96 protein-coding genes, 2 tRNA genes and 4 pseudogenes (2 of these 102 cut by a window edge) are annotated in these 115,343 nt (G+C 71.6%); 57 read left to right on the top strand and 45 right to left on the bottom strand.

The window, feature by feature from the left end; all coding sequences use genetic code 11:
• On the bottom strand, window positions 1-556 hold the 5' portion of the coding sequence (locus ABZX30_RS06210; protein ID WP_355929468.1) for a WYL domain-containing protein. Its footprint begins 410 nt before the window's first position; 556 of the gene's 966 nt are visible here — the first part of the coding sequence; the start codon lies at window positions 554-556; its stop codon lies beyond the left edge, outside the window.
• A 62-nt stretch (window positions 557-618) separates the two neighbouring features.
• Here ABZX30_RS06210 and ABZX30_RS06205 point away from each other — a divergent pair, with 62 nt between their 5' ends.
• From ABZX30_RS06205 to ABZX30_RS06185, 5 genes are all read left to right on the top strand, one after another.
• Window positions 619-2,133 (top strand): MFS transporter, encoded by a 1,515-nt coding sequence (locus tag ABZX30_RS06205; RefSeq protein WP_355929466.1) that lies wholly within the window; start codon window positions 619-621, stop codon window positions 2,131-2,133.
• A 212-nt stretch (window positions 2,134-2,345) separates the two neighbouring features.
• Window positions 2,346-3,107: a DeoR/GlpR family DNA-binding transcription regulator gene (locus ABZX30_RS06200; protein WP_355929464.1), complete on the top strand. Its 762-nt coding sequence runs from the start codon at window positions 2,346-2,348 to the stop codon at window positions 3,105-3,107.
• Window positions 3,104-4,051 (top strand): 1-phosphofructokinase, encoded by a 948-nt coding sequence (pfkB, locus tag ABZX30_RS06195; protein WP_355929461.1) that lies wholly within the window; start codon window positions 3,104-3,106, stop codon window positions 4,049-4,051. The genes ABZX30_RS06200 and pfkB overlap by 4 nt, the downstream gene beginning before the upstream one ends.
• 234 nt (window positions 4,052-4,285) lie before the next feature.
• A complete protein-coding gene (locus ABZX30_RS06190; protein ID WP_355929458.1) occupies window positions 4,286-6,409 on the top strand; it encodes a fructose-specific PTS transporter subunit EIIC in 2,124 nt (707 codons plus the stop codon).
• Window positions 6,410-6,517: 108 nt separating this feature from the next.
• Window positions 6,518-6,799 (top strand): hypothetical protein, encoded by a 282-nt coding sequence (locus ABZX30_RS06185; RefSeq protein WP_355929457.1) that lies wholly within the window; start codon window positions 6,518-6,520, stop codon window positions 6,797-6,799.
• 26 nt (window positions 6,800-6,825) lie between these two features.
• On the opposite strand, the gene ABZX30_RS06180 is transcribed toward ABZX30_RS06185, so the two are convergent.
• The 3 genes from ABZX30_RS06180 to ABZX30_RS06170 form a co-directional block, all read right to left on the bottom strand.
• Window positions 6,826-7,572: a DUF6227 family protein gene (locus tag ABZX30_RS06180; protein WP_355929454.1), complete on the bottom strand. Its 747-nt coding sequence runs from the start codon at window positions 7,570-7,572 to the stop codon at window positions 6,826-6,828.
• A gap of 157 nt (window positions 7,573-7,729) precedes the next feature.
• On the bottom strand, window positions 7,730-8,950 hold the full coding sequence (locus tag ABZX30_RS06175; protein WP_355929452.1) for an Ig-like domain-containing protein: 1,221 nt from the start codon (window positions 8,948-8,950) through the stop codon (window positions 7,730-7,732).
• A 141-nt stretch (window positions 8,951-9,091) separates the two neighbouring features.
• Window positions 9,092-10,138, bottom strand: coding sequence for a P1 family peptidase (locus ABZX30_RS06170; protein ID WP_355929449.1), 1,047 nt, complete (start codon window positions 10,136-10,138; stop codon window positions 9,092-9,094).
• 54 nt (window positions 10,139-10,192) lie between these two features.
• Here ABZX30_RS06170 and ABZX30_RS06165 point away from each other — a divergent pair, with 54 nt between their 5' ends.
• Window positions 10,193-10,369 (top strand): hypothetical protein, encoded by a 177-nt coding sequence (locus tag ABZX30_RS06165; protein ID WP_355929446.1) that lies wholly within the window; start codon window positions 10,193-10,195, stop codon window positions 10,367-10,369.
• Between the two features lie 34 nt (window positions 10,370-10,403).
• Here ABZX30_RS06165 and mscL read toward each other — a convergent pair whose 3' ends face one another.
• The 6 genes from mscL to ABZX30_RS06135 all read right to left on the bottom strand — a co-directional run bounded on the left by mscL (window position 10,404) and on the right by ABZX30_RS06135 (window position 16,611).
• Entirely contained in the window at window positions 10,404-10,862 is a 459-nt protein-coding gene (gene mscL, locus ABZX30_RS06160) for a large conductance mechanosensitive channel protein MscL (RefSeq protein ID WP_355929443.1), read from the bottom strand.
• A gap of 102 nt (window positions 10,863-10,964) precedes the next feature.
• Window positions 10,965-11,537, bottom strand: a complete 573-nt coding sequence (locus ABZX30_RS06155) for a hypothetical protein (RefSeq protein ID WP_355929518.1) — start codon at window positions 11,535-11,537, stop codon at window positions 10,965-10,967.
• A gap of 590 nt (window positions 11,538-12,127) precedes the next feature.
• Window positions 12,128-12,961 (bottom strand): S-methyl-5'-thioadenosine phosphorylase, encoded by an 834-nt coding sequence (locus ABZX30_RS06150; RefSeq protein ID WP_355929440.1) that lies wholly within the window; start codon window positions 12,959-12,961, stop codon window positions 12,128-12,130.
• A gap of 76 nt (window positions 12,962-13,037) precedes the next feature.
• Entirely contained in the window at window positions 13,038-13,361 is a 324-nt protein-coding gene (locus tag ABZX30_RS06145; RefSeq protein WP_355929437.1) for an FmdB family zinc ribbon protein, read from the bottom strand.
• 67 nt (window positions 13,362-13,428) lie between these two features.
• Window positions 13,429-14,739 (bottom strand): MFS transporter, encoded by a 1,311-nt coding sequence (locus tag ABZX30_RS06140; RefSeq protein WP_355929435.1) that lies wholly within the window; start codon window positions 14,737-14,739, stop codon window positions 13,429-13,431.
• Between the two features lie 369 nt (window positions 14,740-15,108).
• Window positions 15,109-16,611 (bottom strand): potassium/proton antiporter, encoded by a 1,503-nt coding sequence (locus ABZX30_RS06135; protein WP_355929516.1) that lies wholly within the window; start codon window positions 16,609-16,611, stop codon window positions 15,109-15,111.
• Between the two features lie 263 nt (window positions 16,612-16,874).
• Here ABZX30_RS06135 and ABZX30_RS06130 point away from each other — a divergent pair, with 263 nt between their 5' ends.
• A complete protein-coding gene (locus tag ABZX30_RS06130) occupies window positions 16,875-19,754 on the top strand; it encodes a penicillin acylase family protein (protein WP_355929433.1) in 2,880 nt (959 codons plus the stop codon).
• Between the two features lie 107 nt (window positions 19,755-19,861).
• Here the strand turns inward: ABZX30_RS06130 and ABZX30_RS06125 are convergent, their stop codons facing one another.
• Window positions 19,862-20,446 carry a 5-formyltetrahydrofolate cyclo-ligase gene (locus ABZX30_RS06125; RefSeq protein ID WP_355929431.1) on the bottom strand — a complete coding sequence of 195 codons (585 nt, stop codon included), beginning with the start codon at window positions 20,444-20,446 and terminating at the stop codon, window positions 19,862-19,864.
• Between the two features lie 141 nt (window positions 20,447-20,587).
• Here ABZX30_RS06125 and galU point away from each other — a divergent pair, with 141 nt between their 5' ends.
• The 7 genes from galU (at window position 20,588) to ABZX30_RS06090 (ending at window position 26,066) form a co-directional block, all read left to right on the top strand.
• The gene (galU, locus tag ABZX30_RS06120; protein ID WP_355929430.1) at window positions 20,588-21,499 is read left to right on the top strand and encodes a UTP--glucose-1-phosphate uridylyltransferase GalU; all 912 of its coding nucleotides are present in this window, start codon (window positions 20,588-20,590) and stop codon (window positions 21,497-21,499) included.
• A complete protein-coding gene (gene glp / locus ABZX30_RS06115) occupies window positions 21,496-22,821 on the top strand; it encodes a gephyrin-like molybdotransferase Glp (RefSeq protein ID WP_355929427.1) in 1,326 nt (441 codons plus the stop codon). The genes galU and glp overlap by 4 nt, the downstream gene beginning before the upstream one ends.
• A 62-nt stretch (window positions 22,822-22,883) precedes the next feature.
• Complete coding sequence (gene moaC, locus ABZX30_RS06110; RefSeq protein WP_355929426.1) at window positions 22,884-23,363, top strand: cyclic pyranopterin monophosphate synthase MoaC; 480 nt, start codon at window positions 22,884-22,886, stop codon at window positions 23,361-23,363.
• Window positions 23,360-23,866: a molybdenum cofactor synthesis domain-containing protein gene (locus tag ABZX30_RS06105; RefSeq protein WP_355929423.1), complete on the top strand. Its 507-nt coding sequence runs from the start codon at window positions 23,360-23,362 to the stop codon at window positions 23,864-23,866. The genes moaC and ABZX30_RS06105 overlap by 4 nt, the downstream gene beginning before the upstream one ends.
• Before the next feature lie 20 nt (window positions 23,867-23,886).
• On the top strand, window positions 23,887-24,489 hold the full coding sequence (locus tag ABZX30_RS06100) for a GNAT family protein (protein WP_355929421.1): 603 nt from the start codon (window positions 23,887-23,889) through the stop codon (window positions 24,487-24,489).
• A gap of 183 nt (window positions 24,490-24,672) precedes the next feature.
• Window positions 24,673-25,899 carry a gephyrin-like molybdotransferase receptor GlpR gene (glpR, locus tag ABZX30_RS06095; RefSeq protein WP_355929420.1) on the top strand — a complete coding sequence of 409 codons (1,227 nt, stop codon included), beginning with the start codon at window positions 24,673-24,675 and terminating at the stop codon, window positions 25,897-25,899.
• A gap of 93 nt (window positions 25,900-25,992) precedes the next feature.
• Window positions 25,993-26,066, top strand: a tRNA-Ala gene (locus ABZX30_RS06090).
• Between the two features lie 125 nt (window positions 26,067-26,191).
• Here the strand turns inward: ABZX30_RS06090 and ABZX30_RS06085 are convergent.
• The 4 genes from ABZX30_RS06085 to ABZX30_RS06070 all read right to left on the bottom strand — a co-directional run bounded on the left by ABZX30_RS06085 (window position 26,192) and on the right by ABZX30_RS06070 (window position 33,308).
• Window positions 26,192-29,893: a glycosyl hydrolase gene (locus ABZX30_RS06085; protein WP_355929419.1), complete on the bottom strand. Its 3,702-nt coding sequence runs from the start codon at window positions 29,891-29,893 to the stop codon at window positions 26,192-26,194.
• 116 nt (window positions 29,894-30,009) lie between these two features.
• Complete coding sequence (locus tag ABZX30_RS06080; protein ID WP_355929417.1) at window positions 30,010-30,861, bottom strand: carbohydrate ABC transporter permease; 852 nt, start codon at window positions 30,859-30,861, stop codon at window positions 30,010-30,012.
• Window positions 30,858-31,802, bottom strand: coding sequence for a sugar ABC transporter permease (locus ABZX30_RS06075; protein WP_355929415.1), 945 nt, complete (start codon window positions 31,800-31,802; stop codon window positions 30,858-30,860). The genes ABZX30_RS06080 and ABZX30_RS06075 overlap by 4 nt, the downstream gene beginning before the upstream one ends.
• A 237-nt stretch (window positions 31,803-32,039) precedes the next feature.
• Complete coding sequence (locus ABZX30_RS06070) at window positions 32,040-33,308, bottom strand: extracellular solute-binding protein (protein ID WP_355929413.1); 1,269 nt, start codon at window positions 33,306-33,308, stop codon at window positions 32,040-32,042.
• A gap of 185 nt (window positions 33,309-33,493) precedes the next feature.
• Between ABZX30_RS06070 and ABZX30_RS06065 the strand changes: the two genes are divergently transcribed.
• Window positions 33,494-34,375 carry an AraC family transcriptional regulator gene (locus ABZX30_RS06065; protein ID WP_355929411.1) on the top strand — a complete coding sequence of 294 codons (882 nt, stop codon included), beginning with the start codon at window positions 33,494-33,496 and terminating at the stop codon, window positions 34,373-34,375.
• A 169-nt stretch (window positions 34,376-34,544) separates the two neighbouring features.
• Window positions 34,545-37,778 (top strand): discoidin domain-containing protein, encoded by a 3,234-nt coding sequence (locus tag ABZX30_RS06060; protein ID WP_355929408.1) that lies wholly within the window; start codon window positions 34,545-34,547, stop codon window positions 37,776-37,778.
• Window positions 37,779-37,893: 115 nt separating this feature from the next.
• On the opposite strand, the gene ABZX30_RS06055 is transcribed toward ABZX30_RS06060, so the two are convergent.
• The gene (locus ABZX30_RS06055; RefSeq protein WP_355929405.1) at window positions 37,894-38,379 is read right to left on the bottom strand and encodes a GNAT family N-acetyltransferase; all 486 of its coding nucleotides are present in this window, start codon (window positions 38,377-38,379) and stop codon (window positions 37,894-37,896) included.
• A 77-nt stretch (window positions 38,380-38,456) separates the two neighbouring features.
• On the opposite strand from ABZX30_RS06055, the gene ABZX30_RS06050 reads away from it, so the two are divergent.
• The gene (locus tag ABZX30_RS06050; protein ID WP_355929404.1) at window positions 38,457-39,260 is read left to right on the top strand and encodes an exodeoxyribonuclease III; all 804 of its coding nucleotides are present in this window, start codon (window positions 38,457-38,459) and stop codon (window positions 39,258-39,260) included.
• Window positions 39,261-39,268: 8 nt separating this feature from the next.
• On the opposite strand, the gene ABZX30_RS06045 is transcribed toward ABZX30_RS06050, so the two are convergent.
• The gene (locus ABZX30_RS06045; protein ID WP_355929401.1) at window positions 39,269-39,913 is read right to left on the bottom strand and encodes a MerR family transcriptional regulator; all 645 of its coding nucleotides are present in this window, start codon (window positions 39,911-39,913) and stop codon (window positions 39,269-39,271) included.
• Between the two features lie 131 nt (window positions 39,914-40,044).
• Between ABZX30_RS06045 and ABZX30_RS06040 the strand changes: the two genes are divergently transcribed.
• From ABZX30_RS06040 to ABZX30_RS06025, 4 genes are all read left to right on the top strand, one after another.
• On the top strand, window positions 40,045-41,631 hold the full coding sequence (locus tag ABZX30_RS06040; RefSeq protein WP_355929398.1) for an NAD(P)/FAD-dependent oxidoreductase: 1,587 nt from the start codon (window positions 40,045-40,047) through the stop codon (window positions 41,629-41,631).
• Window positions 41,628-42,551, top strand: coding sequence for an alpha/beta hydrolase (locus ABZX30_RS06035; RefSeq protein WP_355929396.1), 924 nt, complete (start codon window positions 41,628-41,630; stop codon window positions 42,549-42,551). Before ABZX30_RS06040 ends, ABZX30_RS06035 begins: the two co-directional genes overlap by 4 nt.
• A complete protein-coding gene (locus ABZX30_RS06030; RefSeq protein WP_355929393.1) occupies window positions 42,548-43,432 on the top strand; it encodes an SDR family oxidoreductase in 885 nt (294 codons plus the stop codon). Before ABZX30_RS06035 ends, ABZX30_RS06030 begins: the two co-directional genes overlap by 4 nt.
• A 154-nt stretch (window positions 43,433-43,586) precedes the next feature.
• On the top strand, window positions 43,587-43,793 hold the full coding sequence (locus tag ABZX30_RS06025; protein WP_355929391.1) for a hypothetical protein: 207 nt from the start codon (window positions 43,587-43,589) through the stop codon (window positions 43,791-43,793).
• A 120-nt stretch (window positions 43,794-43,913) separates the two neighbouring features.
• On the opposite strand, the gene ABZX30_RS06020 is transcribed toward ABZX30_RS06025, so the two are convergent.
• Complete coding sequence (locus tag ABZX30_RS06020) at window positions 43,914-47,324, bottom strand: S41 family peptidase (RefSeq protein WP_355929389.1); 3,411 nt, start codon at window positions 47,322-47,324, stop codon at window positions 43,914-43,916.
• 165 nt (window positions 47,325-47,489) lie between these two features.
• Between ABZX30_RS06020 and ABZX30_RS06015 the strand changes: the two genes are divergently transcribed.
• The 8 genes and pseudogenes from ABZX30_RS06015 (at window position 47,490) to ABZX30_RS05980 (ending at window position 53,927) form a co-directional block, all read left to right on the top strand.
• Complete coding sequence (locus tag ABZX30_RS06015) at window positions 47,490-48,083, top strand: TetR/AcrR family transcriptional regulator (RefSeq protein WP_355929387.1); 594 nt, start codon at window positions 47,490-47,492, stop codon at window positions 48,081-48,083.
• Window positions 48,084-48,212: 129 nt separating this feature from the next.
• Window positions 48,213-50,432: an MMPL family transporter gene (locus ABZX30_RS06010; protein WP_355929384.1), complete on the top strand. Its 2,220-nt coding sequence runs from the start codon at window positions 48,213-48,215 to the stop codon at window positions 50,430-50,432.
• 121 nt (window positions 50,433-50,553) lie between these two features.
• A pseudogene (locus ABZX30_RS06005) lies at window positions 50,554-50,795 on the top strand (hypothetical protein); the annotation flags it as partial.
• Window positions 50,796-51,043: 248 nt separating this feature from the next.
• Window positions 51,044-51,217, top strand: a pseudogene (locus ABZX30_RS06000) (DUF397 domain-containing protein); the annotation flags it as partial.
• Between the two features lie 43 nt (window positions 51,218-51,260).
• Window positions 51,261-51,770 carry a YbaK/EbsC family protein gene (locus ABZX30_RS05995; RefSeq protein ID WP_355929382.1) on the top strand — a complete coding sequence of 170 codons (510 nt, stop codon included), beginning with the start codon at window positions 51,261-51,263 and terminating at the stop codon, window positions 51,768-51,770.
• Window positions 51,767-52,612 carry an EamA family transporter gene (locus ABZX30_RS05990; protein WP_355929380.1) on the top strand — a complete coding sequence of 282 codons (846 nt, stop codon included), beginning with the start codon at window positions 51,767-51,769 and terminating at the stop codon, window positions 52,610-52,612. The genes ABZX30_RS05995 and ABZX30_RS05990 overlap by 4 nt, the downstream gene beginning before the upstream one ends.
• Before the next feature lie 69 nt (window positions 52,613-52,681).
• On the top strand, window positions 52,682-53,563 hold the full coding sequence (locus ABZX30_RS05985) for an NAD(P)-dependent oxidoreductase (RefSeq protein ID WP_355929377.1): 882 nt from the start codon (window positions 52,682-52,684) through the stop codon (window positions 53,561-53,563).
• 88 nt (window positions 53,564-53,651) lie between these two features.
• Window positions 53,652-53,927, top strand: coding sequence for a DUF1876 domain-containing protein (locus tag ABZX30_RS05980; RefSeq protein ID WP_355929374.1), 276 nt, complete (start codon window positions 53,652-53,654; stop codon window positions 53,925-53,927).
• Between the two features lie 292 nt (window positions 53,928-54,219).
• Here the strand turns inward: ABZX30_RS05980 and ABZX30_RS05975 are convergent, their stop codons facing one another.
• From ABZX30_RS05975 to ABZX30_RS05950, 6 genes are all read right to left on the bottom strand, one after another.
• Entirely contained in the window at window positions 54,220-55,395 is a 1,176-nt protein-coding gene (locus tag ABZX30_RS05975; RefSeq protein WP_355929371.1) for a serine hydrolase domain-containing protein, read from the bottom strand.
• Window positions 55,396-55,471: 76 nt separating this feature from the next.
• Entirely contained in the window at window positions 55,472-55,918 is a 447-nt protein-coding gene (locus ABZX30_RS05970; protein ID WP_355929369.1) for an organic hydroperoxide resistance protein, read from the bottom strand.
• A gap of 105 nt (window positions 55,919-56,023) precedes the next feature.
• Complete coding sequence (locus ABZX30_RS05965) at window positions 56,024-56,482, bottom strand: MarR family transcriptional regulator (protein WP_355929367.1); 459 nt, start codon at window positions 56,480-56,482, stop codon at window positions 56,024-56,026.
• On the bottom strand, window positions 56,479-57,276 hold the full coding sequence (locus ABZX30_RS05960) for an ABC transporter ATP-binding protein (RefSeq protein WP_355929365.1): 798 nt from the start codon (window positions 57,274-57,276) through the stop codon (window positions 56,479-56,481). Before ABZX30_RS05960 ends, ABZX30_RS05965 begins: the two co-directional genes overlap by 4 nt.
• Window positions 57,264-58,025, bottom strand: coding sequence for a cobalt ECF transporter T component CbiQ (gene cbiQ / locus ABZX30_RS05955; protein ID WP_355929364.1), 762 nt, complete (start codon window positions 58,023-58,025; stop codon window positions 57,264-57,266). The genes ABZX30_RS05960 and cbiQ overlap by 13 nt, the downstream gene beginning before the upstream one ends.
• A 1-nt stretch (window position 58,026) precedes the next feature.
• Window positions 58,027-59,064, bottom strand: a complete 1,038-nt coding sequence (locus ABZX30_RS05950; RefSeq protein WP_355929361.1) for an energy-coupling factor ABC transporter permease — start codon at window positions 59,062-59,064, stop codon at window positions 58,027-58,029.
• 142 nt (window positions 59,065-59,206) lie between these two features.
• On the opposite strand from ABZX30_RS05950, the gene ABZX30_RS05945 reads away from it, so the two are divergent.
• Entirely contained in the window at window positions 59,207-59,554 is a 348-nt protein-coding gene (locus ABZX30_RS05945; protein WP_355929359.1) for an SsgA family sporulation/cell division regulator, read from the top strand.
• 66 nt (window positions 59,555-59,620) lie between these two features.
• On the opposite strand, the gene ABZX30_RS05940 is transcribed toward ABZX30_RS05945, so the two are convergent.
• The 4 genes from ABZX30_RS05940 to ABZX30_RS05925 all read right to left on the bottom strand — a co-directional run bounded on the left by ABZX30_RS05940 (window position 59,621) and on the right by ABZX30_RS05925 (window position 65,304).
• Window positions 59,621-61,294: a penicillin-binding transpeptidase domain-containing protein gene (locus ABZX30_RS05940; RefSeq protein WP_355929357.1), complete on the bottom strand. Its 1,674-nt coding sequence runs from the start codon at window positions 61,292-61,294 to the stop codon at window positions 59,621-59,623.
• Between the two features lie 105 nt (window positions 61,295-61,399).
• Entirely contained in the window at window positions 61,400-63,010 is a 1,611-nt protein-coding gene (locus ABZX30_RS05935) for a penicillin-binding transpeptidase domain-containing protein (RefSeq protein ID WP_355929356.1), read from the bottom strand.
• Between the two features lie 183 nt (window positions 63,011-63,193).
• Window positions 63,194-63,403 carry a hypothetical protein gene (locus tag ABZX30_RS05930; protein ID WP_355929353.1) on the bottom strand — a complete coding sequence of 70 codons (210 nt, stop codon included), beginning with the start codon at window positions 63,401-63,403 and terminating at the stop codon, window positions 63,194-63,196.
• Window positions 63,404-63,564: 161 nt separating this feature from the next.
• Complete coding sequence (locus ABZX30_RS05925; protein WP_355929351.1) at window positions 63,565-65,304, bottom strand: phospholipid carrier-dependent glycosyltransferase; 1,740 nt, start codon at window positions 65,302-65,304, stop codon at window positions 63,565-63,567.
• A gap of 107 nt (window positions 65,305-65,411) precedes the next feature.
• On the opposite strand from ABZX30_RS05925, the gene rsmI reads away from it, so the two are divergent.
• From rsmI to ABZX30_RS05875, 10 genes are all read left to right on the top strand, one after another.
• Window positions 65,412-66,263 (top strand): 16S rRNA (cytidine(1402)-2'-O)-methyltransferase, encoded by an 852-nt coding sequence (rsmI, locus tag ABZX30_RS05920; protein ID WP_355929348.1) that lies wholly within the window; start codon window positions 65,412-65,414, stop codon window positions 66,261-66,263.
• 244 nt (window positions 66,264-66,507) lie between these two features.
• On the top strand, window positions 66,508-66,924 hold the full coding sequence (locus ABZX30_RS05915) for a hypothetical protein (RefSeq protein ID WP_355929345.1): 417 nt from the start codon (window positions 66,508-66,510) through the stop codon (window positions 66,922-66,924).
• Window positions 66,925-66,958: 34 nt separating this feature from the next.
• Entirely contained in the window at window positions 66,959-67,858 is a 900-nt protein-coding gene (locus ABZX30_RS05910; RefSeq protein ID WP_355929343.1) for a TatD family hydrolase, read from the top strand.
• A gap of 113 nt (window positions 67,859-67,971) precedes the next feature.
• Window positions 67,972-69,363 (top strand): ubiquitin-like domain-containing protein, encoded by a 1,392-nt coding sequence (locus ABZX30_RS05905; protein WP_355929340.1) that lies wholly within the window; start codon window positions 67,972-67,974, stop codon window positions 69,361-69,363.
• A 33-nt stretch (window positions 69,364-69,396) separates the two neighbouring features.
• Complete coding sequence (gene rsmA / locus ABZX30_RS05900; RefSeq protein WP_355929338.1) at window positions 69,397-70,299, top strand: 16S rRNA (adenine(1518)-N(6)/adenine(1519)-N(6))-dimethyltransferase RsmA; 903 nt, start codon at window positions 69,397-69,399, stop codon at window positions 70,297-70,299.
• Complete coding sequence (locus ABZX30_RS05895; protein WP_355929335.1) at window positions 70,300-71,196, top strand: 4-(cytidine 5'-diphospho)-2-C-methyl-D-erythritol kinase; 897 nt, start codon at window positions 70,300-70,302, stop codon at window positions 71,194-71,196.
• A 188-nt stretch (window positions 71,197-71,384) separates the two neighbouring features.
• A complete protein-coding gene (locus tag ABZX30_RS05890) occupies window positions 71,385-73,193 on the top strand; it encodes an ABC-F family ATP-binding cassette domain-containing protein (protein WP_355929332.1) in 1,809 nt (602 codons plus the stop codon).
• Between the two features lie 171 nt (window positions 73,194-73,364).
• The gene (locus ABZX30_RS05885; RefSeq protein ID WP_355929331.1) at window positions 73,365-75,218 is read left to right on the top strand and encodes a PQQ-binding-like beta-propeller repeat protein; all 1,854 of its coding nucleotides are present in this window, start codon (window positions 73,365-73,367) and stop codon (window positions 75,216-75,218) included.
• 58 nt (window positions 75,219-75,276) lie between these two features.
• Window positions 75,277-77,040, top strand: coding sequence for a PQQ-binding-like beta-propeller repeat protein (locus ABZX30_RS05880; protein ID WP_355929328.1), 1,764 nt, complete (start codon window positions 75,277-75,279; stop codon window positions 77,038-77,040).
• A gap of 201 nt (window positions 77,041-77,241) precedes the next feature.
• Window positions 77,242-77,916, top strand: coding sequence for a LuxR C-terminal-related transcriptional regulator (locus ABZX30_RS05875; RefSeq protein ID WP_355929325.1), 675 nt, complete (start codon window positions 77,242-77,244; stop codon window positions 77,914-77,916).
• 124 nt (window positions 77,917-78,040) lie between these two features.
• Here ABZX30_RS05875 and ABZX30_RS05870 read toward each other — a convergent pair whose 3' ends face one another.
• The gene (locus tag ABZX30_RS05870; RefSeq protein ID WP_355929323.1) at window positions 78,041-78,403 is read right to left on the bottom strand and encodes a hypothetical protein; all 363 of its coding nucleotides are present in this window, start codon (window positions 78,401-78,403) and stop codon (window positions 78,041-78,043) included.
• A 21-nt stretch (window positions 78,404-78,424) separates the two neighbouring features.
• Window positions 78,425-80,104, bottom strand: a complete 1,680-nt coding sequence (locus tag ABZX30_RS05865) for a sodium:solute symporter family protein (protein WP_355929321.1) — start codon at window positions 80,102-80,104, stop codon at window positions 78,425-78,427.
• A 121-nt stretch (window positions 80,105-80,225) separates the two neighbouring features.
• Here ABZX30_RS05865 and galT point away from each other — a divergent pair, with 121 nt between their 5' ends.
• Genes galT through galK form a run of 3 tightly spaced genes read left to right on the top strand, consistent with a single transcriptional unit; the run spans window position 80,226 to window position 83,406 of the window.
• The gene (gene galT, locus ABZX30_RS05860; RefSeq protein WP_355929318.1) at window positions 80,226-81,287 is read left to right on the top strand and encodes a galactose-1-phosphate uridylyltransferase; all 1,062 of its coding nucleotides are present in this window, start codon (window positions 80,226-80,228) and stop codon (window positions 81,285-81,287) included.
• Entirely contained in the window at window positions 81,284-82,252 is a 969-nt protein-coding gene (gene galE / locus ABZX30_RS05855) for a UDP-glucose 4-epimerase GalE (protein WP_355929315.1), read from the top strand. Before galT ends, galE begins: the two co-directional genes overlap by 4 nt.
• Complete coding sequence (galK, locus tag ABZX30_RS05850; RefSeq protein WP_355929313.1) at window positions 82,252-83,406, top strand: galactokinase; 1,155 nt, start codon at window positions 82,252-82,254, stop codon at window positions 83,404-83,406. The genes galE and galK overlap by 1 nt, the downstream gene beginning before the upstream one ends.
• 19 nt (window positions 83,407-83,425) lie before the next feature.
• Here galK and ABZX30_RS05845 read toward each other — a convergent pair whose 3' ends face one another.
• The gene (locus ABZX30_RS05845; protein ID WP_355929514.1) at window positions 83,426-83,881 is read right to left on the bottom strand and encodes an N-acetyltransferase; all 456 of its coding nucleotides are present in this window, start codon (window positions 83,879-83,881) and stop codon (window positions 83,426-83,428) included.
• Between the two features lie 230 nt (window positions 83,882-84,111).
• Between ABZX30_RS05845 and ABZX30_RS05840 the strand changes: the two genes are divergently transcribed.
• Entirely contained in the window at window positions 84,112-84,885 is a 774-nt protein-coding gene (locus tag ABZX30_RS05840; protein ID WP_355929310.1) for a response regulator transcription factor, read from the top strand.
• Between the two features lie 56 nt (window positions 84,886-84,941).
• On the opposite strand, the gene ABZX30_RS05835 is transcribed toward ABZX30_RS05840, so the two are convergent.
• A complete protein-coding gene (locus tag ABZX30_RS05835) occupies window positions 84,942-85,439 on the bottom strand; it encodes a MarR family transcriptional regulator (RefSeq protein WP_355929309.1) in 498 nt (165 codons plus the stop codon).
• Between the two features lie 89 nt (window positions 85,440-85,528).
• Here ABZX30_RS05835 and ABZX30_RS05830 point away from each other — a divergent pair, with 89 nt between their 5' ends.
• Both ABZX30_RS05830 and ABZX30_RS05825 read left to right on the top strand, forming a co-directional pair.
• Entirely contained in the window at window positions 85,529-86,341 is an 813-nt protein-coding gene (locus tag ABZX30_RS05830; protein WP_355929307.1) for a trans-aconitate 2-methyltransferase, read from the top strand.
• Window positions 86,341-86,727, top strand: a complete 387-nt coding sequence (locus tag ABZX30_RS05825; RefSeq protein ID WP_355929306.1) for a VOC family protein — start codon at window positions 86,341-86,343, stop codon at window positions 86,725-86,727. Before ABZX30_RS05830 ends, ABZX30_RS05825 begins: the two co-directional genes overlap by 1 nt.
• Here ABZX30_RS05825 and ABZX30_RS05820 read toward each other — a convergent pair.
• The 3 genes from ABZX30_RS05820 to ABZX30_RS05810 all read right to left on the bottom strand — a co-directional run bounded on the left by ABZX30_RS05820 (window position 86,699) and on the right by ABZX30_RS05810 (window position 89,082).
• The gene (locus ABZX30_RS05820) at window positions 86,699-87,301 is read right to left on the bottom strand and encodes a Uma2 family endonuclease (RefSeq protein ID WP_355929303.1); all 603 of its coding nucleotides are present in this window, start codon (window positions 87,299-87,301) and stop codon (window positions 86,699-86,701) included. The genes ABZX30_RS05825 and ABZX30_RS05820 overlap by 29 nt on opposite strands.
• A 99-nt stretch (window positions 87,302-87,400) precedes the next feature.
• Window positions 87,401-88,078: a TetR/AcrR family transcriptional regulator gene (locus tag ABZX30_RS05815; RefSeq protein WP_355929300.1), complete on the bottom strand. Its 678-nt coding sequence runs from the start codon at window positions 88,076-88,078 to the stop codon at window positions 87,401-87,403.
• Window positions 88,075-89,082: a fatty acid desaturase gene (locus ABZX30_RS05810; protein ID WP_355929298.1), complete on the bottom strand. Its 1,008-nt coding sequence runs from the start codon at window positions 89,080-89,082 to the stop codon at window positions 88,075-88,077. The genes ABZX30_RS05815 and ABZX30_RS05810 overlap by 4 nt, the downstream gene beginning before the upstream one ends.
• Window positions 89,083-89,391: 309 nt before the next feature.
• On the opposite strand from ABZX30_RS05810, the gene ppc reads away from it, so the two are divergent.
• A complete protein-coding gene (ppc, locus tag ABZX30_RS05805) occupies window positions 89,392-92,124 on the top strand; it encodes a phosphoenolpyruvate carboxylase (protein WP_355929295.1) in 2,733 nt (910 codons plus the stop codon).
• A 69-nt stretch (window positions 92,125-92,193) separates the two neighbouring features.
• Here the strand turns inward: ppc and ABZX30_RS05800 are convergent, their stop codons facing one another.
• From ABZX30_RS05800 to ABZX30_RS05770, 7 genes and pseudogenes are all read right to left on the bottom strand, one after another.
• The gene (locus tag ABZX30_RS05800; protein ID WP_355929293.1) at window positions 92,194-92,700 is read right to left on the bottom strand and encodes a hypothetical protein; all 507 of its coding nucleotides are present in this window, start codon (window positions 92,698-92,700) and stop codon (window positions 92,194-92,196) included.
• A 42-nt stretch (window positions 92,701-92,742) separates the two neighbouring features.
• Window positions 92,743-93,345: an aminoacyl-tRNA hydrolase gene (gene pth, locus ABZX30_RS05795; RefSeq protein ID WP_355929290.1), complete on the bottom strand. Its 603-nt coding sequence runs from the start codon at window positions 93,343-93,345 to the stop codon at window positions 92,743-92,745.
• Window positions 93,346-93,420: 75 nt separating this feature from the next.
• Entirely contained in the window at window positions 93,421-94,008 is a 588-nt protein-coding gene (locus ABZX30_RS05790) for a 50S ribosomal protein L25/general stress protein Ctc (RefSeq protein ID WP_355929288.1), read from the bottom strand.
• Window positions 94,009-94,243: 235 nt separating this feature from the next.
• Window positions 94,244-95,224 (bottom strand): ribose-phosphate diphosphokinase, encoded by a 981-nt coding sequence (locus tag ABZX30_RS05785; protein WP_355929285.1) that lies wholly within the window; start codon window positions 95,222-95,224, stop codon window positions 94,244-94,246.
• A gap of 88 nt (window positions 95,225-95,312) precedes the next feature.
• A complete protein-coding gene (gene glmU, locus ABZX30_RS05780) occupies window positions 95,313-96,758 on the bottom strand; it encodes a bifunctional UDP-N-acetylglucosamine diphosphorylase/glucosamine-1-phosphate N-acetyltransferase GlmU (RefSeq protein ID WP_355929283.1) in 1,446 nt (481 codons plus the stop codon).
• Between the two features lie 111 nt (window positions 96,759-96,869).
• Window positions 96,870-96,942: transfer RNA gene (locus ABZX30_RS05775), tRNA-Gln, on the bottom strand.
• Window positions 96,943-97,072: 130 nt separating this feature from the next.
• A pseudogene (locus tag ABZX30_RS05770) lies at window positions 97,073-97,431 on the bottom strand (hypothetical protein); the annotation flags it as partial.
• Window positions 97,432-97,597: 166 nt separating this feature from the next.
• Here ABZX30_RS05770 and ABZX30_RS05765 point away from each other — a divergent pair.
• Complete coding sequence (locus ABZX30_RS05765) at window positions 97,598-98,899, top strand: histidine kinase (protein WP_355929280.1); 1,302 nt, start codon at window positions 97,598-97,600, stop codon at window positions 98,897-98,899.
• A gap of 18 nt (window positions 98,900-98,917) precedes the next feature.
• On the opposite strand, the gene ABZX30_RS05760 is transcribed toward ABZX30_RS05765, so the two are convergent.
• Entirely contained in the window at window positions 98,918-99,412 is a 495-nt protein-coding gene (locus tag ABZX30_RS05760) for an SUKH-3 domain-containing protein (RefSeq protein ID WP_355929277.1), read from the bottom strand.
• Between the two features lie 88 nt (window positions 99,413-99,500).
• Window positions 99,501-100,019, bottom strand: a complete 519-nt coding sequence (locus tag ABZX30_RS05755; protein ID WP_355929274.1) for a YwqJ-related putative deaminase — start codon at window positions 100,017-100,019, stop codon at window positions 99,501-99,503.
• Between the two features lie 237 nt (window positions 100,020-100,256).
• On the opposite strand from ABZX30_RS05755, the gene ABZX30_RS05750 reads away from it, so the two are divergent.
• From ABZX30_RS05750 to ABZX30_RS05730, 5 genes are all read left to right on the top strand, one after another.
• Window positions 100,257-101,276, top strand: coding sequence for an SMI1/KNR4 family protein (locus ABZX30_RS05750; protein ID WP_355929272.1), 1,020 nt, complete (start codon window positions 100,257-100,259; stop codon window positions 101,274-101,276).
• 9 nt (window positions 101,277-101,285) lie between these two features.
• Window positions 101,286-103,814, top strand: a complete 2,529-nt coding sequence (locus ABZX30_RS05745; RefSeq protein ID WP_355929269.1) for an SUKH-4 family immunity protein — start codon at window positions 101,286-101,288, stop codon at window positions 103,812-103,814.
• Between the two features lie 193 nt (window positions 103,815-104,007).
• Entirely contained in the window at window positions 104,008-104,892 is an 885-nt protein-coding gene (locus tag ABZX30_RS05740; RefSeq protein ID WP_355929267.1) for a cellulose-binding protein, read from the top strand.
• A gap of 627 nt (window positions 104,893-105,519) precedes the next feature.
• Window positions 105,520-106,308, top strand: a complete 789-nt coding sequence (locus ABZX30_RS05735) for an ABC transporter ATP-binding protein (RefSeq protein WP_355929264.1) — start codon at window positions 105,520-105,522, stop codon at window positions 106,306-106,308.
• Complete coding sequence (locus ABZX30_RS05730; RefSeq protein ID WP_355929261.1) at window positions 106,305-108,884, top strand: FtsX-like permease family protein; 2,580 nt, start codon at window positions 106,305-106,307, stop codon at window positions 108,882-108,884. The genes ABZX30_RS05735 and ABZX30_RS05730 overlap by 4 nt, the downstream gene beginning before the upstream one ends.
• Window positions 108,885-108,956: 72 nt before the next feature.
• On the opposite strand, the gene ABZX30_RS05725 is transcribed toward ABZX30_RS05730, so the two are convergent.
• Window positions 108,957-109,196, bottom strand: coding sequence for a type II toxin-antitoxin system VapC family toxin (locus ABZX30_RS05725; RefSeq protein WP_355929258.1), 240 nt, complete (start codon window positions 109,194-109,196; stop codon window positions 108,957-108,959).
• Between the two features lie 112 nt (window positions 109,197-109,308).
• On the opposite strand from ABZX30_RS05725, the gene mfd reads away from it, so the two are divergent.
• The 4 genes and pseudogenes from mfd to ABZX30_RS05705 form a co-directional block, all read left to right on the top strand.
• Window positions 109,309-112,842: a transcription-repair coupling factor gene (gene mfd, locus ABZX30_RS05720; RefSeq protein ID WP_355929256.1), complete on the top strand. Its 3,534-nt coding sequence runs from the start codon at window positions 109,309-109,311 to the stop codon at window positions 112,840-112,842.
• Between the two features lie 366 nt (window positions 112,843-113,208).
• Window positions 113,209-113,556, top strand: a pseudogene (locus ABZX30_RS05715) (HNH endonuclease); the annotation flags it as partial.
• Window positions 113,557-113,725: 169 nt separating this feature from the next.
• The gene (locus tag ABZX30_RS05710) at window positions 113,726-114,409 is read left to right on the top strand and encodes an HNH endonuclease family protein (RefSeq protein WP_355929512.1); all 684 of its coding nucleotides are present in this window, start codon (window positions 113,726-113,728) and stop codon (window positions 114,407-114,409) included.
• A 66-nt stretch (window positions 114,410-114,475) separates the two neighbouring features.
• Window positions 114,476-115,343, top strand: partial view of a DUF6183 family protein gene (locus tag ABZX30_RS05705; RefSeq protein ID WP_355929254.1) — the 5' portion only. The gene runs 263 nt beyond the window's last position; only the first 868 of its 1,131 coding nucleotides appear in the window; its start codon is at window positions 114,476-114,478; the stop codon falls past the right edge of the window.

Genomic DNA, 115,343 nt, shown 5'->3' with positions numbered 1-115,343 from the left:
ACCACCGCCGCCCGGTCGACACCAGCCGGTAGGGCTCGGTCAGCCGCCGTGAGTCGCTCCCGTCCCCGGCCCGGTACGCGAACCGCAGCCGCTCCCGCCCGGCCACCGTCGACGCCATCACGGTCAGTGTCTCGGGCGCGATGCTCGCCCCGTCCCCGCTGGTCAGTGGGGTCGTCGCGGCCTGAAGGGTGGAGACGCGGTGGCGCAGCCGGCCCGGCAGCACCTGCTCCAGTTTCGCCAGCGCCCGTACGGAGGCCTCGTCCACGCCCGCGACCGCGTGCCCGGCGCCGGCCCGCAGCCCCACCGCGATGGCCACCGCCTCCTCGTCGTCGAGCACCAGGGGCGGCATCGCCTTGCCCGCGACCAGCCGGTACCCGCCGTCCGCGCCCATGGTCGCCTGCACCGGGTAGCCCAGCTCCCGCAGCCGGTCGACGTCCCGCCGCACGGTGCGGCGGGACACCCCGAGCCGCTCGGCCAGTTCGCCGCCGGGCCACTCGCGGGGCGTCTGGAGGAGGGAGAGGAGCTGGAGCAGCCGGCCCGGGGTGTCCGTCGTCATACGGTCCAGAATGCCGGAGAACTAGGACATGATCTGTCCTATTCGGCCTCTAGCTTCGACGCATGACCTCCACCGAGACCCTCAGCACCGCCGGGCAGGCGGTGGCCGACCGCCGTCGCTGGTTCGCCCTGGCGATCGTGATGACCGCCGCCTTCATGGACCTGGTCGACGTCACGATCGTCAACATCGCCATCCCTTCCATACAGCGGGACGCCGGCGCGTCCTTCAGCCAGATCCAGTGGATCACCGCCGGGTACGCCCTCGCCTTCGCCGCGGGTCTGATCACCGGAGGGCGGCTCGGCGACATCCACGGCCGCAAGCGGCTGTTCCTCGTCGGCATCGGCGGCTTCACGCTGGCGTCGGCGCTGTGCGGCTTCGCCGCGAACCCGGAGATGCTGGTCGCCTCCCGCATCCTTCAGGGCGCGATGGCGGCGATGATGGTGCCGCAGGTGCTGTCGATCGTGCACGCCACCTTCCCGGCGCACGAGCGGGGCAAGGTCTTCGGGCTGTTCGGCGCGATCGTCGGCCTGGGCGCGGTCTCCGGCCCGCTGCTGGGCGCACTGCTGACGGAGTGGAACCTGTTCGGCCTCGAGTGGCGGCCCATCTTCCTGATCAACCTGCCGGTCGGTGTCGTCGCCTTCCTCCTCGGCCGCCGCTTCATCACCGAGTCGAAGGCCCCCAGGGCGCTGAAGCTGGACCTGGTCGGCGTCGCGCTGGTGACGCTGGGCCTGCTGATGCTGCTGTACCCGCTCACCCGGGGCCTTGAGCTGGGCTGGCCGCTGTGGGGGTACGTGTCGATGGCCGGCGCGGTCGGCGTCTTCGCGGCGCTGGTGGCGTACGAGCGGCGCAAGAGCGCGCGGGACGGCTCCCCGCTGGTCGAACTGTCGCTGTTCCGGGTGAAGAGCTTCGCGGCGGGCATCGCGGTGCAGACCGTCTTCGGGGTCGGGCTCGGCGTGTTCTTCCTGGTGTGGACGCTGTACATGCAGGTCGGGCTGGGCTGGAGCCCGCTGCGGGCCGGGCTGACCGGGGTGCCCTTCTCGATCGCGGTCTCCGTGGCGGCCGGGATGTCCGTGCAGAAGCTGGTGCCCCGCTTCGGCCGCAAGGTGCTCCAGGCCGGCGCGCTGGTGATGGCTCTGGGCGTCCTGCTCTACATCGGGGAGGCCCACCGGTATGGCCAGGGCATCGCCTCCTGGCAGATGGCCCTCCCGTTGGTGGTCATGGGCGCCGGCATGGGGCTGATCGTCGCGCCGCTGACGGACGCGGTGCTCTCCGAGGTGCCGCGTGAGCACGCGGGGTCGGCGTCGGGGCTGATCAACACCGTGCAGCAGATGGGCAACGCGCTGGGGCTGGGGCTGGTGTCGGTGGTCTTCTTCGGCTCGATCGGCGACCACCTGACCCCGGCGCAGGTGGGCCCGGCGTTCGTGGCCGCCTTCCAGCACGCGCTGGGCTGGGTGGCCGGTGTGATGGGTGCGATCTTCCTGCTGATGTTCGCCCTGCCCAAGCGGCCGGCGCAGCACGTCGAGGGCGGGGATTTCCCGCTCCCGGTGCAGGGCAGGGAGCGGGAACTCGTCTCCTGAACTCCCGGCAGCCTTCCTGAGCCTGCCCATGTCCTTCCCGGGAAGGGCCCGGCGTCCGCGGACGCCGGGCCCTTCCTCGTACCCGTGCCCTTCCTTCGCACCTGAAGTCCGTTCATGCCCGAATGTGGTCCGAACCTGTTTACTTTCCGGAAATCCGGGCGTAGCCTCCCGGTGAAACCACACGTTCGGGCATGAGTCGGAGGCGAACGGACATGTACGCACCGGAGCGACAGCAGGAGATCCTCCGGCTCGCCCGGGACGGCGGCCGAGTGGACGTGCTCTCGCTCGCCGAGGAGTTCCAGGTGACGGCGGAGACGATCCGCCGTGACCTCAAGGCCCTCGACCGCGCGGGCCTGCTCCGCCGGGTGCACGGCGGCGCCATCCCGGCCGGCCGCCTCGACTTCGAGCCGGACCTCACCGAACGCGAGGGCACGGCCGCCGACGAGAAGGACCGCATCGCCAAGGCGGCCCTCGCCGAACTGCCGGCCGAGGGCACGCTGATCCTCGACGCCGGCACGACGGTCGCCCGCCTGGCCGGGGCGATCCCCCTGGAGGCACGGCTCACGGTCGTCACGCACTCCCTGCCGATCGCGGCCCGCCTCGCCGACCACCCGGGCATCCAGCTCCACCTGGTCGGGGGGCGCGTACGGCACCGTACGCGCGCCGCCGTGGACGCCTGGGCCCTGCGCGCGTACGGCGAGATCCGCGCCGACGTGCTGTTCCTCGCCGCCAACGGCTTCTCCGCCGAGCACGGTCTGACCACCCCCGACCTCGCCGAGGCCGCGGTGAAGCGGGCGGCCGTCGGCGCCGCCCGCCGGGTGGTGCTGCTCGCGGACTCCGCCAAGCACGGCCAGGAGCACTTCGCCCGCTTCGGCGGCCTGGACGACGTGGACCTGCTGATCACCGACAGCGGGCTGAACCCCGACGACGCCGTCGCCATCGAGCGCGGCGGCACGGAAGTAGTACGCGCATGATCCTCACCGTCACTCCCAACCCGTCCCTCGACCGTACGTACGAGGTCCACGCCCTGAAGCGCGGCGAAGTCATCCGCGCCGAGACCGAGCGCATGGACCCCGGCGGCAAGGGTGTCAACGTCTCGCGTGCCGTCGCGGCCGCCGGGCAGCGCACGGTCGCCGTGCTGCCCCTCGGGGGTGCGCCGGGCGCGCTCGTCGCGGACCTGCTGGACGTGCAGGGCATCGAGGTCGCGCCGGTCCCGATCACCGGGGCCACCCGCTCCAACATCGCGCTCGCCGAGCTGGACGGGGTCCTCACGAAGATCAACGCGCCCGGCCCGGAGCTGTCCGCGCAGGAGCGGGAACTGCTGCTGGAGACGGTCCGCGCGCAGTCGGGCGACGCCGACTGGATCGCGTGCTGCGGCAGCCTGCCGCGCGGGCTCGAACCCGCCTGGTACGCCGATCTGGTCGCGCGGGCGCACTCCGCCGGCAAGCGCATCGCCCTGGACACCTCCGGGCCCGCCCTGCTGGCGGCCCTGCGGGAGGGGCCGGACGTGGTGAAGCCGAACGCGGAGGAGCTGGCGGAGGCCGTCGGGCGTCCCCTGGCGACCGTGGGCGACGCGGTGAAGGCGGCCGAGGAACTGCGCGAGACGGGTGCGCGGGCGGTGCTCGCGAGCCTGGGCGCCGACGGTCAGCTGCTGGTGGACGCGACGGGCGCCTGGTTCGGCACCGCGCGGGTAGACGCGGTACGCAGCAACGTGGGCGCCGGCGACTCCTCGCTCGCCGGTTTCCTGATCGCCGGCGGCCGCGGCCCCGAGGCACTCGCCTCCGCCGTCGCGCACGGCGCGGCGGCCGTGCGGCTGCCCGGCAGTGTGATGCCCACCCCGGCCGACCTGGACCCGGCCGCGGTGACGGTCACGAGGGAGGTCCCGGTGGACCGCGAACTGACGGAGCCGGTGTCATGAACGTGCGTACGCCCGCGGCGCCGACCGCGCTGAAACGGTTCCCCAGGAAGCGGCGAGGTGCCCCCTTACTCGCCGCGACCACCGGCCGGCAGGGCACCCTGAGCCGCTCCGCCGACCCGCGGAGGCGGGGCTTCCCCGCCCCCGCCTCCGCACCCGCCGCCTCCCCCCACACCACCCCCGTCCCCACCCCGCCCACCCCACTTCCCGGGCGATACGCGCGCTAAGGAGCCCGCGATGAGCGAGATGATCACCGCGGACCTGGTCGACCTCGACCTGTCCGTCGATACCAAGGAAGCGGCGGCGCGCGTTCTCGCCGAACGCATGGTGGCCCTGGGCCGGGTGACCGACCTGGAGGGCTTCCTCGCCGATGTGGCCGCCCGCGAGGCGCAGATGCCGACCGGCCTCGACGGCGGCATCGGCATCCCGCACTGCCGCAGCGAGCACGTCACCGAACCCACCCTCGCCTTCGGGCGCAGCGCGGCCGGGATCGACTTCGGCGCCGCCGACGGCCCGGCCGACCTGATCTTCCTGATCGCCGCGCCGGCCGGTGCCGACGACGCCCACCTGACGATCCTGTCCTCGCTGGCCCGGCAGCTGATGAACGCCGAGTTCACCTCCGCGCTGCGCTCGGTGGGCGACGCCGCCGCGGCGGCCGCGCTGATCCGGGGCGACAAGGTGGCGGCCGAGGCGCCCGAGGCGGCCGAGGCGCCCGAGGCGGCTGAGACCGCCGGGGCCTCCGGGGCCGCCGGGACCGCCGAGACCGTCGGAGCGACCGGTTCCGAAGACTCCGCTGCGGCGTCGGCGGCGGCCTCCGCCGACGCCGCAGCGGGCAGCACGGCCCCCGCCGGGGCGGAGCGGCCGTTCCGCATCGTCGCCGTCACCTCCTGCCCGACCGGCATCGCCCACACCTACATGGCGGCCGAGTCGCTGGAGACCGCGGGACGGGACGCGGGCGTCGAGGTCGTCGTCGAGACGCAGGGCTCGGCCGGGTTCACCCGGCTCGACCCGGCGGTGATCGCGGCGGCGGACGGCGTGATCTTCGCCCACGACGTGCCGGTGCGCGACAAGGAGCGCTTCGCCGGGAAGCCGACCGTCGACGTCGGCGTGAAGGCGGGCATCAACCGGCCCGGCGAGCTGATCTCCGAGGTCCGCGGCAAGGCGGAACGCGGCGAGGTCACGGCGGCCGCGGCGCCCGGCACGCCGGTCGAGCGGGCCGGTGACTCCACCGAGGGGTACGGCACCAAGCTGCGCAAGTGGCTGATGTCCGGAGTCAGTTACATGGTCCCGTTCGTCGCGGCGGGCGGTCTGCTGATCGCCCTGGGCTTCGCGATCGGCGGCTACGAGATCAAGTCTGCGCCCTCGGTCATGGACCACTTCGTGTGGACCCAGGCCCACAGCTGGGCGGCCCTGATGTTCCAGATCGGCGCGGTGGCGTTCGGCTTCCTCGTCCCGGTCCTGGCGGGCTACATCGCGTACGGCATGGCGGACCGGCCCGGTCTGGTCCCCGGCTTCGTGGGCGGCATGATCGCCTCCACGATCAACGCGGGCTTCCTCGGCGGCCTGGTGGCCGGTCTGATCGCCGGTGGCGTGGTGATGGCGATCCAGAGGATCAACATCCCGGCGGTGCTGCGCGGCATCATGCCGGTGGTGGTGATCCCGCTGATCTCCTCGGCGGTCGTCGGGTTCCTGATGTTCGTGGTCGTCGGCAAGCCCATCGCCTCCGCGCAGAAGGCCATGACGGACTGGCTGAACGGCCTCTCCGGCACCAACGCACTGCTGCTCGGCGCCCTGCTCGGTCTGATGATGTGCTTCGACCTCGGCGGCCCGGTCAACAAGGTCGCCTACACCTTCGCCACGGCCGGGATCGCGGTCGCCAACCCCAGTGACTCCGCGATGAAGATCATGGCGGCGGTCATGGCGGCCGGTATGGTGCCGCCGCTGGCGATGGCCCTGGCCACGACCGTGCGCGGCAGGCTCTTCACGCAGACCGAGCGCGAGAACGGCAAGGCCGCCTGGGTGCTGGGCGCCTCCTTCATCTCCGAGGGCGCGATCCCGTTCGCCGCGGCCGACCCGCTGCGGGTCATCCCGGCCTCGATGGTCGGCGGCGCGCTCACCGGGGCCCTGTCGATGACCTTCGGTGCCACGCTGCGCGCCCCGCACGGCGGCATCTTCGTGGTCCCGCTGATCGGCAACGCGCTCCTCTACCTGATCGCCATCGCGGCCGGCGTCTGCGTCTCCACGGCGCTGGTGGTCGTCCTCAAGGGCATGCGCAAGCAGGCCCCGGAGGCCGCCGCGGGCAACGGGCCGGCGACGGGGGCCCCGGCGACCGCGGAGCGGCAGCAGCCGGTCGCGGCCTGACGGCCGGCACCCCCTGTCCCATTAGCGCGCTGTGAGCAGTTCACGGCACCTGCGAGATACGTCACGGTCCGGGACCAAAGTCCCGGACCGTGGTGTGTACTGGGGTGCATGCCTGCGCACGCGTCGATCCTCCAGCCGGTGGTGGTGATCCTCCTCGCCCTGGTGACCGCCGCCTGGGTGACCCTGCTGGGGCGCATCCTGCGCCGCCGCCGCTTCCGGGCGGCCGCACGGCGCGCCCACCGGAGGTCCGCGAACGCTGTCCCGGACCTTCCTGCCCTCCCTGCCCTGCCGGGCCAGCGGCAGACGGCCCCCGAGCGGGAGACCGTGGAGCTGACCCCGGCGGAGGAAGACGCCTTCGCCGGCCTGGTACGGCGGCTGGACCGGCCCTAGCGGAAGCGCCGCGAGAGCGCGGCGGTTCAGGCCTGCTGGGCCGCCCGGCGCTCCATGGCGTCGCGGGCCGCGTCCTCCGACGCGTACACCTCGCACATATGGCGCCCGTCGGGCGTCGCCGTGTGCTCGACCTCCCAGAGGGAGAGTTCCCTGCCGCCGTGCAGCAGGAAGGCGTGCTCGTAGAGCGAGAAGGTCAACGCGCCCCGGCCGGCCCGGCCCGGGCGGCCGAAGGCCTGCGTGATCTGGTGCGCTAACGCCGTCGCCAGCAGCGCCGCCGTCTCGGCGTCCGGCCGGTCCGGGTTCTCCGCGCGGCGCAGCAGCCGGCGCGCGTGGTCCGCCGAGTCGTCCGGGGCGTACACGTGCCGGGGCTCGGGGAGCGGTGACAGCTGCGTCAGCACCGGCAGCTCGAAGTCCGGGGCGTCCGCCGGCAGCGGCAGCCTGGCCGTGGCGGTGCGCAGCTCCTCCTCGTCCACGTACACCTCGTGCTGCGGCTCGCTGCCGGGTGCGGTGTTGTGCACCAGCTCCCACAGCGTGACCGCCGAGCCGTCGGCGAGCAGCCAGGTGTGCCGGTACGTCTCACGGTGCAGCCCCGCGCTGTGGTGGGCGGAGTGCAGCGAACCGTCGTGCGCCAGCGGGCACTCCAGCCGCCGCAGGCACTCATCGGGCAGTTCGAAGGAGTTCAGGGCACGGCCGAGGAGCCGCTCGAGCTGCTCCTCCGGAGACTCGGGCGACTCGGCTGGTTCGTACGCTGCCGTCTCGTACGGAACGCTCAAGGTTTCTCCCGGCGTTGCTGCATGTCACCTTGTGGGTGCATACCGTAGCCCCTCGGTCGGACATCATGTCCGGGAACCGAGAAAACGTGTGCCGGAAAAACGCCTGGGCCGCGCGGAATGTTCCCGCGCGGCCCGATCCATCGTCAGAAGTCGCCGCTCAGGCGCCGGTTTCCGCGGTCCACTCGCTCCAGGACATGTTCCAGCCGTTGAGCCCGTTGTCCGGGGCGACCGTCTTGTCCGGAGAGTTCCTGACGATCACGAGGTCGCCGATGAGGGAGTTGTCGTAGAACCACTTGGCGGTGGTGTCGCCCTGGGCGCCCTGCACGTCCGCGAGCCCCACGCAGCCGTGGCTGGTGCCCTCGCGCCCGAACGGCGGGTTGCCCCTGTTGTACCAGTAGTTGCCGTGCACGAAGGTGCCGGACTGGGTCAGGCGCATGGCGTGCGGCACGTCCGGGATGTCGTACTCGCCGCCGAAGCCGACCGTCGAGCCGTTCATACGGGTCTGCACGAACTTCTCGGAGATCACCATCTGGCCGTTGTAGGTGGTGTGGTCCGGGCTGCCCGCCGAGATCGGCACCGACTTCAGGGTCCTGCCGTCACGGACCACGGTCATGGTCTGCGTGTCGACGTCGACGGTCGATACCTGCGAACGCCCGACGGTGAAGGTCACCGTCTTCTTCTGCACGCCGTAGACGCCGTTAGCGCCCTGGACGCCGTCCAGGTCGATCTTCATCGTGACCTTGGAGCCGGCCTTCCAGTACTCCTGGGGCCGGAAGTCGAGCCGCTGCGCCCCGAACCAGTGCCCGGCCACCTGCTGTCCGCTGCTGGAGGTGACGGTGATGTGCGACTGGACGGCCTTCTTGGCGGTGATGGCCTTGTCGAAGGTGAAGGACACCGGCATCCCGACGCCCACCGTGGTGCCGTCGTCCGGGGTGTAGGTCCCGATGAAGCTGTTCGACGTCGTGACCGTGGTGAAGATGGAGTTGGCCGCGGCCGTGCGCCCGTCAGAGTCCTTCGCGGTCGCCGATATCCGGTACTTCGTCCCGCGCTCCAGCTGGGCCTTGGGCTTCCAGCTCCGGCCGTCGGCGGATATCGCGCCCGGCACGGCCTGCCCGGACCCCGCCACGGTCATCTGCACGTCGGTCAGCCTGCCGTCGCCGACCTTCACGCCGGTGGCGTTGATGGACGCGCCGGTCGAGCCGTCCTTCGCCGAGATGGCGATCTTCGCCGTGGACGTCTTCGTGGAGGTGCCGCCGCCCTTTCCGTCGTCGTCGCTGGCGCTGGCGTCGCCGCCGCACGCGGTGAGGGTGAGGGCGCCGACCATCAGGGCGGCACAGGCCACCAGTGCGCGCCGCGCTGCAATGTCCGGCGTTGTCACGGGCTGCTCCAGGTTCGTGTGATGTGCGTGATCCGCTCCAGTGCGTGAACGAAGAGGGAACCGGGGCCGGATGAGGTTCCCTCCGTTCGCGGTGCGGGCCACCACGTGACAGAACCGGGACAATCGCAGCGATCCGCGGATCTACGGCCTGCCGCCGCGGGCCCCGTACAGCTCCTCGTACGACGGCCACGCCCCGCCCGGCCCGTCCACCGGGCCGGCGGCCCGAACGGCGCGGACGATCGCGCGGGTCACCAGGTCCGCGCCGGCCGCGAGGACGGCGTTCAGCGCCAGCGGGTCGTCCTCCTGACCGGAGAGCGGGCGGGCACCCGTGGCCAGGGCGAACACCGTGTCACCGTCGTTGAGCAGATGGACCGGCCGGACGGCGCGGGCGATGCCGTCGTGGGCGGTGCCGGCCAGCTTCTGCGCCTGCGCCTTCGACAGGCCGGCGTCGGTGGCGACCACCGCGAGCGTGGTGTTGAGCGGCGGCGGTGCGCCGCGTCCCGCGGACTCGGCGAGGCGCCGGCGCGCGGCCTCGTGGACATGTGCCTCCGGGTACACCACGCGGCCCTCGAACAACTCGCCGTACAGCACACCCGTTTCCGGATCCACCGCCGAGCCGACGGCGTTGACCACCACCAGCGCGGCCACCGTGACCCCCGAGTCCAGCACCGTGCTCGCGGACCCGACGCCGCCCTTCAGCCCGCCCACGACGGCACCCGTGCCGGCGCCCACGCATCCCTGGGGCACCGGCGCCCCGGGAGCGCCGGCCGCGGCCGCCTCGACGGCCGCCCGGCCGGTGGCCGCGTCCGGCCGGGCCCGGAAGTCGCCGCCCCGGCCCAGGTCGAAGACACACGCGGCGGGCACCACCGGCACGACGTGCGCCGGATCCGCGCCGACGCGCACCCCGCGCCGCTGCTCCTCCAGCCAGGCCATCACACCCGACGCCGCGTCGAGCCCGTAGGCACTGCCGCCGGTCAGCACGACCGCGTCGACCTTCCGTACCAGGTTGCGGGGGTCGAGAGCGTCGGTCTCCTTGGTGCCGGGGCCGCCCCCGCGTACGTCGACCGCGGCGACCGCCCCGCCCTCCGGCGCGAGCACGACCGTCGTACCGGTGAGCCGGCCGTCGCCGATCCGGGTGGCGTGTCCCACCCGCAGGCCCATGACGTCCGTCAGTGCGTCAACTGTCATGCGGGCAGTCTGGCCCAGACCGGGGCGCCCGGTGCGGCCCGTACCCTTGTGGGTATGAGCAGCGCCCCCACGCCCGAGCCCCGCGAGCCGAAGCCCGCGCTGGTCTTCGACGACCCGATGGACCAGCAGTCCTCGGACGACACCGACCGCGGATGGGGCGAGCGGACCGAGGCGGACAGTGCCGGCGACCTCAAGCGCTTCCTCGACGAGAAGCCGCCCCACCACCTCTGAGCCCGGCCCGGCCCCCGCGGCGCCCGGCCCCCCGCTATCGCTCTCCGGGGCCCGAGGCGCGCTGGGCCACCAGCAGGTCGCGGATATCCTTGAGCACCTCGAGTTCGGTCACCTCCACGATCTCCTTCGTGCCCTCCCGCGCCTTCCTGCGGGATTCCATCCGGGCCAGGTACCTGGACATCGGCAGAACCATCAGGAAGTACACCACCGCACCGGTGATCACGAAGCTGAGCGTGGCGCCCAGCACGGATCCCCACATCAGCTGTATGCCGTGCGTGCCCTTGCAGGACGCGCTCAGGCATGAGCTGTAGGTGTCCAGGTTCTGCGTACCGACCGCGCCGACCAGCGGGTTGATGATCCCCTTCACCACCGAGTTGACGATGTTCGTGAAGGCGGCGCCGATGACCACCGCGACCGCCAGATCGACGACGTTGCCGCGCATCAGGAAGGCCTTGAAGCCCTGCCAGACGCTGGGTCCGTTCTTCTCGCTCACCTGGGAGCCTCTCTTCGCTTGCACAGGGTGTGGAACAAAACGCTCCGCAACCTACGGCACGACGAGGTGCCCCTGTCCAGCGCGGTGGCCCGGGCAAGGATCTCAGCACAGCGTCACCGCCAGCCGTGCCGTCGCGCTCGCGCCGACCAGCCGCGCCGCGGTGGGGCGCGGCACCGCCAGCACCACCAGCGCCCCGCTACCGGCCGCGCCGTCCTCGACGCCCGGCACCTTCGTCACGCGGGCCCCGCGCGCCACCACCCGGGCGTCGCCGCCCGTGGCCGGGTCCTCGGCGGCGATGACGTCGACGCGGTCGCCGGGCCGCAGCAGCCGCACGGTGGCCGCGTCGGCGATCCGGACCGGCGCCGTCACCAGCTCGGCCGCGGGCTGCCGTCGTACCGGCCCCGTCGGCGGATGCCCGCGTGCCCGCCCTCCGCGGTCCGGATCCGGCGCGGCGCGCGGTCCTGCCGCCACGAGCGCCGCCGCGGTCACGGCGAGACCGACCGCCAGGGCCCGCCTGCGGTGCCGTACCAGGCGTTGCAGCTGATACCGCCCGCCGTGCACCCGCACCGGCGCGAAGTGCGGCACCTCGCAGGTGGCGGGGGCGTCGGTGCCCGGCGGGCGCGGGGCGGCGAACGGCGTCGGAGGGGTCGGTGGGGAGGAGGGCGGGGGAGACATCTGCACGAGGACCACCACCTGCGGGAAGGAGACGAGGGATCGGCTTGCGCTCCCACGATGACGCCTCGCGCCGATGCCCGCCGGAGCCGGTGGACGACCGAAGGGTTGTGGAAAACCCGCCCACCCGAACGTGCGCTTCCGCTGCCGCGGGATCAGCGTCTTGCCCGGCCTGCGTGCCGTGACCTTGCCGTGATTTGTCATGAGTTGCCGTGAGTTGCGTTGAGTTGCCGTGAATTGCGGCTTTGCGGGCTACGGCCCCGGCGTCACGGCACCGCGCGCCGTGGTCCTGTGCTTCCTTCCGCTGCCGCGGGATTGGCGGCCCGCCGCCTTGCGCGGCGAGGCGCTGCCGCGAGTGCGGCCCTGTGCGCCGCAGCACCGCGTGCCGTGGCCCTGCCCGTGCATGCGACCTCGCGCGCCACGGTGCCGGAGCCCACGGCGCCGTAAGTCGTGGCGCTGTGCTTCCGCTGCCGCGGGATCAGTGGCCTGCCGTCCTGCGCGCCGTGGCCCCGCCGCGACCACGGCCCTGCGCGCCCCGGCGCCGGGCGCCACGGCACCGCTGCCCCCACCGCACCGCACCGCGCGCCGTCCCGCTACGGCAGTACGAACCCCGGATCCATTCCGCCCAGGGCGTTCACGCACAGGCAGTCCCGTTTCGCGGTTTCCGGCAGGGCCGCGACCGCGTCGAAGAGCACGTCGCGCAGCCGTGCCACGTTGGCCGAGAACACCCGCAGCACCTCCTCGTGCGAGACGCCCTCGCCGGTCTCCGCGCCCGCGTCGAGGTCGGTGACCAGGGTCAGGGAGGTGTAGCAGAGCTCGAGTTCACGGGCGAGCGCGGCCTCCGGATGACCGGTCATGCCGACCACCGACCAGCCCTGCGCCTGGTGCCACAACGATTCGGCACGGGTGGAGAAGCGGGGGCCCTCGACCACGACCAGGGTGCCGCCGTCCACGGGCTCCCAGTCCCGTCCGCGGGACGCCTTCAGGGCGGCGGCCCGGCCGGTGGGGCAGTAGGGGTCGGCCAGTGACACGTGCACGACGTTGGGGACGGTGCCGTCCGGCAGCGGCAGGCCGTCGAAGTAGGAGTTGGCCCGGGACTTGGTGCGGTCCACCAGCTGGTCCGGGACCAGCAGCGTGCCGGGCCCGTACTCGGGGCGCAGGCCCCCCACCGCGCAGGGCCCGAGGACCTGGCGGACGCCGACGGACCGCAGCGCCCAGAGGTTGGCCCGGTAGTTGATGCGGTGCGGCGGCAGGTGGTGCCCGCGGCCGTGGCGGGGCAGAAAGGCGACCCGCCGGCCGGCGATCTCGCCGAGGAAGAGGGAGTCGCTGGGCGCCCCGTACGGGGTGTCCACCTGTATCTCGGTCACGTCCTCGAGGAACGAGTAGAAGCCGGAGCCGCCGATTACGCCGATCTCTGCGTTCGCCATGAGCAGCACACTAGCCGCCGCGGGAGACGCCGAGGACCCCGCCGTCCTACGACGGCAGGGTCCCGTAAGGAAAAGGTCAGGCGGCGGAGCTGCTGGTGGAGCTCGACGACGAGGAGCTCGACCCGGACGACGAGGACGCCGTCGACGACGAGTCCGAGGTGCTCGACGAGGACGAGCCCGACGAGCCCGACGGCTTCGAGGCCGGGCTGCTGCTCGAAGAGGAGCCGCGGCTGTCGTTGCGGTAGAAGCCGGAGCCCTTGAAGACAATGCCGACCGCCGAGAAAACCTTCTTCAGGCGGCCACCGCAGTTGGGGCACTCGGTCAGCGCATCGTCGGTGAACTTCTGCACCGCCTCGAGGCCCTCGCCGCACTCGGTGCACTGGTACTGGTAGGTGGGCACTGTCTTCCTCCTGGCACTCTCACTCGATGAGTGCTAACGACGAACCATACTGACGTATTCCGGGGGATCAGTCCACCGTCACAGGCAAGCGGTGACCGACGCCACGTGCGACCGTACGGGTCCGGGGCCGGCCGGCGAGCAGCGACCGCAGGGCCACCAGGGTCGCCAGGGCCAGCACGGTACCGGCCGCCGGGACCAGGAAACCGGCGCCGTCCCAGAGGCGGTCCTCCAGCTGTCCGGCGACGGTGACGGCGGCCGCCTGGCCCAGCGCGACCGCGCCGGTCAGCCAGGTGAAGGCCTCGGTGCGGGCGCCCGCCGGGACCAGCTCCTCCACCAGGGTGTAGCCGGTGATCAGGGAGGGCGCGATGCACATGCCGACCAGCAGGCCGAGCCCGGCGAGGAGGAGCACGGAGTGGGCCGTCCAGAGGGCGGACGCGGTCAGCGCGAGAGCCGCGTACCCGAGGACCAGGCGCCGCCGCGGGGCGGCCTTCCAGGCGATCGCGCCGCAGACGACGCCGGAGAGCATGTTGCCCGCGGCGAAGACGCCGTACAGGACGCCGTTCAGGCCGGGCTCGCCGATCGACCCGGTGAAGGCGGCCAGCCCGACCTGCATGCCGCCGAACACCGATCCGATGCCGAGGAAGGTCACCACCAGCACGCGCACACCGGGGACGCGCAGCGCGGAGGCGCGCCGTACGCGTGCGTGCCCGGTGTCGGCGGCCACGGGCGGCTGGGCGCTCCTCCGCGCGGCGAACAGCAGACCGCCGACCAGCGTCAGCGCCGCCTCGGTGACCAGACCCGCCGCCGGGTCCAGGGCGGTGCACAGGGCGGTCGCCAGCAGTGGGCCGACGACGAAGGTCAGCTCGTCCGTGACGGACTCGAAGGCCGCCGCGGTGGCCATCAGGGGCGAGTTCCGCAGCGTCACGCCCCAGCGGGCGCGCACCATCGGGCCGATCTGCGGCACCGAGGCACCGGTCGGCACGGCCGCCGCGAACAGGGCCCACAGCGGCGCGTGGGCCAGCGCGAGCGCCGTGAGGGCCAGGCCCGACAGGGCGTGCACGAAGACGCCGGGGACCAGTACCGCGCGCTGCCCGTAGCGGTCGGCGAGGCGGCCGCTGTAGGGCGCGAACAGCGCCATGGAGACGCCGGTGGCGGCCGCGGCGGCGCCTGCCGCGCCGTAGGAGCCGGTGGTGTGCCGCACCAGCAGCACGATGGAGAGGGTGAGCATCGCGAACGGCTGGCGCGCCGCGAAGCCGGGGAGCAGGAACGTCCAGGCGCCGCGGGTGCGCAGCAGTTGCCCGTATCCGGGGCGGGACGCGTGCGCCGGGTTCGCGTGCGCCGGGTTCTCCGACGGCTCGGTGGTGACCGTGGACTCCACGGCCCGTGCCTTTCTGCCGCCTGGTAGCGCCACCCCTCGTCCGGTGCGGGGGCGCCGAGAGCTGTCCTCTTGCGCGGAACTGCGGTAGATGCCGGCGCCGCCCACCGCGGGGCGTCCCGGCCGCCATACGGTCGCGCCAGCTCTGCGTCAGGCAGAGTTGGTTCGATCAAGGTTGCCTATGCCTTCATCGTACAGGGATCAAGGTCCTGTGGGCCTGTGAAAATGAGCACCAAGGGGACGCTTCACCTGGGATCCGCAGGGGTGTGAACCGTATGAAACATGCCCTTAACGCACCCCCGCCGACGCACCCCCGCCGACGCGCCCCCGTCGACGCGCCTCCACGCATCGCGTCGCCGCGCGCGGATCGCGTCACGGCGCCCCGTCGCCGCTCGTGCCCAGCCACCCGGCCAGCTTGCCGCCCCTCGCGACCGCGCGCAGACGGCGTTCCGCGGCGTCCCGGACCTGGTCGGTGGCGACCACGAGGAGTTCGTCGCCGTGCCGCAGCACCGTGGTCGGCAGCGGAACGAACGACTTCCCCTCGCGGACGACGAGGGTCACGGCGGCCCCGGCCGGCAGGCGCAGCTCGTTCACCTCGACGCCGTGCATGCGGGAGTCCTCGGGGACGGCCACCGACAGCAGGTGGCCGCGCAGCCGCTCCAGGGGTGCCGACTCGATGCCGAGGTCGGCGGCCTCCGCACGGTCGCCCAGCCGCAGCGCCCGGGCCAGCCAGGGCAGCGTCGGCCCCTGGACGAGGGTGTAGACGACCACCAGCACGAAGACGATGTTGAAGATGCGACGGCTGGCGTCGACGCCGTTCACCATGGGGATCGTCGCCAGGATGATGGGCACCGCCCCGCGCAGTCCGGCCCAGGACATCAGGGCCTGCTCCGGCCAGGGCACCCGGAACGGCGTCAGGCTGAGCACCACGCCCAGCGGGCGCGCCACCATGGTCAGCGCCAGGCCGATGACAAGCGCGGGCCAGACGTCGTCACCCAGCTCGTGCGGGGTGACGAGCAGGCCCAGCAGGACGAACATGCCGATCTGGGCGATCCAGCCGAGTCCTTCGGCGAAGCCGCGCGTGGCGGGCCAGTGCGGGAGCTTCGCGTTGCCCAGCATCATGGAGGCGAGGTAGACGGCGAGGAAGCCGCTGCCGTGGGCCAGGGCGCCGGCGGCGTACGCCGTGACCGCGATGGCCATCACGGCGATCGGGTAGAGGCCGGAGGCGGGCAGTGCCACGTGCCTGAGGCCCCAGGCGCCGAGCCAGCCCACCGCGAGGCCGACGGCCGCGCCGATGGCCAGCTCCAGGACGATCTCGCCCACGAGTACGTACCAGTGTTCGACCGGGCCGGCCGTGGAGAAGGCGACGACCAGGATGACCACCGGGGCGTCGTTGAAGCCGGACTCCGCCTCCAGGGTGCCCGTCACGCGCGCGGGCAGGGGGATCCGCCGCAGCACGGAGAAGACCGCCGCCGCGTCGGTGGAGGACACCACCGCCCCGATGATGAGCGCCTGCCGCCACTCCAGCCCGACCAGGTAGTGCGCGCCCGCGGCCGTGACGCCGACGCTCACCGCGACCCCGGCCAGCGCCAGGGTGGAGGCGGCCGGCAGGACCGGCCGGATCTCCTTCCACTTGGTGCCGAGACCGCCCTCGGCCAGGATCACGACCAGGGCGGCGTAGCCGATGACCTGGGTCAGCGCCGCGTTGTCGAAGCGGATGTTCCCGACGCCGTCCTGGCCCATGAGGACACCGATCGCCAGGTACACGAGCAGGCTGGGGAGCCCGCTGCGCGAGGAGATCCGGACCGCCGCGACGGCGACGAGCAGGACGAGGGAGCAGAGGAGCAGGAGCTGGTCGAGGTGGTGGACGGACAGCGGCGGTTCCTCCCCTTTGATCCGGAAGGCGGGTTCCTGGTGTTCCGCAAGGTGGGTTCCCGGCCAGTTTCCCGGTCGACTTCGGTAGTTACTTCATTACCTTACCTAACTCTTGACGATTTCTTGACGATCCACAAGGCAGGATCGAACGTCCGTCCGTGGCCGGACCCGACACCGCGTCAAGGGGCACCGGGCCCTGCGCCTATGGTTGCTCCAGCACTCCAGTACCGCCTGCCGCTCGCGTTAGGACAGCAAGGACAGCGATGCCCCCCAATACCACCGCCTCAACGGGTGACAAGCCCGGCAAGTCCGGCAGGAAGAAGGGGCGCAAAGCCCGTCTTATCGTGCTCGTACTGGTGCTGGCCATCATCGGAGGCATCGCCTACGGGGCCTACTGGTCCATCAGTACCGTGCGCGCCTCCTTCCCGCAGACCAAGGGATCCATCACGCTCGACGGCCTGTCCGGGCCCATCGACGTGAAGCGGGACGGTTACGGCATCCCGCAGGTTTACGCCTCGTCCGACGAGGACCTCTTCATGGCGCAGGGCTTCGTGCAGGCGCAGGACCGGTTCTACGAGATGGACGTGCGCCGGCACATGACCTCCGGGCGCCTGTCGGAGATGTTCGGCAAGAGCCAGGTGAAGAACGACGAGTTCCTGCGCACCCTGGGCTGGGACCGCGTGGCCCAGAAGGAGTACGACACCAAGCTGTCGGCCTCGACGAAGAAGTACCTCCAGGCGTACGCCAAGGGGGTCAACGCCTACCTCCAGGGCAAGGACGGCAAGGACATCTCCCTGGAGTACGCGGCCCTGGGCTTCACCAACGACTACAGGCCGGCGAAGTGGACCCCGGTCGACTCGGTCTCCTGGCTGAAGGCGATGGCCTGGGACCTGCGCGGCAACATGCAGGACGAGATCGACCGCGCCCTGATGACCAGCCGCCTCGGCCCCCAGCAGATCGCCGACCTGTACCCGGACTACCCGTACAGCCGCAACAAGGCGATCGTCCAGGAGGGCCAGTACAACGAGCTCACCGGGACGTTCCAGCAGGGCAGCGGCACGACGGGTACCACCGGCACCACCGGCACCACCGGCACGTCCGGCACCACCGGCACGTCCGGCACCACGGGCACGTCCGGCACCACAGGCACCACGGGCACGTCCGGCACCGCCGGCACGAGCGGTACCACGGGCACCACCGGGACCCCCGGCACCTCCGGCACCTCCGCCTCCGGTTCGGCCCTCACGAGCCAGCTGGAGGGCCTCTACAAGGTCCTCGACGACGTCCCCGCGGCCGTCGGCGTGAACGGCCAGGGCATCGGCTCCAACTCCTGGGTGGTCTCGGGCAAGTACACGATCACCAACAAGCCGCTGCTCGCCAACGACCCGCACCTGTCGGCCTCGCTGCCCTCCGTCTGGTACCAGATGGGCCTGCACTGCCGGACGGTCTCCAGCAAGTGCCAGTACGACGTCACCGGCTACACCTTCGCGGGCATGCCCGGCGTGATAATCGGCCACAACGCCGACATCGCGTGGGGAATGACCAACTCCGGCGTCGACGTCACCGACCTCTACCTGGAGAAGCTCAGCGGCGAGGGCTACCTGTACGACGGCAAGGTCCGTCCCTTCACGAGCCGGGAGGAGACCATCAAGGTCGCCGGCGGCGCGTCCAAGAAGATCGTCGTCCGGCAGACCGGCGACGGGATGCCCCTGCTCTCCGACCGTGACGACGAACTCGTCCAGGTCGGCAAGAAGGCCACCGTCGACACCGCCGCCCCCGACCGCGGCGACGGCTACGGCATCGCCCTGAAGTGGACCGCCCTCCAGCCGGGCACCTCCATGGACGCCGTGTTCGCCATGGACAGGGCGGCGAACTGGAACGACTTCCGTTCGGCGGCCGCGCTGTTCGACGTGCCCTCGCAGAACCTGGTCTACGCGGACACCAAGGACAACATCGGCTACACGCTGCCCGGCAAGATCCCCACGCGCGCGGCGGGCGACGACGGTTCCATCCCGGCGCCGGGATGGAACTCGAAGTACAAGTGGACCGGCTACATCAAGCAGGACCAGCTGCCCTACGAGTTCAACCCGAAGCGCGGCTACATCGTCACCGCCAACCAGGCCGTGGTCGACAAGGACACGTACCCCTACACGCTCACCACGGACTGGGGCTACGGCACCCGCAGCCAGCGGATCACCGACCTGATCGAGTCGAAGATCAAGGGCGGCGGCAAGATCTCGACCGACGACATGCGCCAGATGCAGACGGACAACAGCAGTGAGATCGCCAAGCTGCTCGTGCCCAAGCTGTTGAAGATCAACTTCGATGACAAGGGTGTCCGCGACGCCCAGAAGCTGCTGGAGGGCTGGGACTACACCCAGGACGCCGACTCGGCGGCGGCCGCCTACTTCAACTCGGTGTGGCGCAACATCCTGAAGCTGGCCTTCGGCAACAAACTGCCCAAGGAGCTGCGGGTCAAGGGCCAGTGCCTGTGGGTCGACAAGATCGACTCGACCGGCCCGGTGGACGACGACACCAAGGTGCGCGAGTGCGGCGAGCGCGACTCCGACCAGGCGCAGCCGGACGGCGGCGACCGCTGGTTCGAGGTCGTGCGCACCCTGATGGACAAGCCGGACAGCGACTGGTGGAAGACCCCGGCCGGCGTGGGCGACCGCCCCAAGGCCGACAACCGCGACCAGCTGTTCAAGCGCGCCATGATCGACGCCCGCTGGGAGCTGACCGCCAAGCTCGGCAAGGACATCGACACCTGGAGCTGGGGCCGGCTGCACCGCCTGTTCCTGAAGAACCAGACCCTGGGCACCAGCGGCCCCGGCGTCCTCCAGTACGTCCTCAACCGCGGCCCCTGGAAGCTCAGCGGCGGCGAGGCGACGGTCAACGCGACCGGCTGGAACGCGGCCGGCGGCTACGGCGTGGTCTGGGTGCCGTCGATGCGGATGGTGGTCAACCTCGACGACCTCGACAAGTCGAAGTGGATCAACCTCAGCGGCGCCTCCGGACACGCCTACAGCGCCCACTACACCGACCAGACCGGCAAGTGGGCCAAGGGCGAACTGCTGCCGTGGTCGTTCTCCGACAAGGCGGTCGACGGCAGCACCAGCGACACCCTCGTGCTCAAGCCGTGAGCACCGGTGCCGGCACCGGTACCGTTACCGGTCGCCGTCGCTGAACCATCCGCCGAAAGGGCCCTCCACGCACGCGTGGAGGGCCCTTTCTCACGGTCTCCCGTTTCTCACCCTGCCGGCCGGAAGCGGCGCACGCCCGACGGCGTCACCGCCGCGTGCACCGGCCGGTCGTGCGGTTCCTCCGGGACACGCTCGACCACCTCCGCGTCGTACAGCAGCACCACCAGCGCGGGATCCGCGCCCGCCCGCTCCAGCCGGGCCAGCACCCGGTCGTACGACCCGCCGCCGCGCCCCAGCCGCATCCCGCGCGTGTCCACCGCCAGGCCGGGCAGCAGGACGGCGTCGGCGGCCGTCACCGCGTCCGGGCCGAGCCGCCGGCCGGAGGGCTCCGCCAGGGCCATTTTCCCGCCATGTCGCACGCGCGCGAGGGAGCCCTCGCCGGCGTACACGCCCCAGTCCAGGTCGTTGTCCGGCAGGAGCACGGGCAGCAGCACGCGCACGCCCCGCGCGCGCAGCGCGTCGAGCAGCGCGAGGGTGCCGGGCTCACTCCCCACGGAGACGTACGCCGCCACCGTGCGCGCCCGCGCCAGCTCCGGCAGCTCCAGGGCGCGCCCGGCCAGCGCGCCGGCCGCCTCCCGTACGTCATCGGGCGTCAACCTGGCCCTCACCGTGAGGAACTCTCGCCGCAACATTCGCTTGTCAGGCTCGCCCTCGCGTCCTGTCCGGTTCACAGGGTCCACAGGCCGTACCTGTACTTTCCTCAATGGGCTCATATCAGAGCCAACCAACAGGATCCACAGTTTTCTCACAAAGGCACCGGATAAGGTTCGGGCATGACTCAGTCGCACCCCAGGATCAGCAAGGCTGTCATTCCCGCGGCGGGCCTCGGCACCCGGTTCCTGCCGGCCACCAAGGCCACTCCCAAGGAGATGCTGCCGGTCGTCGACAAGCCCGCGATCCAGTACGTGGTCGAGGAGGCCGTGTCGGCGGGGCTCGATGACGTCCTCATGATCACCGGACGCAACAAGCGTCCCCTCGAGGACCACTTCGACCGGAACTACGAGCTGGAATCCGCCCTGCAGAAGAAGGGTGACGCCCGCAGGCTCGCCAAGGTCCAGGAATCCAGCGACCTCGCGACCATGCACTACGTGCGTCAGGGCGACCCCAGGGGCCTCGGCCACGCGGTGCTGTGCGCCGCCCCGCACGTCGGGCACGAGCCCTTCGCCGTCCTGCTCGGCGACGACCTGATCGACCCGCGCGACCCGCTCCTCCAGCGCATGATCGAGATCCAGGAACTGCACGGCGGCAGCGTGATCGCGCTGATGGAGGTCGCTCCCGAGCAGATCCACCTCTACGGGTGCGCGGCCGTCGAGGCCACCGACGAGGGCGACGTCGTGAAGGTGACCGGCATGGTGGAGAAGCCGGAGGCGGCGGACGCCCCGTCGAACTACGCGGTCATCGGGCGGTACGTCCTCGACCCGCACGTCTTCGAGATCCTGCGCAAGACCGAGCCGGGCCGCGGCGGCGAGATCCAGCTGACCGACGCCCTCCAGCAGATGGCCGAGGACGAGAAGGCCGGCGGTCCGGTGCACGGCGTCGTCTTCAAGGGCCGCCGCTATGACACCGGTGACCGTGGCGACTATCTGCGTGCCATTGTCAGGCTCGCGTGCGAACGTGAGGACCTGGGCCCGGACTTCCGGACCTGGCTTCGCAGTTACGTAGCCGAGGAGATGCAGCGACATTGACCAGCAGCGCCGCGACCAGCCCCGCCGGCCCCGACCACCTGTGGTCGGTCGAGGAGCACCTGGAGGACATCCTCACCACCGTCCGCCCCCTCGACCCCATCGAGCTGCAACTGCTCGACGCCCAGGGCTGCGTCCTGGTCGACGACGTCACGGTGCCTCTCTCGCTGCCACCGTTCGACAACAGCTCCATGGACGGGTACGCGGTGCGGGTCGCGGACGTCTCGGGGGCGAGCGAGGAGTTCCCCGCCGTCCTGGACGTCGTCGGGGACATCGCTGCGGGCGCGGCCCGGCCGGCCCCGGTCGGTCCGGGACAGGCCGCCCGCATCATGACCGGCGCGCCGCTGCCGCCCGGCGCCGAGACCGTCGTCCCCGTGGAGTGGACCGACGGCGGGCTCGGCGAGGGTCCGGTCGGCGGGATGCGCGCCCGCAGCCTGGCCCCCGAGGGTGCCACCGGGCAGGTGCGCGTGTACCGCCCGGCCGAGGCACGCGCGCACGTGCGGGCGGCCGGCAGCGATGTGAAGGCGGGTGAGCGGGCCCTGGAGGCCGGCACCGTGCTCGGCCCGTCGCAGATCGCGCTGCTCGCCGCGATCGGCCGCGGCACGGTACGGGTGCGCCCGCGCCCGCGTGTGGTGGTGCTGTCCACCGGCAGTGAACTCGTCCAGCCCGGCGAGGAACTGGGCAGCGGCCAGATCTACGACTCCAACAGCTTCGCCCTCACCGCCGCGGCCCGGGACGCGGGCGCCATCGCCTACCGGGTGGGCGCGGTCGTCGACGACGCCGAGACCCTCAGGACCACCATCGAGGACCAGCTCATCCGCGCCGACCTGCTGGTCACCACGGGCGGGGTGAGCGTCGGGGCGTACGACGTGGTCAAGGAGGCGCTGTCGCACGTCGGCGACGAGGAGGAGCCGGGCGGCGGGGTGGAGTTCCGCAGGCTCGCCATGCAGCCCGGCAAGCCCCAGGGTTTCGGCTCCATCGGCCCCGACCACACGCCGCTGCTGGCCCTGCCGGGCAACCCGGTGTCGTCGTACGTCTCCTTCGAGCTGTTCGTGCGGCCCGCCATCCGCACGCTGATGGGGCTGGCGGACGTGCACCGGCCCACGACCAGGGCGGTCCTCACGGCGGACGAGGCACTGACCTCGCCCAAGGGCCGCCGCCAGTTCCTGCGCGGGGTGTACGCCGACGGCGAGGTGAGGCCCGTGGGCGGTGCCGGATCGCACCTGATCGCGGCCCTGGCGCAGGCCGACGCGCTGATCGTCGTCCCCGAGGACGTGGCGGTCGTCGAGCCCGGCACCGAGGTCGAGGTGGTCCTGCTCGGCTGAGCGGCGCCGGCCCACGGTACCGTGTCGCGCACAACAGGCCGGGACCGGGAGCACCGCACAGCATGAGTACGCAGGACCGACTGACGCACATCGACGAGGCGGGCGCGGCCCGCATGGTGGACGTGTCGGACAAGGACGTGACCGCCCGCACCGCCCGTGCCAGCGGACGCGTCCTCGTCTCCCCGCGCGTGGTCGAGCTGTTGCGCGGCGAGGGGGTTCCCAAGGGCGACGCCCTCGCCACCGCGCGCATCGCGGGGATCATGGGGGCCAAGCGCACCCCGGATCTCATTCCGCTGTGCCACCCGTTGTCGGTGTCGGGTGTGAGACTGGACCTGTCGGTCGCGGACGACGCCGTCGAGATCCAGGCCACCGTGCGGACGACGGACCGCACGGGCGTCGAGATGGAGGCCCTCACCGCGGTGTCGGTCGCCGCGCTCACCGTGATCGACATGGTCAAGGCGGTCGACAAGGGAGCGGTCATCACGGACGTACGCGTGGAGGAGAAGACGGGCGGCACGTCGGGCGACTGGAGCCGGGCATGACCTACCGGGCTCTCGTGGTCACGGCCTCCAACCGGGCCGCCGCCGGGGTCTACGAGGACCGGGGCGGCCCGCTGGTCGCCGACGGCCTCAGGGGCCTCGGGTTCGCCGTGGACGGGCCCCGGGTCGTCCCGGACGGCGACCCGGTGGAGGCGGCGCTGCGCGCCGCCGTCGAGGCCGGGTACGAGGTCGTGGTGACCACCGGCGGCACCGGCGTCTCACCCACCGACCGCACCCCCGAGGCGACCCGCCGGGTGATCGAGTACGAGGTGCCGGGCATCGCGGAGGCCATCCGGGCGTTCGGCCGGGACAAGGTGCCGACCGCGGCGCTCTCGCGGGGCCTGGCGGGAGTGGCGGGCGGCACGCTGATCGTCAACCTGCCGGGTTCCACCGGCGGGGTGAAGGACGGACTGGCCGTCCTGGAGCCCCTCCTGACGCACGCCGTCGACCAGATCCGCGGCGGCGACCATCCCAGACCCGGCGCCGGCCCTGGGGGTGCGAGCTGAACAGCCCATCCTGGCCTGTCGTGCTGGCGGACGGCGACATCGTCCTGCGGCCGATAAGACTGCGCGACCAGAAGGCGTGGCGCGAGGTGAACCGGCGCAACCGGGATTGGCTGCGCCCCTGGGAGGCGACCATTCCGCCGCCCACGCCCACCGGTCCGGTCACCCACCGGCCGACCTTCCGGCAGATGGTCCGCCACCTCAGGTCGGAGGCGAACGCGGGCCGGATGCTGCCGTTCGTCATCGAGTACCAGGGGCGTCTGGTGGGCCAGTTGACGGTCGCCGGGATCACCTGGGGTTCGATGTGCTCGGGGCACGTCGGCTACTGGGTGGACCAGGCGGTGGCCGGCCGCGGGGTGATGCCGACGGCCGTGGCGCTCGTCGTCGACCACTGTTTCCGCGCCGTCGGACTGCACCGCGTCGAGGTGTGCATTCGCCCCGAGAACGGGCCCAGCCGCCGGGTCGTGGAGAAACTCGGATTCCGCGAGGAAGGCCTCAGGCCCCGTTATCTGCACATCGACGGAGCCTGGCGCGACCACCTCGTTTTCGCTCTCACCGCGGAAGAGGTGCCGGAGGGCCTGCTCGCCCGCTGGCGGCGCGCACGCTCGCGGAACGCCTCCAATTGAATAAGGCCGCGCAGCCCGTACTCGATCCGTACACCTCTTTATCTCCCCTTTATCGAATAAGCGTTCGAAATTGATCGGTTGATCGCATCGAGCACAAAAAAAGCTGGAAATATCAGCCAGATCGTGCGACACACCGGCCGAATTGGCGGATCCCCTCGTGCAAACCCCTCTACGGTGTGGGATGTGAGCAGCAGCGGCCTCATCTACGCAGTCATCGTCGGGGCCTGGGCCGCCTACTTGGTGCCGATGTGGCTCCGTAGGCAGGACGAGCTGAACGAGGCCCGTCCGACGGAACGCTTCAGCACCGCCATCCGGCTGCTGTCCGGACGGGCGGGAATGGAGCGTCGGTACGCCAGGGACCTGCGGGCGCGCTCCACCCCGGAGGGGGAGCACGACGACGGTGCTCCGGACGCCGTCACCGAGTCGGTGGACGTCCGGGCCTTCGCCGTGTCCCCGCCCCGCCGGCAGGTGCGGGCGGAGACCGAGCCGGAGAGCACACAGCGCCCGGAACCGGTGCGCGGCCAGACGGTCACGCCCGCGCCCAGGCCGTCCCCCGCGCCCAAGTCCGCCCCCGCGTCCAAGTCCGCCCCCGCGTCCACGTCCAAGCGGGCAGCGGCCGCGCGGCGTCCGCCCTCCTCCGAGTCGGCCGCGGCGCGCGCCCGGCGCTCGAAGGTGCTGGCGCGCCGTCGGCGTACCACCGTGATGCTCTTCCTGGCCTTCACGGTCGGCGCGATCGTCGCCGCCGTCGGGGGGCTCGCATTCCTGTGGGCGCCCGGCGTGCCCGCCTTCCTGCTCAGCGGGTACATCGTCTACCTGCGCGCCCAGGAACGCCGCCGCTTCGCCTACCAGATGGACCGGCGCCGGGCCGAGGCCGCCGCCCAGCGGCTGCGTGAGCGCCAGCCGCGCCGGCGCGTGCCCCTGGACGGGGGTCCGGGGGTCCCGGAACCGGACGAGGGCCCCGAGGAGGAGACCGACCCCGGGCTGTCCGCGCTCGCCGCGGACCGCCGCGCCCTCGTCGAGCAGACCGACCACGCCGAGTGGGTCGACCAGCAGCGCGAGCGCCGGCGCAGGCCCGGGCAGGGCGACAGCTGGGACCCGGTCCCGGTGCCGCTGCCGACGTACGTGACGGCGCCGGTCGCGCCCCGGGCCACCTCCGACGTGGACCTCGGGGCACCCGACACCTGGAGCTCGGCACGGTCCGGCCCGGTGGCACCGGAGCAGGAGACGCAGGACGCCGCGCGGGAGCCGGAGCCGGACGAGCGGCCGTCCACCGCCGAGGACACGCCGGCCGCGGACGGCCGCACCGACGCCCGCCGCGCCGCCTCCGCCCGCCGTGCGCGCGAGCGCGGACGCACCCCGCTCTTCGACCAGTACGAGGAAGGCGACCGGCCGCGCGCGGCCAACGAGTGACCGCCACCACCCCCGCCGGAGCCCGCCCCTGACCAGTCGGGGAACGGATTTCCAAGCACCCCGACGGGGATGCTAAAGTTTCACTCGTTGCAAGGGCCTGTGGCGCAGTCCGGTAGCGCACCTCGTTCGCATCGAGGGGGCCAGGGGTTCAAATCCCCTCAGGTCCACGCACGACTAAGATCCCGCCGATCTTCATGATCGGTCGGGATCTTTGTCGTTCCCGGAGTCCGCAGAGACCGGATCGGCCGGCCCCGGGCTTCCGGAGCCGGCCGTGTTCAGATGCCGGCGGATTTCAGCGGTCGCCGAGGGTGAGGGTCACCGGCCCCAGCAGCCCCGAGCGCAACTGACCGTCGAGAACATAGGGCGTCGGCAGGGTGGAGTAGAAGTTGGCCAGGGTGTTGGCCACCTCGATCTGGATGACGTTGCGGCCCGGCCGCAGCAGTTCCGTCACGTCGTATGCGTGGGGCGGGGCGAACGTCGTGCCCGCGGTCCGGCCGTTGACCGTCACGGAGGCCGTCGCGGCGACCTCGCCCAGGGAGAGCCGCGACCGGCCTTCCGGGACTCTTCGGATCCTGAACTTCTTGGTGTAGGCCGCCGCGCCGGAGTAAGCGGCCAGTCCGATGTGCGACCAGTCCACCAGGTGGGTCTCGCCGGTGGTGCAGTGGAAGGCCACCGGCTCACGGAACGCCGATCCGCCCCGGTACCCCGTGTCCGGGCGGACCCGCAGGCGCAGTGGTCGCGCTTGCGCGACCGGTCTGTCCCATTCGGCGTCCACTCGCCGGGCGCCCCCCGGCAGCCTGGCGGTACGGAGCCGGTGCGGGGAGGCGGGCGCGGACGGGAACTCGACATCGGCGTACGCGGTCACGGTGATGCCGGTCAGCCCCGGCGGGGCTGTCACCACGTACTCGGTCCACTCGGGCCGGCGGCCCGGCTCGGGGTCGAAGCTCAGCGCGGGACGGTCGCCCGCCCACCAGCACAGGGCCGGGGGCGCGTCGTCCGCGAGCGGGGGGCCGGGGGGAAACTCGGCGGACTCGACCACGACGTAGCCGCGCAGGCGCCGTGTGCCGCTGTGGACGAAGCGAACGAGGACGGCATTGGTGCCCGCGACCGCGCGCGCCTCGGCGGAGCGCCGCGGTGAACGGTAGTCGGGGATGTCCCACGGTGGAAAGCCGGCGGGTGCCAACGCCTCCTGCTGGCCCAGGACTTCGGTCCCGTTCAGCCACACCGAGTACGCCGCCCGGCTTCCCGCGATCACGCGCACCGGACCGCCGCCGGCCGAGTCGACCGAGGTCCACAGATACGAGACCGACCCGTCGGGCACGTCGCCCGTGCCGCTCAAGTCGATGAACTCCGCGGGGACATGGCCCTTCAGACCGTGAGGGCCGGTCTGCGGATCCGCCAGCAGGGGATCCTTCTCGATGCCGAACCGCTCGGAGAACGAGTAGGGCCGCCAGTGGACGCCGGGCGGGAGGTCCTCGCCGAGATCCACGGACCCGCCGGACGGTCCGCCCGGCGGCAGGGCCCGCAGCGCGTCGGTGAGGCGGGGGCTGTCGGCGCCGGGCGGGAGCGGGCCGAGCCACCACATCCGCGGTCCGTACGACACGCGCACCGGTTCCTGTCCGGCCGCCGTCATCCTGCCGAGCACGTGGCCCTCCGGTCCGAGCGGACCGGCCGGGAGCCGGAAGTCCCCGTACTTGTTGTCCGTCGTGGGGATCAGCCGGAACTGCCAGGTGCCGTCCAGGCGGACGACCGTACGGCGGCCGGCTCGCGTCCGCTCCGGTGCCGTGACGGCCTCGGACCCGCCCGGGGAACCGGCCGGCGGGCGGGCACCGGCCACGAGGACGACAGCCTGGCCGGGCAGCAGGTCGAGGTCGACCTCGACGCGGTCGCCGGAGCGGCGCGCCCGCACCGGGCGGCGGGTTCCGTCCGCGGCGTCCCAGAGTTCGACGGGGCCGCGGGCGAGCAGGTCCGGCGTGACCGTGCGGGCCGTGTCCGAGGCGTTGACCACCAGGTAGACGTCGAATCCGGGTGCCCGGCGATGCGTCACCAGCAGATCGGTGACACCGGTCCGCACCGCACGGACGAGGTGACGGTCGACGATGTCCAGGACACCCTTGCCCAGGTCGCCGTCACGGTGCGCGAGGTACGGCAGGAAGGCCGCGAGGCCACCCCCGGAGTGACGGTACTCGGCCGTCAGGGCCGGCGAGGGCGGGCCCCAGAGCGCGCGCACGGCCGTCCCCGCCGGAACCGCGTCGCCGTCCGCCCCGATCACCTGGGGCAGCCGGCCGCAGGCGATGACGATCCCGCCGGCATCCACGAACCGGGCCAGGGCTCGCAGCGACTCGGCCCGTATCCACCGCACGGCCGGGACGATGAGCACCCGGTAGCACTCGCGCGCGACCCGGAGCCCACCGTCGGAACTCGTCGCCCGCTGGAGCGAGTCGTCGTCGATCAGGTCGGCGTCACAGCCGGAGCGGACCAGTTCCCTGACGATCCGCAGGGCGCATTCCGCCGCTTCCGGCGGCTGCCGCGCGTCGTCGTCCGCCACGAGGTCCCGCGGCTCGCCGGCCACCGGCGCCGGCGCGACGGCGAGGTCGGACGCCGGGTCGAGCACGGCCACGTCACAGCCGTGACCGCCTTGGGAGAGCAACCAGCTCACGCGGCTCATATGACGCCACAGGCCGCCCGCGTGCCGCCAGTACGGCTGCCGGAAGTGGAAGTCCGGGGACGCCCACTCCCACCACCCACCCCGGGTCGAGTGGTACAGGCCGTGCAGGCTCACGCTGGTCACCCCGTAGGCGAAGCCCTCGTTCACGCCGGCCAGGACCTGGGACGGCGTGGTGCCCCAACCACTGCTGTGGAAGGCCTCGTTCCACACCCTCGGCCTGTCGTACAGGTGGGCGATCGAGCTGTTGACCTTGAACTCCTCCAACCGGCGGGGTTCCTGCAGTTTCGGGTCGTCGTTGCCCGGGGCGTCGTACCAGCGCATGGTCCGGAAGTAGTCGGCGTAGAGACTGCGGCCGGTCCGCGGCTCCCCACGGCCGAGCTGGTCCATCGCCAGCATGGTGCCGTGGGCCCGCTGCCACTCGTGCACCGGTCTGAAATAGCTCTCCTCCAGCAACGCCACGATCACGTCGGTGTAGTCGAGCCTCAGTTTCCGGGTGCCGGGCCCGATGTCCCGCCACAGGCCCACCAGCCGCGGCATCAGGTCGTACCCCGTCCGGCGGCGGAACTCCTCCGGTACCCGGGCCGACCACATCGGCATCCTGATCCCCAGGTCGAGTTCGTCCTGGAAGAAGACGGTGAAGGTGGTGCCCAGCCGGTCGCCCAGCCGGTCGGCGAAGGGCTGGTAGAGCCTGCGGATCACGGCTCGCCCGGAGTCCGGGTGCAGGACGTCGAAGGAGAGCGGTTGCCCGTACAGGGTGGCCGGCTCCACGGTCACCAGCGCGATCTCCCATCCCGCACCCGGTGCCCGCCAGGTGAGTTCCGCGCGGCCGCTCGCCCCGCCGGTGAGATCGACCCGTTCGCCGCCGGGGCCGAGGGCCACGATCTGGAGCGCGCCGGCCGGTACCGGAACCGTCACCGGGGCGGGATGTCCGACGGCGACCACCTCGCACCGGAGGCTTCCCGCGCCCTCTCCCGGGGTGTCGGCACCCGCGGAGCGCAGGATGTCGTTCAGGAGGATGTAGTCCTGGAGCCCGAGCTTGAGTGCGCGGCGTGCGCACTCCTCGACGAACCAGCTGAACAGGTCCCACCACCGCTCGGTCAGCGGCTGCGGATCGTCGGCGTCCAGACCGCCGTCGTCGCGGTGGCTGTAGCCGACGACCGTACCGGCGACGCCCGACCCGGCCAGCTGGTCGAGCTGCCGGGTGAGCCGGTCCCGGTCGACGGGGCCGCCGGACCACCAGAAGAAGGGCATGGGGCCCCAGCTCGGTCCGGGGGCCAGGAACCGGGCGTGCAGCGACTCCAGGTCCGGCGGTTGTGCGTCTGTCATTCGTGTGGTCCCTCCCCGCGGTACGCGGGCGTCGTGAACGTGGCCTGTGGTCCGCCCGGACGCGTGGTCCGTGCCGGCGTCGGCTCTTCGGTGCGGCGGCCGGGGTGCGGGGTGCCTCAGCCCTTGGTGGCACCCGAGGTGAGGCCGGAGACGAACCGCTTCTGCAGAAGCAGGAACAGGATCAGCAGGGGCAGGCTCGCGACGAACATGAAGGCGAAGGTCGTCCCGAAGTCCGAGTTGAACTGCCCGAGCGACCGGTAGATCCCGGTCATGATCGTGGTGCCCTTGTCCGGGCCCAGCAGGATCAGCGGGTTCACGAAGTCGTTCCAGACCCACACGCTGACGAAGATCGCCACCGACGCCATGGCGGGGTGCATGAGCGGGAAGACGACCCGGGTGAAGATGCGCACCGGGCCGGCGCCGTCGAGCGCGGCGGCCTCGTCGAGCTCCCGTGGGATCTCCCGGACGAAACGGGAGAAGACCAGGACGGCGAACGGGATGTAGTAGCCGACGTTGAAGACGACGAGCCCGGCGTAGGTGTTCAGCAGGTTCAGCGGCCGCAGCACCTGCGTCACCGGAATCAGGATCACCTGGAACGGGATGGCGAGGCCCAGCAGCAGGACACCGGTCAGTACCCGCTGGAGCGGCCCTTGGTGACGCCCCAGGTAGTAGCCCAGCATCGAGCCGAGCAGCACGACGCAGGCCATGCTGACCGCGGTGATGACGAGCGTCCGGACCAGCGTGCCGACCAGGTCGTAGTCCGGGGAGTCGAAGACCGATATCAGGTTGCCGAGCGTGAACGGGGACGGCAGGCTCATCGGATGCGCCGTGATCTGGGCGTTCGGCTTGAAGACGTTGACGATCGCCAGATACAGCGGAAGGGCGTATCCGGCGGTGACGAGGATCGCCGCCAGGTAGCGGCGCACGGTGGTGCGGCCACCGCCCGCCGGAGGTGTCGCGGATGTCATCGGTCGGCCTTTCTCGCAAGGGCGGCTCCGGCCATCGACAGCAGCGCGATGGTCGCCAGGATGACCATCGAGACGGCGGCCGCGTAGCCGGCCCGGTTCTCGGTGAAACCGACCCGCAGCACCTGCAACGCGCCGGTGTCCGTGGCGCCGTTGGGGCCGCCGCCGGTGAGGATCAGGGAGGTCTCGTAACTCTTGGCCCCGTTGATCAGCATGATCGTCGAGTTCACCGCGAGGGCGGGCCGCAGCAGCGGCCAGACGACATGGCGGAACCGGCGGACCGGCCCGGCGCCGTCGATCTCGGCCGCCTCCAGCAGTTCGGCGGGAACTCCTTGCAGTGCCGCCAGATACACGGTGGTCGCGAACCCGATCATCGGCCAGACCGAGACGATCATCACGCTGAGCTGCGCGCCCCGCGCCGTCCCCAGCCAGCTGTGCTGGAGCGACGTCAGATGCAGGCTGTGCAGAAGGGAGTTGAGGATTCCGGTGTCGGTGAGGATCGACGACCACAGGAAGGCGACGACGACGCCGCTGAGGATCACCGGGACGAAGGTGACGGTGCGCAGGACGTGGAAGGGGCGGGACGGGCGGTTGAGCACCACGGCCAGGGCGACGCCGCCCGCGTTGGAGACCACGATCAGGAACGCCGTGATGGTCAGGGTGAAGCCGTAGGCACCCCAGAAGCCGGGGTCCGAGAACAGGTCGCGGTAGTTGTCCAGCCCGATGAAGCGGCCGCTGGAACTGAGGAGGTTGTAGTCCTCCAGCGAGTAGACGACGCACAGTCCGAGCGGTGTCAGCACCGCGAAGGCGTAGAGCAGGAACGAAGGCGCCCCGAGCACCGCGAACGTGCCGGCCGCGGTCGCGGTCCTCTGGTTCCACCACCTGCGGGGCGCTTCGCGCCTGGCGTCGTCAGCCGCCTCGCGGAGCGCGGTGCCGTCCGTCATCGTGGGCTTCCCTCCCCTCTCCCGCTCGGGCTCCCGCGGGGTTCTCGCCACCGAGGTGGCCGGTTGTCCTGCCAACGTTTCCTCCAGGCTCGTCTCGGTCGGATCGGTGGGATCGGTGGGATCGGTCGGATCGGGATCGGTCGGGCGGCGGGCGCAGGCCACTGCGTGGGGTGCGGACCAGGAAGGATCCGCACCCCACGGGTGACGCGCCCCGGGCCCTTCGGCCGGACACTCCGCTCACTTGGAGAGGCTGTCCCAGGAGCTGTCGAGACGTGCCGCGAACGCCTTGGCGGAACCGCCCCCGATCAGGCCCTGCATGGCCTTGCCGAAGGCGTCGCCGAACCCGGCCGGCGGCGAGGCGTCGCCCACCTCGTTCAGGAAACCGACCACGTGCGTGTACGACGTGTCGTTGAGGAGTTTCAGCGACGTCAGGGTCGCCTGGCTCGTGCCCGGCAGGGGGGTGATGCCGTCGACGATCGGCAGGACGCCGTCCGACTTCATGTCGTTCGCCTGCCACGACGGATTGGTGATCAGCGACACGGCCGCCTTCTTCGCCTCGGCGGGGTGTGCCGTCTTCGCGGAGACGTACACGGCCGCGCCGATCGAGACGGGGAGCACCTTGCTGCCGTCAGCGGTGGGGAAGGGGAACACGCCCACGTCGAACGAGGTCTTCGTCGCCGTCGCCCACGAGCCCATCGGCCACATGGCGGCCTCGCCGGCCTTCCACTTGGTGGTCGACTGGGCGTAGTTGATGCTCAGCGCGTCCTTGTTGATCAGACCCTTGTCGCGCAGTGCGACGAACTTCTCGACCGCCGCGACGAAGTCGGGGTCGGAGAACTTGACCTTGCCCGCCTTCCGCTCGGACAGCCAGTCGGGTGACTTGCCGTAGACGTCGGCGGTCACGATGCCCTGAAGGAGGTATCCCGCGGACCAGAGGTCGGAACCGCTCTGCACCAGGAAGGGAGTGATACCGGCCGCCTTGAGCTTCTCCGCGTCGGCGACCAGTTCGTCGAAGGTCGCCGGAGGCCGCTCGATGCCGGCCTTGGCGAACGCCTTCTTGTTGTAGTGCAGCGCCGGGGTGAGGAAGGAGCCGTTCCAGAGGTTGTAGGTCTTCCCTCCGATCGTTCCGTACCCGGAGGGGACGTTCATGCCCTTGAGGTCGGCCTTGTCGAACGGCAGCAGCGCCCCGGCCTTCACGAACTCGGGCCCGGGAGCGTCCCACAGGATGTCCGGCAGCTGCCCGGTGGCCAGCAACTGCTTGGCGTACGCCTGCCGGTCGAGGTTGGGCGTGTACAGCAGCTTGATGCCGACGCCCGGGTACTTCTTCGTGACGTCGGAGGAAGCGTTCTCCCACAGCGACTTCGTCACATTGGGGCTGGTGAAGGTGAGGAACTTCAGTTCCACCTTCCCGTCGGTGCTGCCGGACGATCCGGATCCACAGGCGGTGAGCAGCATCGCTGATATGGCGAGCGAGGCTGCGAGAACCGTCGCGCGGCGAGACTTCACGGGCATTCCTTTCCACTGGCGTCGGAAAGATGGCGGCTCTGTTGGAATTGCCCGATCCGGCGCAGAAACGGGTTACTCGTCCCCCCCGTAATGTTGCGCCGACTTTAACGCGAGGTTGAGTCGTTTCAACTACCCTTGCGAGCAACCAGAAGTTGGATCATCTTGACTCCCCGGGAGAGGTGACCGTGCACACCGTCCCTCACGAGCAGGTGCTGCCCTTCCTTGCGACGCCGATCGCGTCCCGGAGCGTGATCCACGCGGAGGACCTGCCGGTCCACACCCACGCCTTCATGGAAATCGCGATCGTCTGCGAGGGAACCGCCACGCACACCTCCTCCGCCGGCTCCAGGCCGATCGAACGCGGGTCGTTGATCCTGGTGCGCGCCGGTGAGTGGCATGGATACGAGGACTGCCGCGACCTGATGGTCATCGACGTGTACGTCGGACTCGAGCTGTTCGCGCACGAGTTGGCGTGGATCACCGCGGACCCGAGCATGGGCGTGCTGCTCAACCACACCTATTCCGAGCGCCTCGGCCAGGCCGGCGAGCAGGCCACGCTCGACCCCGAGTCCTTCGCCCGGGTCGAGGCGTGGTGCGCGGCGCTGGCTTCCTCCGACCGCCGAGCGGTGCAGGACCGGGCCACCAGGATCGGTCACCTGGTGCTGATCCTCGGTGAGGTGGCGGCGGCGCTCTTCCCGCAAGGCAAGGGCAGCTACCTGCCCGCGACCGCCCACCCGTCCGTGCTGCGCGCGGTACGGCTGATGGAGGAGGAACTGGCCCTGCCCTGGACGCTGGAGGCGCTGGCCCGTGAGGTCAGCCTCGCACCCGCCTATCTCGTACGGCTCTTCAGCAAGCACCTGGGCATGCCCCCGATCGCCTACCTCAACAGGATCCGTGCGGAGCGGGTCAGCGCCCTGCTGATCGAGACGGATCTGTCAGTGGCCGCGATAGGGGCACAGGTGGGCTGGACCGACCCCACCTACGTCAGCCGTCGTTTCAAAGCGTGTTTCGCCATGTCGCCGGCCCGGTACCGCGCGGCGTTCCGCGCCCGGTCGGTACGGCAATGACGTCGGCGTCCGGCCGGACTCGGAGAGACGGACGAGGGTACCGCGAAAGATCATTTCCGTCGGTGTCAAGAATATCCAATTGCACGTCAGTGATTGATTAACCACTGCTCCTTCGGGCGCCCCACGATGGTGACCAAAAATTAACTCCGCCCCGTCAAGGAGTTTTCCCATGTGGGATAAAATCTGGTCCCTTTGTCGGCTGAAACTGGGCGTTGCCGCCGCACTCACGGCATCGTCACTCGTACTGCCCGTCCTGACCGCGAGCCCGGCGAACGCGGCGACCGTCGACTGGGACGCCCTCAAAACGGTCCTCACACGTGCGACGTCGACCACGACCAGCGCACCCACGGCGACGCCGAGCGACAACGTGCCCGACGGTCCCCTCATGGGCAACGGCCACATGACGGCGGTCGTCGGCGGGAGCGCGAGCGCCCAGACGTACTACGTCTCGGCCGGCGACTTCTGGCAGGACAAGCAGCCGAGAACCATCGGCGGGGTCACGGTCTCCATCCCCTCCCTGTCGTCGGTGACGACGTACCAGCAGAAGCAGGACATCCTGAACGCGGAGGTCCGCTCGACGTTCACCACCTCCACCGCGCAGATCCTCGAGCGGTCATGGGTGTCGGCGAACGAGGACACGATGGTCCTGAGCCTCACCAACGCCTCCTCCTCGACGGCCAGCCCCGCCATCACGGTCTCCACCTACGCGGGAGCGTCGGCCTCGCTGCCCACCACCGCGGGCCTGACCTCGGGCAACACGATGTGGGCGACCCGCTCCTCGAACGGCTCGACATGGCTCGCCAACGCCGCGCTCGCCAGCAGAGTGCTGGACGGCTCCTCCGCCACCTACAGCACCGACAGCAGCACCAAGGCCTCGGCGGCCTTCACCCTGGCTCCCGGGCAGACCGTACGGATCGCCACCGTCCTCGGTGACAGCGCCGGCAACGTCAGCGGTTCGCCGTGGGCCGCACCGGCCTCCATGAGTACGGAACTCGCAGCGGCCCAGTCCCGTGTGGCCAAGCTGAACGTCACCGCCGGGAACGCCGACTCGGTGCTCGACGCCGACGCGCTGCACACGGCTCACCTGGCCTGGTGGAAGAACTTCTGGACGAGCGGCGCCAACGTCGACCTCGGCGGCGGCTCGGTCGAGCGGTACTGGTACACCTCGCTCTACGCGATGGCCGCGAGCAACCGCGCGGGCAAGTCGGCGCCGTCCATGACGGCCTTCCTCACCAACGACACCCCGGTGTGGGGCGGCAACTGGACCAACGACTACAACTTCGAGATGCCGTACCAGGGTCTCTACGCGGCGAACCACATCGAGTTGACGGCCCCCTACGAGCGAGGTGTCCTCGACTGCTTCGCGGCGTCGAAGGCCAGAGCGACGGCGGCCGGGTCCCAGGGTGTGATCTACGGCAACAACATGATGACGGGGGGCCAGGGCTGCGACTTCAGCACCGACGAGATGAAGGGCAACGCCGCCTGGCTCGCCCTCAACTTCGTCAACCACTGGAACTACACGCACGACACGTCATGGGCGGCCGAGACCGGTTACCCGTACCTCATCGAGGTCGCCAACTTCTGGGACCACGACTTGAGTGCGGACGCGAACGGTGTCTACAACATCCAGAACAGCGCCCAGAACGAGTGGAGCAGCTATCAGCTGAACCCGATCGGCGACATGTCCTGGCTGCACTACATGTACCCGGCGCTCATCCAGATGAGCACGGCCCTGGGCGTGGACTCGTCGCGGCGCACGCTCTGGCGGGACATCGACGCCCACCTCGCGCCCTACCCGACCTTCACGAACCTCGGGCACAAGGACTTCAAGGCCACTCAGGACGCGCCCGGCTTCTACGGCGGCGACGCCAACCCCGCGAACGCCGTGTTCCCCGGTAACAACATCGACCTCGGCTCGTCGGCGGCGCTGGTCACCACGGCGCAGAACACCATCGAAGACCTCGACGTGTGGTGCCAGGGCAACTCCTTCGCCTGGATCTTCCCGGCGGCGGCCCGTGTAGGCCTGCCGGAGACGTACAAGAAGCTCACCGGCTACCTCGGTGGCGGATGCGGTTCCGGCCAGCCGGGGCTGCGCGGGAACTCCACGGTCGCCCAGTGGGGCGGCGGCGCCGAGACCTTCGGCGGCATGGAGACGGTGAGCAGCATGCTGCTCACCGGCGCGACCGGCGCGATCCGGCTGTTCCCGGACTGGCCGCACGGCAAGGACGCCTCGTTCCAGAACATGCTCGCCTCGGGGGCCTTCACCGTCTCCAGCAGCCTGGCCTCGGGCGTGGTCGGCACCACCACCCTGACCAGCAACACCGGGGCCGACGCGCGGGTGGCGAGCCCGTGGGCGCCGGGGACCGTCACCGTCACCGACACCACCACCGGCTCGGCCGTCTCCACCACCAGCGCGCCGGGGAACGTCGTGTCGTTCCCGACGACCACCGGCCACACCTACCGGCTGACCGGAACCGGCACCTACGACTACGCCCGGGTGAACCTGTCGGGCATGGGCACGGCATCGGCGAGTTCCACCCACACGGGTGACGGCTGGTCCGTCGCCGGCCTGAACGACTCCGTCGAGAGCAGCACGAGCGCGTCGATGGGATGGTCCAGCGGCGACTCGGGCTCGACCGCCAACCACACCGAGTGGGCGCAGATCGACCTCGGCTCCAGCCAGGTCCTGGGCGGCGTCGACCTGTATCCCCGCGATGACTCGGGCAACGTCGGAGCGGGCTTCCCGGTCGACTTCACCATCGCGGTCTCCGACGACGCGAGCACGTGGACGACCGTGGTCACCAAGACCGGCTACGCGCAGCCGTCCGGTGTGCGGAGCTTCTCCTTCGCGACCACGTCGGCGCGCTATGTCAGGGTCACCGGTACCAACCTGCGCCCCAACGCCTCCGACGGGGGCCGTTACCGGATGCAGCTCGCGGAGATGGAGACCTTCGGGCCGGACGACCTCGCCCTGGAGGCCACCGCGACGGCGAGTTCCAGCCATGAGGGCGGTACCTGGTCGACCGCGAACGTCAACGACAGGGGCCTTGCGACCGGCTGGTCGAGCGGTGACTCCTCCGTCTCCGGCAACCACACCGAGTGGGTACAGCTCGACCAGGGGTCGGCTACCACCCTGTCCGAGGTCGATCTCTATCCGCGGCTGGACAGCGGCAACGTGGGGGCGGGCTTCCCGGTCGACTTCACCGTCGCGGTCTCGAACGACGCGAGCACGTGGACGACCGTGGTCACCAAGACCGGCTACGCCCAGCCGTCCGGCGTCCAGCCGTTCACCTTCACCGCCACGTCGGCGAGATACGTCCGGATCACCGGGACGAGCCTGCGGGCCAACGCGAACGACTCGGGCTACTACCGGATGCAGTTCGCCGAAGTCGCCCTGCGATGACCTCGGTCGCACCCGGCGTCGACGGGAGACCGTGAAGGCACGCCACGCGTCGTGAGGCCCCACTGACGCGTCATGAAGCCCCGGTCGGCGTCGTCCGGCCGGGGCTTCAGCGCGTTCAGAAGTCCTTGAGCGCCTTCGCGAAGCAGCGGCTCTCCTCGTGGTGGCGGTAGTAGCCGAACTTGGCGCACGGCTCGTAACCGCTGGAGGAGTACAGGGCGATGGCCTCCGGCTGCTTGGTGCCGGTCTCCAGGACCATGCGGAGGCGGCCGGCCGCGCGGGCGTCCTCCTCCAGGGCGGCGAGCATGCGGCGGGCGAGGCCCCGGCCGCGCATCCCGTCGACGACGTACATGCGCTTGAGCTCGGCGTCGCCGTCCACGTTGCCCTCCCCGTTGGCGTCCCGGCTGCGCCAGCCGCCGGTGGCGACGGGCCGGCCGGTCTCGTCGTACGCGATCAGGTACACGCCGCTCGGCGGCTCGAAGTCCGACGGGGCGAGGGCCGTGGCGTCGCCGCCGTCGCCGTAGCGCAGGTGGTACTCGGCCTGGACCGCGTCGTTGAGCCGCACGGCGTCGGGGTGGTCGAAGGACACGCGGCGCATATTCATACTGGGCATCGTACATTCATGCGTAGAGGGATCCGGGTGAAGGCTGAACCCGTCCAGTGTGCCGGTATCGTGCCCTGGTGCTGACAGTGACCTCGGTGAATGTGAACGGGCTGCGGGCCGCCGCGAAGAAGGGCTTCGTGGAGTGGCTCGCGGACACCGAAGCGGACGTGGTGTGCCTTCAGGAGGTGCGCGCCGAGCCGCAGCAGCTGCCCGAGGGCGTCCGCCGGCCCGACGGCTGGCACGTCGCGCACGCCCCGGCCGCCGCCAAGGGCCGTGCGGGCGTCTCCCTCTACAGCCGGCGCGAACCCGACCGCGTCCAGGTCGGCTTCGGGTCCGCCGAGTTCGACACCAGTGGCCGGTACGTCGAGGCCGACCTGCCCGGAGTCACGGTCGCCTCCCTGTACCTGCCCTCCGGCGAGGTCGGCACCGAACGGCAGGACGAGAAGGTCCGCTTTATGGCCGAGTTCCTCGCCTACCTGAAGGGACTGCGCGAGCGGGCCGCCGCGGACGGTCGCGAGGTGCTCGTCGTCGGCGACTGGAACATCGCCCACCAGCAGGCCGACCTGAAGAACTGGCGCGCCAACACGAAGAACTCCGGCTTCCTGCCGGAGGAGCGGGAGTGGCTGAGCAGGGTCTTCGACCGGGCGGACGGCGGCTACGTCGACGTCGTACGGGCGCTGCATCCGGAGGCGGCGGGACCGTACTCGTGGTGGTCGTACCGAGGGCGGGCCTTCGACAACGACTCGGGCTGGAGGATCGACCTCCACGTGGCCACTCCCGGCCTCGCGGACAGGGCGGTCAAGGGCTTCGTGGAGCGGGCGGCCACGCACGGGGAGCGCTGGTCCGACCATGCGCCGGTGACGGTGGTGTACGGCCTGTAGGGCGCGGCTCAGTCCCGTTCGTGCTGCCGTCGGTCCAGGGCGAGGGACAGTTCCGCCTCCACCACGCTGCGCGCCAGTGGCCGCAGGCGTCGCAGGTTCTCCTCGGGGCCGTGGCGCAGGACGAGGTCGGTGAAGAGGCCGGCGAGGGCGTCGGCGTGTTCGCGTACGCGCCCCGCGACCGCCAGGATCTCCGCGAGCGGGATGCCCTCGCGGGCCAGCGTGGAGGAGACGTCCAGCAGGCGGCGGCTGATGTGGACGATCTCGTCGCCGTCGGTGCCCAGGTAGCCGAGTTCCATCGCGGCGGCGAGGTTCTCCGGGGTGACGTCGCCCTCGAAGCGGGCGGCGAGTTCCTCGGGGGTGAGGCGGACCGGCTCCTCCTCGGTGGGGGCGCCGACGCCGAGCAGGTCGGCGACGTCGCGGCCCTGGTCGAGGGCTTCGGCGAGTTCCGCGATGCCGTTCAGGGTGTGCCCGCGTTCCAGCAGGGCCGAGATCGTGTGCAAGCGGGCCAGGTGGTGGTCGTCGTACCAGGCGATACGGCCCTCCCGGCGGGGCGGGGGGATCAGCTTGCGTTCCCGGTAGAAGCGCAGGGTGCGCACCGTGATGCCGGCCAGTCGGGCCAGCTCCTCCATGCGGTACTCACGCTTGTCTGCCACGCCCGCACCCTACGTCGTACCCGGGGTAACTTTCCTCGCCACACCCCCTACCGGTCGGTACGGACCTGCTCTACAGTCCCATTGCGCCAGTGTTCACTGGCGGAGTCGCGTCGCGCAAGGAGGCTGTCGGGATGACCGAACACGAACACGTACGGGTGGCGGTGATCGGATCCGGATTCGGCGGGCTGGGCGCGGCCGTGCGACTGCGCCGCGAGGGGGTCACCGACTTCGTCGTCCTGGAACGCGCCGACAGCGTCGGCGGCACCTGGCGGGACAACGACTACCCCGGCTGCGCGTGTGACGTGCCGTCACACCTGTACTCGTTCTCCTTCGCGCCCAACCCCGACTGGCCGCGCGCCTTCTCCGGGCAGGAGCACATCCGCGCCTACCTGGAACACGTGACGGACGTCTTCGGTCTGCGGCCCCACATCCGCTTCGGCGCGGAGGTACGGCGGATGGCCTGGGACACCGGGAAGCTGCGGTGGGACATCGAGACGGCCGGCGGCTCGCTGTCGGCGGACGTCGTCGTCTCCGCCACCGGCCCGCTGTCCGACCCGAAGATCCCGGACATCCCCGGCCTCGACACCTTCCCCGGCAAGGTCTTCCACTCGGCCCGCTGGGACCACGACCACGACCTCACCGGCCGGCGGGTCGCCATGGTGGGCACGGGCGCGTCGGCGATCCAGATCGTGCCGTCCATCCAGCCCCGCGTCTCCCGGTTGACCCTCTTCCAGCGCACCCCGGCGTGGGTGATGCCCCGCATGGACCGGCCGATCAGCGGCGTGGAGCGGCGGCTGCACCGGGCCCTGCCGTTCACCACCCGGCTCAGGCGCGGACTGCTGTGGGGCATCCGGGAGTTGCAGGTCCAGGCGTTCACCAAGCGCCCCGAGGAACTCGGCCTGGTCGAGCGGCTCGCCAAGCGCAACATGGCGCGGGCGGTCAAGGACCCGGCCCTGCGCGCCAAGCTCACCCCGGACTACCGCATCGGCTGCAAGCGGATCCTGCTGTCCAGCGAGTACTACCCGGCGCTCGCCCGCCCCAACGTCGACGTCGTCGCGAGCGGGCTCGCCGAGGTGCGCGGCTCGACCCTCGTCGCCGCCGACGGCAGCGAGGCCGAGGCCGACACGATCGTCTTCGGCACCGGCTTCCACGTCACCGACATGCCCATCGCCGAGCGGGTGGTCGGGGCGGAGGGCATCACCCTCGCCGAGGCCTGGCGTAAGGACGGGATGCAGGCGCTGCGCGGCACCACCGCCACCGGGTTCCCGAACTGGCTGACGATCATCGGGCCCAACTCCGGCCTCGGGAACTCCTCCATGATCCTCATCATCGAGTCCCAGCTGAACTACCTGGCCGACTTCGTGCGCCAGCTCGACGTCCTCGGCGGCCGGGTCGCCCTGGACGCCCGCCCGGGCGCCGTGACGGCCTGGAACCACACGGTGCAGGAGCGCATGAAGCGCACGGTGTGGAACACCGGCGGCTGCACCAGCTGGTACCTGGACGCGAACGGCCGCAACACCACCATCTGGCCGGGCACGACCACCGAGTTCCGCCGGGCGACCCGGCGGGTGGACCTGGCCGAGTACCAGGTCGTCCGGCCGCCCGCGGCGAAGGGGACCGCCGGGAGCGCCGGGGGTGCCGAGAGCGCCGGGACCGCCGAGAGCTCCGGCAAGCAGACCGCCGCCGACTCCCACGACCCGAGCGAGGTCACCGCATGAGCCGCCGCACCCACCCGGCCGCCGGCCCGTACGCCCCGCCCGCCCCCGACCGTGTCCTGACCGCCGTCTCCGCCGACGGCGCCCGGTTGCACGTCGAGGTGCACGGCCCCGACGGCGCGCCCCCCGTCGTCCTGGCCCACGGCTGGACCTGCTCGACCGCGTTCTGGGCGGCGCAGATCCGGGAACTGGCCGTGGACCACCGGGTCATCGCCTACGACCAGCGCGGCCACGGCCGCAGCCCGGCGAGCCCCGACTGCACCGCCGAGGCACTGGCCGACGACCTCGAGGCGGTGCTCGCCGAGACCCTCGCGCCGGGGGAGAAGGCTGTGATCGTGGGCCATTCGATGGGCGGGATGACCGTGCTGGCCGCCTCCGCGCGGGCCCGCTTCCGGGAGCACGCGGCGGCCGTCCTGCTGTGCAGCACGGGCAGTTCACGGCTGGTCGCCGAGTCGCTCGTGGTGCCGATGCGCGCGGGCCGGGTCCGCACCTGGCTCACGGCGCACATCCTGGGCTCGCGCGCCCCGCTGGGGCCGGTCACGCCGGTCGCGCGGCGCATCCTCAAGTACGCCACCATGGGCGCCGGTTCCGCCCCGCACCTGGTGGAGGCCTGCGCGCGGATCGTGCACGCCTGCCCGCGCGCCGTGCGCCACGCCTGGTCGCGGGTGCTGGACACCCTCGACCTCGACCACGGCGTACGGGAGTTGCGGGTCCCGACGGTCGTGATCGTGGGCACGGCGGACCGCATGACCCCACCGGTGCACGCGCGCTCGCTGGTGGCCGCGCTGCCGCACTGCGTGGGCAGCGCGGAACTGGCCGGCGTCGGCCACATGACACCGGTGGAGGCACCGGAGCTGGTGACCGGGAAGATCCGGGAACTGGTCTTCGGGTACGTGACGGACACGGTCAAGGAGGGCGCGTGAGCAGGGTCGGTCTCGAAGGACAGGTCGCGGTGGTCACCGGAGCCGCGCGCGGTGTCGGTGAGCTGCTCGCGCGCAAGCTCTCCGCGCGCGGCGTCAGGGTGGCGCTGGTCGGGCTGGAGCCGGAGGCGCTGAAGGAGGTGGCCGGGCGGCTGCACGGCGACAGCGGCACCTGGCACGCCGACGTCACCGACCACGAGGCGATGACCCGGGTCGCCCGGGAGGTCAAGCAGCGGTTCGGCAAGGTCGACATCGTCGTCGCCAACGCCGGGGTCGCGACCGGCGGTCCCTTCGCGGACTCCGACCCGGAGGCCTGGCGGCGGGTGATCGAGGTCAACCTGATCGGGTCGGCGGTGACCGCCCGCGCCTTCCTGCCGGTGCTCGTCGAGAGCCGGGGCTACCTGCTCCAGGTCGCCTCGCTCGCCGCGATCACCCCGGCGCCGATGATGACCGCGTACTGCGCGTCCAAGTCGGGGGTGGAGGCGTACGCGCACAGTCTGCGCGCCGAGGTCGCTCACCAGGGCGTCCGCGTCGGCGTGGCCTATCTGTCCTGGACCGACACGGACATGGTGCGCGGCGCCGACCAGGACGAGGTCATGCGTGAGCTCAGGCAGCGGCTGCCGTGGCCGTCCAACAAGACCTATCCCCTGGGCCCGGCGGCCGACCGGATCGTGGCCGGCATCGAGCGGCGGTCCGCCCATGTGTACGGGCAGTGGTGGCTGCGCGGGATGCAGGGCGTGCGCGGGTATCTGCCGGGTCTCATCGGGACGGTGGGCCAGCGCGAGATGCGGCGCTTCGCGTCCCGGCTGGAGGGCATGCGCACGGGCCTGGTGGGCGCGGGCGGCGCGGCCGACGAGCAGGAGCGGTCGGTGCGGCGGCAATAGCCCCGGACGCGACTGTCTCAGGCCGAAACTGACCCTGGACCAGCGGTTGTTACCCACCGTTAATGATCGAAATGCGTACCGTGTCGGGCCGTGTGAATCTGGTCGAGGCCCCATCGAGGGGCCAACCCCCCACCCACCACGGGAGTGAACCCACATGGGTATGAAGGACCAGTTCCAGGAGAAGGCCCGCGGCATGCAGGAGCAGGGCAAGCAGAAGGCCGGCGAGGTCCGTGAGAAGGCCGGCCAGCGCGGCCAGCAGTCTCCGCAGCGCGGCCAGCAGCCGCGTGAGCGCGGTCGTCAGGACATCGACGACACCGAGCGGGAGATGCAGGACCGCTTCAGCGAGGACTACGACGCCTGACGCGGTCTCCTGACCCGGAGGGGCGCCCCTGACGAGGGGCGCCCCTTCCCGCGCGCCACCGTTCGGCGTGTCCCTCCCTCGGCGTGTCCCTCGTGGCGTGGTCCTCGGCGGGTCCGGGGCTCACCGGTCCGTCGGCCGCCGCGGCAGCTTCGGCCGCGGACGGTCCGGCACCTCGGGGGAGTCGGGCGGGACCGCCGCCGGCTCGGTGGTCAGCAGCTCCAGCGCCAGCTGCACCGCGTCGTCCAGCTGCGCGTACCGGCCCTCCGCCCAGTCCAGGGGGGTGCGCAGCGCCTCCAGGTCGGGGGCGACGCCGTGGTTCTCCACGGACCAGCCGTAGGCGTCGAACCAGGCCGCGTTCATGGGCACCGTGATCACCGTGCCGTCGCCCAGCCGGTGCCGTCCGGTCATCCCGACCACCCCGCCCCAGGTGCGCTGCCCGACCACCGGCCCGAGCCCGAGCAGCTTGAAGGCGGCGGTGATCATGTCTCCGTCGGAGGAGGTCGCCTCGTCCGCCAGCGCCACCACCGGCCCCCGGGGCGCGTTCGAGGTGTACGACACCGGCCGGGCGTTGCGGGTCAGGTCCCAGCCGATGATGCTCCGGCTCAGCTTCTCGATGACCAGCTCGCTGATGTGGCCCCCCGCGTTGCCGCGCACGTCCACGATCAGCGCGGGCCGCGACAGCTCCATGCGCAGATCGCGGTTGAACTGCGCCCAGCCGGAGCCGCCCATGTCGGGGATGTGCAGGTAGCCGCACGTGCCGCCGCTCAGGTCGTGCACCACGGCGCGGCGTTTGGCGACCCAGTCCTGGTAGCGCAGGGGCCGTTCGTCGACGAGCGGGACGACGGCGACCCGCCGGGCCGGGCCCTCCTCGCCCTCCGGCGGCCCGAAGGTCAGCTCCACCGTCGTACCGCCCGCCCCCGCCAGCAGCGGGTACGGCCCGGCCACCGGGTCCACCGGCCGGCCGTCGACGTGGGTCAGGACCGCGCCGTTCCGGATGCCGGTGCCGGCCAGCGGGGAGCGGGCCCGGGAGTCGGAGGAGTCGCCGGGCAGGATCCGCCGCACGATCCAACCGCCTTTGCGGCGGTTGAAGTTGGCGCCCAGCACGCCCTGGGGGCGCTGGTAGTGCGCCGGGCCCTCGTTGCGGCGGGCGGCGCTGACGTAGGCGTGCGAGGTGCGGAGTTCGCCCAGCACCTCGCGCAGCAGGTCGGCGAACTCGTCGGGGGAGGCGACGTGTTCGACCAGCGGCCGGTACTGGTCGAGAACCGCGTCCCAGTCGATGCCGCACATCCCCGGGTCCCAGAAGTAGGCGCGGATGAGCCGGCCGGCCTCGTCGTACGCCTGGCGCCACTCGGCGGCCGGGTCGACCGAGTGCAGGATCCGGCGGGCGTCGATCCAGGTCGTCGTGTCGGCGTCGCCGGACTCGGTGGACGGCACCGCCCGCAGGTCGCCCTCGTCGACCACGACCAGCCGGGTGCCGTCGCCGCTCACCGCGAACCAGTCGAGGTGGGCGACGAGTTCGGACTTCTTCGCCTTGGTGATGGTGAAGTGCTCCAGCGTCGGCCGGCCGGTGGTGTCGTCCGGGTTCGCGAACGTCTCGCCCAGCGCGCCCGAGATCGGCCAGCGCAACCAGACCAGACCGCCGCCCGCGACCGGTTGCAGGGCGGAGTACTTGGAGGCGGTGACCGGGAACGGCGTCACCCGGTTCGCCAGCCCCTCGGCCTCCACGGTCACCGCGCCCGCCTCGCCGCCGCTCTCCTCGTCCTCGACCGGATCCAGTCCGCCGGCCGCCGGCCGGCCCTCCGGGTTCAGGGCGAAGGGGGACGGGGTCGCCGAGGACAGGGGGACGAGGTAGGGCTTGCAGCCGAGCGGGAAGGACAGGTCCCCGGTGTGCACGTCGTACACCGGGTCGAAGCCCCGCCAGGACAGGAAGGCCAGGTATCGGCCGTCCCGGGTGAACACCGGGTTCTCGTCCTCGAAGCGGCCGTCGGTGACGTCGATGATCAGCCCGTCCTTTATCCGGGCCATCTTGATCTGCCGCAGCGTCCGCCCGATCCCGGGATGCGACCAGGTGAGCCACGCCCCGTCCGGCGAGAACGCGAGATCCCGTACGGGTCCGTTGACCGACCGGATCAACTCGACGACCTCCCCGCCGGGGGCGCCGGGATCACCAGGGTCACCGGGGGCGCCGGAGCTGCCGAGGCTTCCGGGGCCGCCGGTGAGGTCGGGGCCGCCGACGCCATTGGAGCCGGCAGGGGTGCCGGAGCCCTCGGAGCCGCCGAGACCGGTGGAACCACCGGAGCTGCCGGACTCGCCGGAGGCGAGGAGGAGCAGCCGGCCGTCGTGGGCGGCGAGGGCGAGGCGTTCGCCGTCGGGGTCCGAGACCATCTCCAGGACGCGGCCCAGCCGTCCGGAGGCCAGTCGGCGCGGTGCGCGCTCGCCGGTGGCGCGGGGGAGCTGGGCGATCTCGATCGCGTCCTCGCCCTCGGCGTCGGTGACGTAGGCGACCTGCCCGGTCGAGCCCAGCATCTCCGGGAGCCGGATGCGCACGCCGGGCGGGTCGCTGATCGTGCGGGCGGGGCCGTCGCGGTGGGTGAGCCAGTACAGGGAGCCGCGTACGACGACGGCGCTGGCGCGGCCCGTCTCGTCCACGGAGATGCCGTCCACGTGCTGGGCGGCCGGGACCTGGTGCGTACGGCGGCCCGCGCGCGGCCCGGACAGGCGCACGTCCAGCCGGCGCGGTTCCGAGTCCGGCGCCAGGTCGTCGACCATCCACAGCTCGCCCGCGCACTGGTAGACGACCCGGGTGCCGTCGCTGGAGGCGTGCCGGGCGTAGAAGGCGTCGTGGTCGGTGTGGCGGCGCAGGTCGGAGCCGTCGTACGCGCACGAGTACAGGTTGCCGATGCCCTCGTGGTCGGAGAGGAAGGCGATCCGGCCGGCCACGAACATGGGGGAGTGCAGGTGCCCGCCGATGCCGGGCAGCAGCCGCCGTCCGTGCAGCCACAGCCGGCCCGTGGCACCGCCCCGGTACCGTTTCCAGGAGGCCGGTTCGTGCGGCGGTGTGCCGGTCAGCAGCAGGGTCAGGTGCGCGCCGTCGACGTCGGCGACCTGGATGTCGGCGACCGGCCCCCAGGGCAGCTTGCGGCCCGGGTCGCCGTCGGGGGTGACCTTGTAGGCCCAGGTGAAGTGCGAGAAGGGCTCGCCGTGGGAGGCGACGGCGAGGATGTCGCTGTGTCCGTGCTCGTCGGGCGGGGCCCAGCCGCAGACCTGGGTGTCCGGGCTGCCCCAGTACGTCAGCTGCCGCCCCGGCCCGCCGTCGACCCCGGCCAGGTGGATCTCGGGCACCAGACTGCGCCAGGTCGTGTACGCGATGTGGCGTCCGTCGGGCGAGAAGCGGGGGTGCCCGGCCTTGGTCCGGTCGACCGTGAGCCGCCAGGCGCGGCCCGGGGTGTCGAGCGGGGCCAGCCAGAGGTCGTCCTCGGCCACGAAGCAGAGCAGATCGCCGCTGAGATGCGGCAGGCGCAGATAGCTCACCTCCCCAGGCTTTCCCCGGGGACGAACCGGGGCAACTCGTGCGGAAACACCCGCCCTGACCAGGCGTGACACAGCGCACGTACGAAACCGTTTCGTTTCGCAGGTGTCTTGCGCTACATTCTTCCTGTACGCAACGGAGTCGTTCGGAGCGGGAGGGTGGAAGAGATGACCGAGACCGCCACGGCGCGTCGCAGTCGGATCACGCCCGAGCGCGAGGCCGAGCTGTACGAGGCCGTACTCGAACTGCTCCGGGAAGTCGGCTACGACGCCCTCACCATGGACGCCGTGGCCGCCCGCACCCGGTCCAGCAAGGCCACCCTCTACCGCCAGTGGGGCGGCAAGGCCGAGCTGGTGGCGAAGGCCGTGCGGCACGGCAAGCCCGGCCACTCAGCCGACGACGTCGACACCGGGTCGCTCAAGGGCGACCTGCACGCCCTCACCCTGCGTGCGGACGACTGCGAGATGGAACAGAGCTCCGCGCTGATGCGGGGCCTGGCCATGGCGATCCACTCCAACCCGGACCTGCTGAGAGCGTTCAAGGAACACCTCATCGAGCCGGAGCTGGTGGAGATGCGCCGGGTGCTGCAACGGGCGGTCGACCGGGGTGAGATCCGGCCGGACAACCCCGCGATCGACTTCGTGATGCACATGGTGATCGGCGGGTTCGCCGCCCGCACGATGATCGACGAGCAGCCGCCGACGCAGGCCTTCCTCCTTGCGTACATCGACGCCGTGGTCCTCCCCGCCCTCGGCGCCTGACCCGTCCCCACCCCTTTCCCACCCCCTGGCGTCACCGCTCACGTCGTCGGGACGGTCACCCCTGCCTCCCCCACCGGGTGATCACCCCTGCCCCGAAACACCCCACGACCTGACCGGGAGTACGCCCACGTGGCCACGTTCCTCTATCGACTCGGCCGGTTCGCCTTCCGGCGACGGCACTTCGTCGCACTCTTCTGGGTGGCGCTGCTGACGCTCGCCGGCGTCGCCGCGGCCGGCGCGCCCGCCGCCGGCTCCACTTCCTTCTCCATCCCCGGCACGGAGGCGCAGAAGGCCTTCGACCTGCTGGACCAGCGCTTCCCCGGCTCCAGCTCCGGCGGTGCCACCGCCCGCGTCGTCTTCAAGGCGCCCGGCGGCGAGAAGATGACCGACGCCGCCCACAAGGCGACGGTCGAGAAGACGGTGAAGGAGCTGGCCGACGGCTCCGAGGTCGTCTCCGTCGCCGACCCGTACACCGCGCACGCCGTCAGCAAGGACGGCACGGTGGCGTACGCGTCCGTGCGCTACGAAAAGCCCGGCATGGAGCTCGAGGACGCCTCCCGCACCGCCCTCAAGGACACCGCCCGGCAGGCGCGAGGCGGCGGGCTCACCGTCGAGATCGGCGGCGACGCGCTGCAGGCGGGCGCCGAACCGGGCGCCATCGGCGAGGTGGTCGGCCTCGCCATCGCCGCCGTCGTCCTCGTCATCACCCTCGGCTCACTCGTCGCCGCCGGACTGCCGCTGCTGACGGCGATCATCGGCGTCGGCATCGGCGTCTCCGGCATCACCGTCCTCGCCGAGGCGCTCGACCTCGGCGACACGACCTCCACCCTCGCCCTGATGATCGGCCTCGCGGTCGGCATCGACTACGCGCTGTTCCTGGTCTCCCGCTACCGCGCCGAACTCGCCGAGGGCCGCAGCCGCGACGAGGCGGTCGGCCGGGCGACCGGCACGGCCGGCTCGGCGGTGGTCTTCGCCGGCCTGACGGTCGTGATCGCGCTGGCCGGCCTGTCGGTCGTCGGCGTCCCGATGCTGACCAAGATGGGCCTCGCGGCGGCCGCCACCGTCCTGGTCGCCGTCCTCATCGCACTGACGATGATCCCGGCGCTGCTCGGCTACGCGGGCCGCAGGATCAAGCCGGCGGGCCGGAAGCGCCGCAAGGCCGACGGCGCCCGCTCCGGCGGGCCCGGGATGGGCGAGCGCTGGGCGAGCTTCGTCGTACGGCGCCCGGCCGCCGTCCTGCTGCTCGGCGTGGTCGGTCTCGGCACGGTCGCGGTCCCGGCCGCCCAGCTGGAACTGGGCCTGCCCGACGACGGTTCGCAGCCGACGTCCACGACCCAGCGACGCGCCTACGACCTGCTGTCGGAGGGTTTCGGCCCCGGCTTCAACGGCCCCCTGATGATCGTCGTCGACGCCAAGGCCAGCGACGACCCCAAGGCCGCGGGGACCCTTGTCGGCGACGACATCAAGGGCCTGAAGGACGTCACGACTCTCACCCCGGCACTCTTCAACAAGGCCGGCGACACCGCGATGATCACCGTGGTCCCGGGCTCCGAGCCGTCCTCCACGCAGACCGAGGACCTGGTGCACGCGATCCGCGACAAGGGAGCGGACGTCACGGCCGACACCGGGGCGAAGGTCCTGGTCACGGGCACCACCGCCATGAACATCGACTTCTCGCAGAAGCTCGGCGACGCGCTGGTCCCGTATCTGGGCCTGGTGGTCGGACTCGCGTTCCTGTTGCTGATCGCGGTGTTCCGCTCGATCCTGGTCCCCCTGAAGGCGGCGCTCGGCTTCCTGCTCAGCGTACTGGCCGCGCTCGGCGCCGTGGTCGCGGTCTTCCAGTGGGGCTGGCTCGGCGGCCTGCTCGGAGTGGAGCAGACCGGCCCGATCATGTCGATGATGCCGATCTTCATGGTGGGCGTGGTCTTCGGCCTGGCCATGGACTACGAGGTGTTCCTCGTGACCCGGATGCGGGAGGCGTACGTCCACGGCGAGACACCCGGCCAGGCCGTCGTCACCGGCTTCCGGCACAGCGCGCGGGTCGTGGCGGCCGCGGCGGTCATCATGATGGCCGTGTTCGGAGGCTTCATCACCTCCAGCGAGTCCATGATCAAGATGATCGGCTTCGGCCTGGCGATCGCCGTCTTCTTCGACGCGTTCGTCGTCCGCATGGCCATCGTCCCGGCGGTGCTGGCGCTGCTCGGCCGCAGGGCCTGGTGGCTGCCGAAGCGGCTGGACCGGGCGCTGCCCGACGTCGACGTCGAGGGCGAGGGGCTGAAGGCCCTCGACTCCGCCGGTCATGCCCGGGACTCGGATCCGGACGAGGACCGGGAGCTGGCGACGGCCTGAGAACCGGAGGGCCTTCACAGGCCTGAGGGCCGGATGACGGGCGGCCTTCCGTACGCGGTGGTGCAGTGCGCTGCACGCCGGGTTCGTCAGGCCGCTCCCTCGTTGCGCGGGGCGCCGGACGGGCGCTTTCGTACGGGGCTACGACGTCACGCTCGTCGCCGACGTGCACACCGTGAACGACCGGCGCGAGTGGGGCGCCCCGCCGCCGGAGCAGGTCATCGCCCACACGAACCTGTACGGGCGCTGGCAGGGGGCGCCGGGGCGCAAGGCGGCCGGGACACGAAGGACGTGACGTTCGGCGGCCGAGACGCTCACGGTTCTCCGATTCCCGCCACCGGGAGTGGCCCCTTCCCCCTACCGTGATCGGCGACGGTGCGTGAGTGGCTGGTAACTGTCCGGCGTTCGTCTCGGACTGTCCCGGCTGTCCTGAAGTTCGCCGACGGCTCGGCCATCGGACGTTCCGACGGCCCATTCAACGGCCGCCCGGTCTCAAGTCCCCGAGACCTTCGTATCCTTGAGCTGCGTTACGGGATGATCCGGGCCCAGGCCCTCCCGCCGGGGGAGTCGTCGGCCTTCATCGAAGAAGTGCTGGGGAGACTAGGAGCGCCACCGACCTCCACCGGTTCAAGAGCAGCTACAGCGGCAGCGGCGAACCCGGCGACTGCGTCGAAGTCGCCGTCACTCCCGCCACGATCCACGTCCGCGACTCCAAGGCCCCGCGGGCCGCACAACTCACCGTCGCCCGCGCCACCTGGACCGCCTTCCTCACCCGCGTGTCGCGCTGAACTCGGTCGCGTGCCCGGTGCACCCGCCGCTAGCGTGCCGTGCATGACGAGTGCTGATGCCACCGGCGGTTCCGCGGTCCACCCACGGTTCGCCGACGCCCTGCGCGACCTGGGCCTCGACGGCCTGCACGGCCGTGTCCGCCGGTTTCCGGACGCGACCCGCACCGCGGCCGAGGCCGCGGCGGCGATCGGGTGCGAGCTGAGCCAGATCTGCAAGTCGCTGATCTTCGCGGCCGACGGCGTGCCGGTGCTGGTGCTGATGGACGGGGCGTCCCGGGTGGACGTCGAGCGGGTGCGGCACGAGCTCGGTGCGGAGAAGGTGACGCGGGCCAAGGCCGACGTCGTCAGGGAGACGACCGGGTACGCCATTGGCGGCGTACCGCCCTTCGGGCACCGTACGAGGCCCCGGGTGCTCGCCGACCGGTCGCTGCTCGCGCACGAGGTGGTGTGGGCCGCCGCCGGGACGCCGCACACGGTCTTCCCCATGGAGCCCAAGGAACTGATCGCCCACGCGGGCGCGACCCTGGTGGACGTGCGCGAGCCGGCCTCGTGACCCCGCTGGTCGCCACGGCCGTCCTGTTCGCCGCGGTCACGCACGCCGGCTGGAACGCCATCGCCCACCGGATCACCGACAAGCTGGTCGGGTTCACGCTGATCGCGGGCGGCGGGATGCTGATCGGGCTGGCCATGGTGCCGTTCGTGCCGGTCCCGGCGGCGGCCGCGTGGCCGTACCTGATCTTCTCGGCCGTGATCCACGCCGCCTACTACGCACTGCTGATGAAGTCCTTCCGGCTCGGTGACTTCGGGCAGGCCTACCCGATCGCCCGCGGCACCGCGCCGCTGGTGGTCACCGTTCTCGCCGCGGTCCTCGCGCACGAGGTGCCCGACGGGTGGGCGGCGGCCGGGGTCGCGTTGTCCTGCGCGGGACTGACCGGGGTCGCCCTGTGGGGGCTGCGCGGGCGCCGGCCGAACCGGGCGGCGATCGGCGCGGCCCTGGCGACCGGGCTGACCATCGCCGGGTACACGGTCGTGGACGGGCTGGGCGTGCGGGCCTCGGGCTCCTCGCTCGGGTACGTCGCCTGGCTGATGGCCGTGGAGGGCGTGGCGATCCCGGCGTACGCGCTGACCCGCCTGCGCGGGGAGTTCCTCACCGTGCTGCGGCCGTTCGCCACCGTGGGCCTGCTGGGCGCCGCCCTGTCCGTCCTCGCCTACGGGCTCGTCCTGTGGGCCCAGACCAAAGCGGAGCTCGCCCCGGTCGCGGCCCTGCGCGAGTCGTCGATCATCGTCGGCGCGGCCCTCGGGGCGCTCGTCTTCAAGGAGCGGTTCGGGTTGCCCCGGATTGCCGCCGCGGGGCTCGTGGTCGTCGGGATCGGGCTGATGCTGCACGCCGGATAGCGGGCGTGTGGCTGCTGCCTACGGGAAGCTGGGGCCTGTACGGCGACATGGGAACAGGGAGTGACCTTCATGACCGACAAGCTCACCGTGAGCGTCCTGGGCACCGGCATCATGGGTGCCGCGATGGCCCGCTGCATCGGCCGGGCCGGACACGCCGTCCGGGTCTGGAACCGCACCCGGGCCAAGGCCGAGCCGCTGGCCGCGGACGGCGCGTACGTGGCCGGCACGCCCGCCGAGGCAGTGGAGGGCGCCGACGTGGTGCTGACCATGCTGTACGACGGGGACGCGGTCCGGGAGGTCATGGGCGAGGCCGTGCCGGGTCTGCGGTCCGGCGCCGTCTGGGTGCAGTCGACCACGGCCGGACTCGAGGCCGTCGCCGAACTGGCTGGTTTCGCCCGCGAGCACGGCCTGGTCTTCTACGACGCCCCCGTGCTGGGCACCCGCCAGCCCGCCGAGGCCGGGCAGCTGACGGTGCTGGCCGCCGGGCCCGAGGAGGGGCGGGAGACGATCGCACCCGTGTTCGACGCGGTCGGCGCCCGCACCGTGTGGGCCGGCGAGGACGCGGCGGCCGCCGCGGCCACCCGGCTGAAGCTGGTCGCCAACAGCTGGGTGCTGGCGGCCACCGCGGCGGCCGGCGAGGTGCTGGCACTGTCGAAGGCGCTCGGCGTGGACCCGCACGGCTTCTTCGACCTCATCGAGGGCGGTCCGCTCGACATGGGCTACCTGCGGGCCAAGTCGCAGCTGGTCCTCGACGGGCGGCTGACACCGGCCCAGTTCGCCGTGGCCACCGCCGAGAAGGACGCCCGGCTGATCGTCCGGGCCGGCGAGCGCGGCGGCGCCCGTCTCGACGTCGCCGAGGCGGCCGCCGAACGGTTCGCGCGGGCCGCCGCGCAGGGCCACGCGGACGAGGACATGGCCGCCGCGTACTTCGCCAGCTTCGACGGGAAGTGATCGTCCCCGGCCCGTGCGCCGGTGCCCCGACGTGACGGCGCAGGCGTTGAGGCGCACCCTGGAATCAGTTGTTCCGGAGGTGGTCGTCATGATGCACACGGCAGTGGGATGGCACGTCGAGGTGGAGTTCCAGGAGGACGATCAGCACACGCGGGCGGCGGCCCTGGTCCGCTTGCCCGACGGCACGGAGGTGCGGGGGCACGGTCACGCCAGCCGCTACCACACCGACGCCAACCAGCCACGGGTCGGCGAGGAGATAGCGGGCGCCCGGGCCCTCAACGAGGTCGCCATGGAGCTGCTGACCAAGGCGCACGGGGAGATCGACGAGGCGTCCGGCCGGACGTCCCACCCGATCCACGCCTGAGCGGCGCGCTGGTCGGCGCGCTGGTCGGCGGACGGTCGGCAGGGGCCGGCACGGGCCGGCGTACCGACCGCCCGTGCCAGGGCCTGCGCGCGCGGGGGCGCGTGGGGTCTGGTGGCGGCGGAGCGTCAGCCGGTGGCCGGCAGGGACTGGCGTACCGCGCGGACCAGGGCCTGCGCGCGGGGGGTCCGCCGTCACGCTCTTGCGTGCCCTGTTGGTGAGGTTGCCGGGGGCGATGTCCGTGTCGGGGCGGTGCCGGGGGGCGCGGTTCGGCCGGGGCGGTGGCGGCGGAGCGTCAGCCGGTGGCCGGCAGGGACTGGCGTACCGCGCGGACCAGGGCCTGCGCGCGGGGGTCCGCCGTCACGCTCTTGCGCAGGCCGTTGGTGACGTAGCCGAAGGCGATGCCCGCCTCGGGGTCGGCGAAGCCGAGTGCCCCGCCCCGGCCGGGGTGGCCGAAGGAGCCCGGGGTGAGCAGCGGGGACGCGCTGCCGTGCAGCATGTAGCCGAGGCCGAAACGGGTGGGCACCACGAGCACGCGGTCGGCTCCGGCGGAGCGCTCGGTGCGCGCCAGGTTCGCCGTGGCCGGGGTGAACAGGCGCGTGCCGCCGTCCACCTCGCCGATGAGGGAGGCGTAGAAGCGGGCCAGGCCGTCGGCGGTCGCGATGCCGTTGGAGGCGGGCAGGGCGGCGGCGCGGTAGGAGGCGGAGTTCTCGTCGGGCAGCGGGGTGATCGCGGCGAAGGCGCGGCGGGTCAGGGAGCCGGGGTCGGCGTAGGCCTCGGTGACGGTCCGCTTCGGGCGGGTCCTGAGCGCGCCGGCCGTCGCGGGGGCCTCGACGGGACCGATCCGGCCCACGCGTCCGGCCTCCGTCTCCGGCAGGCCCACCCAGAGGTCGGCGCCGGCCGGCCCGGCGATCTCCGTCGCGATCCACTCGCCGATCGGGCGGCCGGTGACCCGGCGGATCAGCTCGCCCGTGAGCCAGCTGAAGGTCTGCGCGTGGTAGCCGTGGTCGGTGCCCGGTTCCCACACCGGCGCCTGCGCGGCGACGGCCGCCGCGCCGAGGCCGGGGTCGGCGGCCTGTTCGGGTGTGAGCGGCCGGTCCAGCACGGGGACGCCGGCCCGGTGCGTGAGCAGGTCGCGGACCCGTGTGTGTTCCTTGCCCGCCGCCTTGTACTCCGGCCAGTACTCGCCGACCGGGGCGTCCAGGTCCAGCTCGCCGCGCTGGTGCAGGAGCAGCGCCGCGGCGGCGGCGACGCCCTTCGTCGCGGAGCGCACGATCTGGGCGGTGCCGTGCTCCCAGGGAGCCGTGCCGTCGACGTCCTTGGTGCCGGCCCACAGGTCGACGACCTTGTGCCCGTCCCGGTACACGGTCACGGCCGCGCCCCGTTCGCCCCGCAGTGCGAAGTTGGCCGTGAACGCCTCCCCGACCGGCTCGAAGCCCTCGGCCACCGTTCCGTTCACGTCCGCGTCCATGGTCCCGTACTTCCCTCCGGCTCGCCTTCGACAGGGGCGGCAACACGTGTCACGAGCCTGGGATTCCTGCGTCTCGTCAGCCGAGGACGATCGTTACGTCGATGTTGTCGCGCGTGGCGTTCGAGTACGGGCACACCTCGTGCGCCGCGTCCACCAGCTTCGCGGCGATGTCCGCATCGAGGACCGGCAGGGACACGCTGAGGGCGACCGCCAGGCCGTAGCCGTGGGTCTTGTTGGGGCCGATGCCGACCTTCGCGGCGACCGTGGAGCCGGTGAGGTCGTAGCCCGCCCGGTTGCCGACCAGGATCAGCGCGTTGTGGAAGCAGGAGCTGTAGCCGGCCGCGAAGAGCTGCTCGGGGTTGGTGCCGTTGCCGTCGCCGCCCAGTTGCGGAGGCATCGCGACCCGCAGGTCGATGTGGCCGTCCTGGCTGGTGACGTAGCCGTTCCGGCCGCCGTGCGCGGTGGCCTCGGCGACGTACATGATCTTCGTCGGGCGGGTGTCGACAGCGGTGCCGTCAGTCATGGTCGGCCTTCCCCGGAACAGGTGCGCACAAGTACATCGTGCACAAGGTACTGGCCGGTAGGCCGGTTGTCTCCGGGCGGGGGAGGTAACTGTGGGTAACTTCGCCTAGGGGGGTGCCGCCGCGCGGCCGGCGCGTTCCGCGAGCCGCCACAACTCCTCGCGCAACCGCGCGACGTCCGCCGCCTCGAGCCCCGTCGTCGTCAGGAGCGCGCCCGGTACGCGCGCCGCGCGCTCCCGCAGGTCCTCGCCGCGCCCCGTGCACGCGACGAGTACCGACCGCTCGTCCCGCGCCGAGCGCTCGCGGCGGACCAGATCCGCCGCCTCCAGCCGCTTCAGCAGCGGCGACACCGTGCCGTAGTCGAGGCGCAGCGCGCCGGCCAGCTCCTTCACGGTCGTCTCGCCGCGCTCCCACAGCACCAGCAGCACCAGGTACTGCGGGTAGGTGAGCCCGAGCTCGTCCAGGAGCGGGCGGTACGCGGCCGTCACCGCGCGCTGGGCGGCGTACAGCGCGAAGCACAGCTGCTCGTCAAGGAGTGGCGGCCCGGACTCCTCCTGATGTGTCACGCGCCCATTGTCACGGACCGCGGGTCGAAGCCGAAGGGCAGTTCCAGCCGGTGGGCGCTCATCAGCGCCTCGTCGGAGAGGAGTTGGCCGGTCGGGCCGTCGGCGGCGATCACGCCCTCGCTGAGGATCAGCGAGCGCGGGCACAGCTCCAGCGCGTAGGGCAGGTCGTGCGTGACCATCAGGACCGTCACGTCCAGCGAGCGGAGGATGTCGGCCAGTTCGCGGCGGGAGGCCGGGTCCAGGTTGGAGGAGGGCTCGTCCAGGACGAGGATCTCCGGCTCCATCGCGAGCACGGTCGCCACCGCCACCCGGCGCCGCTGGCCGAAGGAGAGGTGGTGCGGCGGCCGGTCGGCGAAGTCCTGCATGCCGACCCGCGCCAGCGCCGTGCGCACCCGCTCCTCCAGGGCGGCCCCCTTCAGCCCGGCCGCCGCCGGTCCGAACGCCACGTCCTCCCGCACGGTCGGCATGAACAGCTGGTCGTCGGGGTCCTGGAAGACGATGCCGACCTTCTGCCGGATCTCGGCCATGTGCCGCTTTCCGACCGGCAGCCCGGCGACGGTCACCGTCCCGGCGCCGCCGCCCAGGATGCCGTTGAGGTGCAGCACGAGCGTGGTCTTGCCGGCGCCGTTCGGGCCGAGCAGCGCGACCCGCTCGCCGCGCGCGATGGTGAAGTCCACGCCGAAGAGGGCCTGGTGCCCGTCGGGGTAGGCGAAGGCGAGGCCGCAGACGTCCAGGGACGCCGGGGAACTCGGGGAACCGGTGGAACTCGGGGAAGCGGTAGTCACAGGGTCCATCCCAGCAGGCAGACGACGAGGGCGGCCGAGGGGAGGGCGAGGGCGTACGACCACTGCGCCCGGTCCGCGGTCACCTCGTCGATCACCGGCATCGAACCGGCGTACCCGCGGCTCACCATGGCCAGGTGCACCCGCTCGCCGCGTTCGTAGGAGCGGATGAACAGCGCGCCGGCCGACTTGGCGAGCACACCCCAGTGCCGCACGCCCCGCGCCTCGAAGCCGCGCGACTCCCGGGCGATCCGCATGCGGCGCATCTCGTCGGTGATGACGTCGCCGTAGCGGATCATGAAGGAGGCGATCTGCACGAGCAGCGGCGGGAGCCTGAGGCGCTGCAGGCCGAGCAGGAGTTCGCGTAGTTCGGTGGTGGACGCGAGCAGGACCGAGGCGGCGACGCCCAGGGTGCCCTTGGCGAGCACGTTCCAGGCGCCCCACAGGCCGTTCACGCTCAGCGACAGCCCGAGGACGTCGACCCGCGCGCCCTCCGCCACGAACGGCATGAGCACGGCGAAGGCGACGAACGGCACCTCGATCAGCAGCCGCTTCAGGAGGAACCCGGCGGGCACCCGCGCGACGTGCGCCACCGCGCCGAGCAGGGCGGCGTACAGTCCGAACGCCCACATCGCCTCGCGCGGGGTCGAGACCACGACCACCACGAAGGCGAAGGCGGCGGCGAGCTTGGTGTGCGGCGGCAGGGCGTGCACGGGGGAGTGCCCGTGCCGGTAGAGCCGGTGCGCGTGTCCCGCGCCCATCTCAGGCGGCCTCGGCGGGTTCGCCGGTACGGCGCCGGCGGGCGACCACCCAGAACACCGTGCTGCCCGCGGCGACCGTGACCCCGACCCCGATCACGCCCGCCAGTCCGCCGGAGAGGCGGGCGTCGGAGATGTCCCTGACGCCGTAGCCGGCCAGTGGGGAGTCCGCGCTCCGGTGCCGCTCGGTCTTCTTGTCGATGCCCTTGTCGTGGGCGACCTTCTCCAGGCCGTCGGGGTCGGCGGAGGCGTAGAAGCTGACGAACCCGGCGAGGACCAGTGAGGTGACCAGGCCGGTGAGCCACAGCCCGCGGCGCGAGGTCCGGGCGGCGGCCGGCACCGGCGCCTGGGGGGCGTCGACCAGTTCGCCGTCGACGCGCAGCTTCAGCCGCCGCGTCAGCCCGCGCGCGCCGTGCACCAGGTCCGGCCGTACGGCGATCACCGCGCCGACCGTGAGCGCGGTGATCGCGGCCTCGCCGATGCCGATGAGGACGTGAACGCCGATCATCGCGGTGGCGACCTTGGTGAGGGGCACGTCGGTGGTGCCGCCCACGGCGTAGATCAGGGTGAAGGCGACGGCGGCGGCGGGCACCGACACCAGCGCCGCGACGAAGGACGCGGTGGTGACCGAGCGCCGCCCGCGCGGCAGCAGCTTCACCAGGCCGCGGAAGACGGCGTACGACACCACGGTCGTGACGATCGCCATGTCGGTGATGTTCACGCCGAGCGCGGTCAGGCCGCCGTCCGCGAAGAGGATGCCCTGCATCAGCAGGACGACGGAGACGCACAGGACCCCGGTGCAGGGCCCGACGAGTATCGCGGCCAGGGCGCCGCCGAGCAGATGGCCGCTGGTGCCTGCCGCGACCGGGAAGTTCAGCATCTGCACCGCGAAGATGAACGCCGCCACCAGTCCGGCCAGCGGAGCGGTGCGTTCGTCGAGTTCGCGTCGCGCGCCGCGCAGGCTCACGGCGATGGCGCCGGCGGCGACCACGCCGGTGACCGCGGAGGTGGGGGCGTCGATGAATCCGTCAGGTACGTGCACCATCTGATTTTAGAGCCTTGTTGCGAACCTCTTGCAAGAGCGAGTTAGCGGCACGGAGTGTGCGATATTTCGCATATGCGACAGTGGAGGGGAGGTGGAAACATGGTTTCCGTACAGGTCGCCGAAGGTTAGGGGCCGTCCGATGTCTGTAGTCGAGCAGTACGCGCGCGCCCACATAGTCACCGACGACGACATACCGGAGGATGCCGCCGTGCCCGTGGTCCTCCGCTACGACCCCGAGACCGACCCGCGTTCGGTGCGGGTCGGCCTGCCCGGGCCGCACGAGTGGACCTTCTCCCGGTCGCTGCTCGAACAGGGGCTGCGGGTACCGGTCGAGAGCGGGGACGTGCGGGTGTGGCCGTGCGGCCGGGTGCAGGCCGTCGTGGAGTTCCATGACAAACAAGGCGTCTCGGTCGTGCAGTTCGACTCCAAGGCGCTGCGCCGGTTCCTGCGCCGGACCTACCTGGTCGGCGAGCCCGTACGGGGCTGACCGGGTCCGGCCGGCGCTCGGGACAGGCCGGCGCCGGGCCGGCCTGTCCCAGGCCTGCCGCCGGGCTCAGCCGCCGGTCTTCAGCAGCGCGGCCACGATCGGCCCCGCCGTGTCACCGCCGTGGCCGCCCGCCTGCACCACACCGGCCGCCGCGAGGTCGCCGCGGTACGCGGTGAACCAGCCGTTGGGCTTCTTCTGGCCGTCCACCTCGGCCGAGCCCGTCTTGGCGCCGTAGTCCGGGCCCAGTCCCGACATCGCCTTGGCCGCCGTGCCGTACGCCGCCGTGTACTGCATGACCTCCTTCAGCTCGGCCTGCGTCTTCGACGACATCGTGCGCGCGGCCTTCGCCAGCGTGCGGTGGTCCACGCTCGGGGAGACCAGGTACGGCTGGTGGAAGACGCCCGTCTGCACGGTCGCCGCCACCGAGGCCATGTTCAGCGGGTTCATGCGCACCCCGCCCTGCCCGATCAGCGAGGCGCCCATCTGCGCGCCGCTCTGCACCGGGACGGAACCGTCGAACGACGGGACGCCGATGGCCCAGTTGTCCAACCCGAGGCCGTAGACCTCCTGGGCCTCCTTCGTCAGGTCGCTGTTCGACAGCTTCGGCGCGAAGTTGATGAAGGCGTTGTTGCAGGAGGCCCCGAAGCTCATCTTGAACGTGCCGTGCTTGATCTCGGAGTTGTCGTCGTTGTGGAACGTCCAGCCGGCGAGCTTGTACTTCTTGGGGCAGGGGTGCGAGGCCGCCGGGGTGACGAGCCCCTTCTCGAACAGCATCGTGGACGTCACGATCTTCATCGTGGAGCCGGGGGCGAGGGAGCCCTGGAAGGCCGTGTTCCAGCCGTGGTTGGTGTTGGCCACCGCGAGGATCTCGCCGGTAGAGGGGCGCATGACCACCACCGACGCGCGCGCCTGCTTGCTCACCTCCCGCTCGGCGGCCACCTGGAGGGCCGGGTCGAGCGTGGTCTTCACCGTGCCCGGGGTGCCCTTGCTCAGCTCGAGGAGCGTCTTGTCGGACAGCTTCGCCTTCGTCGACGCCGTGCCGCGCACCACGCGCAGCTCCACGCCCGCCTTGCCGCCCGCCACCTTGCCGAACTTCTCGCGCAGCCCGTCCAGGACCGTGCCCAGCGACGGGTAGGCGGCGGTGGTCAGCTCGCCGCCGTCGCGGTCCAGCGCCTTGACGGGCGGAGTGCCGGACGCGCCGGTGACCAGCTTGTCGCCGTCCTTCAGATCGGGGTGGACGACGGAGGCGTGCCACTCGACCAGCGGCTTGCCGTCACTCTTGCGCCGGACGACGGTGAGCGCGCTCTTGTACGCGAGCGGCTTGCTGACGCCCTTGTACGACACCGTGCCCTTCACGGAGAACGGGACCTTGGCGCCGGTGCGGGTGCCGGTGGTGAGCGTGACGTCCTTGACGTGGGCGTCCTTGGTGTAGCCGGTGAGCAGCGCGGTCGCGGCGCCCGAGTCGTCGGTGGCGGCCGCCGCCTGCGTGACCTTGCCCTGCTGCCAGGCGGTGAGGAAGCGTGCGGCGGTGGTGCGCACCTCGGTGGCGGACAGCGGGCCCGTCTTCACCGGCTCGCGGTGGGAGGCGGAGGCGGCACGCGACCCGTCGTCGGCCGCGGCACCGCCGCCGTACAGCGCGTAGACACCGAGCCCGGCGCCGCCGACGACCACGGCGATCATCCCGCCGACCACGGCGGGGCCGGTCTTCCGTCGCTCGGCGACGCGTCTTCTCTTGCCCACTGCTTCTCGATCCTCCGCGAATCCCCAGGGTCCCCGTTGCCCTCGTAGCCCTCACACTCCCCAACGACGGCATCCAGCCTAGAGTCCCCTACCGGGTGGGTGATCTCAGCCACCCGTCCGTAGCAGGGTTGCGACAATCGGACCGGCCGCGTCGATGCCGTGGCCGGCGTCCTGGGCCATCGCGGCGGCGGCGATGTCGTTCCGGTAGCCGGTGAACCAGCTGTTGGACTTCGTCTGCCCGTCGACCTCGGCGGAGCCGGTCTTCGCACCGATGCTGCCGCCCAGGCCGGACATCACGCCGGCCGCGGTGCCGCTGGTGGCGGTGCGGTTCATCATCGAGCGCAGCTGGGCGACCGTGGCCGCGGACAGGCCGCGGGCCGTGGCGAGGTCACGCCCGTCCAGCTTCGGGGACACGATGACCGGCTGCCGGAAGGCGCCCGTCATCGCGGTCGCCGTCACCGACGCCATGTTCAGCGGGCTCATCTGGACCTGGCCCTGCCCGATCATGTTGGCGGCCGTGTCCGGTCCGCCGGAGGCGGGGACCCGGCCGTCGAAGGACGGGACGCCGACCTTCCAGTTGTCCCGCCCGAGTCCGAACCGTTCCTGGGCCTCCCTGGTGAGGGAGTCCACCCTCACCTCGTCGGCGAACTTCACGAAGGCGGTGTTGCAGGAGCGGGCGAAGCTGTCGGAGAGGGTGGCGTGCTCGTCGGGCGCCAGGCCCTCGAGGTTGCCGAAGGTCTGGCTCTGCCAGGTGGCGGTGGGCGGGCACGGGGCCGGTCCGGTGGCCTTGGTGATGCCGTTGTCGATGAGCGTGGCGGCGCTGATGATCTTCATGGTGGAGCCGGGGGCCAGCTCGCCGAGGAAGGCCGCGTCGAAGCCGTCGTCACGGTGGTTGGCGACCGCGAGCACCTCGCCGGTGCTGGGCCTGACGGCCGCCACCGACGACTCGGGGTACTTCTGCACGGCCGTCTCGGCCGCCGCCTGGACGCCGGCGCTGAGGGTCGTCCGGAGCTTGCCCGCCCGGCCCTTGGCGAGGGTGAGCAGGGTGGTGTCGGCGGCGTTCTGGTCGGCATGCTTGATCGCCAGTTCGACGCCGGGCGTCCCGCCCGCCTTGTCGCCGTACCGGCTGCGCAGCTCGTCCAGGATCGGCCCGAGCGAGGGGTACTTCTCCTTCGTCAGCACCTTCCCGTCGCGGTCCACGGCCTCGATCGGCGGTGCCGACGCGTCGCCCGTATAGAGCGTGTCGCCCTTGCGCAGCTGCGGGTGGACGACGGACGGCCGCCAGTCGACGAGCGCCCGGTGCGTGGTCTCGCCGCGCACCACCGTCAGCCGGCTCCGGTAGGAGAGCGTCTTGGACTTCCCGTCGTACGACACCCTCGCCCGCACCGTGAAGGGCACGGTGTCCCCGCTCGCGGTGCCGGGCGTGATGCGCACCTCGCCGATGCGCGCGGCGTTCCCGAACGCCGTCAGCAGCGACTCGGCGTCCACCGGGTAGTTCGTGTACGAGGCCGCGGTCGCCGCCTGCCCCTTCTCCCACGCCGCGAAGAACGTGGCGGTGGTCTCCTTCACCTCGCCCTTGTCCGGCGGCCCGGTCCGCACGGACGCGGTGCCGCCGTCCTGCAGCGCGGAGAGGACGTTGTACCCCGCGTACCCCGCCCCGCCGACCAGCACCACCAGCACGCCGCTCACGACGACGGCCTTGACCCCCTTGCGCATCCCGCGCGCTCCTCCCCCGCTCCGGTACGTCCCGTGCCCGCACTGTAGGTGGCACGAGGGGGCGCTGTGAGGGGAGTTTTCGGAATGGTGTCCGAACGGGGGTCAGAGATGTGCCCACATGTCCCTTACATCCAGGCGTGTGGTCACCTACGTGAACGCCGGTCGTGGCGCCGGCGAGGGGACCTACATCGAGGTGATGGGCGCCCCGCCGTACTTGCCGCCGTTGCACATGTAGGTGCCAGGACCCCAGGGCACCACGTACCCGCCGGTGGAGGTGCAGTCGTTCCAGCTGACGGCGGGCGAGGCGGCCTCGGCGGTCGCGGCGCCGACGACACCGGATCCGGCCAGGGCGGCAGCGACGAGGGCGGCGGTGAGGGCGCGTCGAATACCCATGATCTCGCTCCTTCGGTGCTCGCTCGAACGTCTTCCCAGTCTCCCTCCGAGGGCCGGCGTATGCATCTGAGGCATCAGGAGCAACGCCCGTAACAGGCCTCGGACCTGTGCCGCCGTCCCGGCGTGGCGGCTCGCGTCCCGCCGGGACGGCGTCGGTCCGGCTAGACCCACGTGTCGATCCACATCCGCGACCGCCAGTCGTCGAGCGGGATGGCGGTGCCGGTGTACAGCGGCCAGAAGTAGATGAAGTTCCAGGCGATCAGGAGGACCAGCACGCCCGCCGCCGTCGCGCCGATCACGCGGCGGCTGTCGGTGGACCTGGCGGGACCGACGATCGCGCCGATCAGCATCGCCACCGCCAGGCACAGGAAGGGGACGAAGACGACGGCGTAGAAGAGGAAGATCGTGCGCTGCTGGTACATGAACCAGGGGAGGTAGCCGGCCGCGATGCCGCAGGCGATGGCGCCGGCGCGCCAGTCGCGGCGGAACGCCCAGCGCCACAGGACGTAGAGGATCGCGGCGCAGGCCGCCCACCACAGCAGGGGCGTGCCGATGGCGAGGACCTCGCGGGCGCACTTCTGGCCCGCGTCGGCCGGGCAGCCGTCGGCGCCGGGGGACGGGGACTCGTAGAAGTACGACACCGGGCGGCCCAGGACGAGCCAGCTCCACGGGTTGGACTGGTAGGTGTGCGGCGACGACAGGCCGACGTGGAACTTGTACACCTCGTGCTCGTAGTGCCACAGGCTGCGCAGCCAGTCGGGCAGGAAGGTCCAGCTGCCGCCCTTGCCGTCGGTGGCGGCCCAGTTGCGGAAGTAGCCGCCGGAGCCGTCGGCCGGGGAGAGGATCCAGCCGGTCCAGGACAGCAGGTACACGGCGACGGCGACCGGGACCGTGGCCAGGAAGGTGATGCCGGTGTCGTACTTGAGGACGGCCAGATAAGGGTGCCGGGCGCCGGCCACCTTGCGGGCGCCGACGTCCCACACCAGCGCCATCAGGCAGAACGCGGCCAGGATGTACAGGCCGTTCCACTTGGTGCCGATCGCGAGGCCGAGCAGGACACCGGCCGCCCAGCGCCAGGGGCGCAGCCCGAAGCGGAGGGTGTCGGCCACGCCGTCGTCCGGGCGCAGCCGGCCGTCGGCGTCGACGGGCAGCGCGGCGGCGAGCCGCTCCCGCGTCCGGTCACGGTCGATGACCAGGCAGCCGAACGCGGCCAGCACGAAGAACATCAGCACGCCGTCGAGCAGCGCGGTCCGGCTCATCACGAAGTGCAGGCCGTCCACCGCCATCAGCGCCCCGGCCAGGCAGCCGAGGAACGTGGAGCGGAACATGCGGCGGCCGATGCGGCACAGCAGCAGGACCGAGACCGTGCCGAGCAGCGCCGTCATGAAGCGCCAGCCGAACGGGTCGAGGCCGAAGACCAGTTCACCGATCCCGATCACGTACTTGCCGACCGGCGGATGCACCACGTACGCCGCGTCCGTCGGGACGGCGACGTGACCGTTCGCCTGGATGATCAGGTCGTTGGCGTTCTTGTCCCAGTTGACCTCGAAGCCGCGGTGGACGAGCGCCCAGGCGTCCTTGGCGTAGTACGTCTCGTCGAATATCACCTTCCGCGGGCTGCCCAGGTTCCAGAACCGCAGCAGGCCCGCCATCAGCGTCACCAGCAGCGGACCGCCCCAGGCCGACCAGCGGGTGATGCGCTCGGCGAGCCTCGGCGACACCCCCAGGGCCGGCCACAGGCGGGGACCGGGCTCGGCGTACGGCGGCACCAGCCGGTCGCGGAGATCGCTTCTCGGCCCCGCCGTGTACCCGAATCGGCGCAGCCGCTGCTGCCACGCCGGCCGTTCGTCGTGCGGGGCCCGGCCCTGCCGGATGTCCGTGGAGGACGCGGTACTGGTCACCGCGCCATCGTAGGGAACCGTGCTGTGTGAGTCCCGTGCATGGGTGGTACCGGTCCGGATGCGTCCGGCCCGCCGGGAGCCCCGCCGGGCCCTGAGAGGATGACAGAGTGACTGGAACCCTTGTTTTGGCGGGCACCCCCATCGGCGACATCGCGGACGCGCCGCCCCGGCTGGCCGAGGAGCTGGCCGGCGCCGACGTCGTCGCCGCCGAGGACACGCGCCGGCTGCGGCGGCTCACCCAGGCCCTCGGTGTGACGCCCAAGGGACGCGTGGTGTCGTACTTCGAGGGCAACGAGTCCGCCCGGACGCCGGAGCTGGTCGAGGAACTCGTGAACGGCGCGCGGGTGCTGCTGGTGACGGACGCCGGGATGCCGTCGGTCTCCGACCCCGGTTACCGGCTGGTCGCCGCGGCCGTCGAGCGGGACGTCCGGGTCACCGCCGTCCCCGGGCCGTCCGCCGTGCTCACCGCGCTCGCCCTGTCGGGGCTGCCCGTCGACCGGTTCTGCTTCGAGGGCTTCCTGCCGAGGAAGGCGGGGGAGCGGCTCACCCGGCTGCGGGAGGTCGCCGAGGAGCGGCGCACGCTGGTGTACTTCGAGGCCCCGCACCGCCTCGACGACACCCTCGCCGCGATGGCCGAGGTCTTCGGCGGCGACCGGCGGGCCGCCGTCTGCCGGGAGCTGACCAAGACGTACGAGGAGGTGCGGCGCGGGCCGCTCGCCGAGCTGGCGGCCTGGGCGGCCGAGGGCGTGCGCGGCGAGATCACCGTCGTCGTCGAGGGTGCCGCCGAGCGCGGACCCGAGGAACTGGACGCCGCGGAGCTGGTGCGCCGGGTTCGGGTCCGGGAGGAGGCCGGGGAGCGCCGCAAGGAGGCGATCGCGGCGGTCGCCGTGGAGGCGGGCCTCCCCAAGCGCCAGGTGTTCGACGCGGTCGTGGCGGCGAAGCGCGCCGAAGGGGCGTGAACGGGGGTGTGAGGGGGCTCACACCCTCTCTGAGCAGGCCTCTTCTCCCATGAGCACGCGCCCCATGGGCGGGCAAAGCACGGCCGTCGAAGGCAAAGCCCAGACCCCGCCGCGGGGCCGGTTCGGCAAGCGACGTCCAAATCGCCTCCAACAGTCGACAGGCCCTGCTGCGTTCACGTCGGGCGGAGAGTCCACTGGTCGCAGGGACGCACCTGTCCCTCGCCCCCAAGGGGAGGAGCCTGACATGAGTGAGATCGCTGGACAGACCGGCCCGCGCGGTACCGCGGCCGCAGTCGTCCGTGAGTCGTATTCCTTCGCCTGCATGCGCTGCGGGCACGGCTGGGAACAGTCGTACGAGATAGAACACCACACGGACGCCGACGGCCACGAGTTCGTCCTGTACGTGGCCGGCGGCCGGGTCGTGCCGTCCCCGCTGAGCCGGCCCGCGTGCCTCAACTGCGACGGCCACGTGGTGCGGATCATGCGCGCGGGTCAGGTCTCCTCGGTGCGCGAGGCGGCCGAGCGGAGCCACCACGGGCCGCGGACCGGCCCGACCGGGGCGCCGGGGGCCCCCGCGGCGGCGGCCGGGACCGCGGCCGGGCCGGACCACCACTGGCACCTGTCCGATCTCCTCCACCCCTTCCAGCGCAAGGCGAGCTGACCGGCCGGGCATGCCCCTTCCGTAGGATCGGGGCATGCCTTCGAACGCCTCCGCCGCGGGCGGCCAGCACGACAAGCACGCCGCCCCGCCGCTCCCGGAACCCCTCCGGGTGCCCGTCGCCGACTCCCACACCCACCTGGACATGCAGTCCGGGACGGTCGAGGAGGGGCTGGCGAAGGCCGCGTCGGTGGGGGTGACGACGGTCGTCCAGGTCGGCTGCGACATCAAGGGCTCACGGTGGGCCGCCGAGACGGCGGCGGCGCACGACAGCGTGCACGCGACGGTCGCCCTGCACCCGAACGAGGCCCCGCGCATCGTCCACGGGGACCCCGACGGCTGGTCGCGGCAGGGTGCGCGGGAGCCCGGCGGTGACGCCGCGCTGGACGAGGCGCTCGCCGAGATAGACCGGCTGGCCGGGCTGCCGCAGGTCAAGGGCGTCGGGGAGACCGGCCTCGACCACTTCCGCACCGGCCCGGAGGGCAAGGCGGCCCAGGAGCGGTCCTTCCGCGCCCACATCGAGATCGCCAAGCGGCACGGCAAGACACTCGTCATCCACGACCGCGACGCCCACGCCGACGTGCTGCGGGTGCTGAAGGAGGAGGGCGCCCCCGAGCGCACCGTCTTCCACTGCTACTCCGGCGACGCGGAGATGGCCGAGGTGTGCGCCCGCGAGGGCTACTACCTGTCCTTCGCCGGCAACGTCACCTTCAAGAACGCCCAGAATCTCCGCGACGCGCTCGCCGTCGCCCCGCTCGAACTGGTCCTCGTGGAGACCGACGCGCCCTTCCTGACACCGGCGCCCTACCGCGGACGGCCCAACGCGCCCTACCTCGTGCCGGTCACCGTGCGTGCCATGGCCGCGGTGCGCGGCATCGACGAGGACACCCTGGCGGCCGCGCTGGGCGCGAACACGGCCCGTGCCTTCGGCTACTGATCGCCTGTTCGACGGCGACGCTCCGTAGTCGCGTCGCTTTGGAGAGTGACGCCCGCTCCGCTAGGTTCTGGGGTCCCGATCCGGACCCCTCTGGCCCCCTGGAGCGTGTCGGCGTGAGCAAGCCGCAGTACGAGACGTACGGACCGTACGGCCATGACGCCTGCGGGTACGGCGCGCAGACGCTGCCGTACCGGTGGTACGAGGACACCTACCGGCCCGCTTACGAAGCCGGGGCGTACGTCGTCGCCGAGCCGGTGCTGCCGTCGCCGCGGCGGACGGCGGCCGTGCCCGAGGCGGCGTGCCCGGAGTCCGACACGGCCGCCCGGACCGGGGCGCCCGCCGGTGACGTGGCACCCGCCGGGGCCGGCGGGCGGGCCGCGCGCCGGCACCGGGCGCGCTCCGCCCAGCGCCCGGAGTCCGCTGTGCGCCGGCTGCTGCCGCAGGCGCTGGTCATCGCCTTCCTCGCCGGCGGCACCACCGCCTTCGTCGCCAAGGACAAGGCGATCGAGCTCGACGTCGAGGGCAGCCCGCGCACCCTGCACACCTTCGCGGACGACGTCACCGAACTGCTCGCCGAGGAAGGCGTGCCGGTCGGCGTGCACGACGTGGTGGTGCCCGCCCCCGGCACGCCCCTGGCCAGCGGCGAGGAGGTCGAGGTGCGCTACGGGCGTCCCGTACGGCTCACCCTCGACGGACACCGGCGCGAGGTGTGGACGACGGCGCGCACGGTGCGGGAAGCGCTCGAACAGCTGGGCGTGCGCGCGGAGGGCGCGTACCTGTCGACCCCGCTCTCCCGGCCCATCGGACGCGCCGGGCTCGCGCTCGACGTGCGCACCGAGCGCACCGTCACGGTCCTGGCGGACGGCCGCGCCCGCACCATCCGCACCAACGCGGCGACCGTACGGGAGGCGGTGGCCGGTGCCGGGATCACCCTGCACGGTCAGGACACCACCTCCGTGCCGCCCGGCAGCTTCCCGCGCGACGGGCAGACGGTGACCGTGCTGCGGATCACCGGCGCGAGGGAGGTCCGCGAGGAGGCGATCCCCTTCGACGTACGGCGGACCGCGGACCCCTCCCTGTTCAAGGGCACGGAGGTCGTGGAGCGGACCGGACAGCCGGGACTCAGACGGGTCACCTACCTCCAGCGGACCGTCAACGGGGTCAGGCAGCAGCCGCGCCGGGAGAGGTCCGAAGTGGTGCGCACGCCCCGGACACAGCTGGTGAGGGTGGGCACCAAGGCGCACCCCCCGTCCGTGCGGGGAACCGAGCACCTCGACTGGAAGGGGCTCGCGGCCTGCGAGTCCGGGGGGCGGCCCGACGCGGTGGACGCCTCCGGCACCTACGGCGGCCTCTACCAGTTCGACACCCACACCTGGCACAGCCTCGGCGGCACCGGCCGCCCCCAGGACGCCCCGGCCGCCGAACAGACGTACCGGGCGAAGAAGCTGTACCTGCGGCAGGGCGCCGCTCCCTGGCCGCACTGCGGGGCTCGGCTGCACGGGTGAGGAGCGGGGGCCGCGGCCCCGTACCCTTGTCGGGTGAGCAGCCCCACCTCCGACGCCCTCCTGGGTCCCGCCGACGTCCGTGAACTGGCGGCCGCCCTCGGAGTGCGTCCCACCAAGCAGCGCGGCCAGAACTTCGTGATCGACGCGAACACGGTCCGCCGTATCGTCCGCACCGCCGAGGTCCGCCCGGACGACGTGGTGGTCGAGGTCGGCCCGGGGCTCGGCTCCCTCACCCTGGCGCTGCTGGAGGCCGCCGACCGCGTCACGGCCGTCGAGATCGACGCCGTCCTGGCCGCGGCCCTGCCCGCCACCGTCGCCGCCCGCATGCCCGCGCGCGCCGACCGCTTCGCCCTGGTCCACTCCGACGCGATGCACGTCACCGAGCTGCCGGGGCCCGCCCCGACCGCGCTGGTGGCGAACCTCCCGTACAACGTCGCCGTGCCGGTGCTGCTGCACATGCTGGACACCTTCCCGAGCATCGAGCGCACCCTCGTCATGGTCCAGTCGGAGGTCGCCGACCGCCTCGCCGCCGCGCCCGGCTCGAAGGTGTACGGCGTCCCGTCGGTGAAGGCGAACTGGTACGCCGAGGTGAAGCGGGCCGGCGCCATCGGCCGCACCGTCTTCTGGCCCGCGCCCAACGTCGACAGCGGACTGGTCTCGCTCGTCCGCCGGGCCGAGCCGGTCAGGACGACCGCCTCCAAGGCCGAGGTGTTCGCCGTCGTCGACGCGGCGTTCGCACAGCGTCGCAAGACCCTGCGGGCCGCGCTCGCCGGCTGGGCCGGGTCGGCGGCGGCGGCCGAGGCGGCCCTGGTCGCCGCCGGTGTCTCGCCGCAGGCGCGCGGGGAGTCCCTGACGGTCGAGGAGTTCGCGCGCATCGCGGAAGCGGCGTCACCGCGGGGGACTGCCCCCGCGCCCCCGAAGGATGGAGAGCGGTAGGTGAGCGTCACCGTACGCGTCCCCGCCAAGGTCAACGTCCAGCTCGCGGTGGGTGCCGCCCGCCCCGACGGCTACCACGACCTGGCCAACGTCTTCCTCGCCGTCGGCCTGTACGACGAGGTGACGGTCACCCCGGCCGACGAACTGCGGATCACCTGCGCCGGGCCGGACGCCGACCAGGTCCCCCTGGACCGGACGAACCTCGCCGCGCGCGCCGCCCTCGCGCTCGCCGGGCGCCGGGGCATCGAGCCCGCCGTGCACATCCACATCGCCAAGGACATCCCGGTCGCCGGAGGCATGGCGGGCGGCAGCGCGGACGGCGCGGGCGCGCTGGTCGCCTGCGACGCGCTGTGGCGGACGGCCGCCTCCCGCGCCGAACTCCTCGCCCTCTGCGCCGAGCTGGGCAGCGACGTGCCGTTCAGCCTGGTGGGCGGAGCGGCGCTCGGCACCGGGCGGGGCGAGCGGCTCACCGCGCTGGAGGTCGGCGGCACCTTCCACTGGGTGTTCGCCATGGCCGAGCGCGGGCTGTCGACCCCGGCCGTCTTCCGCGAGTTCGACCGGCTCGCCCAGGGGCGGGAGATTCCGGAGCCGGTGGCTTCGGCGGAGCTGCTGGAGGCGCTGGCGAAGGGGGACCCGCAGGCGCTGGCGGGGGCCGTCTCCAACGACCTCCAGCCTGCCGCGCTGTCCCTGTTCCCGGAGCTGGCGCAGACGCTGGACGCGGGGCGGGCGGCGGGCGCGCTGACGGCGCTGGTGTCGGGGTCGGGGCCGACGACGGCCTTCCTGGTCCGCGACGCGGAGTCGGCGGTGGCGGTGGCCGAGGCGCTGCGTGCGTCGGGGACGTGCCGGACGGTGCGGACGGCGGCGGGGCCGGTGGCGGGTGGGGCGACCGTCGTCTGAAGGGGCTCAGTACTGGTTGATGGCGGTCAGGTCGATGTCGATGCCGATGTCGTAAGGAACGCTGACCTTGACGTGGTCGTGGTGGATCCCGGTCAGCGCGAAGGTCCCCACCCCACAGGCCCTACGCTAGAAGGCTGACCCACGCGGCGGAGCCGCACATCGATACAGTCCCCGCCCGCAGGAGTGAAATGGCCGTCAACCTGGTCAATGTCGAGAACATCAGCAAGGTGTACGGCACCCGTGCCCTGCTGGACGGGGTCTCGCTCGGTGTGTCCGAAGGGGACCGGATCGGGGTCGTCGGGCGCAACGGCGACGGCAAGACCACCCTGATCCGGATGCTCGCCAAGGTGGAGGAGGCCGACAGCGGGCGGGTCACGCACTCCGGCGGGCTGCGGCTCGGGGTGCTCACCCAGCACGACTCCCTCGACCCGGCGGCGACCGTGCGGCACGAGGTCATCGGTGACATGGCCGACCACGAGTGGGCCGGGAACGCCAAGGTCAGGGACGTACTGACGGGCCTCTTCGGCGGCCTGGACCTGCCGGGCTTCCCCAAGGGGCTGGACACCGTCATCGGGCCGCTGTCGGGCGGCGAGCGGCGGCGGATCGCGCTGGCCAAGCTGCTCATCGAGGAGCAGGACCTGATCGTCCTGGACGAGCCCACCAACCACCTCGACGTCGAGGGCATCTCCTGGCTGGCCCGGCACCTGCGGGAGCGGCGCTCCGCGCTGGTGTGCGTCACCCACGACCGGTGGTTCCTCGACCAGGTCTGCACCCGCATGTGGGACGTCCAGCGCGGCACCGTGTACGAGTACGAGGGCGGCTACTCCGACTACGTCTTCGCGCGGGCCGAGCGGGAGCGCATCGCCGCCACCGAGGAGACCAAGCGGCAGAACCTGGTCCGCAAGGAGCTGGCCTGGCTGCGGCGCGGCGCGCCCGCCCGTACGTCCAAGCCGCGCTTCCGCGTCGAGGCCGCCAACGAGCTGATCAAGGACGTGCCGCCGCCCCGGGACAGCAGCGAGCTGATGAAGTTCGCCTCCTCCCGGCTCGGGAAGACGGTGTTCGACCTGGAGGACATCACCGTCCAGGCCGGCCCCAAGGTGCTGCTCAAGCACGTCACCTGGCAGCTCGGCCCGGGTGACCGGATCGGCCTGGTCGGTGTCAACGGAGCCGGGAAGACCTCCCTGCTGCGGGCCATGGCCGAGGCGGCCCGCACAGAGGGCGAGGCGCAGCCGGCGGGCGGGCGGATCGCCGTGGGCAGGACCGTCAAGCTCGCCTACCTGTCCCAGGAGGTCGCCGAGCTCGACCCCGACTGGCGGGTCCTGGAGGCCGTCCAGCGGGTCCGCGAGCGCGTCGACCTCGGCAAGGGGCGCGAGATGACCGCCGGGCAGCTGTGCGAGACGTTCGGCTTCGGCAAGGAGAAGCAGTGGACGCCCGTCGGCGACCTGTCCGGTGGTGAGCGGCGCCGGCTGCAACTGCTGCGGCTGCTCATGGACGAGCCCAACGTCCTCTTCCTCGACGAGCCCACCAACGACCTCGACATCGAGACCCTCACCCAGCTCGAGGACGTCCTCGACGGCTGGCCCGGCTCGATGATCGTCATCTCCCACGACCGGTTCTTCGTCGAGCGCACCACCGACCGGGTGTATGCCCTGCTCGGCGACGGCACCCTGCGGATGCTGCCGCGCGGCATCGACGAGTACCTGGAGCGGCGGCAGCGCATGGAGGAGGCGGTCGCCGCCGCCACCGCCGCCTCGGCGGCCAAGCCGGCCGGCCCGGAGAGGAGCGCCGCCGACCAGCGTGCCGCGAAGAAGGAACTCCAGAAGATCGAGCGGCAGTTGGACCGTGTCTCCGAGAAGGAGACCAAGCTGCACGCCCAGATCGCGGAGCACGCCACGGACTTCGCCAAGGTCGCCGAACTCGACGCACGGCTGCGCGACTTGGCGGGAGAACGTGAGGAACTGGAGCTGCGCTGGCTGGAACTCGCCGAGGACGCGTAGGCGGGGCGCACGCCCGGTGAAGGGGGCGTGAAAGCCATAACGGCGGCATCACGGGCCGGTCCTCCCTTGGGAACAGGGGATGGTCCGGCCCGCTGCGCTGTCGGACCCGGGTGGTAGAAAGAGCGGTCTGAGAACTGGCTAAAAATCAGTGAACGAGGGGGAGACGCGCTGATGACCCAGCCGCCCGATCAGCCACCGCAGCAGGGTGGTTTCGGTCCGCCGCAGGACCCGCCGCCCCAGGGCGGATTCGGCGCACCGGCGCCTTTGCCGCCGGCCCAGCCACCCCAGCCCCAGCCGGGATACGGCTACCCGCAGCAGCCCGGCCCCTACGCCCAGCCCGGCCCGGCGGCGCCCGGCACGCCCGGCCCGTACGCGGCGCCCGGCACGCCCGGCCCGTACGCGGCGCCCGGTACGTCCGGCCCGTACGCGGCGCCCGGTACGCCCGGCCCGTACGCGGCGCCCGGTACGCCCGGCCCGTACGGGCAGCCGCAGCAGCCGGGCCCGTACGGGCAGCAGCCCGGGTACGGCTACCCGCAGCAGCCGCAGTACCCCGGCGCGCCCGGCACCCCGCCGCCCGGCGGCCCGCGTGGTCCCTTCAAGGGCAGGCCCGCGCTCGTCATCGGGGCGGCGGTGGCGGCGCTGCTGGTCATCGGCGGCACCGTGTACGCGGTCGTCGGCGGTGACGACGGCGGCAAGAAGAAGCCGGTCGCGCAGAAGAGCGACAGCACCGGGCCCACCGCCACCGCCACCGACACCCCGGTCAACCCCGGTGACGGCAGCGGCGACGGAGGCTCGGACCCGGAGGACCTCAACGCGGGCCGCAAGCCCGGCGAGGCCAAGGTGCTCTGGTACAAGACGGCACCCGACGCGCCCGGTTCCGGCGCCGACGCGCCCGGTATGTGGATCACCGGCAAGACGGCGGTGAAGGCGGCCTACAAGCAGGTCTTCGCCTACAACGTGGGTGACGGCGACCCCACGTGGTCCCCCCTCACCTTCCCGCAGAAGATCTGCGCGGTCACCCCGCGGAAGTCGGCCGACGACAAGGTCGTCGTGGCGTACATGAGCGGCACCAGCGACCGCGCCAAGTGCAACCAGCTCCAGCAGATCGACCTGAACACGGGCGAGAAGGGCTGGAGCGGCGAGGTCGCCGACGGCGGGCTCTTCGACAGCGCGATCAGCGTCGAGCTGACCATCAGCGGCAAGACGCTGATGGTGGGCCGCTCCCAGTCGGGCACGGCGTACGACCTCGACACCGGCAAGAAGCTCTACGACAAGAAGAAGTACGGCACCGACTGCTTCCCGACCGCGTTCGCGGGCGGCACCGGCCGGCTGATCTCCGTCGCCTCCTGCGACGCCACCGGAAGCGACGAGCACGACGAGATCCAGTCGCTCGACCCGGCCACCGGCAAGGTCAAGTGGACCCAGAAGGTCAAGAAGGGCTGGACGGTCGCGCGGACCTACTCCGTCGACCCGCTCGTGGTCTACCTGACCAACGAGGACAAGAAAGCCTGGAACATCTCCGCCTTCACCGCCGACGGCAGGTTCCGCTCCGAGGTCAAGGTCGACGAGAAGTTCGCCCCGGGCTGCGGCTGGGCCATCCTCGAACGCGACCTCCAGGGCTGCCGGGCTGTCGCCGTCGACGCCGACACCCTCTACCTGCCGACCGACACCACCAGCGGCGCCAACGAGATCGTCGCGATCAGCCTCGCCACCGGCAAGGCGAAGTGGCGGGTGAAGTCCCCGACGGACGAGTCGATGGTCCCCGTCGAGACCGAGGGCGGCAAGCTCGTCGCGTACGTCCACCCGTCGTACGACACCGGCGGCCAGGTCGTGTCCATCCCGACCGGCGGCTCCGGCCACCAGCCGACGAAGCTGCTGCAGAACCCGAGTGGCGCCGCGGAGATCGAGGACGGCTTCTACGATGGCGCCGTGGACTGGGCCGACGGGCGCTTCTACATCTCCTCCACCCGGCTGAACGGGAAAGACGACGCGAAGGAGAAGCTGATGCTCGCCTTCGGCAAGTAGGCGGATCCCCTCCGCCGCCTTCCGCTCCGCTTCCCGAGCCTTCTGTCGAGGTACAGCCATGACCCAGCCACCGCCTCCGCCGCCGAACCAACCCCCGCAGCAGGGCGGCTTCGGCCCGCCGCAGCCGCCGCAGCCGCCGCAGACCCCGCCCTCCGGCTACGGCTACCCGCAGGCACCTCAGCCCCCGCAGCCCCAGCCCGGCTACGGCTACCCCGGCCAGCAGCCGAACCCGTACGGTCAGCCGCAGGCCCCGTACCCCCAGCAGCCGACCGCGTACGGCCAGCCCGGCTACGGCTACCCGGGCCAACCGACCGTGCCGATGTACCCGCAGCCCGGGCAGCCGGGCGGCGGCGGGCGCAAGCCGAACTCCTCGCTGATCATCATCGTCTCGGCGCTGGTCGCGATCGCCCTGATCATCGGCGGCGGGATCTGGTACGCGAAGTCCGGCGGCGGCGACGGCGGGAAGAAGGACACCGCGAGTTCCGGCGGCGGCACGGGCGGCACGGGTGGCAAGGACGGCACCGGCGGAACCGGCGGAACCGGCGGCACCACCACCGGCGGCAAGGAGAAGGCGCCCGCCGACACCGCCGCCAGGAAGCTCTTCGACGTGCCGCTGCCCAAGGCGAACGACACCGTCTCCACCTACGGCTCCTGGCTCACCGACAAGGTGTACGCCAAGAGCGGCGTCGCCCAGATCGTCGGCTACGACCCCGACAAGGGCACCGAACTCTGGACGATCAAGCTGCCCGGCCCGGTCTGCGCGGCCGCGAACCACGTCACGTCCGACGGCCGGACGGCGATCACCTTCCAGCCGAAGATGCCCGCGAAGAACTCCGCCGAGGGCTGCAGCCGGATCGCCGCGATCGACCTCGACGCGGGCAAGAAGCTGTGGACGAAGTCGGTCGACTCCGGTGACTACGCGATCAGCTTCGAGAACGTGACGGTCGCGCAGAACACCGTCGCCGTGGGCAGCACCCGCGGCGGAGCCGCCTTCGACATCGCCTCCGGCAAGGTGCTGTGGCAGCCGAAGTCGGCCGACACCTGCTACGACGCCGGGTACGGCGGCGGCGAGAAGCTGGTGGCGGTGCGCAAGTGCGGCGCGTACGACAACCGCCAGCTGCACATCCAGACCATCGACCCGAAGTCCGGCAAGGTGATCTCCGAGTACAAGATGGCCGAGGGCATCGAGTACGCCAGCGTCGTCTCCACCGACCCGCTGGTGGTCGCCGCCGACGTCGGCGACAGCGCGGGCGACGGCAGCGGCATCTCGGACTACTTCTCCATCGACAACAGGACCGGCAAGCTGCGCACCCGGATCTCCGCGCCGGCCGACTCCTTCGGCGGCCGCTGCGACGGCATCACCCGCATCGAGTACTGCAAGGAGGTCGTCGTCGGCAACGACAAGCTGTACGTGCCGACCGAGGAGCACGACGGCACCGGCAAGTACAGCAGGACCAACGAGATCGTCGCCTTCGACCTGGGCACCGGCAAGCAGACCGGCCAGCGTGCCGACGCCGGCGACGGCTACACCATCTCCCCGCTGCGCATGGACGGCGGCAACCTGCTCGCGTACAAGCGTCCGCCCTACGACAAGGGCGGGCAGGTCGTCAGTATCGACGGCGGCTCGTTCAAGGAGACCAAGCTGCTGGAGAACCCGGCCACCGAGTCGGTGCGCGACGCGGAGACCAGCATGCTGCCGGAGTACGCGGAGATCCTCTACTCCCAGGGCCGGCTGTACATGTCGGCGGTCTTCGCGGACGACACGTCCGGCTCCTCGAGCAGTGACGAGGAGCTGGTCGTCGCGTTCGGCACCGGGAACTGATCACCCGTCAGGTGCTGTCAATGGTCCCGAACAGCGGGAATTCAGCGATCCGTGGCACTTCTCACCAGTAGGGGCAGCGTAACGTCGAACAAGCGTGTAGCTTCCGGGGGCATGAAGGGCGGGGTGCCGGGGGGCCCTCTGTCCAAGGGGACCGTGGGCATCCATGGTGAGGCATCCATGGGGGGACTGGGGGGTTGCTCTGTGGGAGTGCGGCTCATGGTGGTCGACGACCACCGCTTGCTCGCGGAGGCGCTTGCCTCGGCGCTGAAGCTGCGGGGGCACCGGGTCCTCGCGGCGGCGGCACCGGCCGCCGGCGCGGCGGACCTGGTGATCAGCCGGGCGCCCGAGGTGTGCCTGCTGGGCACGGCGGCCCCCGCCGAGCCGGGGGTCTTCGATCCCGTGGTGAAGATCAAGCGGGAGCGCCCGCAGGTCGCGGTCCTGGTGCTGGGCCCGGTCCCGTCGCCGCGGGGCATCGCGGCTGCCTTCGCGGCCGGGGCCTCCGGCTACGTCCGGCACGACGAGCGCATCGAGGGCGTCGAGCGGGCGATCATGAAGGCCAGGGCCGGGGAGGCGGCCGTCGCCCCCCAGTTGTTGCAGGGTGCCTTCAGTGAGCTGCTCAACCCCGCCGCGCAGCCCGACGACGAGGGCCAGCGCCTCCTGCAGATGCTCACCCCGCGCGAGGTGGAGGTCCTGGTCCGGGTCGCCGACGGCGAGGACACCCGGCTGATCGCGGCCGGCATGGGCATCGCCCCGTCGACGGCCCGGACCCACGTCCAGCGGGTCCTGATGAAGCTGGGCGTCGGCTCCCGCCTGGAGGCGGCGGCGCTGGCCGCGCGGACGGGGTTGCTGGACCGGGTGTCGACCGGTTCGCAGTGAGGACCGGTCCGACGAGCCCGTCCGGCGCTTGAGTGACGAGGCCGGCAGGCCGACAACGGGGGTGCCGACAACGGGGGTCTGGGGGGCGGTAGCCCCCCAGGCGGGGCACGCCGACGCCGGGTGCCTAAGACCCCACCGATGGCGACTGGTCCTCGTCCGCCGCCGACGCCGGAGGCGGCGGCGGGGTCGGCCGAAGCTTCAGCCACGCCAGGAAGAAGAGGCCCAGCAGCAGCATGCCGATCCCGGTCCACAGGTTGATGTTGACGCCCTGGGCCTTGTCGATCGCGGCCTGGGAGTCGGTGATCCCGGTGATCGTGACGATGACGCCGTAGAGGACGAACAGGCCGCCGATGATGCGGCGCAGGTCGAAGATGCGGGCCGCGGTCGCCGACTTGGTCTCCAGGTCGGAGACCTCCTCCGCGACGTCCGCCTCGGTGTAGTGGTGGTGCCGGCCGGGGTGGTCGGGGTTTCCGGGCTGCTCGGTCATGGTTTCCTCGGTCCTTGCGCGTCACAACGAGAACGGGATGTAGCAGGCGGCGGCCAGGACCACCGCGCCCCAGCCCAGCAGGGCGGGCTTGCGGTACCAGGCGTCGTCGCCGGGGGCGGACGGTTCGGCCATGCCGGGGGAGCGGGTGCCGTAGACCAGGCCCCGCAGCTCGTCCGCCGGCTTCGGCCGGGTGAACAGGGACACCGCGACCATCACCACCGCGCCGGCGACGAAGCCGGCGATCGCGGAGACGAAGTTGGCGCCCTGGTCGGAGGGGATGGAGACGATCCCCTTCTTGTAGAGGACGAAGTAGTTGATCATCGCGGCCGTGGTACCGGCGAGCAGGCCCCAGAAGCCGGAGGCGGCGGACGCGCGCCGCCAGAACATGCCGACGATGAAGACGACGAACATCGGCACGTTGAAGAAGGAGAACAGCGTCTGCAGGTAGGCCATGATGTTCGAGAACGAGGACGCCAGGAACGCCGTGCCGATGGAGGCGCAGACACCGATGACGGTGATCAGACGGCCGAAGCGGACGTAGTACGCGTCCTGGCGGCCCGGCACCACGTACTTCTCCCAGATGTCGTTGGTGAACACCGTGTTGAAGGACGACACGTTGGCCGCCATGCCCGCCATGAAGGCCGCCAGCAGACCGGTGACCGCGATGCCGAGCACACCGTTGGGCAGCAGCTCCTGCATCAGGAAGGGGATGGCGTCGTTGTACTGCAGCCCCGAGGCGGAGCCGCCGATCTTCGGGACGAGCGCGGCGGCGACCAGGCCCGGGATCATCACCAGGAACACGATGAAGATCTTCGGGTAGGCCGCGATCAGCGGGGTCCGCTGCCCCGCGGAGAGGTTCTTCGCGGACAGGGCGCGCTGCACCTCGGCGAAGTTGGTGGTCCAGTAGCCGAAGGAGAGCACGAATCCGAGGCCGAGCACGATGGTCAGCCAGTTCGCGCCGAGCGGGTTGACGCTGCCGATGCCGGTGCCGCCCCAGGCGGTGGTGAAGTTGTGGCCGTGGGTGGCGGTGAGCTTGTCGGTCAGGCCGCCCCAGCCGCCGACCTTCTTCAGGCCCAGCACGGTGATCGGGATGAGGGCGGCGAGGATCACGAAGAACTGGAGCACCTCGTTGTAGATCGCCGAGGACAGACCGCCGAGCGTGATGTACGCGAGCACGAAGGCGCCGGCGACCACGATGGCGACCCACTGCGGCCAGCCGAGCAGGGCCTCGACGACGATCGCGAGCGCGTAGAGGTTGACACCGGCGATCAGGACGGCCGCGCAGGCGAACAAGATCGAACTGAGCAGGTGGGCGCCCTTGTCGAAGCGCAGCAGCAGGAACTCGGGCACCGAGCGGACCTTGCTGCCGTAGTAGAAGGGCATCATCACCAGGCCGAGGAAGACCATCGCGGGGATGGCGCCGATCCAGTACCAGTGGACGGTGTAGGCGCCGTACTGGGCGCTGTTCGCCGCCATGCCCAGGATCTCCGTGGCCGCCAGGTTGGCCGAGACGAAGGCGAGGCCGGTGATCCAGGCGGGCAGCGAGCGTCCGGAGAGGAAGAAGTCGAGGCTGGTCCGCACCGACCGGCGGGCGGCGAAGCCGATGCCCAGCACGACGACGAAGTAGATCGCGAGGATCGTGTAGTCGAGCCAGTTGGTGGGGAGCCGGAGCCCGGCGGCCAGGTAAGTGGGGGTACGCATGCGGCGTTCACCTTGCTTGGTGTTCTTTGTTTGATTGTGATGGTGACGTGCGGGGGATTGTGTGGTTCGATGTGTTCGGTTCTGTTTGATGCCTTGCTCGGTGTACGGATGGAGAGTCGCGGTGAAGAAGACCTCGACCCGGTTGGCCGACGGTCGTGAGCTCATCTACTACGACCTGAAGGACGACGCGGTGCGCGACGCGGTGGACCGGCGCCCGCTGGAACGCACGGTCACCACTTCGGAGGTACGCCACGACCCGCTGCTCGGCGACGCGGTGGCGATCGCCTCGCACCGGCAGGGACGCACCTACCACCCGCCGGCCGACGAGTGCCCCCTGTGCCCCTCGCAGGGGGACCGGCTGAGCGAGATCCCGGACTCGTCGTACGACGTCGTCGTCTTCGAGAACCGTTTCCCCTCGCTGGCCGGCGACTCCGGACGCTGCGAGGTGGTCTGCTTCACCTCCGACCACAACGCCTCCTTCGCCGACCTGACCGAGGAGCAGGCGCACCTGGTGCTGGACGCCTGGACCGACCGGACCTCCGAGCTGTCACACCTCCCTTCGGTCGAGCAGGTGTTCTGCTTCGAGAACCGGGGGGCCGAGATCGGAGTGACGCTCGGGCATCCGCACGGACAGATCTACGCGTACCCCTTCACCACCCCCCGCACCGCGCTGATGCTGCGTTCACTGGCGGCGCACAAGGACGCCACCGGCGGAGAGAACCTCTTCGACGCCATCCTGGAGAGGGAACTCGCCGAGGAGCGGGTCGTCCTTGAGAGTGAACACTGGCTGGCCTTCGTGCCGTACGCCGCACACTGGCCGTACGAGATCCACCTGTACCCCAGGCGCCGCGTCCCCGATCTGCTCGCCCTGGACGAGGCGGCACGCTCAGAGTTCCCCAAGGTTTATCTGGAACTCTTGAGGCGCTTCGACCGGATCTTCGGGGACGGTGAGCCTCCTACGCCGTACATCGCCGGCTGGCACCAGGCGCCGTTCGGCCAGCTGGAGGACTTCGAGGGCGTGACGCGGAACGACTTCGCACTCCACCTCGAGCTTTTCACCATCCGCCGCACCTCCGGCAAGCTGAAGTTCCTCGCGGGTTCCGAATCCGGCATGAGCGTGTTCATCAACGACGTGCCGCCGGAGCGCGCGGCCCAGCGACTGCGAGAGGTAGCGAGTTCATGAGCGGGAAGTACCTGGTGACGGGTGGTGCGGGTTACGTCGGCAGCGTGGTCGCCCAGCACCTGCTGGAGGCCGGCCACGAGGTCACCGTGCTGGACAACCTCAGCACCGGTTTCCGCGAGGGCGTGCCCGCCGGCGCCGCGTTCGTCGAGGGCGACATCCGCGACGCCGGCAAGTGGCTCGACCCCTCCTACGACGGCGTCCTGCACTTCGCCGCCTTCTCGCAGGTCGGCGAGTCGGTCGTGAAGCCCGAGAAGTACTGGGACAACAACGTCGGCGGCACCATGGCCCTGCTCGGCGCGATGCGCGAGGCGGACGTGCGCAGGCTCGTCTTCTCCTCCACGGCCGCCACCTACGGCGAGCCGGAGCAGGTCCCCATCGTCGAGACCGCGCCCACCGAGCCCACCAACCCCTATGGCGCCTCCAAGCTCGCCGTCGACCACATGATCACCGGCGAGGCGGCGGCCCACGGGCTCGGTGCCGTGTCGCTGCGCTACTTCAACGTGGCCGGCGCGTACGGCGCGTACGGCGAGCGCCACGACCCCGAGTCCCACCTGATCCCCCTGGTCCTCCAGGTCGCGCAGGGCCGCCGGGAGTCGATCTCGGTCTTCGGCGACGACTACCCGACGCCGGACGGCACCTGCGTCCGCGACTACATCCACGTCGCGGACCTCGCCGAGGCCCACCTGCTGGCCATCGGCGCCGCGACCCCCGGCGAGCACCTGATCTGCAACCTCGGCAACGGCGCGGGCTTCTCGGTCCGCGAGGTCGTCGAGACCGTCCGCAAGGTCACCGGCCACCCGATCCCCGAGGTCGTGGCCCCCCGCCGGGGCGGCGACCCGGCGGTGCTGGTGGCGTCCGCGCAGGCCGCCCGCGAGCGCCTCGGCTGGCAGCCGTCCCGCTCGGACCTCGCCGGTATCGTCGCGGACGCGTGGGAATTCGCCCAGCACATCGCAAGGGAGCAGTAGTGGGGGCACAGCAGGTCCGCGAGGACTTCGTCGCACTGTACGGAGCCGAGCCCGAGGGCGTCTGGTCGGCGCCCGGCCGGGTCAACCTGATAGGCGAGCACACCGACTACAACGACGGCTTCGTCATGCCGTTCGCCCTGCCGCACGTGGCGACGGCGGCCGTCGCCCGCCGTACGGACGGCGTGCTGCGGCTGCACTCGGCGGACGTCGAGGGCGGCGTCGTGGAACTCTCCCTGGACGCGCTCGCCCCGGAGAGCGACCGCGCGTGGACGGCGTACCCCGCGGGCGTGGTCTGGGCGCTGCGGGAGGCCGGGCACCCGGTCACCGGCGCCGACGTCCACCTGTCCTCGACGGTGCCGACCGGCGCGGGCCTGTCCTCCTCGGCGGCCCTGGAGGTCGTCGTCGCGCTCGCCCTGAACGACCTGTACGAGCTCGGCCTGCAGCGCTGGCAGCTGGCCCGCCTGTGCCAGCGCGCCGAGAACGTCTACGTCGGCGCGCCCACCGGCATCATGGACCAGACGGCGTCCGCGTGCTGCGAGGAGGGCCACGCCCTCTTCCTCGACACCCGCGACCTGTCCCAGCGGCAGATCCCCCTGGACCTCGCCGCCGAGGGAATGCGCCTGCTGGTCGTCGACACCCAGGTCAAGCACGCCCACAGTGGCGGCGAGTACGGCAAGCGGCGCGCCGGCTGCGAGAAGGGCGCCGCGCTGCTCGGCGTGGACGCCCTGCGGGACATCCCCTACGACGAGCTGGACCAGGCCCTGGAGCGGCTCGGCGACGAGGAGGAGGTGCGCCGCCTGGTGCGCCACGTGGTCACCGAGGACCAGCGGGTCGAGCGGGTCGTCTCCCTGCTGCGGGCGGGCGAGACCCGGGCGATCGGGCCGGTGCTGACCGAGGGCCACGCCTCCCTGCGGGACGACTTCCGCATCTCCTGCCCCGAGCTGGACCTGGTCGTCGACACCGCTTTGGCCGGCGGCGCCCTGGGCGCCCGGATGACCGGCGGCGGCTTCGGCGGCTCGGCGATCGTGCTCGCGGAGGCCGCCGACGTCGACACCATCGGCAAGGCCGTCGAGGAGGCCTTCGCGGCGGCCGGCTTCACGGCCCCCCGCGTGTTCGAGGCGGTCCCGGCCGCGGGCGCGCGCCGGCTCGGCTGAACCGCCCGGCCGGGCCGGCTCAGCCGAGCCGTTTGGTCAACGTGTACTCCGTGATCCCCGGTGGATAGCCGGGGATCACGGACACCACCTGGTAGCCCTGCTTGCGGTAGAAGTCCGGTGCCTGGAAGTCCCAGGTATCCAGGCGGGCGTGGCGGCAGCCGTGGTCGGCACGGGCGATCCGCTCGGCCTCGGCGAGCAGGCGGGAGCCCAGGCCCGAGCCGCGGTGGCGGCCGTCCACCCACAGGTACGTCACGTGCAGCCAGGTCGCCCAGGTGTGGCCGGCCAGTCCGCCCACGAAGTCCCCCGTCTCCCGGGACGCCCACACGTGCAGCGGACGCTCCCGTCCGCCCGGGGTGCCGCGCAGGGCGGCCAGGACCGGCGAGGCGGCCGTGTCGGTGTCACGCAGGCGGGAGCGAAGCAGATCATGCCGGGCCTTGTCGACTTCCGCCTCAATACGAAACATGCGGCACACCATAAACGCGCTGGACGGCCAGTTCTGCAAATAGTCTTCCCCCGCCCGCCGTGGTCCGTACCCTGATGTGCAGCACCGGTGGGGGCCGGTGCTGATCAGGGGGCGAGACACGCGGGTACGACACCCGCGGTGGGGGTAGCAGTGTCCGCACGGCGGCGGCCGCGCGGTGTGTTTCCGTCAGCCGTGGGGTCGTGCCCGCGAGGTCGTCGTTTCCCGGACCAGTGGGGGTTTCAGTGGTTCGTATCCGAGTCCTGGTCGTCGACGACCACCGCATCTTCGCCGAGTCGCTCGCCGCCGCCCTGGCCGCCGAGCCGGACGTCGAGGTCTCCGCCGCCGGCAGCGGCCCGGCCGCGCTGCGCTGCCTGGAGCGGGCGGCCGCCGACGGCCGCCGTTACGACGTACTGCTCGTCGACGCCGACCTGGGCGGCCACGTGCCCGGCATACGCCCGGCCGCACCGGTGCAGGACGGCGACGAGGAGGGCCTCGTCGACGGGCTCTCGCTGGTCGCGGGGGTGCGGACGGCACAGCCGGGGGTGCGCACCGTGGTCCTCGCCGAGAAGGACGACCCGCGCCGGGCCGCCCTCGCGCTGCAGGCCGGCGCCTCGGGCTGGGTCGCCAAGGACTGCTCGCTGTCCCGGCTGCTGAACGTCATCCGCGGTGTCCTGCGCGACGAGACGCATCTGCCGCCCGCCCTGCTCACCGGGGTGCTGCGAGAGCTGACCGCCGCGCGCAAGCACCGCACGGAGAGCGAGCGGCTGGTGGAGTCCCTCACCCCGCGCGAGCGGGAGGTGCTGCGCTGCATGGTCGCGGGCCTCGGCCGCAAGGCGGTCGCCGAACGGCTGTTCCTCTCCCCGCACACCGTCCGCACCCACATGCAGAACGTCCTCGGCAAACTGGGCGTCCACTCCACCCTCGCCGCGGTCGCCCTGGCCCGCCGGGCAGGCGTCGGCCCGGCCGACCTGGAGCCCGCCGGCCGGATCAGGCCGGAGGAGACCAACAGCGCCTGATCGACGCGGTGCGCGTGCCGGACCCGCGTCCTCGGTGTGGCCCGCCCGGCACACTCTCAGTCGGGGATGTTGTCGAACGGAGCGGTCAGCCGGCGCAGCAGTCCGGCCAGCTCCCCCCGCTGGGCGCTGGTCAGTTCCGCGAGGATCGCCCGTTCCTGCTCCAGCAGGCCCGCCAGCGCCTGGTCCGCGCGGTCCCGCCCCTCACCGGTCAGCCGGACCAGCACGCCCCGCCGGTCGCTCGGGTCGGGCAGCCGCTCCACCAGGCCCTTCTTGGCCAGCCGGTCGATGCGGTTGGTCATCGTGCCCGAGGTGACCAGGGTCTGGGTCAGCAACTGCCCCGGCGAGAGCTGGTACGGCGACCCCGCGCGCCTGAGCGCGGTCAGCACGTCGAACTCCCAGGGCTCCAGCTGATGCTCGGCGAAGGCCAGCCGGCGCGCCCGGTCCAGGTGCCGGGCCAGTCTGCTGACCCGGCTGAGCACCTCGAGTGGTTCCACGTCGAGGTCCGGGCGCTCCCGGCGCCACGCAGCGACCAGCCGATCGACCTCGTCCTCCATGACGATCAGTGTAGTGGTTGTGTCGACATGAAGTCTCTTGATGTGAAGTATCTTGACGTCGAGATGGTTGGGTTGGGAAGGTGGCACACATGACCACTCCCGCCTGGGACCCGGCCCAGTACCTCCGGCACGCCGGCCACCGCGCCCGCCCCTTCACCGACCTCCTCGCCCGCGTCCCCGACCCGCCCGGCACCCCGCCCCGCATCGCCGACCTCGGCTGCGGCCCCGGCAACGTCACCGCACTGCTCGCCGCGCGCTGGCCCACCGCCCGCATCACCGGGTACGACAACTCGCCCGAGATGCTCGACCGGGCCCACGTCGACCACGCCGGCCCCACGGCGGGCGGCGGCCACCTCGGCTTCGCCCCCGCCGACGCCCGTACCTGGACACCCGCCGAACCGCACGACCTGATCCTCGGCAACGCCACCCTCCAGTGGGTGCCCGGCCACGCCGACCGCTTCGCCGACTGGATCGCGGCCCTCACCCCCGGCGGCACCTTCGCCTTCCAGGTGCCCGGCAACTTCTCCGCCCCCAGCCACCTGCTGATGCGCTCCCTGGCCCACTCCGCCCGCTGGAAGGCCCGCCTCGCCGACGTCCTGCGCCACGAGGACGCGGTGCTCGCGCCCGAGGCGTACCTGGAACGGCTGACCGGGCTCGGCTGCGCGGCGGACGTGTGGGAGACGACGTACATCCACCTGCTCCAGGGTGAGGACCCGGTCCTCGACTGGGTGAAGGGCACGGGGCTCCGGCCGGTCCTCACCGCGCTGGCCGACGACCCGGAGGCGCGAAACGACTTCCTGGCCGAGTACCGGACGGCCCTGCGCGAGGCCTATCCGGCGGGCCCGCACGGCACACCGTTCCCGTTCCGGCGGATCTTCGCCGTGGCGACGAGGCGGGCGTGATGCTCGTAGCCGTGGACCATGTGCAGCTGGCCGCCCCGCCCGGGAGCGAGGACCAGTTGCGGGCGTACTACGTGGACGTCCTCGGCATGACCGAGATCCCCAAGCCGCCGGTACTCGCGGCGCGCGGGGGCTGCTGGTTCCAGGCGGGGGCCGTGCGGCTGCACCTGGGGATCGCGCAGGACTTCAGACCCGGGAGGAAGGCGCATCCGGGGCTGCGGGTGCGGGACATCGGGGCGTACGCGGCGCGGCTGGCTGGGCGTGGGGCGCCGGTCACCTGGGACGAGAACCTCCCTGGCCACCGGCGCTTCTACGCCGAGGATCCGGTGGGGAACCGGCTGGAGTTCCTGGAGGCGGTGGCTACGGCTTCCTCAGGGCGTTCAGGCTGATGTCCATGTCGATGTCGAAGGGAACAGTGACCTTGAGGCGTTCGTGGTACGTGCCCGTGGGCCCGTACGCCTTGGTCACCGGGTCGAGTTCGTACGTCCGGATCACAGGCTGCTGATTCCCCTCGGCCATCTCGACCAGCCAGAAATAGGGAATTCCGGCGGCTGCGTACTTGAGGGGCTTGGTGTCGTGGTCGCGGGCCTCGGAGTCCGGGGAGACGACCTCGACCGCGAGTACCAGGTCCTCCGCCTCGAACCGGGTCTGCTCGAGTCCGGTCACCGCTGCCGCACGGACGACGCTGACGTCAGGTTCAGGACCGTTGCGACGATTCAGGACCACGGTCATCTCCCGCTCGACGCTCAGGTGGTCCGGCAGTGTCGAGCGCAGCCCGCGCACCAGCAAGTCGATCATCAGCATGTGGAAACGTCGCTGCGGACTCACGAAGACCAAGCTCCCGTCGATCAACTCGGTGTGCGGCGGGAGGTCCGGCAGGGTGAACAGGTCGTCGACCGTGAAGCCCTCGGGGGGCGGCACAGGCAGGTGGATGCCGGGCTCGGTCATGGTGATTCCTCCCATGAGCGGGATTCTCGGCCTGGATGCCCACCGTAGCCGCCAGAACCGACAAAGGTCACCACAACGGGTGATCAAGCCCGCCCGGCGTCAGCTCTTCCCGCGTCAGCTCTTGCGGTGCCCGATCAGCCGGGGCTTCTGCTCCAGCCCGTCCAGCCCGTGCCAGGCCAGATTCACCAGATGCGCGGCCACCTCGGCCTTCTTCGGCCGGCGCACGTCCAGCCACCACTGCCCGGTCAGCGCCACCATGCCGACCAGCGCCTGCGCGTACAGCGGGGCCAGCTTCGGGTCGAAGCCGCGGGACTTGAACTCGCGGCCCAGAATGTCCTCCACCTGGGTGGCGATGTCCGAGATCAGCGACGCGAAGGACCCGGTCGACTGGGGGATGGGGGAGTCACGGACCAGGATGCGGAAACCGTCCGTGTACTCCTCGATGTAGTCCAGCAGCGCGAAAGCGGCCTGCTCGCACAGCTCACGGGGGTGCCCGGCCGTCAGCGAGCTGGTCACCATGTCCAGCAGGCGCCGCATCTCGCGGTCCACCACCACCGCGTACAGCCCCTCCTTGCCGCCGAAGTGCTCGTACACCACCGGCTTGGACACCCCGGCCTTCGCCGCGATCTCCTCCACCGACGTGCCCTCGAAACCCTTCGTCGCGAAGAGGGTGCGACCGATCTCCAGCAGCTGCTGGCGGCGCTCTGCACCGGTCATCCGGGTGCGACGCGCACGCCGCGGCTTGTCATTGCTCGGAGTGCTGCTGGAGTCGGTCGCCACGGCGTCCATCATGCCGCCTCGGCCGTCTCCCCCCGGTGCCGGGAACCGCCTTCCCCGGTGTTACGGCGCGAATCGATACGCGAGCGTGACGGCCAGCGCACGTCGTACGCCCACCCGAGCTTCTCGAACCAGCGGATGAACCGCGCCGAGGAGTCCACCTGGCCGCGCATCACCCCGTGCCGCGCCGAGGTCGGGTCGGCATGGTGCAGGTTGTGCCAGGACTCGCCGCAGGACAGGACCGCCAGCCACCACACGTTCCCCGAACGGTCCCGGGACTTGAAGGGCCGCTTGCCGACCGCGTGACAGATCGAGTTGATCGACCACGTCACATGGTGCAGCAGGGCCACCCGAACGAGTGAGCCCCAGAAGAACGCGGTGAACGCGCCCCACCAGGACAGCGTGACCAGCCCGCCGACCAGCGGCGGCAACGCCAGCGACAGCGCCGTCCACAGCACGAACTGCCGGGAGATCGCACGGATCGCCGGGTCCTTGATCAGATCCGGCGCGTACTTCTCCTGCGGCGTCTGCTCCTCGTCGAACATCCAGCCGATGTGCGCCCACCACAGGCCCTTCATCAGCGCCGGAACCGTCTCCCCGAACCGCCACGGCGAATGCGGATCGCCCTCGGCGTCGGAGAACCTGTGGTGCTTGCGGTGGTCGGCCACCCAGCGCACCAGGGGACCCTCGACCGCCAGCGAACCCATGATCGCCAAAGCGATCCTCAACGGCCGCCTGGCCTTGAACGAACCATGCGTGAAGTACCGGTGGAAACCGATCGTGATGCCGTGGCAGCCCAGGAAGTAGAAGAACACCAGCAGACCGAGGTCCAGCCAGCTCACCCCCCACCCCCACGCCAGGGGCACCGCCGCCAGCAGTGCCACGAACGGAACGGTGATGAACAGCAGCAGCGTGATCTGCTCGATCGAACGCTTCTGCTCGCCGCCCAGCGTGGCGGAGGGAGTGGGAGTGCCGGACGGCTGTGAGGCGTCTTCCATCACATCGGAACTTGAGGTCATGCGCGTCCCCTGGGGGGTCGAGGGTCGAGACAGATGCCGGATGGGGGAACCGGGCGGGACCCGAGCGGTACTTCCCTACGGTTCCGTAACCTACGGCGTCGTAAGTATGTCAGCGTGCCGTCCGGCGGCAAGGGCCCGACGGCCTGCGCGTCCGTGTGGACACCTATCCTTGATGTCGGTCGGACAGCGCGGTCCGCTCTGTTTTCTTCCCGGATGTCCGGCCCGAATGCGGCGCCCGCCGCGCGGCAGACGGCCCAGGCCTACGGGTCCCCTCCCAGACGAGCTTCAACACTGCAAGGAGCCGCACCTGTGAGCAGTGCCGACGACCAGACCACCACGACCAGCAGCGAGCTGCGCGCCGACATCAGGCGACTGGGTGACCTCCTCGGTGAGACCCTCGTCCGCCAAGAGGGCCCCGAACTGCTCGAACTCGTCGAAAGGGTCCGCCACCTCACCCGAGAGGACGGCGAGGCCGCCGCCGAGCTGCTGCGCGGAACCGAACTGGAGACCGCGGCCAAGCTGGTCCGCGCCTTCTCCACCTACTTCCACCTCGCCAACGTCACCGAGCAGGTCCACCGCGGCCGCGAACTGCGCGCCCGGCGCGCCGCCGAAGGCGGCCTCCTCGCCCGCACCGCCGACCGCCTCAAGGACGCCGACCCCGAACACGTCCGCGAATCGGTCGCCCACCTGAACGTCCGCCCGGTGTTCACCGCACACCCCACCGAAGCCGCGCGCCGGTCGGTCCTCAACAAGCTCCGGCGCATCGCCGCGCTCCTGGAAACCCCCGTCATCGACTCCGACCGCCGCCGCCACGACACCCGGCTGGCCGAGAACATCGACCTCGTCTGGCAGACCGACGAACTCCGCGTCGTCCGCCCCGAACCCGCCGACGAGGCCCGCAACGCCATCTACTACCTCGACGAACTGCACGCCGGCGCCGTCGGCGACGTCCTCGAGGACCTCACCGCCGAACTCGAACGCGTCGGCGTCAAGCTGCCCGACGACACCCGGCCCCTCACCTTCGGCACCTGGATCGGCGGCGACCGCGACGGCAACCCCAACGTCACCCCCCAGGTGACCTGGGACGTCCTCATCCTCCAGCACGAACACGGCATCAACGACGCGCTGGACACCATCGACGAACTGCGCGGCCTGCTCTCCAACTCCATCCGCTACACCGGCGCCACCGAGGAACTCCTCGAATCCCTCCGCACCGACCTCGAACGCCTGCCGGAGATCAGCCCCCGCTACAAGCGCCTCAACGCCGAAGAGCCCTACCGCCTCAAGGCCACCTGCATCCGGCAGAAGCTCGAGAACACCAAGCAGCGCCTCGCCAAGGGCACCCCCCACGAAGAGGGCCGCGACTACCTCGGCACCACCGAACTCCTCGACGACCTGCGGACCATCCAGACCTCACTGCGCGCACACCGCGGCGGCCTCTTCGCCGACGGCCGCCTCGCCCGCACCATCCGCACCCTCGCCGCCTTCGGCCTCCAGCTCGCCACCATGGACGTCCGCGAACACGCCGACGCCCACCACCACGCCCTCGGCCAGCTCTTCGACCGCCTCGGCGAGGAATCCTGGCGCTACGCCGACATGCCGCGCGACTACCGCGCCAGGCTCCTCGCCAAGGAACTCCGCTCCAGAAGGCCCCTCGCCCCCACCCCGGCCCCCGTCGACGCGGCCGGCCAGAAGACCCTCGGCGTCTTCCAGACCGTCAAGAAGGCCCTCGAAGTCTTCGGCCCCGAAGTCATCGAGTCCTACATCATCTCCATGTGCCAGGGCGCCGACGACGTCTTCGCGGCCACCGTCCTCGCCCGCGAGGCCGGCCTCCTCGACCTCCACGCCGGCTGGGCCAGGATCGGCATCGTCCCCCTCCTGGAGACCACCGACGAGCTCAAGGCCGCCGACACCATCCTCGAGGACATGCTCTCCGACCCCTCCTACCGACGCCTCGTCGCCCTGCGCGGCGACGTCCAGGAGGTCATGCTCGGCTACAGCGACTCCTCCAAGTTCGGCGGCATCACCACCAGCCAGTGGGAGATCCACCGCGCCCAGCGCCGCCTGCGCGACGTCGCCCACCGCTACGGCGTACGCCTGCGCCTCTTCCACGGCCGCGGCGGCACCGTCGGCCGCGGCGGCGGCCCCTCGCACGACGCCATCCTCGCCCAGCCCTGGGGCACCCTCGAAGGCGAGATCAAGGTCACCGAACAGGGCGAGGTCATCTCCGACAAGTACCTCATCCCCTCCCTGGCCCGGGAAAACCTGGAACTGACCGTCGCCGCCACCCTCCAGGCCTCCGCCCTGCACACCGCACCCCGCCAGTCCGACGAGGCCCTCGCCCGCTGGGACGCCGCCATGGACGTCGTCTCCGACGCCGCCCACGCCGCCTACCGCCGCTTCGTCGAAGACCCCGACCTGCCGACGTACTTCCTCGCGTCGACGCCGGTGGACCAGCTCGCCGACCTGCACCTCGGCTCCCGGCCCTCCCGCCGCCCCGGCTCCGGCGTCTCGCTCGACGGCCTGCGCGCCATCCCCTGGGTCTTCGGCTGGACCCAGTCCCGGCAGATCGTCCCCGGCTGGTTCGGCGTCGGCTCCGGCCTCAAGGCCCTGCGCGAAGCCGGCCTCGACACCGTGCTCGACGAGATGCACGGACAATGGCACTTCTTCCGCAACTTCATCTCCAACGTCGAGATGACCCTCGCCAAGACCGACCTGCGCATCGCCCAGCACTACGTCGACACCCTCGTCCCCGACGAACTCAAGCACGTCTTCGACACCATCAAGGCCGAACACGAGCTCACCGTCACCGAAGTCCTCAAGATCACCGGCGAGAAGGAACTGCTCGACGCCACCCCCGTCCTCAAGCAGACCTTCGCCATCCGCGACGCCTACCTGGATCCCATCTCCTACCTCCAGGTCACCCTCCTCAAGCGCCAGCGCGACGCCGCAGCCGCCGGCGAACAGCCCGACCCGCTGCTCTCCCGCGCCCTGCTGCTGACCGTCAACGGCGTGGCCGCCGGCCTGCGCAACACCGGCTGACCCGCACCGACAACAGTGCCCCCGGGTTCACCCGAACCCGGGGGCACTCCCACGCCCGCCCTCACACCGTCACACCGTCACGAACGCCGCCGTCAGCAGCGCGACCCCCGACCCCGCCAGCACCCAGGCCGCCCGCGTCCGCCGCAGACCACCCGCCACCACCACCGACGCCAGCAACAGCGCACCGCCGAGCGGCACCCACGCGTACAGAACCCCCGCCGGACCCGAACGCACCACCTCGTCCGTCCCCGGCTTCACCACCACGCTGTACGTCCCACCCCGGTGCACCGCCACCGTCTGGGCGATCACCACCCGGTCCCGCGCCCTCGACCCCGCCGAAACCGGCCGGTACGACCCGGTACAGGTGTCCTCACCGCACGAGCGGATCGTGACCGTGCCGCTCTCCCGCCCCTTCGTCAGCATCACGTGCTGCGCCGTGCCCCACGACGCCCACACCCCGGCGATCAGGATCAGCACCGCGACCGTCCCCATCGCAGCGACCCGGCCGAACCGGAGCGCGGCGTTCGAGGCCTGACGGGAACGGGGGGCGGCGACAGCGGGCATGGCCGGGATCATTGGCCATCCCCCTCCACCCGGTCAACCTCGGTGGGTGACAAGTCAGGAGTTGTAGGTACTCTGCGCCCGCTCCAGCCCCTCGATCACCAGAGCCTCCACCGCGTCCGCCGCCCGGTCCACGAAGTAGTCCAGCTCCTTGCGCTCCGCGGAGGAGAAGTCCTTCAGCACGAAATCGGCCACCTGCATCCGCCCCGGCGGCCGCCCGATCCCGAACCGCACCCGGTGGTAGTCCGGCCCCATCGCCTTCGTCATCGACTTCAGACCGTTGTGCCCGTTGTCCCCGCCACCCAGCTTCAGGCGCAACGTCCCGTAATCGATGTCCAGCTCGTCATGCACGGCCACGATGTTCGCCACCGGCACCTTGTAGAAGTCCCGCAACGCGTTCACCGGACCACCCGAAAGGTTCATGTACGACATCGGCTTGGCCAGGATCACCCGACGGCTCCCCGGCCCCGGAGGACCGATCCGCCCCTCCACCACCTGCGCCTGCGCCTTCCCCGCACGCTTGAACTTCCCCCCGATCCGCCCGGCCAGCAGATCGGCCACCATGAAACCCACGTTGTGCCGGTTCATCGCGTACTCGGGCCCGGGATTGCCGAGCCCCACCACGAGCCAGGGCGCATTGACGGCAGTGGTCACGTCCACGTCTCCTTGATACGCGCCAGCCGCTGCCCCCCACGGGAACAGCGGCTGACGAAACGATGATGAACGAGGCGACGATCAGGCCTCGGCGGCCTCTTCGCCCTCACCCTCGGCGGCCTCCTCGGCCTGCGCGGACAGCACCTGCAGGACGACCGTGTCCTCCTCGACGGCCAGCGTCGTGCCGGACGGGAGCGGGATGTCCTTCGCGAGGACGGAAGCGCCGGCCTCCAGGCCCTCGATGGAGACCGTGACCGACTCGGGGATGTGCGTGGCCTCGGTCTCGACGGGCAGCGCGTTCAGCACGTGCTCCAGCAGGTTGCCGCCCGGCGCCAGCTCGCCCTCGGTGTGGACGAAGATCTCGACGGTGACCTTCTCGCCCCGCTTGACCAGCTGAAGGTCCACGTGCTCCAGGAAGCCCTTGATCGGGTCGCGCTGCACCGACTTCGGAATCGCCAGCTCATTGGTCTTGCCGTCGATGTCCAGGGAGATCAGGACGTTCGGCGTACGCAGCGCCAGCAGCAGGTCGTGGCCCGGCAGCGACAGGTGGACCGGGTCCGAGCCGTGCCCGTACAGGACACCCGGGACCTTGTTGTCACGGCGGATACGACGGGCCGCACCCTTGCCGAACTCGGTACGCGTCTCGGCGGCGAGCTTCACCTCGGACATGTTCACTCCTCGTAGATACATGGGAAACGGACGTGGTCACCCGGCCACGAACGGCCTGCTACGAAGAGCGCGTCGATAACGGACCGCCGTACAGCCCCGAGAACGGGGTACGGCCTCCCTCGCCGAGCAACTCGAGAAGTCTACTCGGAAAGGGAGGCCGCACCCAAAAGGATCTTCGGTTAGCCGCTGTGCGAGCGGTGAGAGCCGTAAGAGCCGTAAGAGCCCTGCAGAAACCTCACTGCTCGTCGAAGAGGCTCGTCACCGAACCGTCCTCGAACACCTCGCGCACCGCACTCGCGATCGTCGGAGCGATCGACAACACCGTGATCTTGTCCAGCTCCCGGCTCAGCTCGCCCGGCGTCGGCAGCGTGTTCGTGAACACGCACTCACTCACCCGCGAGTTCTTCAGCCGGTCCGCCGCCGGCCCCGACAGCACACCGTGCGTCGCCGTCACGATCACGTCCTCCGCACCGTGCGCGAACAACGCGTCGGCCGCGGCACAGATCGTGCCACCCGTGTCGATCATGTCGTCGACGAGGACGCACACCCGCCCCTCGACCTCGCCCACGACCTCGTGGACCGTCACCTGGTTCGCCACGTCCTTGTCACGCCGCTTGTGCACGATCGCCAGCGGCGCGCCGAGCCGGTCGCACCAGCGGTCCGCCACCCGCACCCGCCCCGCGTCCGGAGACACCACGGTCAGCTTGGCCCGGTCGACCTTCCTGCCCACGTAGTCCGCCAGGAGCGGCAGCGCGAACAGGTGGTCCACCGGCCCGTCGAAGAAGCCCTGGATCTGGTCCGTGTGCAGATCCACCGTCAGGATCCGGTCCGCACCCGCCGTCTTCATCATGTCCGCGATCAGCCGCGCCGAGATCGGCTCACGGCCACGGTGCTTCTTGTCCTGCCGCGCGTACCCGTAGAACGGCACGATCACGGTGATCGAACGGGCCGACGCACGTTTCAACGCGTCGATCATGATCAACTGCTCCATGATCCACTTGTTGATCGGAGCCGTGTGGCTCTGAATCAGGAAACAGTCCGCACCACGTGCCGACTCCTGATACCGCACATAGATCTCGCCGTTCGCGAAATCGAAGGCCTTCGTCGGGACGACCCCGACACCCAGCTGCTGGGCGACCTCCTCGGCAAGCTCGGGGTGGGCGCGGCCGGAGAAGAACATCAACTTCTTCTCGCCGGTCGTCTTGATCCCGGTCACAGCACTGTCTCCTCAGAGGTCTCTCAGCAGGTGGGGTGCAGGATCTGCACTTATCACGGTACGCCGTGTCCGACGCGCCCGTTTCCGGTCAATCTTCGCGCGGCCCCTGGCCAGAGGCCGCCTCGGCCGCCTTCGCGGCCGCACTCCCCGGACGCTTACGAGCCACCCAACCCTCGATATTCCGCTGCTGACCACGGGCCACGGCCAGCGAACCGGGCGGTACGTCCTTCGTGATCACGGACCCCGCGGCGGTGTAAGCACCGTCCCCGACCGTGACAGGCGCCACAAACATGTTGTCCGAACCGGTACGGCAGTGCGAACCGATCGTGGAGTGGTGCTTCTCCTGACCGTCGTAGTTCACGAACACACTCGCCGCACCGATGTTCGTGTGATCACCGATCGTCGCGTCCCCCACATACGACAGGTGCGGCACCTTGGTGCCCTCCCCGATGGCGGCGTTCTTCGTCTCCACATACGTCCCGATCTTGCCCTTGACGCCGAGCCGGGTCCCCGGACGCAGATACGCGTACGGCCCCACACTCGCCTGCGCACCGATCCGGGCCCCCTCGGACACCGTGTTGTCCACCCGGGCCCCCGCACCCACGTGCGTGTCCCGCAGCCGGCAGTGGGGACCGACCTCCGAACCCTCGCCGAGATGGGTCGAACCGTGCAACTGCGTGCCGGGGTGGACCACGGCGTCCTGCTCGAAGGTGACCGTGACATCCACCCAGGTGGTCGCCGGATCGACGACCGTCACGCCGGCGAGCATCGCCCGCTCCAGCAACCGGTCGTTGAGAATCCGGCGGGCCTCGGAAAGCTGCACGCGGTTGTTGATCCCGGCGATCTCACGGTGATCACCCGCGACACAAGCCCCGACCCGGTGCCCCGCCTCACGCAGGATCCCGAGCACGTCCGTCAGATACTCCTCGCCCTGACTGTTGTTCGTCCGCACCTTCTTCAGCGCGTCGGCCAGCAACTGCCCGTCGAAGGCGAACACCCCGGAGTTGATCTCCCGGATCTCCCGCTGCGCGGCGGTGGCGTCCTTGTGCTCGACGATCGCGGTGACGGCACCCGTGTCGTCACGGACGATCCGCCCGTACCCGGTCGCGTCCGGCACCTCCGCCGTCAGCACGGTCACCGCGTTGCCGTCACCGTGGTGCGTCTCGGCGAGCCGCCGAAGCGTCCCGCCGGTGAGGAGGGGCGTGTCCCCGCAGACGACGACAACGGTGCCGTCCACCCCGCTGGCCAGCTCATCCAGGCCCATCCGCACGGCGTGACCGGTCCCCTTCTGCTGCTCCTGCACCGCCGTGCGCGCGTTCGGGTCGACCTCGCCCAGGTGGGCGGCCACCTGCTCACGGGCGTGGCCCACGACCACGACCAGGTTCTCGGGCTTCAACTCACGGGCGGCGGCCAGCACATGGCCCACCAGGGAACGGCCGCAGATCTCGTGCAGGACCTTGGGTGTGGCCGACTTCATACGGGTGCCCTCACCCGCTGCGAGAACGACGACGGCTGCCGGGCGAATGGCGCTCACGGGGTTGCCCTTCGGCTTTGGACGGGTGGGGACATCCGCAGGATACCGGGGCGTTTCTCAGGGGACATGAGAGCGGGTCCCGACAGTGCTGTCAGGACCCGAACCTTGCAGCTCCGCCAGCTGGATTCGAACCAGCACTACAGGGCTTCAAAGGCCCGCGGGCTACCAGTTACCCCATGGCGGATGGCTGCGTCAGACCTTACCTGAGTCGTGCCGGCGCCTGAGACACCATTCCCTTCCCCCATCCTTCGATCTGACGGGAGAGGCCGGCTCCCTGCGACACTCGGATCACGAGGCAGCCTCGGCAGGTGTCACCACCTCTTTCGAGCTGTCGGCTTCGCCTGCTCCCTCGGGTCGCGACGCACCGGCCTCGGCAGATCCCGCACCCGCAGCGACACCGAGCTCCTCGAGCACCCCGGCTCCACCTGGATCTGGTCATACGTCCACCCCTGCGGCCGCGGCTCCCGCGCCCTGTCCCGCAGGTCGTCCTCCGCGTTCGGTCGCTCGGTCCACTCCGGGGCGGCTCGCCCTCCGGCAGGCGGTTGAGGATGTCGTTGTCGTCCACGTGCAGCCGGTCGCGGATCTGCCGTCGGCTGAGCCCCGCCCGCCGCAGGGCGACCGCTCGTTCCCGCAGGCCCTCGAAGTGCTTGTACTTGCTTGCCGAATGTGCCATGGGCATACCGTCCGGCCGGAATGACCGCTTCCGGGGTCGAACGGGTGTGGTTCAACAGTTCGAGGGATACCGGCCGGTTTCGCTGTTATTCGATTACGGAGTGTGGTGTAGGCCGGTCCGCGAAACTCACCGGAAAAGCCGCGCCCGCCGACCGTAGGCTGGACGCATGACCACGACGGGGGAAGAGCACGCCACGGGCCCGGCCGGCCCGTGGTGGTGGGCGAGGTGGCGCAGTGCGGTGCTCGACGGGAGTCTCGCGCTGGTGTCGGCTCTGGAGTGCGGCGCGGAGGGGATCCCGTTCGCGCGTGACGCCGGGATCCCGGCGGCCGTCGGGATCGTGTTCGGGCTGCTCGCGGGTTCGGTGCTGCTGATCCGCCGCAGGTGGCCGGTGGCGGTGGTGCTGGTGGCGATCGCGATCACGCCGGCCCAGATGGGTTTCCTGATGGGCATCGTGGGTCTGTACACGCTGGCCGCGTGTGAGCTGCCGCGTCGGATCATCGCGGCGCTGGCGGGGATGTCCCTGGTGGGGACGATGATCGTGACGTTCGTGCGGGTGCGGCAGGACATGGCGCGGGGGGATCTGACGCTGGGGGACTGGTTCGTCCCGTTCGCCGCGATCACGACGTCGCTCGGGCTGACGGCGCCCCCGGTTCTCCTCGGTATGTACGTGGGTGCCCGGCGCCGGCTCATGGAGAGTCTGCGGGAGCGTGCGGACAGTCTGGAGCGGGAGCTTCAGTTGCTGGCCGAGCGGGCGGAGGAGCGGGCCGAGTGGGCGCGTGGTGAGGAGCGGACGCGGATCGCGCGGGAGATGCACGACGTGGTCGCGCACCGGGTGAGCCTGATGGTGGTGCACGCGGCCGCGTTGCAGGCGGTGGCGCGGAAGGATCCGGAGAAGGCGGTGCGGAACGCGGCGCTCGTGGGGGACATGGGGCGGCAGGCGTTGACCGAGTTGCGGGAGATGCTGGGGGTGCTGCGGTCGGGGGACGGGGTGCGGCGGCGGGCCGCGCAGGCGCAGTTGGCGGCGGTGGACGTGGCTGTCGCGAGGGAGGCTTCCCGGGCCGCGGAGGAGGACGGGCCGTTCCTGTCGGAGCTGGACGAGCTCGTGGGGCAGTCGGCTGCCGCGGGGATGGTGGTGGACCTGTCGGTCGAGGGGGATGTGCGGTCGTATGCGCGGGAGGTGGAGCAGACGGCGTACCGGGTGGTGCAGGAGGCGTTGACGAACGTCCACAAGCATGCGGCGGGCGCGAAGACGTATGTGCGGCTCGCGCACCGGGTGTCGGAGATCGCGATGCAGGTGGAGAACGAGCCGCCGCCTGAGGTGGGGTCGGCGTCGGCGGTGGGGTTGCCGTCGGGTGGTAACGGCCTGGTGGGGATGCGGGAGCGGGTCGCCGCGCTGGGTGGGGTGTTCGTGTCGGGGCCGACGGATGCGGGGGGTTTCCGGGTGTCGGCGGTGATTCCGGCGGCGTGAGCCGTGGGGCCGGTGGGGTCAGCCGGCGGTGAGGCGTACCGGTGCGATGCCGGAGATGAGGGCGATGAGGGCGCGGTCGATGTCGGGGCCGAGGTACCAGTCGCCGGTGTGGTCGAGGGAGTAGACGCGGCCCGCGGTGTCGACGGCGAGGAGGGAGTGGGTGTCGGTTTCCTCGCCGAGGGGGCAGACGTCGGTGTCCAGGGCGCGGCCGAGGTCGCCGAGGGTGCGGGCGTGGTGGACGCCGTGCAGGGGGTCGAGGCGCAGGGTGGCGGGGGCGATCTGGCGGCCGGCGCCGGTGGGGGTGACGTGGAGGCCGCCGAACTCGGCCCAGGCTTCGACGGCCGCGGGGAAGACGGCGTGGCGGTGGCCGGCGGGTGAAGTGTGGTCGCGGAGGGTGTCGGCCCAGTATTCGGCCTGCTTTATGTCCCAGCGTCCGGGTTGCCAGCCGGCGGCACGCAGGGCGGCGTCGACGGAGACGGGGAAGCGGGTGCTGGAGGTGCGGTCGGTGTGCATCTGCCCTTCGTTCGTCGTGCCGGTGCCGGTGCCGGTGCCGGTGCCGGTGCCGGTGCGGGTGCCGGTGCGGGGGTGCGGGTGACGGGTTTCAGCCGTCGTTGGTGGTCGGGTCGACGATGCGGACGCCGAAGTGGGCGCTGAGGGCGGTGCAGGCGCGGCAGGGGGTGGCGAAGCTGCCGTGGAGGGGGTCGCCGTCCTCGCGTATGCGGCGGGCGGTGAGTTTTGCTTGTTTGAGGGCTTTGCGTGCTTCGCCGTTGGTCATGGGTTTGCGGGCGGCGCGTTTGCTGCGGGCGGTGTCGGCGGCGGTGATGTGGCGTGAGATGAGGATGGTTTCGGCGCAGCGGCCGGTGAAGCGGTCGCGTTGGGCGCTGGGGAGGGTGTCGAGGAAGTCCTGGACGAGGGGGTGGAGGGGTGGGGTGTGGTCGCCGCGGGCGGCGGTGCCGGTGAGGGTGGTGCCGCGGACGGAGAGGGCGGCGGCGACGGTGGGCAGGATGCCGTCGCGGCGGTGCAGGAGGATGGGGGTGGGGGGTGTCTCGGTGTTGCTCCAGCCGATGCGGGGGTCCCCCGCGTGTACGTCTCCACCGCCTCCGGCCTGCATGGTGTTCATGGTCCTCTTTTCCCTTCCGGGCTTCCCCCGAAGGACACAGAGTGCCAAATCGCGTGGCGGGTGGGGAAGCTGGGGCGGTGCGACACGCCCATGTTCGGTCGGGCTGTCACGGCGGGGTGACGGCTGGTCACGGAAGTGGAGGGCCGGTGACCGGGGTCGGTGTACGGCATAGGCTGTCGGCATTCACGATCGATTCCGCCGTAGAGGCCTGAGAGAACGCCGCAGGGGGCTACCGCCATGACGACAGGTCGGCTCGGGCTGGGGGCACCGCCCAGCCGCCAGGCTGGAGGACAGGGCGCGCCGCCGAACGCGGCCTATGCCGGGCAGGTCGTGCATTTCCCGGATCCGGTCCGGGCGGCACGTCACCCGAGGGGGGTGCGTGTCGACGAGCGCGGGTACCCGGATTTCTCGCCGTACGCGCGTGCGGCGGCGGAGATCGCGGAGCCGCCGGAGGGTTTCGGTGTCGATGAGCTGCGGCTGACGGACTATGTGTCGGCGAACGCGGCGTTGGCGGCGACGGGGCACGAGTTGTGGGACACGGTGCCGGATGTGGCGACGCCGCATGGCTGGACGTGGCATCACGTGGTGGGTTCGCGGCGGCTGGAGTTGGTTCCGGTCGAGGTGAAGGCGTTGCTGCGGCATCACGGTGGGGTGGCGACGGCCGGGGTGGACCAGGGGAAGCGGGGGACGCGGCCGTTGCAGGAGACGCGTCCGGCGCATTTCGGTCTGCCGAAGTCGGGTGTGGCGGTGTCGGAGTCGCAGGTGCAGGGGGTCGAGGAGGACCTGGGGTATCGGTTGCCGGGTGCTTATCGGTCGTTTCTGAAGGCGGCGGGCGGGTGTGCGCCGGTGGGGACGGCGTTGGTCGCCGAGCTGGGGTTGTTGGTGGATCAGCCGTTCTTCACGGTGCGGGACGAGGCGGCGGTCAACGACCTCGTATATGTGAACAAATGTTTGCGTGATCATCTGACGAAGGATTACCTGGGGGTGACCTTCGTGCAGGGCGGTCTGCTGGCGGTGAAGGTGCGCGGGGAGCGGGCCGGTTCGGTGTGGTTCTGCGCGTATGACGACGCGCGGGACGTGGATCCGGCGTTGCCGCCGGCGGAGCGGGTGGAGCGGTTGCTGCTGCCGTGCGGTGACGACTTCGACGCCTTTCTGTCGCGGCTGGCCGGCAGTCCGCCGGAGTTGGAGACGGTGGCGGACCTGATGGTGGACGGCGGCTTCGCGCGTGCCGTCCCGGTTTCTTCCGCGGGGGAGTGAGCTTCGGCGATGGTGACGTTCGCGCAGGCGCAGGAGCGCGCGGAAGAGTGGATCAACGGGGACGTTCCGGTGTACCAGCATCGTGAGGTGCGGGTGCGGGAGTTCGAGCTCGGATTCGTGGTGTGGGGCGAGGACCGTCCGGAGGGTCCGCGGTCGGACGCGGGCGGGCAGCGGCTGGTCATCGCCCGGGACAGTGGTGAGGCGACGTTGTGGCCGGCGTTGCCGGTGGGTGAGGTGATCCGCCGGTACGAGGAGGAGTACGGCCGTGAGGACGGGGTGGCTGATGCGGTGCCGGCGCCTGCGGCGCGGGTGGATCTGAACCAGACGTCGTTCTTGTTGAGTCCGCCGGAGTGGTTGCAGGAGGCGGCGGACAAGCTGGGGATTGCGGACCGACGGTCGCAGGGCGGTGAGCTGCCTCGGACGGAGGCGGGGGTGCCGGTTCCGCCGGCTGCGGGTGCTTCGGGTGCCGAGCCGTCCGATGCGGTGCCGTCCGATGCGGTGCCGTCCGACGCCGGGTCGTCGGGTGCCGGACCGTCCGGTGCCGGGTCGTCCGGTGCCGTGCCCGGGAGTGGTGCGTCGTGGCCGGCCGCCGGGGCGGGTGAGCCGGAGGGCTCCGGCGGGCCGGCGCCCGCGGGGGCGACGCCCTGGGCGGGTACGGACACCAACGGGGATGCGGGTGAGGACCGGTCCGTGCCGTTGCCGGAGACGGTGTTCGCGCCGCCGTTGAGCGAGCGCGAGGACGGTGCGCCGACCCCGCCGGAGGCCAAGACGGCGCTGCTGTCGGGGGGCAGCGGGCTGCCGCCGACAGCGGTCGCGCCGGTGGTGGACGGTCCGGGGGGTCCGGGGGGTCCGGCTGCGGCGCCGGTTCCGGGGCCCGCGCGGGGGAGCACGCCTCCGCCTGCGCCGCCGGGTGCTCCTGGTACTCCTGGTGCTCCTCTTGGTACTCCGCCGCCTGGTGGCCCGCAGGGGGCCCCCGGGTACGGCTATCCGCCGCAGGCCCCGGTGGGCCCTCCGGGTGCGCCTCAGCCGCCGGGTGGTCCGGGCCGGCCGTTGGCGCCGAACGCCGGGGACATCGCGGACGCCGCGACGAGCAAGGCCGCGCCGCCGCCGCGCCGCGCGCGCGGTGGGGCGGGTGCGCCGCCGCCTCCGGGCGCTCCGGGGATGCCGGGCGCCGCGCCGCCGCCTCCGCCGGGTGCGCCTGGGACTCCGGGTGCGCCGGGTGCGTCCGCGGGCGGGTATGTGCCGACGCAGTTCGTGTCGGCGCTCGGTCCGGAGGGGCCCGCGGGTCCGCGGCCGCCGGGTGGTCCCGGTCCGCAGGGGCCTTCGGCGGGTGGCGGGCGTGGTGCGGTGCATCACGCGGAGACCGTGCTGGCCGCACCCCCGGTGTCCGGGCCGGGCGTGCCTCCGCCGCCTGCCCCCGGTGTGCCTGCCGCCCCGCAGCCGATGCCGCCGGGTGCCATGCCGCCTCCCGGTGCGATGCCGCCTCCCGGTGCGATGCCGCCTCCCGGTGCGATGCCGCCTCCCGGGCAGCCCCCGGCGTACGGCTACCCGCAGCAGCAGGGGCTGCCGATGGTCGGCCCCGGGTACCAGGCCGTGCTGCGCTACCGGGCGCAGGACGGTTCCGAGCAGCAGCTGATCCGGCGTTCGGCGCCGGGTACGCCGCATCCGGAGTGGCAGATCTTCCATGAGCTGCGTGCGATGAACGTCCCGCCGAACCAGGTGCTCGAGCTGCACACCGAGCTGGAGTCGTGCGAGCTGCCGGGTGCGTACTGCGCGCGGATGATCCGGGAGCAGTGGCCGCAGGCCCGGATCGCGAGCATCGCGCCGTACGGGACGGATCACGCGAGCCGGCAGCAGGGCATGCAGCAGTTGCTGGCGCACCAGGGCGAGTTGCACCAGGTGGCGGACGGTCCCGCGCGGCCGGCGCCGGTGCGGGCGCCGCTGCCGCCGGTGCAGTCGGCGCCGCCGATCCCGCCGGAGGCGATCGCGCAGGAGCTGGCGGCGGCGTTCGGGCCGGGGATCTTCCGGTTCGACCAGGGTGCGGTGTCGCGTCAGGGTGTGCCGCCGATCGTGGCGCACACGCTGGTGGTGGCCGGGCTGCCGCTGGACATGGGCCCGTTCTTCTGGGCGCAGGCGCAGCCGGGGCGGCCGGTGCCGACGCTGGCGGAGCTGGCGGCGGAGCGTGGTGTGCGGCCGGCGCCGGACGCGGGGTCGTACCTGGTCATGGGTACGGACTTCGGCAAGGCGGTCTGTGTGCAGTACGGGACGGCGAACATCGTCGCCGTGCCGGTGGAGGCGGGGCCGGGCGGCGGTCCCGTACCGCCGCAGTTCGTGAACTCCGGTCTGCCGGAGTTCGCGCGGTGTCTGGCGCTGCTGGGCCGGATGTGGCGGCTGCGGTTCGGTCTGAATCCGGAGCAGGCGGGTCGCTGGACGGTCGATTTCCAGGCGCAGTTGGCGTCGCTGGACCCGGCGGCGCTGGGTTCGCCGGAGAGTTGGTGGTCGGTGCTGCTGGAGCAGATGTGGGACGGGCTGCTGTAGCGCGGTAGCTGTAGCGGTTGTTCGTGGTGGAGGGGGCCGGACCCGGGTGACCGGGGCCGGCCCCCTTCGCGTGCTGCGCGGGCCTGGCCGTGTGGTGTCTGCGGAGTGTCGTGTTATGAACATTTACGCCTGATACATAAAGATATGCGCGAAATTATCATTTCGTGTGTGTCTGGCGGAGAGGGTTCACGGGATGGGCAGCGCACCGGTGTCGCCGCACGGTTTCGTCTCCGTCCAAGGGCGCGGTTACCGGCCCGACCGGGTCGACGTGTTCGTCGAGGCGATCTCGCGCGACCGGGACGCCGCGTGGGAGCGGGCCGCCCGGCTCACCGTGCTCGCCAAGGACATGGCGGTGGAGGCGGCCCGGTTGCGCGAGGCGGTCGCGCGGCTCGCACCGCAGACGTACGAGGCGCTCGGCGAGGGCGCGCGGCGTCTCTTCCAGCTCGGGGTGGAAGAGGCGCACGCGCTGCGGGAGGCCGCGCGGGACGCGGGGCGGGCCGAGCTGGCTCAGGCGCGGGCGTACGCCGAGGGCGTGGGCCGGGCCGCCCAGGAATATGGGGACGCGCTCCTCGCGGATGCCGAGGAATGGGCCCGTCAGCGGCTCCTCGCGGCGCGTGCCGAGGCCGACGCCCTCCGGGTCGCCACCCGGCGGGAGGTGAGGGAGCGGCGCGGTGAGGCGCTCGCGGCGTTGCGGGAGGTACGGCAGCGGACCTCGGCGCTGCTGGCCAGGCAGGCCCGTGAGCATGCCGAGCGGTGGGCGGCGGCGGAGCGGGAGGAGGCCGAGCGGTCGGCCGCGCTCGACGCGCTGCACGCCGAGCAGGTGGCCCGGGCCGAGGCCGCGGTGTCGGACGCGGAGCGGGAACTCGCCGCGGCGAAGGAGGCGGAGGAGCCCACCCAGGAGGAGGCACGCGCGCGTGCGGCCGAGATCCTCGCCGAGGCCCGGGTGCGTGAGGAGCTGATCGCGCGGGAGACGGAGCGGGTGCTGCGCGAGCACGGGGAGATGTGGGACGCCATGCAGGCGCAGATGGACCACGTGCGGGGCAGTCTCGCGACCTGGAAGGGACAGCCGGCCGAGTAGCCCCGGCCCTTGCCGGGCGCCGGGTTCTGTCTTCGTCGGCACCGTGCCGTGCGGCGCCGGCCTCCGGCGGTGCCCGGCACCGCTCGCACCCCGCACCCTCCTCCGCTCCTCCCCGGCGTCACCCCCGCCGGCCGCAGGCCGCCGCGGCCGCTTCCCGGCGGGCCGTCACCGCGGAACCCCGAGGTGTCCGTCCGGTTGCCCTGACCGGCCCGCGGCACTCGCCCGGCAGGCGCCGGAGACCACCGCTCCGCTGGTGGGCGGCCTTCCGCTTGACCCTCACGTGGCGGGAGGGTGCAGCCTGTGCGGGCCGCCGGGTGGAGCGGGACCCCGAGTCCGGCCCCACCCGTGGGTGGACCGCCCCTAGGGGTTCCTCCGTACAGCGGTTGGGGGAGGGCTCGTACCGCTGGAGGAGGAGACGGCACCCGGTCCGTCCTTAACGTGGTCCTACGCCGCTGGGGGGCGGTAGGCCGAACCGGCGGGGGTGGGGTTAACCCCCCTGGAAGACGGGGCTTCGCACCAGCGCGCGGCACCCTCGCCGGAGGCCAGACTCATCGACGTACCCAGGACGACGCACCGGCTCACCGGGGCGCGATCCGCCGACTTGCCGACCGATATAGGAGACTTACCGTGACAACGGCTGTGACCATTCCCAGGCACGGGGGCACTGGAGGGCGTACGGCCGTTGCCGCGCGGGCGCGGCAGGTCGTGAAGGCGTACGGGTCGGGGGAGACCCGTGTCGTCGCCCTCGACCACGTCGACGTGGACATCGCCCGCGGCCGGTTCACCGCGATCATGGGCCCTTCGGGCTCCGGCAAATCCACGCTGATGCACTGCCTGGCCGGGCTCGACACGGTGACGAGCGGTCAGATCTACCTGGACGAGACCGAGATCACCGGCCTGAAGGACAAGAAGCTCACCCAGCTGCGCCGGGACCGGATCGGCTTCATCTTCCAGGCGTTCAACCTGCTGCCGACGCTGAACGCGCTGGAGAACATCACGCTGCCCATGGACATCGCGGGCCGCAAGCCCGACCGGGCGTGGCTGGACCGGGTGGTGGAGACCGTCGGTCTCGCCGGGCGGCTGAGGCACCGGCCCACCCAGCTCTCCGGCGGCCAGCAGCAGCGCGTCGCCGTGGCCCGTGCCCTGGCCGCCCGCCCCGAGATCATCTTCGGGGACGAGCCGACCGGGAACCTCGACTCGCGTGCCGGTGCCGAAGTCCTCGGCTTCCTGCGCAGGTCCGTGGACGAGCTCGGCCAGACCATCGTGATGGTCACCCACGACCCGGTGGCGGCGTCGTACGCGGACCGGGTGCTGTATCTCGCCGACGGCCGGATCGTCGACGAGATGCACCAGCCGACGGCCGATCAGGTCCTGGACCGGATGAAGGACTTCGACGCCCGGGGGCGTACGTCATGACCGTCCTGAAGACCTCGATGCGCAACTTCTTCGCGCACAAGGGCCGGATGGCCCTGTCGGCGGTCGCGGTGCTGCTGTCGGTGGCGTTCGTGTGCGGCACGCTGGTGTTCACCGACACGATGAACACCACCTTCGACAAGCTGTTCCAGGCGACCTCCGCCGATGTGCAGGTCAGTGCCAAGGGCGCCTCCGACACCGGTGAGACGACCTCGGACACCGGCAAGCCGCCGGTGATGCCCGCCTCGGTGCTCGCCAGGGTCCAGCACGCCCAGGGCGTCGGGTCGGCGCAGGGGACGGTGTTCTCCACCAGGGCGACCGTGGTGACCGCCGACAAGGAGAGCCTCTCGCCCAGCAACGGCGGGCCGACCATCGTCGGCAACTGGAACGCCAACGACGCCCGCACCATGAAGATCACCTCCGGTGCGGCGCCCGAGGGCTCCGGCCAGATCATGGTGGACGCCGACACCGCCGGCAAGCACCACCTGAAGCTCGGCGACGAGATCGGTGTGATCACCACGGTCGGCACGCACACCGCCCGCGTCTGCGGCATCGCCACCTTCACCGTCACCAACCCCGGCGCGGCGATCTTCTACTTCGACACCCGCACCGCGCAGCGGGCGCTCGTCGGCGAGACCGGCGTCTACACCAACGTCAACGTCATGGCGGCGAAGGACGTGACGGACGCCCGGCTGAAGAAGAACGTCCGGGCCGCACTCGGTGCCGGCTACAAGGTGCAGACCGCCAAGGAGGTCGCCGACGCCAACCAGAAGAGCGTCGGGAGCTTCCTGAACGTCATGAAGTACGCGATGCTCGGCTTCGCCGGTATCGCCTTCCTGGTCGGCATCTTCCTGATCATCAACACCTTCTCCATGCTGGTCGCCCAGCGCACCCGGGAGATCGGCCTGATGCGGGCCATCGGCTCGTCCCGCAAGCAGGTCAACCGCTCCGTGCTGGTCGAGGCACTGCTGCTGGGCGTGGTCGGGTCCGTGCTCGGTGTCGGCGCGGGCGTCGGCATCGCGGTCGGCCTGATGAAGCTCATGGGCAAGATGGACATGCACCTGTCGACCGATGACCTGACGGTCGCCTGGACGACCCCGGTGATCGGCCTGGTCCTCGGTGTCGTGGTCACCGTCCTGGCCGCCTACCTGCCCGCCCGGCGCGCCGGCAAGGTCTCCCCGATGGCCGCGCTGCGCGACGCGGGCGCCCCGTCCGACGCCAAGGCCGGCTGGATACGGGCCCTGACCGGCGTCCTCCTCACCGGCGCCGGCGGCCTCGGCCTGTACGCGGCCGCCACGGCCGACAAGGCCAAGGACGGCACCCCGTATCTGGGCCTGGGCATCGTGCTGACCCTGATCGGGTTCGTCGTCGTCGGCCCGCTGCTGGCCGGCGGCCTGGTGCGCGTGCTCGGCGCCGTGCTGCTGCGGATCTTCGGGCCCGTGGGCCGGATGGCCGAGCGCAACGCCCTGCGCAACCCGCGCCGTACCGGTGCCACCGGTGCGGCCCTGATGATCGGGCTGGCGCTGGTCGCCTGCCTGTCGGTGGTCGGCTCCTCCATGGTGGCCTCCGCCGGCGAGCAGCTCGACAAGACCGTCGGCACGGACTTCATCATCCAGAACGACAACGGGGACCCGGTCGTCCCGCAGGTGGTGAAGGCCGTGAAGTCGACGCCCGGCCTGGCGCGGGTCACCGAGTACAGGACGGCCAGGGCCGACTACACCACCCCCGACGGCCGGACGCTGAAGGACACCGACATCACGGCGGCCGACCCGACGTACGCCTCCGACCTGCGCAAGAAGACCGTCGCCGGCAATCTGGCGGACGCCTACCTGCCGGACTCGATGTCCGTGCACGAGAAGTTCGCCAAGGCCCACGGCATCCACCTCGGCTCGAAGATCACCGTCGCCCTGAGGAACGGCTCGACCGCCCGTCTGACGGTCCGCGCGATCACCAGCAGCGACGAGATGATCGACCAGGGCGCCAAGTACACCTCCATCGCCACGCTCGCCACGTACGTGCCCGCCGACAGGATGCCGCTCGACCAGCTGGTCTTCGCCACCGCCGAGGACGGGCAGCAGGCCGCCGCGTACCAGGCGCTCAAGTCGGCCCTGCACGACTACCCGCAGTACAAGGTCCGCGACCAGACCGACTACAAGAAGGCGCTGAAGGACCAGATCGGCCAGCTGCTGAACATGATCTACGGTCTGCTGGCCCTGGCGATCATCGTGGCGGTGCTGGGTGTGGTGAACACCTTGGCCCTGTCGGTGGTGGAGCGCACCCGGGAGATCGGTCTGATGCGGGCGATCGGCCTCTCCCGCCGCCAGCTGCGCCGCATGATCCGCCTGGAGTCGGTGGTCATCGCCCTCTTCGGCGCCCTGCTCGGCCTCGGCCTCGGCATGGGCTGGGGGGCCACCGCCCAGAAGCTGCTCGCCCTGGAGGGCCTGAACGTCCTGGACGTTCCCTGGCCGACCATCACCGCCGTCTTCGTCGGCTCGGCCTTCGTGGGACTGTTCGCGGCGCTGGTGCCGGCGTTCCGGGCGGGCCGGATGAACGTGCTGAACGCGATCGCGACCGAGTAGCCGCCCCGACGGGGGACACGGGCAGGCCCGGCGCCGAGAGTCACGGGGGGACTTCTCGGCGCCGGGCCGTTGTCATGCGCGCAGGACGGACACGTCGTACTTGGGGATCCAGGTGTTGCGGGTGATGAGGGTCAGGTCTTCGAGCTGGGCCTGGGCGCTGAGAACGCGGTCGAACGGGTCGCGATGGTGCCACGGCAGCCGACCGGTGCAAACGCCGTGGTCAGCGGTGATCGGAAGCCTCTTGAACTGCAGGTCACGTGAGCGCTCGGCCAGCTCAGGAGGGCCAGGACCGCCTTCCTCCGCCCGGGCCACCGCGTTCACTCCGCCGGGTGACAGGCCTCGGGCGTCGTACCCTGGGAACCCCCGGCCCGCGACGCGTGTCGGGCCCGTCGTGTTGCCCGCCCCGGACGAAAGCCGCCCCCGAATGAGCCTGCACGGTCTGCTCGACGCCGTAGTCAAGGACCCCGCCCTCGCGGAAGCGATCAAGGCGGCCGCCGACGGCAACCGCATGCACGTCGACCTGGTCGGTCCCCCGGCGGCCCGCCCCTTCGCGGTCGCCGCCCTGGCCCGCGAGGCCGCCCGCCCGGTGCTGGCGGTCACGGCGACGGGACGCGAGGCCGAGGACCTGGCCGCCGCCCTGCGCACGCTGCTGCCCCCGGAGGGCGTCGTGGAGTACCCCTCCTGGGAGACGCTGCCCCACGAGCGGCTCAGCCCGCGCAGCGACACCGTCGGCCGCCGCCTCGCCGTCCTGCGCCGCCTGGCCCACCCCCGCCCCGACGACCCCGAGACCGGCCCGGTCTCCGTCGTCGTGGCCCCCGTACGGTCCGTGCTCCAGCCGCAGGTCAAGGGCCTCGGCGACCTCGAGCCGGTGTCCCTGCGCAGCGGGCAGACCGCTGATCTGAACGCGATCGTGGAGGCCCTCGCGGCGGCCGCGTACGCGCGCGTGGAGCTGGTGGAGAAGCGCGGCGAGTTCGCCGTGCGCGGCGGCATCCTCGACGTGTTCCCGCCCACCGAGGAACACCCCCTGCGCATCGAGTTCTGGGGCGACGACGTCGAGGAGATCCGCTACTTCAAGGTCGCCGACCAGCGCTCGCTCGAAGTCGCCGAGCACGGCCTGTGGGCACCGCCGTGCCGTGAACTGCTGCTGACGGAGGACGTCCGCACGCGCGCGCGTGCCCTCGCCGAACAGCACCCGGAGCTGGGCGAGCTGCTCGGCAGACTCGCCGAGGGCATCGCGGTCGAGGGCATGGAGTCCCTGGCCCCGGTCCTGGTCGACGACATGGAGCTGCTGCTGGACGTCCTGCCCAGGGGCGCCATGGCCGTCGTGTGCGACCCGGAACGGGTACGCACGCGTGCCGCCGACCTCGTCGCCACCAGCCAGGAGTTCCTCCAGGCCTCCTGGGCGGCCACCGCGGGCGGAGGGGAGGCGCCGATCGACGTCGGCGCCGCCTCCCTGTGGTCCATCGCGGACGTCCGCGACCGCGCGCGCGAACTGGACATGATGTGGTGGTCCGTCTCGCCGTTCGCGGCCGACGAGACCCTGGACGCCGACACCCTCAAGCTCGGCATGCACGCGCCCGAGGCCTACCGCGGAGACACGGCGAGAGCCCTGGCCGACACCAAGGGCTGGCTCGCCGACGGCTGGCGCACCGTCTTCGTCACCGAGGGCCACGGCCCGGCCGCCCGCACGGTCGAGGTGCTCGGCGGCGAGGGCGTCCCGGCCCGCCTGGACGTCGACCTCGGCGACCTGGGCCCCTCCCTGGTGCACGTCTCCTGCGGCTCCATCGACCACGGCTTCGTCGATCCGGCGCTCGGACTCGCCGTCCTGACGGAGACCGACCTCTCCGGCCAGAAGGCGGCCGGCCGCGACGGCGCCCGCATGCCCGCCCGCCGCCGCAAGACCATCGACCCGCTCACCCTGGAGACCGGCGACTACATCGTCCACGAGCAGCACGGCGTCGGCCGCTACGTCGAGATGGTGCAGCGCACCGTCCAGGGCGCCACCCGTGAGTACCTGGTCGTCGAGTACGCCCCCGCCAAGCGCGGCCAGCCCGGCGACCGCCTCTACATCCCCACCGACCAGCTGGAGCAGATCACCAAGTACGTCGGCGGCGAGGCGCCCACCCTGCACCGGCTCGGCGGCGCCGACTGGACGAAGACCAAGGCCCGCGCGAAGAAGGCGGTCAAGGAGATCGCCGCCGACCTGATCAAGCTGTACAGCGCGCGGATGGCCGCTCCGGGGCACGCCTTCGGCACGGACACCCCCTGGCAGCGCGAGCTGGAGGACGCCTTCCCGTACGCCGAGACCCCCGACCAGCTCACCACCATCGCCGAGGTCAAGGACGACATGGAGAAGTCGGTCCCCATGGACCGGCTGATCTGCGGCGACGTCGGCTACGGCAAGACGGAGATCGCGGTCCGCGCCGCCTTCAAGGCCGTCCAGGACGGCAAGCAGGTCGCGGTGCTGGTGCCGACCACGCTGCTGGTGCAGCAGCACTTCGGGACGTTCTCCGAGCGCTACTCGCAGTTCCCGGTGAGCGTGCGCGCCCTGTCCCGCTTCCAGACCGACACCGAGGCCAAGGCCGTCCTGGAGGGGCTGCGCGAGGGCGCGGTCGACGTCGTCATCGGCACCCACCGGCTGTTCTCCTCGGAGACGAAGTTCAAGGACCTCGGCCTGGTCATCGTCGACGAGGAACAGCGCTTCGGCGTCGAGCACAAGGAGCAGCTGAAGAAGCTGCGGGCGAACGTGGACGTCCTGACCATGTCGGCCACGCCCATCCCGCGCACCCTGGAGATGGCGGTCACCGGCATCCGCGAGATGTCGACGATCACCACCCCGCCGGAGGAGCGGCACCCGGTGCTCACCTTCGTCGGCCCGTACGAGCAGAAGCAGATCGGCGCGGCCATCCGCCGTGAACTGCTGCGCGAGGGCCAGGTCTTCTACATCCACAACCGGGTCGAGTCCATCGACCGCGCCGCCGCCCGGCTGAGGGAGATCGTCCCGGAGGCGCGCATCGCCACCGCGCACGGCCAGATGTCGGAGTCGGCGCTGGAGCAGGTCGTCGTCGACTTCTGGGAGAAGAAGTTCGACGTGCTCGTGTCGACCACGATCGTCGAGTCGGGCATCGACATCTCCAACGCCAACACCCTGATCGTGGAACGCGGGGACACCTTCGGCCTCTCCCAGCTGCACCAGCTGCGCGGCCGGGTCGGCCGGGGCCGCGAGCGCGGGTACGCGTACTTCCTGTACCCGCCGGAGAAGCCCCTGACGGAGACCGCGCACGAGCGGCTGGCGACCATCGCCCAGCACACCGAGATGGGTGCCGGCATGTACGTCGCCATGAAGGACCTGGAGATCCGCGGCGCCGGAAACCTCCTCGGCGGCGAGCAGTCCGGCCACATCGCCGGCGTCGGCTTCGACCTGTACGTCCGTATGGTCGGCGAGGCCGTCGCGGACTACCGGCGCCAGCTGGAGACCGGCGGGATCGAGGAGGAGCCGCCGCTCGAGGTCAAGATCGAGCTGCCCGTCGACGCGCACGTCCCGCACGACTACGCGCCGGGCGAGCGGCTGCGCCTGCAGGCCTACCGGGCCATCGCCTCCGCCAACTCCGAGGAGGACATCAAGGCGGTACGGGAGGAACTCGTCGACCGGTACGGCAAGCTGCCCGAGCCGGTGGAGAACCTGCTGCTGGTGGCCGGGCTGCGGATGCTCGCGCGCGCGTGCGGTGTCGGCGAGGTCGTGCTGCAGGGCAACAACATCCGCTTCGCCCCGGTGGAGTTGCGGGAGTCGCAGGAGCTGCGGGTCAAGCGGCTGTACCCGGGGACCGTCATCAAGCCGGCCGCCCACCAGGTGCTGGTGCCGCGTCCCAAGACCGCGAAGGTGGGCGGCAAGCCGCTCGTCGGCCGGGAACTGCTGGGCTGGGTGGGGGAGTTCCTCGCCTCGATCCTGGGGTCGTAGGACGCCTCGGAGGGGGTAGCAGGGCAGGGGGCGGGACGTTCCCGCGCTTCGTGCGCCTGGCGCCCTCCCCCGGGCGCTCTCCGCTGCGCAGGGCCCTGCCGATACGGTGGGGCCAGGAGCGGGTCCGTCCGTGCCAGGGCGGAACCAGGGGAGGCGAAGGGGAGGGCGCACGTGAGGCGTCTGGGGGACGGGGCGGACGGGTCGGACGGGGCGGACGGGGCGGACGGCGGGGGAGCGGCGCTCACCGCCGTCACCACACTGAACGTCAAGGGCCGCGCAGCGAAGACCGGTTGGTTCCCCGCGGGGGACGGCACGGCCCGGACCGGGACCGGCTCCCGTTCCCGCGGCACCCGCGCCGTCTGCGTGCTGCGCCGCGTGACCGTGGCATCCGCCGCGGTGCTCGCCACCGGACCCGTGCTCGCCGGCTGCAGGGCCCTCGCGCCGCCCGCGGACGGCGGACCCTCCGGTTCCGCCGTCTCGACCGCCGACGACGGCCGGGCGGTGAACCCGCTGGACAATCCGGACGGCACCAAGCCGGGACTGGCCGCGATCACGTCCTCCGCGGACAGGGCCAGGGCGCGGTCGCTGATCGGGAAGGTGGCGACGAAGGGGCGCGGCCCCAAGACGGGATACGAGCGGGACAAGTTCGGCTACGCCTGGATGGACTCGGCTCCGGGCGGCATCCCCTTCGCCCACAACGGGTGCGACTCGCGGATTATCTCGATGGTTCGCGCTGTGGTGGGGCTGTTCTCGCAGCGTATGCAGGGTGTGGTCGCCTGTGCGTAGTGAGAGGCACGTGAGTCACAGGCTGCTGCGTACGCGCGGGAAGAGGGTCGTCCTTACGGTCACCGTCGCCGTCACGCTCGTCGCAGGCTGTGATGGTATGGAGCCGGGCGGAAGCTCCGGCGGATCCGGACCGGACGCCGCTGCCGGGCGGGCGGCGAGCCCGCTGACGAATCCGGACGGAACGAAGCCGGGGCTCGGCGCGCTCACGTCGGAGGCGGACAAGGCGAAGGCGCGCAAACTCGTCGAAGAACTCACAGTCAAGGGGCGTGGTCCGAAGACGGGCTACGAACGGGACAAGTTCGGCTATGCGTGGATGGACACGGCGGATGGGGTGCCGCTGGCGAGGAACGGTTGTGACACCCGGAACGACTTGCTGAAACTTCATGGACGGGACGTCGAGTTCCGTAAGGGCTCCGACTGCGTGGTCGTGTCGATGGACCTGTACGACCCGTACACCGGCAAGGACATCGCCTGGAAGAAGGCCAAGGCCACCGAGGTACAGATAGACCACGTAGTGCCGTTGTCGTACGCCTGGCAGATGGGTGCCTCGCGTTGGAGCAAGGAGAAGAGGCAGCAACTGGCCAACGACGTGCTGAATCTTCTGCCGGTCTCGGGCTCCACGAACTCCGCCAAACGCGATTCGGGTCCAGCGTCCTGGCTGCCGCCGAACAAGTCGATCCGGTGCTCGTACGCGGTCCGTTTCGCACAGGTTGCGGAAAAGTACGAGCTCCCGGTGACGGCCCCGGACAAGAGGATGATGCTTGAGCAGTGCGGGGGCTGAGAGGGCTGTGGTGACCTGGGGAAATACTGTCGCTTTCGCGCTGCGTGACGCATAGGTTCCATTGCCGTGGCTGACCGCAGACAGAAGATCGTGACGCAGTTGCCGGGCCTGAAGAGCGTCACCGACGTGTGGAAGACGGCTGACCGCAGTCTCGGGCGGGGAGACGCCGCTTTCGTCGCGGACCTCGCTATCGCGCTCGCCGGGGCTTACGCCTCTGACGCCGGGCGGATATGGCAGTACAGGAGCGTCTTCGACTACCTGCTCCGGCTGCTGGCCACCACGCCCGATCCCGGCAACGTCGCCCAAGCACTGCGGCTGGTTTCTTCCGCGGAGGCCGCTGACAGGAAGCTGGACCGCTATACCGCCTCCCTGCTGGTCTCCAGCCAACCGACCGAGGAGCTCGCAGTGGCGTTCACTGGACACGCCACTGAGGAACTTCGGGCGTGCCTGGTCTATGAGCTGGTGCTCAGAGGCGTCGACGTCACGGAGTCACCGGGGATCGCCGGGTGGGCGACCTCGCCGCACTGGAGGCATCATCCTCTGGGTTGGCTGCCGTTGGCGCTGTTGGAGCTGGAAGGCCGGCCGGATCTGCCGAGCTACAGCGCGCGCGGTGGCAGCCACTCGATGCCGTACGGGCCGCCGGCGAACCGTGAGGTGCCGCGTGATGACCGGGCGCCCGTGCCGCCGGTCGAGGAGACGACGACCGAAGCCATTGCCAAGGCCACCGGTGTTGCTGTGACGAACTGGGCCGAGGAGTCGAACGGCCGGATCGAAGCACGAGTCTTCGATCTGGCAGCTCCTCTGGAAGCCGAGTCGGTTCCGAGGATGATGTTGGCACTCGGGCTGAAGTGCTTGGAGGGTGCGGGGGCGAAGAAGGCCGCCCTGTCGGTTGCGGCCTGCCCGCCGGAGCACCCATGGCGGGTTCTCTTCGCCG

Source organism: Streptomyces sp. NPDC004542 (genome assembly GCF_040610035.1).
Lineage (GTDB): Bacteria > Actinomycetota > Actinomycetes > Streptomycetales > Streptomycetaceae > Streptomyces.
Note: the sequence above shows the minus strand (reverse complement) of the source record. Positions and strands in the feature narration are given on the sequence as shown.

Bases quoted from the DNA above. Each gene is read 5' to 3' on its own strand.
- ABZX30_RS06205 (WP_355929466.1), top strand. From the start codon at position 619: ATGACCTCCACCGAGACCCTCAGCACCGCCGGGCAGGCGGTGGCCGAC.
- ABZX30_RS06200 (WP_355929464.1), top strand. From the start codon at position 2,346: ATGTACGCACCGGAGCGACAGCAGGAGATCCTCCGGCTCGCCCGGGAC.
- pfkB (WP_355929461.1), top strand. From the start codon at position 3,104: ATGATCCTCACCGTCACTCCCAACCCGTCCCTCGACCGTACGTACGAG.
- ABZX30_RS06190 (WP_355929458.1), top strand. From the start codon at position 4,286: ATGAGCGAGATGATCACCGCGGACCTGGTCGACCTCGACCTGTCCGTC.
- ABZX30_RS06185 (WP_355929457.1), top strand. From the start codon at position 6,518: ATGCCTGCGCACGCGTCGATCCTCCAGCCGGTGGTGGTGATCCTCCTC.
- ABZX30_RS06170 (WP_355929449.1), bottom strand. From the start codon at position 10,138: ATGACAGTTGACGCACTGACGGACGTCATGGGCCTGCGGGTGGGACAC.
- ABZX30_RS06165 (WP_355929446.1), top strand. From the start codon at position 10,193: ATGAGCAGCGCCCCCACGCCCGAGCCCCGCGAGCCGAAGCCCGCGCTG.
- ABZX30_RS06155 (WP_355929518.1), bottom strand. From the start codon at position 11,537: ATGTCTCCCCCGCCCTCCTCCCCACCGACCCCTCCGACGCCGTTCGCC.
- ABZX30_RS06150 (WP_355929440.1), bottom strand. From the start codon at position 12,961: ATGGCGAACGCAGAGATCGGCGTAATCGGCGGCTCCGGCTTCTACTCG.
- ABZX30_RS06130 (WP_355929433.1), top strand. From the start codon at position 16,875: ATGCCCCCCAATACCACCGCCTCAACGGGTGACAAGCCCGGCAAGTCC.
- ABZX30_RS06125 (WP_355929431.1), bottom strand. From the start codon at position 20,446: ATGTTGCGGCGAGAGTTCCTCACGGTGAGGGCCAGGTTGACGCCCGAT.
- galU (WP_355929430.1), top strand. From the start codon at position 20,588: ATGACTCAGTCGCACCCCAGGATCAGCAAGGCTGTCATTCCCGCGGCG.
- moaC (WP_355929426.1), top strand. From the start codon at position 22,884: ATGAGTACGCAGGACCGACTGACGCACATCGACGAGGCGGGCGCGGCC.
- ABZX30_RS06105 (WP_355929423.1), top strand. From the start codon at position 23,360: ATGACCTACCGGGCTCTCGTGGTCACGGCCTCCAACCGGGCCGCCGCC.
- ABZX30_RS06085 (WP_355929419.1), bottom strand. From the start codon at position 29,893: ATGACAGACGCACAACCGCCGGACCTGGAGTCGCTGCACGCCCGGTTC.
- ABZX30_RS06080 (WP_355929417.1), bottom strand. From the start codon at position 30,861: ATGACATCCGCGACACCTCCGGCGGGCGGTGGCCGCACCACCGTGCGC.
- ABZX30_RS06075 (WP_355929415.1), bottom strand. From the start codon at position 31,802: ATGACGGACGGCACCGCGCTCCGCGAGGCGGCTGACGACGCCAGGCGC.
- ABZX30_RS06060 (WP_355929408.1), top strand. From the start codon at position 34,545: ATGTGGGATAAAATCTGGTCCCTTTGTCGGCTGAAACTGGGCGTTGCC.
- ABZX30_RS06055 (WP_355929405.1), bottom strand. From the start codon at position 38,379: ATGAATATGCGCCGCGTGTCCTTCGACCACCCCGACGCCGTGCGGCTC.
- ABZX30_RS06040 (WP_355929398.1), top strand. From the start codon at position 40,045: ATGACCGAACACGAACACGTACGGGTGGCGGTGATCGGATCCGGATTC.
- ABZX30_RS06035 (WP_355929396.1), top strand. From the start codon at position 41,628: ATGAGCCGCCGCACCCACCCGGCCGCCGGCCCGTACGCCCCGCCCGCC.
- ABZX30_RS06025 (WP_355929391.1), top strand. From the start codon at position 43,587: ATGGGTATGAAGGACCAGTTCCAGGAGAAGGCCCGCGGCATGCAGGAG.
- ABZX30_RS06015 (WP_355929387.1), top strand. From the start codon at position 47,490: ATGACCGAGACCGCCACGGCGCGTCGCAGTCGGATCACGCCCGAGCGC.
- ABZX30_RS05995 (WP_355929382.1), top strand. From the start codon at position 51,261: ATGACGAGTGCTGATGCCACCGGCGGTTCCGCGGTCCACCCACGGTTC.
- ABZX30_RS05985 (WP_355929377.1), top strand. From the start codon at position 52,682: ATGACCGACAAGCTCACCGTGAGCGTCCTGGGCACCGGCATCATGGGT.
- ABZX30_RS05980 (WP_355929374.1), top strand. From the start codon at position 53,652: ATGATGCACACGGCAGTGGGATGGCACGTCGAGGTGGAGTTCCAGGAG.
- ABZX30_RS05975 (WP_355929371.1), bottom strand. From the start codon at position 55,395: ATGGACGCGGACGTGAACGGAACGGTGGCCGAGGGCTTCGAGCCGGTC.
- ABZX30_RS05970 (WP_355929369.1), bottom strand. From the start codon at position 55,918: ATGACTGACGGCACCGCTGTCGACACCCGCCCGACGAAGATCATGTAC.
- ABZX30_RS05960 (WP_355929365.1), bottom strand. From the start codon at position 57,276: ATGGACCCTGTGACTACCGCTTCCCCGAGTTCCACCGGTTCCCCGAGT.
- cbiQ (WP_355929364.1), bottom strand. From the start codon at position 58,025: ATGGGCGCGGGACACGCGCACCGGCTCTACCGGCACGGGCACTCCCCC.
- ABZX30_RS05945 (WP_355929359.1), top strand. From the start codon at position 59,207: ATGTCTGTAGTCGAGCAGTACGCGCGCGCCCACATAGTCACCGACGAC.
- ABZX30_RS05935 (WP_355929356.1), bottom strand. From the start codon at position 63,010: ATGCGCAAGGGGGTCAAGGCCGTCGTCGTGAGCGGCGTGCTGGTGGTG.
- ABZX30_RS05930 (WP_355929353.1), bottom strand. From the start codon at position 63,403: ATGGGTATTCGACGCGCCCTCACCGCCGCCCTCGTCGCTGCCGCCCTG.
- ABZX30_RS05915 (WP_355929345.1), top strand. From the start codon at position 66,508: ATGAGTGAGATCGCTGGACAGACCGGCCCGCGCGGTACCGCGGCCGCA.
- ABZX30_RS05910 (WP_355929343.1), top strand. From the start codon at position 66,959: ATGCCTTCGAACGCCTCCGCCGCGGGCGGCCAGCACGACAAGCACGCC.
- ABZX30_RS05890 (WP_355929332.1), top strand. From the start codon at position 71,385: ATGGCCGTCAACCTGGTCAATGTCGAGAACATCAGCAAGGTGTACGGC.
- ABZX30_RS05885 (WP_355929331.1), top strand. From the start codon at position 73,365: ATGACCCAGCCGCCCGATCAGCCACCGCAGCAGGGTGGTTTCGGTCCG.
- ABZX30_RS05880 (WP_355929328.1), top strand. From the start codon at position 75,277: ATGACCCAGCCACCGCCTCCGCCGCCGAACCAACCCCCGCAGCAGGGC.
- ABZX30_RS05870 (WP_355929323.1), bottom strand. From the start codon at position 78,403: ATGACCGAGCAGCCCGGAAACCCCGACCACCCCGGCCGGCACCACCAC.
- ABZX30_RS05865 (WP_355929321.1), bottom strand. From the start codon at position 80,104: ATGCGTACCCCCACTTACCTGGCCGCCGGGCTCCGGCTCCCCACCAAC.
- galE (WP_355929315.1), top strand. From the start codon at position 81,284: ATGAGCGGGAAGTACCTGGTGACGGGTGGTGCGGGTTACGTCGGCAGC.
- ABZX30_RS05845 (WP_355929514.1), bottom strand. From the start codon at position 83,881: ATGGTGTGCCGCATGTTTCGTATTGAGGCGGAAGTCGACAAGGCCCGG.
- ABZX30_RS05835 (WP_355929309.1), bottom strand. From the start codon at position 85,439: ATGGAGGACGAGGTCGATCGGCTGGTCGCTGCGTGGCGCCGGGAGCGC.
- ABZX30_RS05830 (WP_355929307.1), top strand. From the start codon at position 85,529: ATGACCACTCCCGCCTGGGACCCGGCCCAGTACCTCCGGCACGCCGGC.
- ABZX30_RS05825 (WP_355929306.1), top strand. From the start codon at position 86,341: ATGCTCGTAGCCGTGGACCATGTGCAGCTGGCCGCCCCGCCCGGGAGC.
- ABZX30_RS05820 (WP_355929303.1), bottom strand. From the start codon at position 87,301: ATGGGAGGAATCACCATGACCGAGCCCGGCATCCACCTGCCTGTGCCG.
- ABZX30_RS05815 (WP_355929300.1), bottom strand. From the start codon at position 88,078: ATGATGGACGCCGTGGCGACCGACTCCAGCAGCACTCCGAGCAATGAC.
- ABZX30_RS05810 (WP_355929298.1), bottom strand. From the start codon at position 89,082: ATGACCTCAAGTTCCGATGTGATGGAAGACGCCTCACAGCCGTCCGGC.
- ABZX30_RS05800 (WP_355929293.1), bottom strand. From the start codon at position 92,700: ATGATCCCGGCCATGCCCGCTGTCGCCGCCCCCCGTTCCCGTCAGGCC.
- ABZX30_RS05790 (WP_355929288.1), bottom strand. From the start codon at position 94,008: ATGTCCGAGGTGAAGCTCGCCGCCGAGACGCGTACCGAGTTCGGCAAG.
- ABZX30_RS05765 (WP_355929280.1), top strand. From the start codon at position 97,598: ATGACCACGACGGGGGAAGAGCACGCCACGGGCCCGGCCGGCCCGTGG.
- ABZX30_RS05760 (WP_355929277.1), bottom strand. From the start codon at position 99,412: ATGCACACCGACCGCACCTCCAGCACCCGCTTCCCCGTCTCCGTCGAC.
- ABZX30_RS05755 (WP_355929274.1), bottom strand. From the start codon at position 100,019: ATGAACACCATGCAGGCCGGAGGCGGTGGAGACGTACACGCGGGGGAC.
- ABZX30_RS05750 (WP_355929272.1), top strand. From the start codon at position 100,257: ATGACGACAGGTCGGCTCGGGCTGGGGGCACCGCCCAGCCGCCAGGCT.
- ABZX30_RS05745 (WP_355929269.1), top strand. From the start codon at position 101,286: ATGGTGACGTTCGCGCAGGCGCAGGAGCGCGCGGAAGAGTGGATCAAC.
- ABZX30_RS05740 (WP_355929267.1), top strand. From the start codon at position 104,008: ATGGGCAGCGCACCGGTGTCGCCGCACGGTTTCGTCTCCGTCCAAGGG.
- ABZX30_RS05730 (WP_355929261.1), top strand. From the start codon at position 106,305: ATGACCGTCCTGAAGACCTCGATGCGCAACTTCTTCGCGCACAAGGGC.
- mfd (WP_355929256.1), top strand. From the start codon at position 109,309: ATGAGCCTGCACGGTCTGCTCGACGCCGTAGTCAAGGACCCCGCCCTC.
- ABZX30_RS05710 (WP_355929512.1), top strand. From the start codon at position 113,726: ATGGAGCCGGGCGGAAGCTCCGGCGGATCCGGACCGGACGCCGCTGCC.